Raw genomic sequence first — 113802 nt, 5'->3', positions numbered from 1 at the left:
ACCACGCTGGCGACGTCGATGCCGACGATGCGGGCCAGTGCCGCGTTCTGGCTCAGGGCCTGCATCGAGCGGCCGGTCTGCGTGCGCGTCATCAACAGATGCACGGCGAGCACCAGCACCGCGGTCAGCAGCAAAAGCGCGATCTGGTCTGATGTGATGCGGATGCCGAAGCCGACCGGCATGGCGATCTGGATCGCCCGGCTGAAATAGGTCGGCCGCGAGGTGAAGGTGAATTCGAGCAGGCTTCTCAGCGCCATCGAGGCACCGAAGCTCGCCATCACCACGATGATCGCCTGGCCTTGCGAGCGCAGCCGCGAAAACAGCACCTTGTCGAGCAGCAGCGCCAGCAAAGCGGTGAACGCCATGCCAACGACCAGCGCGACAATCAGCGGCCAGCCGAAGGACAGCGGTGCGATCGGTGCCACCTTGCCGAATGTCGCGCCGATGGCGCTGACGACGGCCAGCGTCGCATAGGTGCCCCAGGCCATGAAGTCGCCATGGGCAAAGTTCGAGAAGCGCAGGATCGAATAGGTAAGCGTCACGCCGATGGCGCCCAGGCCGATCATCGAACCCGTCAGCAATCCGTCGACGACAAATTGCAGGCTCATGCCCCACCTCCTGTGCCGGACTTGCGGGGGCGCTGGCCGAGATAGAGTTCGGCGACTACCGGATCGTTCCACAGCTCGGAAGCAATGCCCTCGTGCCGGTCTTTGCCTTCGACCAGCACATAGGCGCGGTCGCCGATGGCGAGCGCTGCCTTGGCATTCTGTTCGACCAGCAGGATGGTGACGCCGGACTTGCGGATGTTTGCCAGCATCTCGAACACCATCGAGACGAATTTCGGCGACAGGCCGGCCGACGGCTCGTCTAGCACCAGCACCTTGGGGTGGACGATCAGCGCCCGCGCAACGGCGAGCATCTGCCGTTGTCCGCCCGAGAGGTTGCCGGCGGCGGTGCGGCGCTGGCGGACGAGATCGGGGAAGGCGGCATACATCTCCTCGATGCGCGCAGGAATTTCGCGCCGCTCAAGGATGCCGCAAGCAACTCTGAGATTGTCCTCGACCGACATCAGTGGGAAGATGTTTTCGGTCTGCGGCACGAAGGCCAGCCCGAGCCGCACCATGGTGTGGGCCGGCGCGGCAGTGATGTCCTTGCCGTCCAGAAACACTGTGCCGCCGGTGATCGGGACGAGGCCGGCGATGGCCTTGATGAAGCTAGACTTGCCGGCGCCGTTGGGGCCGAGCACCACGACGATCTCGCCCTTGGCGACGGTGATCGAGGCGCCGCGCACGATCGGCACGCCGGGCTCGTAGCCGGCTTCGAGGTCGCGGACATCGAGAACGATCTCGCTCATGCCGCGCCTCCGAGATAGGCCTCGATGACGCGCGGGTCGCGAGCGACCTCTTCGGCCGTGCCTTCGCTGAGCAACTGGCCGCTCGCCATGACGAGGACGCGATGGCAGAGCCGCGTTACCATGTCGATATTATGCTCGATCAGCAGGAAGGTGATACCGCGCGCATTGATGTCGCGGATGCGGTCGATGATGACTTCGAGCAGCGTCGCGTTGACGCCGGCCGCCGGTTCGTCGAGCAAGATGATCGCCGGATCGGCCATCATCACGCGGGCGAGTTCGAGCAGCTTGCGCTGGCCGCCGGAAAGCACGCGCGCCGGCTCATGCGCGAGATGGGCGAGGGCGACCAGTTCCAGCAGTTCAAGCGCCTTTGTCCTGGCGGCCCTTTCCTGCGCGGCGACGCGCCATGGCGTGACGAAATTGGCAAGCAGCTTTTCGCCGGCCTGACCCTGTGCCGCCAGCATGATGTTTTCGATCAGCGTCAGGTTGGGCAGCGGGCGCGGTATCTGAAACGTGCGGCCGAGACCGCGTCCGATGCGCAGATGTGCTGCTTCGCCCGAGACGCGCGCGCCGTTGAGAAGGATTTCGCCGCTGGTCGGCAATATGCTGCCGGCAAGCAGGTCGAACATCGTCGTCTTGCCGGCGCCGTTGGGGCCGATGAGGCCGAGGATTTCGCCCGCTTTGACGTTAAACGAGACGTCGTTGACCGCGACAAGGCCGCCGAACCGCCTGACGACATTCCTTGCCGTCAGAACCGGCGCGCGGGTTTCCCCTTGCCGTTTGGTTGCCTCGCTCATCAAACCCTCTGGCCGAAGACGATCGCTGCCGCCTCCTGATTATGATTTGTGATCACACTTGCGTTGATCACGCTATTCGGCTTTAATTTCCTCCGCAAGCCGAAAACCGGCCACGAACGGAATTCCATGCAAAAGGCTGCCATCGAAAAGAACAACGAGGTGATCGCGGCCCAGCTTGCGCCGGTCGGCCGCGAGACCGTGCAGGACCGCGTGTATTCCGAGCTGCGCCGCGCCCTGATTGGCGGCCTGTTCGAACCGAGCCAGGTGCTGACCATCCGCGGCCTGGCTGACGCCTTGGTCACCTCGACCATGCCGGTGCGCGAGGCGCTCGGCCGGCTGATCACGGAAAAGGCGCTGGAGGCGCTGCCCAACCGTTCGGTGCGCGTGCCGCCGATCACGCTGGAACGCCTCGACGATCTCCTGCGGGCTCGCATCCTGATCGAGGGCGAGGCGATCGCGCTGGCCGCCGCCCGCATGGGTCCGCGCCAGATCGCCACCATCGAAACCATCCTCGCCGAATGGGACGAGATGCGGGCTTTGAAACACAAGAAGGACGTCGACCGCGAAGTGACGCTCAACCAGAGCTTTCATTTCGAGATTTACCGCTCCTGCGGTTCGGCCGTGCTGATCCCGATGATCGAGAGCCTGTGGCTGCAATCGGGTCCCTGCATTCGTGTCGCCATCTACGCCTTCTCGGAAGCCGGCGAGGTCGACACCGCCCAATATCACCGCCGCATCGTCACGGCGCTGTCCACGCAGGATGCGCAGGCGGCGCGCGAGTCGCTGGTCGCCGACATCAGCCGACCCTTCACCTTCCTGCGCAGCAAGTTGCAGGCCGCCGCCGCGAAAGACCAGACATGACCGCCATCAGGATCACCGAGCCGCGCTCGCAGCTTTCCGTAACGGCATTGCTGCTGCCCGAGAAGGCGCCGGAAAACGCTGCCTTCCTCTTGGCCTACTTCGGCACGCCACGCGTTGTTCCGGGCATCCATGCGATGTGGACGGGGCCTGAGATTTCCTGTCCGGTTCCATCAACCGACCTCGAGGGCCAGGCCTATGCAAAACCGTTGCCGGCCGAGAACGCGACGCTGAACCCGCAGCCGGGCGACATCGTACTGTCCTACGTGCCGCCACGCATGTGGGGCGGCAATCCCAATGCGATCTTCGACATTGGCCTCTACTACGGGCAGGGCGCGCGGCTCTTGTTCCCGATAGGCTGGCTGGCCGGCAGTGTGGTGGCGCAGGTGCGCGTCGAAGAGCGTGACCGGTTCGCCTCCGCGTGCGGTGTCATCCGCCGCAACGGCGCCTGCGATATCACCTTCAGCCTGATGGAGGCCTGACATGGCCGACGACAGTTTCGAGCTGTTCGACCTTCGCGTCGAGGCGGTCATCCCCAAGGGCAAACCTATCTATTGCGGCGCCAAGGAAGGCGACTATTTCGAGCTCAAGGGCGAGATGCTGTCGATGCCGGCAGGGCAGGGTTTTTCGATCTATTCGATCGCCGCCGTGTTGCCGCTGCTGGCAGCCAAGCAGCGCCCAACCCACCCGAACGACTGGATGACCTCGGACGCCGAGATCGCTTGTCCCGATCCCAATTGCGGCAGCCGGCTGCGGATCGTCAGGGCGGCCAAGCGGCGGTTCAGCCACGCCGAGACGACGGCGGTGCCGCTGCCGAAAGAGGATGACCTGAGATGACCGCCAACACCTTCGAACTCGGCCCCGGCTACACCATCTCGCGCGTCATTCGCGGCGGCTGGCAGCTGGCTGGCGGCCACGGCGCCATTGACCGCAGCCAGGCGGTGGCCGATCTGATCGCCACTTTCGATGCCGGCATCTGGACCTATGATTGCGCCGACATCTACACCGGCGTCGAGGAGCTGATCGGTGCCGCGCGCCTGCGGCTGGCCAGCGAGCGCGGCCTCGACGTCGCGGCCCGGATGAAGGTGCACACCAAGCTGGTGCCCGACCTCGAACGGCTGGCCAGTATCAGCCGCGACTACATCAGGGGCATCGTCGACCAGTCGTTGCGGCGGCTGAAGACCGAGCGGCTCGATCTCGTGCAGTTCCATTGGTGGGACTATGAACAGCCGCGCTATGTCGATGCCATGGGCTGGCTCAACGAGCTTCGGTTGGAGGGCAAGGTGCGCAATCTCGGCACCACCAATTTCGACACGCCAAGGCTCGCCGAGATACTCGCTGCCGGCATCCCGCTGGTCAGCCAGCAACTGCAATATTCCGTGCTCGACCAGCGCCCGGGCAGCAGCCTGGCCGCGCTCGCAAAACAGAACGGCGTCAGCTTCCTCTGCTATGGCTCAGTTGCCGGCGGCTTCCTCAGCAACAAATGGCTCGGTGCGGCCGAGCCCGCCACGCCGCTCGAAAACCGCTCGCTGGTCAAGTACAAGCTGATCATCGACGATTTTGGCGGCTGGGAGCTGTTCCAGCACCTGCTGCAGGCGCTGAAGGCCGTTGGCGACCGCCACGGCGTTGACGTCGCCACCATCGCCAGCGCCTGGGTGCTGGAGCAGCCGCAAGTGGCGGCGGTCATCGTCGGCGCCCGCAACCAGGCCCACGCCATCGCCAATGCGAAAATCATGGACGTTGCGCTCGACGCCGAGGACCGGGAGCGGATTGCGGCCGTCATCGCGCAAGGCACCGGCCTCGAAGGTGACGTCTACACGCTGGAGCGCGACCGCCGCGGCCGCCACGGTTCGATCATGCATTACAACCTCAATGCGGGGAAGAAATGAGCGGCGAACCCTCCCTGTTTTCACGCGCCAGCGCCGAAATCATCGACCTGCACCGCTTCTTCGTCGACTGGTTCGTCGCCGCGCGAGCCAACACGGTGGACTTCGGCCGCTTCGAACGCGCCATGGGCAAGGACCTCAGCATGGTGGCGCCGGACGGACAGATCCTCGATCGCGAAGCGGTCGTCGACCATGTCCGCGCAAGCCGTGCTTCCTGCGACGATGGTTTCGCCATTTCGATCGAGGACATCCGGCCCGGCTGGCAGGACGCGGATACCATCGTCGTCCTCTATGTCGAAGCGCAGCTGCGCGCAGGCAAGCACAGCCGCCGTCAATCGAGCGCCGTCTTCACCACCAGTTCATCGGCGCCCAACGGCGTCGAATGGCGACATCTGCATGAAACCTGGCTGCAGGTGCCGGAACGCTGAACAGGCTACAGAATTCAAATACAGTCGAGCAACGAAAGGGGAACAACAATGACAAAGACGATACTCCAACTCACCACAGCGCTCGCTCTCGTCACGATGGCGGGTGCTGCGCAAGCCGCCGATTGCAAGATCACCGTCGGCCTCGTCATGGAGCTGACCGGCCCGGCCGGCGAATACGGCCAGGCCGGCGCCAAGTCGGTCGAGATGGCCTTCCGCGACATCAACGGAGCCGGCGGGGTGCGCGGCTGCGATCTCGTCACCGACACGCGCGACAGCCAGAGCCAGGGCAACATCGCGGTCGACGCCGCCACTCAGCTTGTGCAGGTCAAGAAAGTGCCGGTCATCATCGGCGGCATCATCTCGTCGGTGTCGATCCCGATCCTGACCTCGGTGACCGCGCCAGCCAAGATCGTCCAGGTCTCGCCAGCGTCATCCTCGCCGACGCTCACCGCGCTCGGCCGCGACGGCAAGACCAACGGCATCTTCTTCCGCACCATCACCTCCGATGCGCTACAGGGTGTCGCCGCCGCCAAATATGCCATCGACAAGGGTTTCAAGAAGCTGTCGATCATCCACGTCAACAACGATTTCGGCGTCAACATGGTGGCCGAATTCTCGCGTGCCTACAAAGCGCTCGGCGGCACCATCGTCTCCGACACGCCTTACAATGAAAAGCAGTCGAGCTATGCCTCCGAAGTCACCGCGGCAATGGCCGGTGAACCGGACGGTCTCTACCTCGTCAGCACACCGGTCGACGGCGCGACGGTCGCCCGCACCTGGATCTCGCAGGGCGGCGTGCAGAAATTCCTGCTCAATGACGGCATGAACAGCCCGGACTTCATCGAATCCGTCGGCGCCGATTATCTGAAGGAAGCCTACGGCACGTCGTCCGGCACCAGCCCGACGGCCTCGACGGAGTATTTCACCAAGAACTATAAGGAATTCTCCGGCATCGAACCGACCAATCCGGCAGCCGACCGTTCCTATGACGCCGGCGCGATTGTTGGCCTCGCCATCGCCATTGCCGGCTCCGAGGACCCGGCCAAGATCAAGGACGCGATGTACAAGGCGGTCGATCCGGCCGGCACGCCGATCTTTGCTGGCAAGGAAGAGTTCGCCAAGGCGCTCGGCCTGATCAAGGACGGCAAGCCGATCCGCTACGAAGGCGTCATCGGCCCGGTCGCCTTCGATAAATATGGCGACATCACAGGCCCGTTCCGGCTGTGGAAGATCGTCGACGGCAAGGTAGCGACGGACGGTGAAATGACCACCGACGATGTCAACGCCTTGCAGGCCAAGCTTCAGTAAGCATCATTCCGTTTGGTCCGGCATCGATTATGTCAGCATCGATGCCGGACCAAGAATATGGCTGCCTCATTGCGGCGCTCTTGCCCGGCACTCACGTCCGTTCCGTCGCAACTTGCCTGGGGATGAGAAAGCGGGCGGCGAGCACGCAGAGCAGCACGGTGAACATCAGGATCAGCGCCACCAGCGCATTGATATCGGGTGAGAAGCCAAGCCGCATCATCGCCCACAGCCTGACCGGCAGCGTGCTTTGCGTGCCAGTGACCAGGATGGTGATCATGGTCTCGTCGAATGACAGGGCGAAGGCCAGGATGGCGCCGCCGACCATGGCGCTCGACAGGTTCGGCAGGATGATGCGCCAGAAGGTCTGCCAGCCCGTGGCACCGAGATCGTAGGACGCTTCAACCAGCGTGCGGCTCATCGACTGCAGCCGCATCAGTACCGTGCGGTAGACTATCGCCAACACGAAAACCGTATGGCCGATAACGACCGTCAGCAGCGAGCGTTCGAGGCCGATCTCGCGGAAGAAGATCAGCAGCGCCAGGCCGCTGATGATCGGCGGCATCAGGAACGGCAGGAAGATGATGAACTGCAGCAGCGAGCGTCCGGAACGGCGCCCATGATAATAGAGCGCCAGCAGCGTTCCGCTGACCACCGACAGGATGACGGTGCAGACGCCGACGATCAGCGTCGTGCGCAGAGCGGCCAATATGTCGTGGTTTTCAGCCAGCGCCACATAGGTCGCAAGCGTCGGCGACGACCAGTCGACGGAGCCATGCGAAATGGTGAAGAACGACGACACGATCGGCACGAACAGCGGGCTGTAGAGCAGGACCGCAACCAGTGTCGTGATCGCGGCCAGAAAGATCGTGGACAGTCGGGGCAGGGCGCTCATGCCGAAGTCCCCGGGTTGCGGCCAAAGCGTTCGCCGATGAGGATTGCGGCGATCACCACGACGGCCAGCGCCACCGACAGCGCCGCGCCGAACGGCCAGTTATAGGCCGTGCCGAACTGGCTGTAGAGGATGCGGCCGAAGGTGAAGCCGCTGATCCCGCCGACCATTTGCGGCGTCAGGAAATCGCCAATCGCCAGCACGAAGACGAAGCTCGCCGCCGAAGCGACGCCGGGCAGGCTGAGCGGCAAGGTGATGCGCAGGAAGGTCTGCAAGCCGCTCGCGCCGAGATCGTCGGATGCGCGCAGCAGCACCTGCGGAATCCGCTCCAGCGACAGGAAGATCGGCAGGATGGCGAAGGGGATCAGGAGCAGGGTCAGCGTCAAAAGGATGGCGTTCATGTTGAACACGAAAAGCGTCGACGGTTCCTGCAGAATGCCGAGCGCCACCAGTGTCTTGTTGAGGAAACCGTTGAGGCCGAGGATGCTGCGGATGGCATAGATCTTGATGACGTAGCTCATCAGCAGCGGCACCAAGAGCAGCATCAGCAAGGCATAGCGCCAGCGCCCTTTCAGCGTCGTCAGGAAATAGGCGGCGGGATAGGCGAGCAGGATGCAGATGATGGCCACCGACACGCACAGCACGATGGTGTTCCAGAACACCGGCAGAAAGACCGGATCGGTAAAGAACCTGACATAATTGCCCAGCGAAAAGCCATAGACGATCGTGCCCTGGTCGACGCTGAAGAAGCTGTAGCCGAGGAAGATCGCCAGCGGCACCAGGACGAAGACCACTGGCAAGGCAAACGCCAGCACCGTCACCAGCAGCGACAGCCGTTTTTCCGCAGGCAGCGTCGATCCGGCTTTGCTCATGCCAGCACCAGATGGCCTTCATGCGGCGCAAAGGAAAGCGATACGGCCTCGCCGGATCTGAGCGCGCTGCCGTCGACCCGGCTCGGCACGCGCAGCCGCAAGCGTTGCGCGGCATTGTCGGCGCCGGTCGCGATGGTGGCGACGGTCGACGAGCCGGCAAAGGCCAGATCGGAGATCGTGCCGGAAAAACGGTTGTCGGTGTCCTTTGCATCTGCAAGGTGCAAGGCTTCTGGACGGAACGCGGCGTAAGCGCTGGCGCCTTCCGCTGCGACTTTCAAATGCGGCTGGTCGCTGATCGAACAGATGAGGCGCCCGAGCGCCGTCTCGATCGATCGCAGCTCGCCCTGGACCGGTCCGAGTTTCCCGGCCACCAGATTGTTCTCGCCGAAGAAACGCGCGACGAATTCGCAATCCGGTCTGTAGTAAAGGTCGTGCGGCGTGCCGAGCTGGCGGATATGGCCGGCCTCCATGACGCAGATCCGGTCGGCCATGCCGATGGCTTCTTCCTGGTCGTGGGTGACGAACAGGAAGGTGGTCCTGATTTCGCGCTGGATGGACTTTAGGAACACCTGCATCTGCCGGCGCAGTTCGAGGTCGAGTGCGGCGAGCGGCTCATCGAGCAGGATCAGGCGCGGCTGGCAGATCAGCGCACGGGCGAGTGCGACGCGCTGGCGCTGGCCGCCGGAGAGCTGCGCCGGAAAGCGGTCGGCGAAACGCCCGAGCTGGACCAGTTCCAGCGCCTCCGCGACTCGGCGCGCGATTTCCTTGCGCTGGACATGGCGAACCGAAAGCCCGTAGCCGACATTGCCGGAAACGGTCAGGTGCGGGAACAGCGCATAGTCCTGAAACACGGTGTTGAACGGCCGCCGGTTGATCGGCATGCGGCTGATGTCTTGCCCATCCAGGCGGATCTCGCCCGACGTCAGCGGTTCCAGCCCGCCGATCAGCCGCAGCACCGTGGTCTTGCCGGAGCCGGATGGTCCAAGAACGGTGAGGAACTCACCGTCCTTGATCGACAGGTCGATGTCGTGCAGCACGGGGACCGTGCCGTAGGATTTCGAGACGGACCGCAGCGTCAAGAGGTCGGTGTTCTGGTTCATGAAATACTCTCGCATACGCTTCGGCGGTCCGGAACTCCGGACCGCCGGGTCCTTCGAAGGCATGGTGCGGAAAGATCAGGGCGTTGCCTTGACCTCGTTCCACATGTCCGAACGCTTGAGCGGGTCCTCGACATTGTTGAGCCAGACCAGCTTGTCGTTGCCGCCGGCGCTGCCGGTTTCCGTCACCGTGTTGCCGAAGCCGGTACGCTCGGAAAGCTCGCCGCCGACCTTCTTGCTCAGCATGAAGTCGATCCATTTCTCGGCTGCCGCATTATCACGGACACCCTTGGAAATGACCCAGTTGTCGAGCCAGGCAAGCGCGCCCTCGCTCGGATTGACGTAGGCGACATGGGCGCCGATCTTCTGCAGCGCCTTGACCTGCTGCTGGCCGTAATTGGCCCAGATCAGGGCCACATCATTGTTCTGGTAGATCTGCTGCGCCTCGTCGGCGGTGGTGTAGAAGCTGAGCACGTTGCGCTTGAGTTCGACCAGCTTGGCCTTGACTGCAGCCATCTGCTCTTCGTTGAGGTTGAACGGATCCTTGTAGCCGAGCGTCAGTGCGGTGAACGAGAAATTGTGCTCGCCATTATCATACGCCAGCACCTTGCCCTTGTAGGCCGGGTCCCACAGAACCGACATCGAGGTCGGCGCCGGCTTGACCTTGTCGGTGTCGTAGATCAGGCCGATGGAGTCGAAGCAGAACGGAATGCCGTAGACCTTGCCGTCCTTGGTCACGCCGCTGACCGCCGTCAGGTCGCGGAAGCGCGGCAGCACGTCTTTCTGGTTGGCGAGCTTGGTGACGTCGATCGGCGACACCAGGTCAGCCTTGATGTAGCGCTGCAACTGGGCGGTGTTGACAGCAAAGACGTCGAAGTCCTGGCCCTCGCTGCCCTTGATCTTGGCCCAGATCTCGTCGTCGCTGCCGATGAAGACGACATCGACGCCGATGCCGGTCGCGGCGGTGAAATCCTTGACCCAGTCGGCATCGGCGTAGCCGTCCCAAGCCAGTACCCGAAGGTTCGCGGCGAGCGCCGCCGATGTCATCAGGCCGATGCTGAGCCCGATTGTCGCTAGTCTTAGAAACGCTTTCCTCAGTCCCATTTTAATCTCCCATTATCGTTCTGGTGGACCGTAATTTTCGGGCCTGCGCCGTCACAGCTGGGTAACAGCGACCAGTCCCTCGTCCGGCACCGACACCATCCGGTTGCGCAGTGGCTTGCCGAACGTCTGTGCCTGGATTTCATACTCGTCGCCGGAAGCCGTCTTGACGCCGGAGGCGTAGCTCATCACCGCCGCGCCGAAGAAATAGGCGTGAAGGTCGCCCGCCCTGCGGTGCATCGGGTAGCGGAAATGGAAGTGTTCGAGATTGGCGATCGAGTGCGACATGTGCGCTTCACCCGACAGGAACTCCTGCTCCCAGATAACAGTGCCGTCGCGTAGGATGCGCGAATGGCCGCGCACTTCTTCGGGCAGGTCACCGATCAGCAGTTCCGGACCGATCGAGCAGGAGCGCAGCTTGGAATGGGCGAGATAAAGGTAGTTCTCGCCCTCCGTCACGTGGTCGGAATATTCGTTTCCGAGCGCATAGCCGATGCGATAGGGATGGCCATCGGGTCCATTGACATAAAGCCCGACGATCTCGGCTTCCTCCGCACCGGCTTTCGCGAATGCCGGCATCGGCAGCGGCGCGCCGGGCGGGACAATGCAGGTGCCGACGCCCTTGAAGAACCACTCTGGCTGAATCCCGATCTTGCCGGCGCCAGGCTTGCCGCCCTCCAGTCCCATGCGGAAGATTTTCAAGGAATCGGATTCGTCGGCACCTTCGCCATGGGTCAGAACATGCATCTGGTTGCGCGCGGCGGCACTTCCGGTGTGGGTGAGGCCGGTGCCGGTGACCAGGAAGCGCGCCGGTTCGGGATGGTCGACCGGAGCGAGCACCTGCCCATCGCGCAACAGTTGGTCGTAGTCGATTTTCGCCGTGCCGGTCCGCTTCTCGACCAGCGCTGCGATCGACGTGCCCTGGGCAATTGCCGCTTCGGCCAGTTCCAGCACGCTGCTGGTCTTTTCGAGCGGGTGCAGATGATTGCCGTCATCGCAGACACGGCCCACCCGTCTGCTGCCGTCGGCCATTCTGAACTGAACAAGACGCATGAACTAACCTTCTTCCTTTGGAATCGTACGGGTCACACCCAGCCCGCATCGACGATGAACTGCTGGCTTGTGCACATGCGGCTGTCGTCGGCGGCCAGGAACAGCGCCATGCGCGCGATATCGGAGGGTTGCAGCCGGTCGGGCAGGCACTGCCTTTCCGCGATCTGGCGTTCGCCGGCCGGGTTCAACCACAGGCGCATCTGGCGCTCTGTCATCACCCAGCCCGGCACCATGCAGTTGACGCGGATGCGCTCGGGGCCGAGTTCGCGGGCCAGCGCCCGCGTCATGCCGTAAATACCCGCTTTCGCGGTGACATAGGCTGGGCAATCCGGATCGCCGACCATCCAGGTGATGGAGCCGAAGTTGATGATCGAGCCGCCGCCCTGCGCGCTCATCTGCGGACGCACTGCCTGCGCCGCGAAAAACTGGTGGCGCAGATTGACCGCCATGCGGTCGTCCCAATAGGCAACCGTCACATCCTTGGTCTGGTGGCGGTCGTCATTGCCGGCATTGTTGCACAGCGCCTGGATGGGGCCATTGTGCTGCATTGCCTGCACGGCTGCCGCCTGCAACTCTTCGACGTTGCGCAGGTCGCAGGGAATGAACAGCGGCGCGGCATGTCCCTCGGCCGCAATCGCGTCGACCAGACGTTGGGATGGTTCTTCGGCCATGTCGACGAAGGCGACGCGGCTGCCCTGGGCGCAGAAATGGCGCACCAGGCTTTCGCCGATGCCGCTGCCGCCGCCTGTTATGAAGACGCTGCGGCCCTTGAGGCTTGGATAGATCGCGTAGCCGATTTGATCCGTCATCGCGCGCCTCTCTAGTGCGAATGCCGAGGAATGCCGGCATCGCGCCGGCCGACGAGAAAGTCGAAATCGCAGCCCTTGTCGGCCTGCAGCACGCGCTCGACATAAAGGCTCTGATAGCCGCCCTCCGGCGACGCCGGCGGCTTCCAGTCACGCCGGCGGATGGCGAGCTCCTCTTCCGACACCAAAAGTTCCAACCGGCGGCCGGCGACGTCGAGCTCGATGAGGTCGCCGTCGCGCACCAGCGCCAGCGCGCCGCCTGCGGCTGCTTCCGGTGCCACATGCAGAACCACGGTGCCGTAGGCGGTGCCGCTCATGCGCGCGTCCGAAATGCGCACCATGTCGGAGATGCCTAGCTTGAGCAGTTTGGCCGGCAGCGGCATGTTGCCGACCTCGGCCATTCCGGGATAACCGCGCGGCCCGCAGTTCTTCAGCACCATCACCGAGGTGGCGTCGATGTCCAACTCCGGATCGTCGATGCGGGCGTAGTAATGCTCGATGTTTTCGAACACCACCGCCTTGCCGCGATGCTGCATCAGCTCGGGCGTTGCCGCGGACGGCTTGATGACCGCGCCGTCAGGCGCCAGATTGCCGCGCAGGATGGAGATGCCCCCTTCCTTGGTCAGCGGCTGGCTCATTGGGCGGATCACTTCGCTGTTGTAGTTGGGCGCGCCGTCGATCAATTCACCGATGGTCTTGGCGCTGACGGTCATGGCGTCGCGATGAAGAAGCCCCACTTCATCAAGCGACGCCATGACCGCAGCTAGCCCCCCGGCGTAGTAGAAATCTTCCATCAGGAACCGGCCCGACGGCATCAAATCGACAATAGTTGGAACGTCACGACCTAGGCGGTCCCAGTCTTCGAGGCTGAGATCGACACCGATCCGGTTGGCGATGGCGATCAGATGCAGCACCGCATTGGTCGAGCCACCGATCGCGCCGTTGACGCGAATGGCGTTCTCGAACGCTTGCCTGGTGAGGATCTGCGCGATCGTCACGTCCCTGCGCACCAGATCGACGATCTGGCGTCCGGCCATCTGGGCGAGCACGCCACGGCGCGAATCCACCGCCGGGATCGCGGCATTGTCCGGCATGCCGATGCCGAGCGCTTCGACCATGCTGGCCATGGTCGAGGCGGTGCCCATCGTCATGCAGCTGCCCGCCGATCGGCTCTGGCCCTGCTCGGCGGCGAGAAAGTCGGCAACCGGCATGCGGCCGGCCTTAACCTCCTCGGCGAATTTCCAGACATGGGTGCCCGAGCCGATATCCTGTCCGCGGAACTTGCCGTTGAGCATCGGCCCGCCGGAAACGGCGATGGTCGGCAGATTGCACGACGCAGCCCCCATCAGCAGCGCCGGCGTGGTCTTGTCGCAACCGACCAGCAGGATGACGCCATCGATCGGATTGCCGCGGATGGACTCTTCAACATCCATGCTGACCAGATTGCGAAACAGCATGGCGGTGGGGCGCATGTTGCTCTCGCCCAGCGACATCACCGGAAATTCGAGCGGCAGGCCGCCGGCTTCATAGACGCCGCGCTTGACGTGATCGGCCAGCGCCCGCAGGTGGGCATTGCACGGGGTCAATTCCGACCAGGTGTTGCAGATGCCGATCACCGGGCGGCCGTCGAAAGCGTCGGCGGGGATGCCCTGGTTCTTCATCCAGCTGCGGTGCATGAACGCGTTCTTGCCTTCGCCGCCGAACCAGGCCTCGGACCGTAGCTTGCGTTTGTTCTCGCTCACGATGCCAGCTCCCGATTCTGGCGGCGCTTGTTGCGGTTCTCGACACTGCGGCGCACGTCCTCCTCGGCATTGTCGATGAGGACCAGCAGCGCCTTTTGTGCGCCGGTCGCGTCGCCGGCGGCGATCTTTTCGGCGACTTCCCGGTGCAGCGGCAATGAGGGGCGCTGCCCTTCCGGATTGTCGTTGGAAAGACGAAAGCTCGTCACCAATGCGGTTTCGACCAGTGCCGCCAGCGAGCCGATCAGCTCATTGCCGGTCATGCGCAGTATGGTCTGGTGGAACAAAAGGTCAGGCTTGGCGAAGCGGTCGCCGTCGTCGACCACCGCCTCCATTTCGACCAGAGCTGCATTGATCTCGGCGATCTGCGCTGGCGTGGCGCGCTGGGCCGCAAGCGCTGCCGACATCGGCTCGATGGCCCTGCGCAATTCGAACAGCGCCCGGACATCGTCGGCGCTGACACCGCTGGCATAGCGCCATGACAGGACGTCCGGGTCGAGGAAATTCCAGTCGGCACGAGGACGCACCCGTGTGCCGGTCTTCGGCCGCGATTCGACCAGCCCCTTGCCCGCCAACACCTTGATCGCCTCGCGCAGCACCGTGCGGCTGACCCCCAGCATCTCGCTTGAATCGTCGGCATTGGGCAGTGCCTCGCCGGGCAGGAAATCGCCTTGAACGATGCGCAATCCGATTTGCTCGACGACGGTCGCATGCAGAGCGGTGGAGCCGCTGGAAACCGCCACCGCGACTCTCGACGTACGCGCCATACTGAAAGATTTGTTATTCTTCATACTATTCATATGATATGTCTTATCGGCATTGCGATTGGAGTCAAGGGATGGGGGAGTGCCGATGACAAAGAATTCCGCTGCCGTTGCCGAGCAGCACCAAGGGCTGATCTCGATCAGCGACGGCATTGCGACCGTGGAGATCGCGCCGGCCGCCGGCGGCGCGCTGGCGTCGTATCGCTGGCGGCAAAACGGATCCGTCGTGGATTGGCTGCGCCCTGCGGATCAGGCGGCGATCGACGGCCGCGATGCCGGCGCCATGGCCTGCTTCCCGCTGGTTCCCTACTCCAATCGCATAAGGCACGGCCGCTTCGCATTCGCAGGCCGCACCGTCGAACTGCCGACCAGCCCGGACGATCCACATCATGAGCATGGCCATGGCTGGCGTCGGCCATGGACCGTCGTGCGGCACGAAGCCAGCGCCACCGTCCTATCCTATCGCCATGCCGCCGATTCCTGGCCGTGGAGCTATGAGGCAAGGCAAGAGATCTCGCTGGTCGATGGCAGCCTGATCACCGCCATCTCGCTGCGCAACCTGTCGGACGCGCCGATGCCGGCCGGGCTCGGCCTGCATCCCTATTTCCCATCGACACCGTGGACGCATGTCCAGGCGCGGGTGTCCGGCATGTGGGAGACCGACGCGGAAATCCTGCCCACCCGGCACGTCCTGCCGCCTGCAGGCTCCAACCCGACCACGGGCTTCGACGTGTCGGAGACGGACTTCGACACGGTCTTCACCGGATGGTCGCGCCGCGCCCGGATCTCCTGGCCGGAGCATGGACGGCAACTGGACATCGAGGCCGAGGCGCCACTCGATTTCCTTGTCCTCTACACGCCGCCCGGCGAGCCGTTCTTTTGCGCCGAACCGGTCAGCAACATCACCGATGCCTTCAACCGCAGGGCTGACACGGGCATCGAGGCCGGCTGTATCGTACTGGCGCCCGGGCACATGCGGTCCGCAAGCGTTCGCTTCACGCCTTCGCGGGAGATCTGATCGCCAGTCTGAGCCGCATCAACTGCTTTGCCTCGCCGCTTCGCGGATGGTCTGCAACAGGATGGAGAAGGCCGGCGAGGGCGCCGTGTCGGTCCGCATCGTCAGGCCGACCGGTCCTTTGGTTTCCCCGGTGTCGACCGGCAGGGCGACGAAGGCGCCACTGCCGAGTTCATTGGCGACGACGCCTGCCGAAATGATCCAAACCGCATCGCTCTGCCGCAGGAAGGCGCGGCCGAAGGAGTCCGAGACGGTTTCGATCTCGGTTGCCGGCGCCGTCATGCCGTTGGTGATGAACAGGCGGTCGACGAAAGGGCGGATGACCGATTCCCGTGTCGGCATCAGCGCCGGGAACTCGTCGAGCCGCGCGAACACGTCCTGTCCGGGCTCAAGCAGCGGATGTCGCGCCCGCACCACGAACAGCACCTGTTCGGAGTAGAGATGCTCGAAGAAGAAGCCGGTCATGTTCTCCGGCGCCGCCAACCGTCCGACGACGAGATCGAGCGCGCCGGTGCGCAACTGTTCGAGCAGCACCGCGTTCTCGCCGGTGACGATCTTGATCGCCGCACCGGTGCTCTCTTTGAGGAACAGGCTCATGGCAAGCGGCATCACCCGCGCCGACACCGTCGGCAGCGCGCCGATGCGGATCGGGTGCCGGTTGACCGCTCCGTCCTGGCGGACGGAATCGACGCCTTGCTTGAGCGCCGTGATCGCCGTGGCGGCGTGGCGAAGGAAGATCTCGCCGATGCGCGTCAGTCGGATGCCGCGGCCGTCGCGCTCCACCACCGCAACCCCCAGCGCCTCTTCCAGTTCGCGCAATGTCTTGGTCACGGCCGGCGGGCTGACATGCAGCAAGTCAGCCGCTCGCGCCACGCTCCCCTGCCGCGCAACTTCCAGGAATGCCTGCAGGTGACGGAACCGAATGCGGCTCTCGGACATGGATTCGATAACCCCTGAGTTAATGAAACGCCAAAAAATATCATTTTACCGAACCAAACGCCTTGTGCAATGTGAGGTCGGAGGATCGAAACCGTGCCATTCGTCACCATCGGCGGCATCACGCTGCACCATCGCCACATCAAGGCGACCGGCAATGCGCGCCCAATCATATTCATCAATTCGCTCGGCACCGACTTCCGGATCTGGGACGAAATTGTCTCGACGTTCGATGGTGAAATGCCGCTGCTGGTGTATGACAAGCGCGGCCACGGACTGTCCGACATCGGCGACATCAGGTCGATCGACGATCACGTCGATGACCTCTCGGCGCTCATCGATCATTTCGGCTTGAGCAAGGTCGTGCTGTGCGGCCTGTCGGTCGGCGGCATGATCGCGCAGGGGCTCTATGCCAGGCGGCCTGAAATCGTCGAAGGCCTGATCCTTTGCGATACGGCACACAAGATCGGCACGACAGACAGCTGGAACACACGCATCTCGACCGTCGAAAGCAAGGGCATCCAGGCGATTGCCGATGGCGTGCTCAAACTATGGTTCACCCCCGCCTTCCACGCGGCGCGTCAGGCCGAGCTCGACGGTTACTGGAACATGATGACGAGGCAAGCGCTTGCAGGTTACGTCGGGACTTGCGCGGCCGTTCGCGATGCCGATTTCACCGATGCTGCACGCCGCATCGCGGTGCCGACGCTCTGCGTCGCCGGCGACCAGGATGGCTCGACACCTCCCGATCTCGTCCGCTCGCTGGCCGCGCTGATCCCCGGCGCGCGCTTCGAAATCATCCGCGACGCTGGACACATTCCTTGCGTCGAACAGCCTGAAGCGCTCACCGCCCTGATCCGCGGTTTTATCGCGTCGCTTGCCCCTGGAGCAGAAACCCATGGATGAAGTCCCCGGCGATGCAGCCAGATATCGCACCGGCCTCGCGGTGCGGCGCTCGGTGCTTGGCGACCGCCATGTCGAGCGCGCCGAGGTCGCCGCCACCGATTTCGACCAGCCTTTCCAGGAGCTGATCACCGAGGCCGCCTGGGGAACCGTGTGGGCGCGGCCGGGCTTGACCAGGCGTGAGCGTTCGATCGTCACGCTGGCGCTGCTGGCCGCGCTCGGCCATGATGAGGAGGTTGCTATGCATGTGCGCGCCACCGTCAACACCGGCGCCTCGCGCGACGATATCTGCGAGGCGTTCCTGCATGTCGCCATCTATGCCGGCGTGCCGGCCGCCAACCGTGCCTTCAAAATTGCCAAGGACGTGTTTTCGGAAATGGACGGAAGCCAGAATGACCGCTGAGTCCGGCTCGAACCGGAGGCCCGAGACCGGCGCCTTCTTCCAGCGCGACCGGACCTGGCATCCGCCTGTTCTGACACCGAATTACAAGAGCTCCGTGCTGCGCTCGCCGCAGAAGGCGCCGCTGCCGTTCGACAACACGCTGTCGGAGATTGCAGGCCAGGTCTTCGGTCACGCCATGCTCGGCAAACTCGACGCCGACCTGATCCACAATTTCGCCAGGCCCGGCGAGAGCGCGCTCGGCGAGCGCATCATCGTCCATGGCCGGGTGCTCGATGAACGCGGCGTTGGCGTACCCGGCGCGCTGCTCGAATTCTGGCAGGCCAATGCCGGCGGCCGCTACCGCCACAAGAAGGACGGCTATCTGGCGCCGCTCGACCCGAACTTTGGCGGCTGCGGGCGCGCCATAACAGGCGAGGATGGCGGCTACGCCTTTCGCACCGTCAAGCCCGGCCCCTATCCCTGGCCGAACGGGCCGAACGACTGGCGGCCCTCGCACATCCATTTCTCGGTCTTCGGCCACGGCTTTGCGCAGCGGCTGATCACGCAATGTATTTCGAGGGTGATCCGCTGATCTGGCACTGCCCGATCGTGCGCGGCATCCCCGACAAGGCCGCCGTCGAAACGCTGATCGCCACGCTCGACATGCAGGCGACGATCCCCTTCGACGCGCGCGCCTACAAGTTCGACATCGTGCTGCGCGGGCGCCGCGCGTCGCTGTTCGAAAACAGGCTGGAGGGCAATTGATGGCCCAGTCGCTCGACCGGCTCAGGGAAAGCCCCTCGCAGACCGCCGGACCTTATGTCCATATCGGGCTGACGCCCAATTTCTGCGGCATCGGCGGCGTCTATGCGACCGACCTTGGTGCGACCATGGTCAACGACAAGACCAAGGGGGAGCGCATCGGCCTGCGCATCCGGGTGCTCGACGGTACCGGCACGCCGCTCAAGGATGCGCTGATCGAGATCTGGCAGGCAGATGCGGATGGGCTCTACAATTCGCCGGCTGAACTGCGCGGCGCGGCCGATCCGAACTTTTTCGGCTGGGGCCGTTGCCCGACCGACATGGACACCGGTCTGTGCACGTTCGAGACGATCAAGCCGGGCCGCGTGCCGTTCAGGGACGGAAGCCTGATGGCCCCGCACATCACCCTCTGGATCGTCGCGCGCGGCATCAATCTCGGCCTGCACACACGCCTGTATTTTTCCGATGAGGAAAAGGCCAATGCCGGGGATGCGATCCTGGCGCGCATCGAGCACCGCGTCCGCGTGCCGACGCTGATCGCCGAGCGCAACGGCGATATTTATGTTTTCGACATCCATCTCCAGGGGGAGAAGGAAACGGTCTTCTTCGACAGCTGATGGTCAGGAGGAGCAGGATATGACCGTATCGCCCTTCGACCATCCACTGCTCTCCGCTCTTCTCGGCGACGAGGAGGCGAACCGGCATTTTTCCGTTGAGGCGGAAATCGAGGCGATGCTTGCCTTCGAGCGGGCGCTGGCGCAAGCGGAAGCTGAAAACGGGATTATCACCAGGGATGATGCCGCCGCGATCGTGGCCGCACTTGCCACATTCCGGCCCGACACCGCCTTGCTGCGGGCTGCCGTCGCCAAAGACGGCGTCATTGTGCCGGAACTGGTACGCCAGATCAGGGCGGCGGTCGGCGAACCGCATGGCGACAAAGTGCATTTCGGCGCAACCAGCCAGGATGTCCTCGATACCGGCCTGGTGTTTCGGCTGAAGTCCATCGTCGAGCATCTCGGCCTGCTCCTGACCGAGACCATTATACGGCTCGTCTCGCTCGGAGAGCGGTTTGGCGGCAGGGCGCTGACGGGAATGACGCGCATGCAGCCAGCCATTCCGATCAAAGCGGCCGACCGCGTCAGGACGTGGCGGGCGCCACTGCAACGGCATCAGGAAAGATTGTCGGAACAGTCGAGGCGTCTGCTGGTGGTGCAGTTCGGCGGTGCCGCCGGCACGCTGGAAAAGCTAGGCGACAAAGGTCCGGCGGTGCGCGCAGCACTAGCCGCAAAGCTCGGCCTTGGCGACGCACCGCATTGGCAGAACCAGCGTGACGCACTCGCCGATTTCGCCGGCCTGATGTCGCTGCTATCAGGCAGCCTCGGCAAATTCGGCCAGGACATCGCGCTGATGGCGCAAGGTGGAACCGAGATCGAGCTTTCCGGCGGCGGCGGCTCTTCGGCCATGCCGCACAAGCAGAACCCGGTGAAGGCCGAAGCGCTGGTGGCGCTTGCCCGCTTCAACGCCACGCAGCTTGCGGGCATGCATCACGCGCTCGTGCATGAGCAGGAGCGCTCGGGCGCTGCCTGGACGCTGGAATGGCTATTGCTGCCGCAAATGGTCATCGCGACGGCCGCGTCGCTCCGCCTTGCCGCTGAGCTGGCCGCACAGGTCGAAAGTCTCGGCCACTGATGCGCACGCAAATCGTCATCGTCGGGTCCGGACCGTCCGGCCTGCTGCTTGGGCAGCTTCTGGCCGGCATCGGCGTCGAGACGGTCATTCTGGAACGCGCGAGCCGCGAGCACGTGCTTGGCCGAGTGCGGGCAGGGGTGCTCGAACAGGGCACCGTCGAATTGCTGGAACAGGCCGGCGCGGCGGCAAGGCTGCACGCGGAAGGACTGCCGCATTCCGGCATCTCGCTCGCCTTCGACGGACGCCTGCACCGCATCGACCTCGAGGCACTGACCGGCGGCAGGCATGTCACCGTCTATGGCCAGACCGAGGTGACGCACGATTTGATGGACAAGCGCGATGCGGAGGGACTGACCACGATCTACGAGGCGGCAAATGTCGCGTTGCACGATTTCGACGGCGCCGCACCTTTCGCGACCTATGACAAGGACGGGGTCACGCATCGCATCGATTGCGACTTCATTGCCGGCTGTGACGGCTATCACGGCGTCAGCCGCAAATCGGTGCCCGAGCGTGCGCTGAAAATCTTCGAGCGGCAGTATCCGTTCGGCTGGCTCGGCGTGCTGGCCGAAGTGCCGCCGGCCGATCACGAACTGGTCTACGCCAATCACGAGCGGGGTTTTGCCCTGTGCTCGATGCGCTCGACGCATCGCAGCCGCTATTATGTGCAGTGTCCGCAGGACGATCGCGTCGAAGCCTGGCCGGACGATCGCTTCTGGGACGAGTTGCGCCGCCGCTTGCCGGAGCAGACCGCGGCAAGCGTCGTTACCGGACCATCCTTTGAAAAGTCGATCGCGCCGCTGCGCTCCTTCGTTGCCGAGCCGATGCGTTTCGGCAGGCTGTTCCTGGTCGGGGACGCCGCCCACATCGTGCCGCCGACCGGCGCCAAGGGCCTCAACCTCGCCGCCAGCGACGTGCGCTATCTCTTCGCCGGTTTTCGCGACTTCTACATCGAGAAATCATCTGTTGGCATCGACGCCTATTCCGGCAAGGCGCTGGCACGGGTCTGGAAGGCGGTGCGCTTTTCCTGGTGGATGACGACGATGCTGCACCGTTTTCCCGACACCGGCGAGTTCGGCCAGCGCATCCAGGAGGCCGAGCTCGACTATCTCGTGCAGTCGCGTGCCGCATCGACCGCGCTCGCCGAGAACTATGTCGGCCTGCCCTATTGAGGGCTGCGGATCATCCGGCGCCTTGCTGCCTGGCAAAATCCAAAAGCATCGGGCGCTGCCCCTTGAGGATTTTCACCTCGGCCTCGGGCAAGGTGAACCAGCCCGCTCTGTCGACCTCCGGGAACTCCTTCAGGGATCCTGACCTTGGCGGCCATTCCATGGTGAAAATGTTGCTCTTGATGGCGGCCACGTCGATGTCGATGGTCGCCTCGACAGACCAGGCCGAGACGATCTTGCCGCCGGGTTGTTTGTAGTCGCCGAGCCGCGCGAAGGGACCATCAACCTTGACGCCGAGCTCTTCCTCGGTCTCGCGTTGCGCTGCCGTCAACTCATCCTCGTCCTCGCCGACGAGACCCTTCGGCATCGACCAGGCGCCATCGTCCTTCTTCGCCCAGAACGGCCCGCCCGGGTGAACCAGCAACACCCTGAGATCGCCATCGCTGCGGCGATAGATCAGCAATCCCGCACTGCGTTTTGCCATTTTTGTACGTCCATTTGCGAAGCCGGCAGCCTGCTGATGGTCCTTGAATCGTTGATGCGAACCTTGCACTAGGGGATTGCGACGCTATGTCAGGCGCGTCTGCATTGCACCTCGGTCGCGAGTCCGGCAATCTGATACCATCGCTTATTTGGCGGCTCGAAGGCTAGGTGACGATGCAACTCGGTCTTATTGGCTACTATAGCGACTTCGTGGTGTATCCGCTGGTGATCGCCGTGCTGGCAGTGGCCGGGCTGCTCGAGGCTGGCGAAGAGAGTGCGCCAGGCTGGATCGGCACTGTCCTCGCCTGTCTCGGCCTCTGGACGCTGATCGAGTATGTGCTGCACAGGTTCGCTCTTCACCATATTCCTTACGTCAAGGACCTGCACGACCGTCACCATGTCGAGGAACGCAGTTCTGTGGGCACGCCAACCTGGCTCAGTCTCGGCGTGCATGCGCTGGTCGCGTTTGTGCCCGTTTGGGTGGTCTCAGATTTCGCCACCGCGAGCGCGGTGAGCTGCGGGTTGATGCTGGGATATCTGTGGTACATCAGCATCCACCACATGATCCATCACTGGCACCCGGCGCATCCGAGCTATCTCTATACGCTCAAGCGCCGTCATGCGGTGCATCACCACATCGACGAAACGGCCAATTTCGGTGTGACTTCGGCATTCTGGGATCGCGTTTTCGGCACGGCGCAGCTCTGAAGTCCTCAGTCCTCGCCGTTCAGCGCCTCTTTCCGCGACCGCCGGAAGTCTTGGCTCCGCGAGGCCCGCTCTGGACCGGCGTGTTGTTCTGGTTCTCGTCGGACAGTTTTCGCCAGCGGGCAAGGCGCTCCGGGTCGAGCGTCCCCGCCTTCAAGGCAGTCTGAACCGCGCAACCCGGCTCGTGCACATGCGTGCAGTCGCGGAACTTGCAGAGCGGTGCAAGCTCGGTGATTTCGGCAAACAGCGTGTCGATGCCGTAGCCGACATCGCTGACCTGCAGCGTCCGCATGCCCGGCGTGTCGATCACCCAGCCACCGCCGGCGATGGAATGCAGCGATCGCGACGTGGTGGTGTGGCGTCCCTTGGAATCGTGCTCGCGGATGCCCCCGGTCTGTTGCGGCGATTGCTGCGCCGATCCGGCCAGCGTGTTGACCAGCGTCGATTTGCCGACGCCGGAGGAGCCGATCAGCGCCACCGTCTGGCCGACACCGCACCAGGCAGCCAGGACGGTTGCCGCATCCGATGTGCGGGGGTTCAGCATCACCACCGGCAATCCACGCTGCAACGCCGCAGCTTGCTTCTGGTAGGTCTCGGCGTCTTCAGCGGTATCGGCCTTGGTCAGCAGGATCACCGGCGTCGTTCCGGCCTCGTTGGCCAGCGCCAGATAGCGCTCGAGCCGGGCGGGATTGAAGTCGGCATTGCACGAGGTGACGATGAACAGCGTATCGACATTGGCCGCGGCAAGCTGCGGCACCCTGCCGCCGCCCTGGGTGCGGCGTTCCAGCACCGTCTTGCGGGTCAGGCGGCGCTTCACAAGGTGTTCATGCCCATCGACCAGCACCCAGTCTCCGACGGCATAGTCACCGGTGTTTGCCTGCGCCGCCAGCGTCAGATCGACCGGCCCTGCCTGGGACAGGCCGGTCAGGCGATCGCGGTGGACGGTGGCGATCCGCGTCGGGACAAGATTGGCTTCGCCGGGCTCGAGCTGGTCGCCGAAAAATTCGGTCCAGCCCAGGCTGGCGAGCGATGGCGTGGAGTGATCCGTCACGGCTTTGACCACGGCGTCACGGACATTGGACGGTATCCCTGGCAGGGGGGGCGAACGGGGTGGGGTGATTTCCAAGCCGTGTATGGGCGGCATGGCGACATTTGGCAAGCAGGCCCGTAGCTGAGGGCTGAGCGGCAAGCTTCTGCAGCCCTTCGTCGAACTGACAATGAAGTCCATGACGCCATCAGTTTTGAAGCGTTAACAAATAATTTGACGCATGGAATATTTTTGCGTTCTATTGGGAACTGTGAAAATTGACTGAATAAGTTCCGTCAAGCATTGTCGCATCCGGTCAACGGCCGCATGACTGTGGGCGGGGCCGATCGTTGGCAGGGGATCAGGAATATATCGATGGCGGAGAAGACGCACCGCACGATGGACGACTTCGCCCAGGCATGCGGCGTGTCGCGCCCGACGCTGTCCAAATATTTCGACGATCCGGCGAGCGTGAAGCCAGCGACGCGGGCGCGCATCGAAGCCGCCCTGCGTTCCTCGGACTATCAGCCGAACCTTTTCGCCCGCAATCTCAACCGCAAGCGCACCCGCAACATCGGCATCGTCGTGCCGACGATCACCGATCCTTTCTACGCCGAGATGGTCAGCCGCATCGAATTTCGTTGCCGCGACGAAGGCTACTGGCCGATCGTCATTTCCTCGCATGGCTCGCCGAAGCTGGAGGCGGAGTCGGTCAGGACGCTGCTGTCGCTGAAGGTGGCCGGCGCGATCATCGCCCCGCTCGGCCTTGCCTCCGACCGCAGCGTCTTCGACAAGCTCGGGCAGGACATTCCGATCGTCTATTTCGACACCTATATCGAGGGCGATACGCCGTTCGTCGGCAACGACAACCGGCAGAGCGTGTCGACCATCGTCGACTATCTCTGTCGCTCGGGCGAACCGCCGGTCTATCTCGACATTCCGCATGTCAACCACAACTCCGGCGAACGCCAGGAGAGCTACATCGTCGCGATGGAGACCGCCGGCTTCAAGCCGGCCGTCATCGAGGCCGCGCGCGATTACACCTGGGACTTCGAACGCATCGGCTACGAGCAGACGGAAAAAATGCTGGAGGCCGGGACCTTGCCCGGCCGCACCATCCTGTGCGCCAACGATCGTCTCGCCTTTGGCGTAATGGCGGCCGCGTACTCGCGCGGCCTGAAGGTCGGCCGCAGGCCCGATTGCGATCTGCGCGTTGCCGCCCACGACGACCATCCGCTGAGCCGCTACACCTGTCCGGCGCTGACCACCATGGCGCAGGATTTCACCGCCATGGCCGGCCGCAGCGTCGAGATCCTGCTGGCCCTGCTGGACGAGGCCGATCCGCCGAAGCAGGGCATGGCGCGCACCGTCAAGCTCGGTGCCAACCTGGTGATGCGTCAGTCGGCCTAACCGGTCGACGTCGATCCCTCGAAGTGGCGCCAGGCCGTCACCCCCTCGACCACCGCTTGCCGGGCGGCGGGAATATGGCGTCCCATCGAGACGAAGCCATGGATCTGGCCCGGCCATTGCCGCAGGATCACAGGCACGCCCGCGGCCTGCAGGCGCGCCGCATAGGCTGCCCCTTCGTCGGCCAGGATGTCACAGCCCGCAAGCGCCACGAATGCTGGCGCGACGCCGGCAAGATCAGGCGCCAGCAAGGGCGAGACGCGCCAGTCCATGATATTGTCGGGCGTTCGCACATAATGGTCGCGGAACCATGCCATGGTCGTCGCGGTAAGGCCGAAGCCGTCGCCGAAACGCCGGTAGCTGTCCGATGTCTGCCGCGCGTCGGTGTTGGGATAGATCAGGATCTGCGTCGCAAGTGGTGGAGCGAGCCCATCGCGTGCGAGCAGCGCCAGCACTGCGGCAAGATTGCCGCCGGCGCTGTCGCCGGCAACACCAATGCGCACCTTGTCGATGCCCAGGTCGACGGCATTCTCGGCCATGAAGCGAAGTGTCGCCAGGCAATCCTCGAGCCCGGCGGGAAATTTGTGCTCCGGGGCCAGGCGATAGTCGGGGCAGACAATGACGGCGTTGCCGAGATTGGCCATCAGGCGGCAGATCTCGTCATGTGAATCGAGATTGCCGATGACCCAGCCGCCGCCATGCAGATAGAGCAGCGCCGGCGCCCCGCTCGGCAGTGCGTCGATGCCGCGATGGATGCGGACAGCGATGGGGCCGTTCGGCCCGTCGATCTGCTGTTCAAAGGTCGTCGCGACCGGCTCATGCTCACCTTGCAGCGTCGGGAACGAGGCGTTGTAGGCAGCTCGCGCCGCCGCCACGCTGCCGGTCTCGAATGGCTTGCCGCCGGCTGCACGAGCCATGTCGAGGACGCGCAGCGCATCCGGATCGAGCGTCATGATCATACCCTCAGGCCAGCAGATCGCTCGCCTCTTCCTCGGTCAGCAGGGCCGGCTGGACGACATCGCCCGCGATGGCGACCGAGCCCTGTGTTTCACCGGAGCGCAGGATAGCCTCCATGATCTCCAGCACATGCAGCGCCAGATTGCCGGAGGCGCGTGGCGTGTTGCCGGTCTGAAGCGAGCGCACCAGATCGGCGACGCCGAGCATGCGGTAATTGGCGCGATCGGGCGCCGCATAAGGCCAGTTGCGGGCGCCATAGAGTTCGCCTTCGCTGGCGAAATCCCTCCAGTCGGTGCCGCGTTTCGACAGCGACACGGTGCCGCCGAACGTGTCGGGGTCGGGCAGGCGCAGCGAGCCTTCCGTGCCGTGCAGTTCGATCGGATGGTTGGAGTGGCGAAAGACATCCCACGAGGCGCCGAAGGTGACGGTTGCGCCGGAGCGGAACTCCAGCAGCGACAGCACATTGGTCGGCGTGCCGACCTTGAATGTGGTGTTCTTGAATGGCCCTTCGGCAGTGATCAGCCGCTCCTCCTGGCCGCGCGTCGCCATCGCCATGACGCGTTCGACCGGGCCGAGCAGATTGACCAGCATGGTCAGATAGTAGGGGCCCATGTCGAACACCGGGCCACCGCCTGGCTGGTAGTAGAACTGCGGGTTGGGGTGCCAGTGCTCCATGCCGCGGCCCATCATGAAGGCGGTGCCGGTGACCGGGCGGCCGATGGCGCCGTCATCCATCAGCCGGCGGGCGCGGCGTCCGGCTGCACCAAGGAAGGTGTCGGGCGCCGAGCCGAGCAGCAGCCCGCGCGACCGCGCCTCGTCGACCAGGCGCCGTCCATCGGCGGCCGAGGTGGCGAGCGGCTTTTCGGTGAAGACGTGCTTGCCGGCCGAAAGGGCGGCAAACGAAATGTCGAAATGCGCCGCCGGAATGGTCAGGTTGAGGACGAGATCGATCTCGGGGTCGGCCAGCAGTGCATCGACGCCGAGTGCCCGTATGCCATATTCCTTCGCCCGCAGCGCCGTCATGTCGGCCGAGATATCGGCGCAGGCGCGCAACTCGATGCCGCCGAAGAGAGCGGCATTGCGCAGATAGGTCATCGAGATATTGCCGCATCCGATGACGCCGATCCCGAGTTTCGTCGTTGATATCCCGTGCATTTTCGATCGTACCTCCCAACGCGGTCACCGTCTGCCGAATCCGCCCAGAAGTAACGGATCGCCTTCGCAAAGGGCTATACAACATTTTAAATATTGACGCGCGTAAAATTTTTATACAACATGCGAAAATGCTGACGCGATATCGGGAGGCTGCCAGTCCTGGGAGGAGAAAATGACCGACATGAAAAAACGGCCGACCGCCGATGCGGATGCCGTGGGTCATGCGCGCATCGGATATTTCCGCCGCGGCCAGGGACCTCGACGGGGTCAGGCATAGATCACCTTGGCCCCTGTCCTATCAAGCTGGCTGCGTATTGGGCCGGACAGGCCATCGTCGGTGATCACGACATCGACGCTCGACAGCGAAAAGGCCTTGGAGGTTCCGCTGACGCCCCATTTGCTCGAATCCGCAAGGAGGACAACGCGCCGGGCCATGCGCACGAGGTTTCGCTTGGTTCGCGCCATGTCTTCGTTCACGTCGACCACATCCAGTGACGAGTCAATCGCATGCGCTCCAACAAAGACCTGATGCGCTACCAAGCCGCCGAGAGCCGTGTCGGCATCGGTGATCAGCGTGCTTACCGTGTCCGGATAGACCCGGCCGCCGATCATGTGAACGTCGAGCCCGGGCCGATGCATCAGATGCTGCACGATATTCATCGCCGTGGCCGCGACCACGACATTGCTGAGCGGCGGTAACAGCATGGCAACCTGCATCAATGTCGAGCCGCCATCGAAGATGACTGATTGGTTGTCCTCGAACAGGTCTATCGCTGCCCGGGCGATGCGTTTCTTTGCATCGAGGTTTGTTTGCATCCGCCGGGCGAACGCGGCCGTGGTCGAATCCGTGGTCCGGGTCACCGCGCCTCCGCGGGTCTTGGTCAGCAGTCCCTTGCGATCCAGTATCTCGAGGTCGGAGCGCACCGTGACTTCCGACACGCCAAAATCATCTGACAGGTCCTTGATGCGAACCTGTCCGCTGCGTTGCACTTCACCCAAGATCGATTGGCGTCTCTGCTCTGACAACATTGGCCTGTCCTTGCCTCCATGCGCCAAGCGATCGCCCTGGCCTCGGTTCACTCTACCGAAAATAGGGGAATTCGAAAGCTTTCGAAAGATTGCATTTGTTATTTCTTTCGCAAACACTGGGTCCAGGATTTTGAAATCAATCAATTGGAGAGTTTTGGACTCATGAGCCTCGGAACCAAGGTGCGCCTGGCGCGCCTCTTCTCACATCCATCGGGGAATCTTTTTGGCGGCGCGGTCGACCACTTTGTCGGCTATGGCGACGTGCGCAAAGGAGGTCTTGCCGACCTGCCGGGTGCGCTTGCACGCGTCATGGTAGGCAAACCCGACTACGTCAGCATCCAGCCTGGCACCGCGCGCCATCTGTGGCCGCAATATGCGGGCAAGGCTTCCCTGGTGATCCAGGCCGGCTGCTTCACCCCAGACGATCGCATCAGTGAACTGATTGCAACGCCCGAGGATGCGGTGCGCGCCGGCGCCGATGCGTTGGCCGTGGCCATTCCGGTGCGCGGCGCGACCGAGGGAAAATACATACGCTGGCTGACCGATTCGGTGAACGCGGCGGCTCGTTACGGCATGCCGGTGGTAGCGCATATCTACCCTCGCGATTTCACCGACGGGGCAAAAATCGTCTTCACCCCCGACGAGATCGCCTATGCGGCACGCATCGGCTACGAGTCCGGCGTCGATGTGATCAAGATCGGGTACACGGGCGATTTCGAGTCGTTCCGAGAGACCGTTCGGACCTGCCCGGTGCCGGTTGTGATCGCTGGTGGTCCGAAGACCGACACGCTGCTCGGCGCCCTTCAGCAGACGGCGGACGCCATCCGTGCAGGCGCGCGCGGTGCCGTGGTGGGCCGCAATCTATGGGGGCACGGCGATCCGGAAAAGGCAGCGATCGCCTTTCGGGGCGTCATCCATGACGGCCTTTCGGCGCAAGACGCCTTGACGAAGGCGGGTGCCTGAACGATGCCCGCCGTCCCTTCAATCCTCGGCTTCGGAGCTATTGCGATCGACGACATCGTCTATGTCGATCAGCCGTTGTCGGCGGGCAAGGGGAAGGTTTTGCAAAGTGCCCGGGCTTTCGGGGGAAACGTCGCGACGGCACTTGCCGCCGTCGCGCGGCTCGGCGGAAGCGCCGGGTTCGTCGGATGGCTGGGCAGTGCCGCCGACGACGCCGTGTTGTGCGATCTCGTTGCGAGCGGCGTTGAAACCGCGTTCGCGCCGCGCCACCCGCACGCGCGCCCGGTGCGCTCGCGGATCACCGTCGGTTCGGATGGGGAGCGGTTCATCGCGTACGACGACGAAGCGATGCTGGGCACCGCGCCGGACTTTCCGGACGAGGTTCTCAGCCGCGCGACTGTCCTGATCGTCGACAGTTACGGGATCGGGTCGCTGGATGTCGTGGCTCGGGCTCGCGATCTCGGCCTTGCGATCCTCGGCGATGTCGAATGGAGCCACGGCCCGGCCACCGAGAGACTGATCGGGCTCTGCGACCATCTCATTCTTCCGCTCGGCTTTGCGCGGACCGCCACCGGCCGCCAGGCTCCGGCCGAGATACTCGATGCATTGTGGTTGCCGTCGCGGTCCGCCGTGGTTCTGACGGATGGCGGCAGAGGCGTCTTCTATCGCGGACGCGACGAGACAGGGCTCTGGCACCTGCCTCCGCACCGGGTTGCCGTCGTCGACTCGACCGGCGCCGGTGACTGCTTTCATGGCGCCTATGCCCTTGCATTGACGCGCGGGGCCGACACCGGAGGCCGGGTCGCATTCGCGGCCGCGGCGGCGGCCCTTTCGATAACGGGGCGGGGCGGGCGCGAGGCGCTTCCGACCGACGACCAGGTCAAGGAACTCCTGGCATCGACGAACGCGCCGTCGGCAGTCGAACTGAAATATGCGCGGCTTGATACCGGAACATAGCCTGAACTATCCGAGGAAAATTTCGCAGGTGAACGTAAGCCGAGGACAATCATAAGAATCAATGGCTTAGACTTGTGGAGGGAGGAATATGGCAGAAGTCGTTCTTGAGAATATCTGCAAGACATACGGGAACAATTTTCACGCAATCGACCAATTGAACCTGTCGGTCAAGGACGGCGAGTTCTTGATTCTCGTCGGGCCGTCCGGCTGTGGCAAATCCACCGCGTTGCGGATGATCGCGGGATTGGAGGACGTCACCAGCGGCAGCCTTCGGATCGGCGGGGTCGACGTCGTCGACATGCCGCCCAAGGACCGCGACATTGCGATGGTCTTCCAGAGCTACGCTCTCTACCCGCATATGACCGTGTTCGAAAACATTGGCTTTTCGATGCGGCTGGCAGGCAAGCCGAAGGCCGAGCGCAAAAAGCGCGTGGACGAGATCGCCAAAACCCTTCAACTGACGTCTCTGCTGGACAGCAAACCCGCGAACCTTTCAGGCGGACAGCGTCAAAGGGTTGCCATGGGCCGCGCCATGGTGCGCGAGCCGGCAGCCTTTCTCATGGACGAACCCCTTTCCAATCTGGACGCGAAACTGCGTGTTCAAATGCGCGCCGAAATCACCAGTCTGCAAAAGCAGCTCGGCGTAACGACCATATATGTGACCCACGACCAAACCGAAGCCATGACGATGGGCGACAGGGTCGCGGTGTTGAAAGGCGGCGTGCTGCAGCAGGTCGACGCACCCAAGAGGCTCTATGAATCGCCGGTGAACGCTTTCGTTGCCGGCTTCATCGGGTCTCCTTCGATGAATCTTTTCGAGGCAACCCTGACGGGCGACGAACTGATGTCCGGCGCCTTGGCCATCCGGCTGCAGGATGCAGCCTTCGTGCGCAGGCCGGGCTTGAGGTCCTATGCGGGGCGCAAGGTCGTGTTCGGGATACGACCGGAGGATCTCTATGACAGCAGTCTCGAATCCGGCCGCAAGTATCAGACGATACCGGCAAAGGTGACCTCGATCGAAGAACTCGGATCCGAACAAATCGTCCATCTCAACATCGACGCGGTCCGGGTGGACTCCGGCGACCCTGACGCGGTGCAGGATTTCGGCCTGGCGTCGAATGCGGTGGCGAAATTCGAACCGGTCAGCACAGTCCGCTCCGGCTCGGAAATCAGCTTGGCCCTGGATGATGCCAAGCTCCATTTCTTCGACCCCGAGACGCATCTGGCAATCTGAATATCAGCGATGAGACCCGCGGGCGAGGGTGAGGCGCCTGCGTAAGAAGAATTCTGAATAATCAGACGATCGGCCGCATTGTGCGGGCGAATATAAAGAAGGAGGAGAAAATGACGTTTCGTATTAAACCCGCGATGCTGAAAATAGCCGCGGCCGCATGGTTGCTTGGCGCAACCGGCGCCATGGCGGATACGACGCTGGAATTCACCCAATGGTGGGAGCCCGAATTGCCGGCTGGCTCGCTCAGGTCAATCATGGATGAGTTCGAGGCGGCAAACCCCGGAATCAAGGTGACGCTGGTCAGCGGCCCCTACGCCACCACGCGAGACCAGATCTCGGTTGGTGCTGCAACCGGAACGCTCAGCGACGTCGTCGGTCTCGACGGCGCCTGGGTGAACAATCTGAATGCGCAGGGCGCACTCGCCGACATGAATCCGATGATGGATGCGAGCGGTTTCGACAAGAGCCAGGTCGCGGATATCATCAAGGTGGACGGCAAGGCCGTGATGTTTCCCGTGGCTTCGTTCGTCTATCCGGTCTTCGTGAATTTGGACCTCGCCGCCAAGGCGGGCGTGACCAAGCTGCCGTCGACCCGTGCGGAGTTTCTCGAAGCCGCCAAGAAGATGACGCACGCCGACCAGAACCAGTATGGCTGGGTGCTGCCCCTGTCGCTGCAAACGCCATCCGGCGTCCAGAACGACATGATGTCGTGGGTTTGGGCTTCGGGCCAGTCGATGATGGCGAGCGGCAAGCCGGACCTTGAGGGCAAACCGGTGGTGGATATGCTCACTTTCGTCAAATCACTCAATGACGCCGGCACCATCTCGCCCGGCATCGCCACCAAGACCGAGCAGGAAAAGGTCGAGGAGTTCGTCAACAACCGCGTCGGGATGATGATCGACTCGCTCGCGCATGTGAACCTCATCCGCAAGCGCAATCCCAAGCTGAACTTCGACCTCATCCCGGTCCCTGTCGTGGAAAACTATACCGGCAAGCGCGGCCTTCCCTATGCCTCCTGGGGCATCGGCATCTCTGCGGCTTCGAAACATCAGGAAGAGGCCTGGAAACTCGTCCAATATCTGATGAGTGAAAAGGTCAACGCCAAGCTCGTGTCGCTTGCAAACGCCTTCCCGGGCAACGTCAACGCCAAGCCCGATTTCGTGACCTCGGACAAGGCTTTCGGCAAGGCTTTTGAAATCTTCAAGACCGGTCATCTCGCCAATGAGTTCACGGGCCTGCCGGTGGCTGAAGACCTGATGACCCAGTTCGACGTGCAAGCCCAGAAGATGCTCGCCGGCGAGCAGTCTCCGGAACAAGCAGCCGCCGCCGCTCAAAAGGGCTGGATGGCGAAATTCTGATCGGCCTGTTCCCGTTTGCTGTCTTCGACCGGGTGACCTGACTTCGGGCAGGCCACCCGGCAACAACGGATCGGCATTCTGAGTGGACTTGTTTTTGAAAGCTTACCTTCCCTTGAAGGCGTATCCCAAGGTTGGCACATGACCCGGCAAAAGCGCTCCCACCACAAGCTCAAACGAGCGGTCGCACCCTACCTCTATCTGTCGCCCTCGCTGCTCATAATCGGGCTCCTGATGCTGCTGCCGATGGTGACGGTGATTGCCTACTCGTTCCAGAACAGCGCGGTGCTGCGTCGTGACCCATCCTTTGCCGGACTGAAGCACTACCAGGCGATCTTCGACGACCCCGTGTTCTGGGCTTCGCTGTGGCACACGCTCTACTTCACATGCATGAGTGTCATTTTCCACATGACCATCGGCATGGTCTTCGCGCTCATGCTGAACAGCGACCGCATCAATCCGACGCTGCGCAATATTCTGCGTGTGCTCTACATACTGCCCTGGCTGTTCACCGCGGTGATCATCGCCGTGATCTGGCGCCTCCTGCTTGAGCCGAACGGTGTCGTGAACAGTATTCTCATGCAAATCGGCATCATCGGTTCCAAGGTCGAATGGTTTTCCTCGCCTGAGACCGCGCTGCATGCAGTCACTTTTGCCAATATCTGGGCGGGCTACCCGCTCTTCATGGTCAGTTTGCTCGCGGGTTTGCAGGGCATTCCCAAGGATTTCTACGAGGCCGCCGATATCGACGGGGCGAAAGCCTACCAGAAGCTGATCTTCATCACCATTCCGCAGCTGATGCCGATCATCATCAGCATCTCGCTGCTCGACTTCATCTGGACCATGCAGGTCTTCCCGCTAATCTGGATAACGACGGGCGGTGGCCCGATCTACTCGACCGAGGTCCTCAGCACCTACACGTACAAGCTGGCATTTTCGAGCTACAACCTGTCGCAGGCTTCGGCCAGCGCCGTGGTCATCCTGCTGATCTCTCTCGGCCTGACGCTGTTCTATATTCGCTATCAAAAGGCTCGGTAATCACCATGAGGAAAAGGCATACGCCGCGCTTCCAGCGTGAACGCCTTTGGCAGGATGGTTGGTGGCAGGGCAAAGATTTCGGTATTCGATTTGAACGAACTGCTCAGCAGGCCTACGGGTTCAGCCGCTTCAACTTCCGCGGCAAGGGCAGCCTGAACACAATCATCATCAGCACGCAGACGATTCCGCCGATCACACTTTTGATCCCCTTCTTCGGGCTTGTCGTCTCATACGGTATCTTCGACACCTACGTCGCACTGATCCTGACCTACCTGGTGTTTACGCTGCCCTACGCGATCCTGCTGATGACGGGATATCTGAACACCTTGCCCCGCGATCTCGATGAAGCCGTGGCTGTCGACGGCGGCAGCAGCTGGACCGCGCTTTGGCGGGTGATTGTCCCGATTTTACTGCCTGGTATCGTGGCGACGTCGGTCTACACCTTCCTGTTGTGCTGGAACGAATTTCTCTTTGCGCTGACGCTGACGAAATCGACGTCCATGCGAACCGTCCCGATCGGCATCCAGCTGTTGATGGGGCAGCACGCCTTCGAATGGAACCAGATGATGGCGATGAGCGTGCTCGGCTCGCTACCGCTCTTGCTCATCTACCTCGTTGCCCAGAGATACTTCCTCGCCGGCATGACCGCGGGCTCGGTCAAGTAGGATGTTCATCCCACGGCGACGCAGGGTGGCATCAATCAATAAGCGGTATCAAGGATTGAAAGGATGAACGTGAAAGACCTCAAAGTCGGCTGCCAGACCTTCACCTGGGAAATGCTGGGAGACCGGTTCACCGGCGGCCCCGACGATCTGCTGAGGGCGATCTCTGACGGTGGCTATGCCGGCATCGAGATCACCGACACCATGATCGGACATTATGGCGACAAGCCGGAGGAGTTCGCCGCCGCGCTGAAGGCGTGGGGGCTGACGCTGGTTTCCTTCGCCTTTGGCTCGGACAGTGGCTTTACGTCGAAGGAGGAGATCGGCGCCGACCTCGAAACCGCCAAACGCTGGATCGATTTCGCCGCCGCCTTCCCGAATGCGCTGGTGTCGATGGGCTCGGCGACGGTGGTGTCCGACGGCCCGCGTGAGGATAAGTTCGCCATCGCGGCCGATGTCTACAACAACGCCGGCGAGATCGGACGCAAGGCCGGGGTCCAGGTTGCGGTGCATCCCAGCTCGCACCACAACACGCTGCTGTTCGACCGCGCCGATTACGATGCGATCTTTGCCTTGCTCGACCCCGACCTGATCGGCTGGGTACCGGATACCGGCCATATACTGCGCGGCCACAAGGACATGTCCGATACGCTGCGCACCTACCGCGACCGCATCCGCTACATCCACCTCAAGGACGTCGATGCCAACGGCACCTGGGCCATGCTCGGCAAGGGCGTCTGCGACACGCCGGCGGTGATCGAGATCGCCAACACCGCACCGCGCTTCAACGGCTGGCTGGTGCTGGAGGAGGAATCCGAAACGGCCGCCGCCGATCCCGCCGGCGCGGTAAAAACCAACCGACAGACAATGCGCAGCTTGGGCGCTTGAAGAACGAGACGATGATCAAGAAACAGGACAGACGCCTCAGGGTCGGTGTGCTCGGCTGCGGCCCCATCGCGCAGTTCGCGCATCTGGAATCCTGCGTGAAGGCTGGGAATGCCGACCTCTACGCCATCTGCGACGCGGCACCCGATCTGCTCGCCCGCATGGGCGCCACCTACGAGCCGCAAAAGATGTATGCCGACTACGACGCCATGCTCGCCGATCCTGAACTGGAAGCGGTGATCGTCGCCACGTCGGACGCCTATCACGTGCCGATGTCGATCAAGGCGCTCGATGCGGGAAAGCATGTCCTGTGCGAAAAGCCGATCGGCACCTCGGTGGAGGAAGGCGAGGCGCTGGCCCAGGCGGTCAGGCGCTCGGGCAAGGTCCTGCAGGTCGGTCACATGAAGCGCTTCGACCCGGCACTGGAGGCGGCGCGCGACTTCGTCCGCGATGAAATGGGCGAGGTGCTGGCGCTTAAGGCCTGGTACTGCGATTCCACCCATCGCTACACCAACACCGATGCCATTCAGCCGCTGCCGGTCACCAGCAAGCTGGCGAAGAAGCCGACCGGCAATCCCAAGGCTGATCTCAGGCAATATTTCATGCTGGCGCACGGCTCGCATCTCGTCGATACGGCGCGTTTCCTGTGCGGCGAAATCGTTGCCGTGCGCGCCCGCCTCAACGAACGCTTCGGCGCCTATTGCTGGTTCGTCGAGACCGAATTCGCCAGCGGCGCGCTCGGCCATCTCGACCTGACGGTTGCCGTCCGCATGGACTGGCACGAAGGTTTTCAGCTCTATGGCGAGAACGGCTCCGTCATCGCGAAAACCTTCAACCCCTGGTACTTCCGCGCCAGCGAGGTCGAGATCTTTTACGAGAAGACCGCCACCGCCCACAAGCCGCTCGGCGCCGACGGCCACTTCTTCCGCCGCCAACTGGAAGGCCTAGCGGATACAGTCCTGAACGGCACGCCGATGCGCGGCGCCAATGTCGAGGACGGCATCGCCTCGATCCGCGCCATGGTCGCCATCGCGCGTTCGGTCGAGACAGGTGAACGGGTCGAACTCGCCTCGGTTTCGGGAGCGGTCTGATGCGTCTCGGCATTTTCGCCAAGACATTTGCCGGCACAGAGCCGGCTGCCGTGCTGACGGCGGTTAAGCAGGCTGGCTATGAGACGACGCAGTTCAATCTAGCCTGCGCCGGCCTGCCATCGATGCCGGATGTCGTGCCGGCGGGAGCAGTCACTTCCACCCGCGCCGCAGCACAATCGACCGGGGTTGCACTCGCCGCACTGTCGGGCACCTACAACATGGCGCATCCCGACAAGGCTGTGCGCGACGACGGTCTTCGCCGTCTTGCCGTCATCATCGAGACGGCGGCGGCCCTCGGTGTTCCGCTGGTCACGCTCTGCACCGGCTCGCGCAATGCCGCCGATCAATGGGCGTATCATCCCGACAATAGCACCCCGGCGGCCTGGTCCGACATGGCCGCCGAGATGGAGAAAGCGCTGGCGGTTGCCGAAGACGCCGGCGTCGATCTCGGCATCGAGCCCGAGCAGGCCAACATCGTTACCTCGGCCAGGGACGCGACCAGGCTGATCGCCGAAATGGGATCGAAGCATCTGAAGATCGTGCTCGATCCGGCGAACCTGTTCGAGCACGCGACGCCACACGAAGCGCGCGCCATCGTCGCCGCCGCGATCGACGAGGCTGCCGGCCATATCGCCATGGCGCACGCCAAGGATCGCTCTGGTGACGGCCGCTTTGCCACCGCCGGACAAGGCATCGTCGATTTTCCGCATTTTGTTTCACGGCTGAAGGCAGCGGGCTTCGACGGATCGCTCGTCACCCACGGGCTGTCCGCCGATGAAGCCCCCGGCGTCGCAGCCTTTCTGCGGGGACTCCTCTGATGGGCGCCGCGCCGGCGATCCTGCTTCGCGACGATGCATCGCTTCGTGTCTTCGACACGGGGCAGGGCAGGCCTCCCGTCGTCTTCCAGCACGGCCTCGGCGGTGATGCGGCACAAGTGGCGCAGAACTTTCCCGATGGTCCTTCATACCGCCGACTGACCGTCGAATGTCGCGCTCAGGGCGGCTCCGGCGCCGGCAGCAAGCGTCCTTTTTCGATCGAGATGTTCGCCGACGACGTGTTGGCTGCCGCCGATGCCGCCGGCCTCGACCGTTTCGTCGCCGGCGGCATCTCGATGGGCGCGGCAATCGCCTTGCGGCTTGCGGCCCGGCACCCGGATAGGGTCACAGGTCTCGTGCTTGTTCGCCCTGCCTGGGCTTTCGACGCGGCATCGCAAAACATGCGCCCTTACGTGGAAGTGGCGGAGCTCATCCGCGGCCGTCCGCTGGATGACGCGCGCGATGCGTTTGCGGCCTCCGCCACGGCGGCTCGCTTTCGCATCGAGGCGCCGGACAATCTTGCTTCCCTGCTCGGCTTTTTCGCGCGCGCCAATGCGAATGTTTTCGCCGAGGTGATGCGAGCGATCGCAAACGATGGGCCCGGCGTGACGCGGGCAGCGGCCGCCGGCCTCGCGCTCCCGACACTCGTCATCGGCAGCGGCATCGATCTCGTCCATCCGCTGGCCACCGCGCGCAGCCTTGCAGACACCATCCCCAATGCCGCCTTTGTCGAGGTGACGCCGAAGGCCACCGACAAGGAGCGCCATTTCGCCGAAATCCGCGCCGCCATCGGCAGCTTTCTCAACACAAATTTTGACAAGCAGGACCAATCATGATCTCGAAATCTCTCTCCGGCCCGGCCGCCATCGCCGAACTGCCACGCGATCGCATGATCGCCGAATTCTCGCTCTGGTCTGCCAATCTTGCCAATTTCGAGAACGACTTGAAGCGCATCGAACCCTATGTCGATCTTCATCATATCGATGTGGCGGACGGTCATTTCGCCCCGTCCTTCCTGTTCTTCCCCGACCTCGTTGCCCGCATCGCCGGGCTGACGGCGAAACCCATCCACGTCCACCTGATGGTCGATGAAGCAATCGTCGAGGCGCAGACGCGCCAGTTCATCGAAGCCGGCGCCGACATGATCAGCGTCCATGCCGAGAATGGCGAAGCGGGATTGCGCGCCGTGCGGCTGGCGCGGGAGCTCGGCGCCGAGGCGGGCGTCGTGCTCAGGCTGGAGACGCCTGTGGAAGCGGTGACGGCCTTCGTCCCGGAAGTCGCCTTCGTAACGCTTCTTGGAACCGCAATCGGCGTCAAGGGACAGAGCCTGTCGGACAAGGCCTGCGACAGGCTGGGCGCTACCCGCGCTATCCTGAGAAAGGCCGGCCGTGAGGCGCAAGTGGTTCTGGCCGCCGACGGCGGCATCCGCCACGAGACCGTGCCGCTGCTGCGTGCCGCCGGGGCCGAAACCGTGGTTCTCGGTTCGCTCGCCTTCGGTGACAAGGACCTCGCTGGCCGCATCGGCTGGCTGCACGGCTTGAAGGTCGCGGCATGACAACGGAAGCCGCCCTTGCGATCGATCTTGGCGGGACGGAGCTTCGCGCCGCCCTGGTCGACCGTGAGGGCAAGATCCTGGCATTCGCAGCGGTGCCGACGCAGGCGCAGGCCGGTCCAGACGTGGTGATCGGCCAGATCGAGGCGCTGGCGGCGACCGTCCATGCCGAAGCCCCGGCACTGTCGGTCGTCGGCGTCGGTGTCGGTGCGCCGGGACCGCTTGATCCGCTGGCCGGCATCGCCGTCGGCCCGCCGACACTCACCGGCTGGCTGGATGTGCCGCTTGCCGACATCCTCGAGCGGCGGCTCGGCCTGCCGGTCCGTCTGGAGAACGACGCCAATGCCGCGGCGCTCGGCGAATGGCGCTTCGGCGCCGGCCATGGCGCTCGCTCGCTGGTCTTTGTCACGGTGTCGACCGGCATCGGCGGCGGTGTCGTCGTCGATGGGCGCATCCTGCATGGCCGCCGTGGCCTTGCCGCCGAGATCGGTCACATGACCATCACCAATGAGGGCGAGCGTTGCGTGTGCGGCGTCATCGGCTGCTTCGAGGCCATCGCTTCGGGAACCGCGCTCGGCCGCCGCGCCAGCGCCGCCACGGCGGCCGGCGACGGCTCTGCCTTGCGGCGCCTGTCAGCGGATGCGGAGGTGACCGGCCGCCATGTCGTCGAGGCGGCACGGCTGCGCGACGATCTTGCCTCGGCCTTGCTGGACGAGGAAGCCCGCTGGCTGGGCGTCGGCTTCACCAACCTGTTACATCTCTATTCGCCCGATGTGCTGGTCGTCGGCGGCGGCATCGCCAATGGGCTCGACCTGATGGCGCCGACCATCGAGGCAACCATCAGGCAGCGGGCCATGCGCGCCTATCGCGACGTACCGGTCGTTCCAGCACAGCTCGGCCGCCATGCCGGGCTCGTCGGCGCCGCCAGCCTTGTGCTGTTCGACGACGAGGGCACTTTGGCAGCCCGCATGCCTGTCGGCCCAAGCACATATCCGGACACACCACTGAGCAAGATCGGTACCGTCTGACGTGCGACTGCATGACAAAGGCCGGAGGCAGCATGCCTCCGGCCTTTTACGCATAAGCCACGCGTGGTTACTCGGCGGGGACGACATCCGCCGGCAGGCTGTCATCAGCCGTGCCCGCCAGCGCCCTCGCCAGCTTGGCCTCGTCGAGTTCGCCTTCCCAGCGCGCCACCACCAGCGTGGCGACGGCATTGCCAACGAAGTTGGTCAGCGCCCGGCATTCCGACATGAAGCGGTCGACGCCGAGGATCAGCGCCATACCGGCGACCGGCACCGCCGGAACCACCGACAGCGTGGCGGCAAGGGTGATGAAGCCCGCTCCGGTGATGCCGGCGGCACCCTTGGACGAGAGCATGGCCACCAGCAGCAGCAGGATCTGGTCACCCATCGACAGGTGGATGTTGGTCGCCTGTGCGATGAACAGCGCCGCCAAGGTCATGTAGATGTTGGTGCCGTCGAGGTTGAAGGAATAGCCGGTCGGTATGACCAGACCGACCACCGAGCGCTTGGCGCCGGCCTTCTCCATCTTTTCCATCAGCGAGGGCAGGGCGGCCTCCGACGAGGAGGTGCCCAGCACCAAAAGCAGCTCTTCCTTGATGTAGCGGATCAGCGACAGGATGGAGAATCCGTTGTAGCGGCAGACCGCACCCAGCACGATGAACACGAACAGGAACGACGTCACGTAAAAGGTGCCGACCAGCATGGCGAGATTGATGACCGCGCCGATGCCGTATTTGCCGATGGTGAAGGCCATGGCGCCGAAGGCACCGATGGGGGCGGCCTTCATCAGCACGCTGACCAGCTTGAAGATCGGCGTCGTCAGTGCCTGCAGGAAGTTGAGCACGGGCATGCCCTTGTCGCCGACCAGCGCCAGCGCGATGCCGAACAGCACCGAGAAGAACAGCACCTGCAGGATGTCGCCGTCGGCGAAGGCGCCGACGATGGTCGACGGGATGATGTTCATCAGGAACCCGGTGACCGACTGATCGTGCGCCTTGGCGGCGTAGGTGTTGACTGTCGAGGCGTCGAGCGTCGCCGGGTCGATGTTGAAGCCGGCGCCCGGCTGCACGACATTGGCGACGACAAGGCCGATGATCAGCGCCAACGTCGAAAAGGTGAGGAAATAGAGCATCGCCTTGCCGGCAACACGCCCGACCTTCTGCAGGTCGCTCATGCCGGCAATGCCCGTTGTCACGGTCAGGAAGATGACCGGGGCGATGATCATCTTGACCAGCTTGATGAAGGCGTCGCCGAGCGGCTTCATGCTCTCGCCGACCGACGGATAGAAATGGCCGAGCAGGATGCCGACGGTGATCGCGACGAGCACCTGCACGTAGAGTTGGGCATAGAAAGGTTTGCGCTGCGCGGCAAGCGCGCCTGATTGGTCTGCGATGTGCATCGAACTCTCCCTGGCCGGATGGGCGAAAACGGATCGCCTGCGTGACTTCTCCCATCGCGGCGCTCCGGTCGCACGCCGCTGAAAACAGTTTTGCAAGCGTCGTGCCAGATCGGGGAAAGGCCGGAATCGCGGATTTCCGCCTTTGTCAGAGGTCGCGCGGACAATACTTGTGCGGATTTCCGCACAAGTGGCGTTTGCCTGGGCGGATTTTCGCATTACACTGACCGGAAAGCCGCGAAGAAAAGGGAGAGGGCAGACGCCGCAGGCAGGCACCGATAGCGAATCCCAAGGGTTTGCCGGCCGTGAGTTGCTGCGCGAGGCGGTGGCCCGGCTGCGCGACGGCCGCTGGCTTGCCGTGGTCGCAGCCCTTGCCGTCCTGGCTGGCGCGATCGCCATCGCCGGGCGCATCGCCTCCGGCCAGGCGGCCGACAATCTGCGCGACACAGCACTTGCCGCTCTGCCGCTGGCGGCGGGAACGCTGACCGGCGAAATCGAAAAGCAGCGCCTGGTTCCCTTGGTGCTGGCCCGCGACGATGCTGTGCGGGGCGCGCTGCGCCGGGCCGGGAAGATGCAAGAAGCGGCCCTCAACGACAAGCTCAAGGCGATTGCCGGCGATGCCTCGGCCTCCGCCATCTATGTCATCGATACGGCAGGCATCGCCATATCAGCCAGCAATGCCGGCGAACCGACCAGCTTTGTCGGCATCGACTATAATTTCCGGCACTATTTTCAGGAGGCGATGGCGAAAGGTGCTGCCAGCCAATATGGCCTCGGCACGATCAGCGGACGGCCGGGACTCTACCTTTCGAGCCGCGTCGACGATAACGGCAAGCCGCTTGGCGTTGCGGTGTTGAAGGTCGAGCTCGACGGCGTCGAGGCAAATTGGCGTTCCAGCGGTTTCCTTGTCTTTGTCACGGATGAACGAGGCGTCGTGCTGGCCACCAGCCAGCCCGACTGGCGGTTTCGTGCGCTGGCACCACTGTCGGCCGAGGACGTGGCCGCCGCCCATGAGCAACTGCAATTGGCCGATGCTGCCTTCGAGCCGCTGCCGTTCAGACGCGGCGCCGGCGATGGCCTGGCGACGATCGACAACGCCGGAAAACCACTCCAGTTCGTCGAGGTGGTGCAGGATTTGCCCGGTGCAGTCCCAGGCTGGCGTCTGTGGCTGCTGACGCCCGCCGACGCTGCTCTCTCCTCGGCCGCCAATACGGCGCGCCTGACCACGCTCCTGGGCTTGCTGCTTCTAGGCTTGATTGCCTACGTGCTGACCCGGCGCCGGCGAACGCGCAGGCTGCGGCAGGAAGCGCTGGCGCGCATGAATGCCGAACTGGAAAGCCGGGTCAGCACGCGAACGGCCGAGCTGACGCGCTCCAACACCGCACTTGCCGGCGAAATCGCCGAGCGCGAGAATGCCGAAGCCAAGGTCCGCCGACTGCGCGACGATCTCGCCCAGGCCAACCGGCTTTCCATCCTCGGCCAGATCGCCGCCGGCGTGGCGCATGAGATCAACCAGCCGGTCGCCGCCATCCGCACCTATGCCGAGAATGCAGGTCGTTTTCTGGACAGCGGCAAGACCGGATCGGCCAGCGGCAATCTGACATCGATCGTTTCGATGACCGAACGCATCGGCGCGATCACCGGCACCTTGCGCACTTTCGCCCGCCGGCCGGGCGTCGCCGCTTCGCCGCTGCCGGTGCGCGAGGCGATCGACGGCGCGCTGTCGCTGCTGTCAGGCCGCATACGCGATTCCGGCGTCACCATCGTCAGGCCGCGCGGCAATGCCTCGCCGGTGGTCATGGCGAGCCGCATCCGGCTGGAGCAGATCCTGGTCAATCTGTTGCAAAATGCATTGGACGCGATGAAGGACCAGCCCGATCCCCGCATCGAGATCGAACTTGCCGAGCGCGACGACAGGGTGCTGATTTCGGTGCGCGACAATGGACCCGGCCTTGGTCCGGAGGCGGCTGGCAATCTGTTCATGCCGTTCCAGACCACCAAGGAGAAGGGGCTTGGCCTGGGGCTGGTGATCTCGCAGGAGATCGCCCAGGAATTGGGCGGCACGCTGCGGCTCGATCCCGGCAATGGCAGCGGCGCATCCTTCACCATCGATTTGAGGCGAATTGAATGACAGACGGATCAGGGCTGGTCGCGCTCGTCGACGACGATGCGGACCTCCTTCACGCCACCACGCAATTGCTCGAGCTTGCCGGCTTCACGGTGGTCGCACTCGACGCCGCCGAGGCAGCACTTGCCGTCGTCGACAGGAATTTCGAGGGCGTCGTCGTCAGCGATATCCGCATGCCGGGCATGAATGGTCTGCAGCTGTTCGATCGCATCAAGGCGATCGATCCGGATATACCCGTGATCCTGGTCACCGGGCATGGCGACGTCGATCTCGCGGTGGCGGCGCTCAAGGACGGCGTCTACGATTTCATCCCGAAACCCTATGCCGGCGATCGCCTTCTCGAGGCGCTGAAACGGGCGAGTGAGAAGCGGCGGCTGGTGATGGAGAACCGGCGGCTGCGCGAAGCCGCGGCACTGGCCGCCGACGGCCTGCCGCTGATCGGCGAGGCACCTTCCATCAAACGGCTGCGCGAGACCTTGCGCCAGATCGCCGACATGGATGTCGACGTGCTGGTCGAGGGAGAGACCGGAACCGGCAAGGAAGTGGTGGCGGACCTCCTGCACCGATGGGGGCGGCGGCGCGCAAAACCCTTCGTCGCGCTGAATTGCGGCGCTCTGCCGGAGACGGTCATAGAGAGCGAGTTGTTCGGCCACGAGGCGGGCGCGTTCACCGGCGCGCAGCGGCGGCGGATTGGCAGCATCGAGCATTCCAGCGGCGGCACGCTGTTTCTCGACGAGATCGAATCCATGCCGCCTGCGCTCCAGGTCAAGCTGCTGCGCGTGCTCGAAACGCGCAGCCTCACGCCGCTTGGCTCGAACGAGATACGGCGCATCGATCTCAGGGTCGTCGCAGCGACCAAGGTCGATCTCGGGCGGCCGGACCAGCGCGGCGATTTTCGCGAGGATCTGTATTTTCGCCTCAACGTGGTGACGCTGCGCATTCCGCCGCTACGTGAACGCCGCGGCGATATCCCGATGCTGTTCGGGCATTTCCTCGGCAAGGCGGCCGAACGGTTCGGCAGGCCTGTCGCCAAGGTGAATGCAGCCGTCAGCGATCATCTCCAGTCGCATGACTGGCCGGGCAATGTGCGCGAGCTCGCCCATTTCGCCGATCGCGTCGCGCTCGGTCTCGGCCCGGACGAGGAGACGAAAACGGTTCGCGCGCATCCGCCGGAGCCTGCGGCAGCATTGCCCGAACGGGTCGGCCACTATGAGGCGCAACTGATCCGCGATGCGCTGCGCGACTATGGCGGCGACGTGCGCGCCGCCATCGACGCGCTCGGCGTGCCGCGCAAGACTTTTTACGACAAGCTCAAGCGCTACGGCATTGCCGCGTCCGAATTTCGCAATGGCGGCGATGCCGATACGCAACCCATCTCGGAAAAGCGATGAACACGACACTGGAAACGACGGCAAATCCCTCGCCGCAAGACCTCAATTTTCTCAGCGAAAGGCTGACGGCGTTCAACGACGGCGATGTCGGCGCGTCCGAAAGGCAAGCGCTTGCGGTGTTCGTGCGCGACGACGCCGGCGCGGTCGTAGCCGGCATTTCCGGTTACACCGCCTGGGGCTGGCTTTATGTGCAATGGCTCTGGGTGGATGAGCGGCTGCGCGGCCAGCACATGGCCGGCAAGATGCTGGACGCAGCCGAACATGAAGCGGTGGCGCGCGGCTGTCAAAACGCCTGGATCGACACCTTCAATCCGAATGCCGCCAAGGTCTATCAGCGCCAGGGTTATCAGCCCTTTGGAACACTTGCCGACTTCCCCGTCGGCCGCAGCCGCATCTTCCTGCAGAAGAAATTGGCTTAACCGGCGAGTTTTCCGCCCTGCATCGGCCGCGGTGCGCCGGTCGTGCTCGGAAAACTGATCGGCAGGCCGCGCAGCACGCGAACCGCGAGGAAGGCAAAGCATTCCGCCTCCACCGCGTCGCCGCTCCAGCCCAGGCTCTCGGCCTGCACCACCTCGACGCCGGCGCAGCTGGCCAGCATTTCCATCATGGTCGGGTTGTGGCGACCTCCGCCGCTGACCACCAGCTTTTTGGGCCGGCTTGGTAAGAGGTCGAGTGCCTTGCCGACGGCGCCGGCGGTGAACGCGGTGAGCAAGGCTGCACCATCCTCTGCATTCAGGCCGTCCGCCATCGCGGCACCGAAGTCGAAACGATCCAGCGATTTCGGGTAGGCTTTGCTCAGATAAGGATGCTGCAGCAGCTTGGCGAGCCGGGCCTCGTCGACCGTTCCCGCCCGGCCAAGCGCGCCGTCGCGGTCCATCTCGCCGAGCCCCTTCGACTTGATGAAATCGTTGAGCGGCGCGTTGGCGGGGCCGGTGTCGAAGGCGACGACATTGTCAGCGCCGTCCCACCAGGTGATGTTGGCGACGCCGCCGAGGTTGAGTACGGCGACCTCGCCATTGGCACCGGCGCTGCGCATCAGCGCGGTGTGATAGACCGCGGCCAGCGGCGCGCCTTGCCCCCCGGCGCGCATGTCGGCCGAGCGGAAATCGTATGCGACCTTGGTGCCCAGTATGGCATGCATCAGCTCACCGTCGCCGAGCTGCCGGGTCTGGCCCAGCCGTCCAACCTGCGGCGCACGATGCAGAACGGTCTGGCCGTGAAAACCGACGATGCCGATATCGGCCATCGTCATGCCACAGCCTTCGACCAACTCCTTGACGGCCGCCGATTGCGCGCGTGTCAGGGCATCCTCCGCGGTGCGGAAGATCGCCGGCTCCGGCCCGACGAAATTCCACGCCCGCGCCTCCGTCAGCGTCTCTTCCAGCAGCGAGCGGATCGACGCGGGATAGGGCATCAGCCGATAGGTGCCGAAATCCTCGATCTGCTCGCCATCGGTCTTGATCAGCGCGACGTCGATGTTGCCGTCCAGCACCGTGCCGGTCATCAGGCCGACGGCCCAGATTGGTTCCATAGTCGTTTCCTCGTTGAGCATGATCTTTTCCGAAACCGTTTCCCACTTTTCGGGACCATGCTCCAGTCCCCATCGATGAGATCGCCGATAGCTTTGCGAAGCCTGACGATTCTACCGTCAAAATATCGGTCGGATGAAGGTCCAAGCCTTGCCACTGTCGAAGCGGCGGTCTCGGTGCTGAAGGCCGAGCGGCCTTCGTAGCGCCACAGGCGATGCTGGACCGCGCAACGTCGGTTCTGCAGCCGTCTGGCTCAACAACCGCCGAGATGCCACCTCTTGCCTGTCAGCCCCGAAGGCGCGACCTTGCCTGATCTGGCGAACGCTTCCGCCGAAATCCGCAAGGAGTGAAAAATCATGGCATCCGATGTGGCCGTCATTGCAGGCGCCGGCGCTGGTCTGAGCGCCTCGCTTGCGCGCCTTCTCACCCGGGAAGGCTTTCGCGTGGTTCTGGCCGCCCGCAATGTCGAGAAGCTCAGCGCTCTGACCGACGAAACCGGTGCGCTGGCCGTCGAGACGGATGTTGCCGACGTCGCGTCCGTCGCCAGCCTGTTCGACACCGCAGACAAGGCCGGCCCGCTGGCGCTTGCAGTGTTCAACGCCAGCGCGCGCACCCGCGGACCGATCGCCGAGCTCGATGCCGAAGCGGTCAAACAGGCATTGCTGGTCGGCGCCTATGGCGGCTTCCTGGTCGGCCAGCAGGCGGCGCGCCGGCTGCTTGCGCGGGGTTCCGGATCGATCCTGTTCACCGGGGCCACCGCCAGCGTGAAGGGATTTCCCGGCTCAGCCGGCTTCGCCATGCCGAAATTCGGCCTGCGCGGCCTGGCGCAGTCCATGGCCCGCGAGCTCGCTCCGCAGAACATCCACGTCGCCCACTTCATCATCGACGGCCAGATCGAGCCGCCCGGACAGGTGGCCGATCCCGGCCGGCCGGACCGCCGTCTATCGCCGGACGCCATCGCCGAGGCCTATCTTACAACCCATCGCCAGCATCGCAGCGCCTGGAGCTCGGAGCTTGAGCTGCGGCCCTGGGCAGAGACGTTTTGACAGTGCAGCTAATCGACTAGGGCCAACTGATCGCCTGGCGGGAAGTAACGCGGTCCTTCCGCTATTCCTTTACATTAGGCGATACTAATATTTTGTGGCTCTGAGCTGCTTATCCGATACATAAAAAAGCCCAGTGTAATATATACGTTTGTTTAACGTCGGTTGTGCATCTTGCTGGCTTTCCCGGTCTAATTGAGAACGCGTATGCCGGTTACACGTCGTACACTGCTTGCGGCCGGGAGCGGCGGGTTGCTGATCTCGCAAGCCCGGGCGGCCAACACTCCAGGACAGCAGGCGGAGAACGCCCCAAAGCCGATCGCGAGCGGCGATGCCTTGCGCATCGCAATGCCGGTCTTCGCTTCCAATCCGTTCTTCCCGGCCGACGGATCGGGGGACAATGGCATAGACATGGAACTGGCCCACGGCATCGCCGCGGCGCTTGGGGTCGAGCCGGTGTTCGACCGATCCGCCGCAACGTTCGACGATATCGTCAGACAGGTCAGTTCCGGACAGGCCGACATGGCGATTGGCAAGCTCAGCAGGACGCTTCAGCGCGGCCGGTCGATCATCTATTCCCGCCCCTACGCCATGCTGCGGCAAGGGCTGATCGCCAACCGCCTCAACCTGGCGCGTATCGCGCAAGGCAAGCCGCCAGAACAGATTGTCCGTGATTTCTCAGGTGATCTCGGCGTGATCGAGGGCTCTTCCTTCGCCACTTATGCGGCCACGACTTTCCCACATGCGCAAATCCATCGCTTGGCAAGCTGGGACCTGATCATCGATGCGATCCGAAACGGGACGATCGACATGGCCTATCGCGATGATTTCGAGATCAAGAAGCTGATGGTCGACGATCCGTCGATGACAGTCGTAGCGCGCTCCATCACGCTGACCGACAAGGTCGATACGATCGCAGTCGGCGTGCGGCCGGACAATCCGCATCTCGCGGCCTTTGTCGATCTGTATCTCGACCTCGCTCGGGGTCAGCAGATTCTCAACACGGACGAGATCATCGCCCGCTATCGCCTGGGGAGCAAAGCCTGACAATGGCCATCTCCGACGTAGCCGGACCCCTGCCTTTCGATTGGCGTCTCGCGGCAAGGCGTATCTTGCGATCGCCGGTGACGACGATTGCGATGATTGCTGCAGGAATCCTGTGCGGCCTCTACTATCCAGACTTTGCCCATGCGATCAGCCCTGTCGCACAACTCTACCTGAATTTCCTAAAGATGGTCGTCCTGCCCTATTTGGTCTCGTCGGTCATCTTCTCCATCACGGCGATGGTCCAGGACCCGAAATCGGTCCGCTACCTCGGTAAGGTGGGTATGGCCGTGCTGGTCGTGTCGTTCCTGGCCGTGCTGGTGAGCGGCACCTTGTCGCTGATCCTGCAGCCGGGCCAGATCGAGAATCCCCAGTCGCGCATCGAGCTTGGCGAGTTCATCAATTCGCAAGGCAGCGTGTCCACCGATCTCGCCTTCCCGTTCCAGCCGCCGCCCTCCAATGGGGATCCCAGCGGCGGGCATTCGATCCTGCTCGACCTGGTGCCGAACAACGTCTTCAATGCGCTGGCCTCGGGACAGACCATCCAGGTTCTGCTGTTCTGCCTGCTTTTCGGGCTCGCGATGGGAAAGATTCCCCAGCCCTCGTCCATGAGCCTGACGCAGGCGCTCAACGCGGTCTACAGGGCCTGTACGGTGCTGACCAACTGGTTCATCTGGGGGTTGCCCTTTGCAACCTTCATCCTGATCGCGGACCAGACCGCGTCGACCGGAACCAAGCCGCTCACGCTGATGGGCGGTTACCTGCTGGTGATGGGTCTTTCCTGCCTCATATTCGTAGCCGGGGCCTTTGCCATTATCGCCATCCGGTCGCGACGAAGCTACTGGACGACGATCAAGACCTGCCAGCCCCTTCTCATGGTGGCCATCACCACACGCTCTACGGTCGCCTCGCTGCCGTGGGTCATCAACCTTTTGAGCGAGCGCCTGCGGTTCAGCCTGGTGGTCGTGGAACTGCTGGTGCCGCTGCAGGCGGCTTTGCTGCGTACAGGCCCGGCGCTGCTCTACACTTCGGGTGCGCTGTTCATCGCCCAGCTCTACGGCCATCCGCTTGCAGTCCCCGACCTCGTGCTCGTCGGCATCATCTCGGCGCTTCTTGCGCTCACCACCGGCGGCATGGGCAGCCTGCTCATCCTGTCGCAGATGTCCATCGTCTGCGGCTACCTGAAGCTTCCCTTCGAGGCGGCGTTCGCCCTGTTCGTTGCGGTGGATGCGGCCGTGGACACGTTCATGACGCTGGCCAGCGTCTGCACCGTCGCAGCGAGCACGGCAATGATCGCTCCCAGCCACAGGGAGGCGACACAGCCTGAAACCGTCTCGGAACAGCTCGAAGCCGAGCCTGCCGGATGATCGACGACACCATCCGTCCCCAGCTCGGCATTATCGGCGGCCTCGGGCCGCTTGCATCGGCTGACTTCTACTTCAAATTGACCCGGATGACCCAGGCGTTCAGAGACAACGAACATGTGCCTGCCGTGATCCTCAGCATACCGCAGCTGCCCGACAGGACCGAAGCCATCCTTGCCGGCCATGACGGCCCGCTGGCGCCTTTGAAAGCGGCGGTCGCGACGCTCAATGCGCTCGGCGTCGCCTGCGTCGCGATGCCGTGCAACACCGCCCATCATTGGTACGACCAACTGGCGGCGAATTCGCGCGCGGAAATCATCCATATCGGCGACGCCGTGGTGGCGGAGACGCGTCGTAGCCTGGAGCGGGGCCGGGTTGCTGTTCTCGCCACCCAGGGCACGCTGGTCTCCGGCTTCTATCAGGACAGGATGTCGGCGGCGGGATTTGAGCTCTGCCTTCCCTCGAACACCGAATTTCAGGCGTGCGTCGACAGCGCGATCAGCCTCGTCAAGGCGGGTTCGATCGTGGATGCGGCGGTTGAAACCGAGCGCGCGCTCGACATCGCGCAAGCGACCGGCGCCGATGCCGCCCTGCTCGGCTGCACCGAACTGTCGGTGGTGGCTGCCAGCCTCAACGACGTGAATGGATTGGTCGTCATCGACAGCAATGCGGCCCTGGCGCGAGCCTGCCTGACGCGATTAGGGTTCGGTACGCAGGAAGCCCGAGGCCTGCCGACCGTATCGCGGCCGCCAGGACATGATTGGCCGATGCGCGCCAGCTTGGCCGTACTGGCGTAACCCGATCTAGACGCTCTCGAGGTATGTCTCGATCTCGAAGTCGCTGACATTGAGCGCGAATGTGTTCAGCTCCTGGCGTTTGCAGGCCACAAAGGAGTCGCGCAGGATGGCTGGAAAAATCTCCGCCACATGCGTCCCGCTCTCGAAGGCGGCGATGGCGGATGCCCAGTCCGGCGGAAGCTTTGCCGGCGGAAGTCCCTGGCCGTCTGTGCCGATCGGATCACCGGGCGACAACTGTCTTTCGATGCCGGTCAGTGCGGCGCCCAATATGGCCGCGAGCACCAGATAGGGGTTGGCGTCGGCTCCCGATACGCGGTGCTCGATACGGCGAGCAGCGGTCGGTCCGCCCGGAATGCGGATCGCGACCATGCGGTTCTCATAGCCCCAGGCGACCGCGGTTGGCGCATAGGATCTTGGGCGCAGCCTGCGGTACGAATTGAAGTGCGGCGCGAATACCAGCGTGCTCTCGGCCATTGCCGCAAGCAGGCCACCGACTGCATGGCGCATGGTCTCCGAGCCCTGGTCGGTGCCGTCGTCGAAGACGTTGCGCCCTTCACCGTCGACCAGGCTGAAATGAACGTGAAAGCCGTTGCCCGCCCGGTCGCCATAGGGCTTGGCCATGAAGCAGGCGGCAAAGCCGTGCTTGCGGGCAATGCCCTTCACCGTGCGCTTGAACAGCACCGCATCGTCAGCCGCCCGCAACGCGTCCGCGACATGGTTCAGATTGATCTCGAACTGACCGACGCCGTTTTCGGCGATGGCCGTGTCGACGGGAATGCCTTGCGTCCGGCAAGCCTCGTAGACGTCATGGATGAAGGATTCGAAATCGTCGATTTCGTCGATCGACAGCGCCGCGTCGGAATCGAGCCGGCGTCCGGTCACCGGCGAGACAGGGCCGACCGGCCGCTGCGATTGCGGATCGACAAGGTAGAATTCGAGTTCCGTTGCCGCGACCGGGGTCAGGCCCAGGGCCTTGTAGCGATCGAGGATGCGGGCCAGCGCCCGTCGCGGGTCGCCGAGATAGGGCGCGCCGCTTTCGTCGGCAAGCCACAGCGGGACAAGTGCCGTCGGATGCGCCGTCCAGGCCACCGGCAGAATGCCGCGCCCGGTCCATTGGCACAGTCCATCGGCATCGCCGGTCGAGAAAACCAGGCTGTTGCCTTCGATGTCTTCGCCCCAGACATCCAGTCCGATCAGCGAAAAAGGCATGCGCAGCTTGCCTTCCAGCGCCTTTCTTGCCTGCTCGACGGGAATGCGCTTGCCGCGCATGATACCGTTGAGGTCGCACACCGCCGCCCTGAGGCTCTGGATGTCGGTTCTGCTTTCAAGCCAGTTCAAAACGTCCGCAATTGCATCGCTCAATTTAAAACCTCTGGTTTTCGAAGGTGCCGCAGCCTGACCGGCCGCACGTCCCTGGTAAAAATAGCTGGTGAGTTTTAGGAAAACAGACGTGGCTGTCGCCAAGCGCTTTTCCTTATTTTTTCAAGTCACTAGCTGGTATGTCGGGAGGCATTTCAAAACCAATTGCGCGATCTGCGATCGCAACATAGAGGTTGGAGGGCGGAATGCCAAGCACGAGCCGGTAAACCAGCGCGCAGCCGCTATCGGCGGGATCGGCGAGCTCGCTGCGGTAAGATCTGGCGCACGCAGCGCCCGAGCCACGCTGTGCAAAACGGTCATCACAAATCTTGACCTCGCATGCACTTGCACCTCTGGCCGCTGTCTGGCTTTTTGGGGTACCCATCGCAACGGACTGATTCGCGTCATGCCGCTCGATTGCAATATGCCCAAGGCAGTCTGCGGGTGGGTCGTGAAGCGCGCGCAATTGACGAAGGAGAAACAGGCATGGCCGAGTTCAAGAAGCCCGAAATCTCCGAGATGAGACCCAAGATCACCGTTATCGGCGTCGGCGGCGGCGGCGGCAATGCCGTCAACAACATGATCGCCGAGCAGCTTCAGGGTACCGAATTCATCGCCGCCAACACCGACGCGCAGGCGCTGACTATGTCCAAGGCGACGCGGCTGATCCAGCTTGGCGCTCATGTCACCGAAGGGCTGGGCGCCGGATCGCTTCCCGAGATCGGTCGCGCCGCGGCCGAGGAATCGCTCGACGAGATCATGGATCATCTGGCCGGCACGCATATGTGTTTCGTCACCGCCGGAATGGGCGGCGGCACGGGAACCGGTGCGGCTCCAATCATCGCCCAGGCGGCGCGCAAAGCCGGCATCCTGACGGTTGGCGTCGTCACGAAGCCGTTCACCTTTGAAGGCCGGCGCCGCATGCAGATGGCCGAAGAAGGCATCGAGCGGCTGCGCGAGAGCGCCGACACGGTGATCGTCATCCCGAACCAGAACCTGTTCAGGATCGCCGATGCCAAGACCACCTTCGCCGACGCGTTCGTCATTGCCGACCGGGTGCTCTATGCCGGCGTTAGCTGCATCACCGACCTCATCGTCAAGGAAGGCCTGATCAATCTCGACTTCGCCGATGTCAAATCCGTGATGCGCGACATGGGCCGCGCCATGATGGGCACGGGTGAGGCTTCCGGTGAAGGCCGCGCGATGAAGGCGGCCGAAGCCGCGATCGCCAACCCGCTGCTCGACGAAGTGTCGATGAAAGGCGCCAAGGGCGTGCTGGTCTCGATATCGGGCGGCAGGGACATGACCCTGTTTGAAGTCGACGAGGCCGCCACCCGCATTCGCGAAGAGGTCTACGAGGATGCCGACATCATCGTTGGCGCCATCTTCGACAAGGGCATGGAAGGCCGCTTCAGGGTCTCGGTCGTGGCGACGGGCCTCGACCGTGCTTTTGGCGCCGAGGATGCCGACGCCGGCATCGCGCGCGACCACGCCGGTCAGCCGGCGCGGACGCTTCAATAGTGTTCGGTAAACGGGCAGGGCGCTGCCGCGCTCCTGCCCTCGATACCAGCGTTCAGCTCAGCCGAACTTCGGGTCCAGACTGCCCGACTTGTAGCGCTTGGCCATTTCGGCGACCGGCAGCGGCTTGATCTTCTGCGCGTTGCCGGCGGTGCCGAACTGTTCGAAGCGCTCCTTGCAGAGCTTGCGCATGGCGGCCATGGCCGGTGTCAGATACTTGCGCGGGTCGAACTCGCTCGGGTTCTCGGTCAGCACCTTGCGGATCGCGCCGGTCAGCGCCATGCGGTTGTCGGTGTCGATGTTGATCTTGCGCACGCCGTGCTTGATGCCGCGCTGGATCTCCTCGACCGGCACGCCCCAGGTTGGCTTCATCTGGCCGCCATATTTGTTGATGATCTCCTGCAGGTCCTCGGGCACCGAGGACGAGCCGTGCATGACCAGGTGCATGTTCGGCAGCCGGCGATGGATCTCCTCGATGACGTTCATGGCCAGCACCGCGCCGTCCGGCTTGCGCGAGAATTTGTAGGCGCCATGGCTGGTGCCCATGGCAACCGCCAGCGCATCGACATGGGTGTCTTTGACGAACTCGACCGCCTGTTCGGGATCGGTCAAAAGCTGGTCGTGGCTGATCGCCCCTTCGACGCCGTGGCCGTCTTCCTGCTCGCCGCCGCCGCTCTCGAGCGAGCCGAGCACGCCGATCTCGCCTTCGACGGACACGCCGCCCCAATGCGCCATGTCGACGACGCGCTTGGTGATGCCGGAATTGTAGGCGTAGTCGGCCGGCGTCTTGCCGTCTTCCTTCAGCGATCCGTCCATCATGACGGAGGTGAAGCCGTACTGGATCGCGGTGACGCAGGTGGCTTCGTTGTTGCCATGGTCGAGATGCATGCAGACCGGAATGTCGGGATGGATTTCGACCAGCGCGTCGATCAGCTTGGCCAGCACCACGTCATTGGCATAGGCGCGCGCGCCGCGGCTAGCCTGCAGGATGACCGGCGACTTGGTCTCCTCGGCGGCCTCCATGATGGCGAGGCCCTGTTCCATGTTGTTCATGTTGAAAGCGGGCACGCCATAGCCGTATTCGGCGGCGTGGTCGAGCAATTGTCTCAGTGTTATGCGAGCCACCCAATAGTCTCCCGTATCTGGTTTCAAGCGCAACGTCGCGGGCCGGCCGGTTTGCCGGTCGGCCCTTGATGCTTCTGGCGGGATTTCAAGGGAACCGCAACCTTCGGAGCACTTCTCGATCGCAATTCTTGTTGCAGGGCTGAAATCCGGCCAGTTTGACGACCTCAGGCCGCGATCAGGTCCCGCGCCGCCAGGAGTTGCACGCAGGCGTTCGCCGCTTCCTTGCCCTTGACGGTGAAGTGCTCGAAGAAGAAGCGGTGGTGCTCGGCGCTGTCGTGGTAGTTGTGCGGGGTGAGCACCGCCGACAGCACCGGCACGCCGGTCGACAGCTGCACGTTCATCATGCCGTCGATGACGGCACTTGCGACGAACTCATGCCGGTAGATGCCGCCATTGACGACAAAGGCTGTGCCGAGGATCGCGGCATAACGGCCGGTCCCGGCCAGGGTCTTGGCATGCAGGGGAATTTCATAGGCGCCGGGCACGTCGAAGATGTCGACGGTGAAGCGCTCGTCTCCCAGAGAGGCCAGTTCAGCTTCGAAGGCCTGTACGCACTGGTCGACGATGTCGGCATGCCAGCGCGCGCGGATAACGGCGATGCGGGTCGTTTCATAGTCTTTATGGGAATGCTGATTCATGGGTCCATCCTTCCGTTTCGAACCAGAATCAGGACGCACGATACGGATTAAGCCCGCGAAAAGCGGGCCGGCTTCCGTTTCGTCCTCTTCCATCCGGACTGTAACCGTCGGCTCCGGAATCACACCGGATCTGCTGACCTTTCCACTAGAGCGCCACGCGTCCCTTGGACGCGTAAAGGACGCTCTAGCACTTAAGAATCCACGCATTGATGCGTGGACCGGAAAGCGCTCGCGGGCTTGGGTAGAAACCCTTACCGCCGGTGGGGACTTTCACCCCGCCCTGAGAACATTAACGGCTTTGTATGAAAGGGCAGGACGCTGCTGTCAACCGTGAGAAGGTTGGGCCAAGCACGTTCGACTACCGCGTGCGCCACGCCGCCGCCGATGCGGCGATCAGCATCAGCAATGCTGCGACCATTGCGCAGGTGGCAAAACCAAAGCTGGAGTAGAGCGGCCCGAAGCTGGTGGTGCCGACAAAGACCGCGAGGTAAGTCACCGCACTGTTCAGGCCCATGATCGTGCCGCGCCGCGATGGATCGAGCGCCGACAGGCGCATCACCAGAACATTCAGGCCGAAATGATTGGCCAGTCCCCAGATTGCCACGATGGCCAGCGTCAGCCCGAAACTGTGGCTCGTCGCGGCCATCGCGACGTAGACGACGGCGACAAGAAGATAGGCAAACGGCATGACGCGCCGCGCACCCAGTCTGTCGATGACGCCGTCGAGCAGAGCAGCCGTCCCGAAGCCTATGCCGTAGGCAAGCGCCGCCAGGCCATTGGCACTCACCGGCTGTCCAAGCCCTGCATGAAGATGGTCGCCGAGATAGCCATAGACGCCGTAGAACGAAGTCATGAAGGCCGCGCACGCGACCAGCAGCGGCAGGATTCCGGGAATGCCGAGCGCTTCCAGCGGGGCGGGCGCCGGTCCGGCCTTCCTGATGTCGCTGAGCGACGTCACTGTCAGCCCCATCCATGCAAGGGCCGCAAGCACCGCGACCGCTGCGAAAACGGCGCGCCAATGCACCAGATCGGCAAGCACGGCCGAAAGCGAAACGCCGGCAACCATGCTGAGTGTCCATCCGGTCAGCACGACGCCGATCGTGCCGCTCTCCCTGCCCGGCGGAGCGATGGCCGCCGCGCTGGCGTAGATCGCCGGCATGGCGACGCCGGCGGCGATGCCGGCCAGCAGCTGTGCGGCGACCAGCATGATCACCGTGGGTGCCGCGGCGCTGGCGACCAGCGCCAGTGCCAACAGCAGCAGTGCGCCCTGCAGCATTCTGCGAGCACCGAGCCGGTCGATGTAGCGCGCCAGGAACAGCGCGCTGGCAGAGGTGCCGAGGCCGAACGCGGCCGCCGCAATCATCACGGCCGGCACGCTGGTTCCGAACGAAGAGGCGACAGCCGGTGCAATCGGACCCAGCACCAGCGAGTTCGAGCCGATGACCGCGATGCAGCCCGTCAACAGATAGGCAAGCGCCGGGATCGGGGCTCGGGCAGTCAATGGTGCAAGTTGATCAATGTTCGACATATCGGCATAATGACCGTATTCTATTCAGCGGAGAACCAGGAATTTCGCCATGGATGAAGAAACAGATGGCATTCTGCAGAACAGGCCGGCGGCCCGCGATCTCGACGCGATAGACCGAAGAATATTAGGTGTCCTGGTCGATGATGCCACGATCAGCTACGCCGAACTCGGCGATCGCGTCGGCTTGTCGCCACCGGCAGCGCATGAGCGGGTCAAACGGCTCCGGCGCAGCGGCGCCATCCGCAACACGGTCACCATCATCGATCCCCGGGCGGTGAAAAAGCCTTTGCTCGCCTTTGTCCATATCGACACCAGGGGCTGGGGAAAGACGCCGGAACTGATGGCGGTCTCGCAATATCCCGAAGTGGAGGAAATCCATACCGTCGCCGGCGACACCTGCATGCTGCTGAAGGTCCGCACCGAAGACACCAGGGCCCTCGAAGGCCTTTTGGCGCGCCTCTACGAAACGCCGGGCGTCACCTCGACGCGCAGCTATGTGGTGCTCTCGACCTATCTGGAGCGGCCGGTGCAGCCGGGTATCACCGAGACTTGGCCGACACCCAAGCACATGGCCGAGCCTCTGTACTAGAAGCGAGCGGCTACGCCCGCTCGGGAAACATCTGCTTCAGGCCCTCGCGCGAGGCCTTGGCGACACCGCGCTCGGTGATCAGGCCGGTCACCAGCCGCGCCGGCGTCACGTCGAAGGCCGGGTTGGCCGCCGGCGTCGTCTCAGGCGAAATGCGCACCTGGGCAATCTCGCCGGCGGCGGTCTTGCCCCAGACCAGCGAGACCTCGTCGGCCGAGCGTTGCTCGATCGGGATCTCGGCCAGACCGTCATGCACCGTCCAGTCGATGGTCGGCGACGGCAGTGCGACATAGAACGGCACATCGTTGTCGGCGGCGGCGAGCGCCTTCAGGTAGGTGCCGATCTTGTTACAGACGTCGCCGTCGGCGGTGGTGCGGTCGGTGCCGACGATGACCATGTCGATTGCGCCGCGCTGCATCAGATGACCGCCGGCATTGTCGACGATCAGCGTGTGCGGCACGCCGTGCCCGGCCATCTCCCAGGCGGTCAGCTGGGCGCCCTGGTTGCGCGGCCGCGTCTCGTCGACATAGACGTGGACCGGAATGCCGGCTTCTGTGGCCAGGTAGATCGGCGCGGTCGCCGTGCCGTAATCGACCGTCGCCAGCCAGCCGGCATTGCAATGGGTCAGGATGTTGACCGGCTCGCCCTTCTGCTTGCGCGCCGCGATCGCCTTGATGATGGCGAGACCGTTCTCGCCGATGGCGCGGTTGAGGCCGACATCTTCGTCGGCGATCTCACCGGCCCGCCGATAGGCGGCTGCAGCGCGTTGTTCGGTAGGCAAAGGCCGCAGGAAGCGCCGCATTTCATCCAGCGCCCAGCGCAGATTGATCGCGGTCGGCCGCGTCTCGTGCAGGGTCTCCCACACGGCGTCGAGCGCTGCATCCGACGCATCGTCGGCCATCTGCATGGCGACGCCATAGGCAGCGGTGACGCCGATCAGCGGCGCGCCGCGCACCCACATGTCGCGGATGGCGGTGGCGATGCCGGCAACCGTGCCGATCCTCTCGATGCGGAAATCATGCGGCAGCCAGCGCTGGTCGATGATATCGACCGAACGCCCGTCGTCGCTCAGCCAGATGGTGCGATAGTGGCGGTCGCCGACGTTCAAATGCTGCTCTCCTGTTCGATCAACGCGGCCAGTTGGTTGACCTCGTCGATGCTGTGGATCTGGCGCCGGTTGACGGCGAGGTGGCGGCCGAATTTCAGCGCCTTTGCTTCACAACTGGCGCGCAGATCCTCGTCGGCAATGGTCTCGAAATCGGCATTGTGAGCGAGACCGAGGATGCGCCGGTGCACTTCGACGCCGGCAAAGCCTAGCAGGTCGGTCCAGATCTGGTGCAGCACATGGTCGAGCGCCTGCTCTGAGGCAAGGATGTCGCCCTGGTCCTCGAACAGGCTCTTTTGGTAGAGCATGCCGGTGCGCTCGCTGCGCCATAGATGCGAAAACTCGGCGCGGAACACCGACCAGGTCTCGACCGTCACACCGAGCAGATAGGCGCGCATGGCGTCGCGCTTGCCCTTCTGTTCGTGGCCGCGTTGCGAGAAGAAGGACATCCAGAAATTGGCAAGCAGCATGCCGACGTCGAAAGCCATCGGGCCGTAGAAGGCGAACTCCGGGTCGATCATCCGGGTCTCCGTGTCGGTGACCATGATCGAACCGGAATGCAGGTCGCCATGCAGCAGCGTTTCGGCATTGGCGGCGAAGATGTGCTTCAGCCGCTGCGCCTCGACCTTGAGGTCGCGGTCGGCGCGCAGTTCGGCGACCAGGCCGTCGAGCTGCGGCGAGGTGTGCCGGTTCATCTTGGCATCGAAATAGGGATCGGAGAACACCAGGTTTTCGGTGATGTCGCAAAGCTCGGCATTGTCGGCGAACAGCGCCAGATCGGCCTTGCGATCCTTGGCGGCCATATGCAGGTCGGAGCCGCGAAACAGCGTGCGGGCCATGAACAGGCCGATATCCCGGGCGATGTTCGGCAGTTGGCGGCCGTCGATCAGGGCACGGCGCAGGATGATATGCGGCGGCGCAAGATATTCCATGATGATCAGCGCCTGACCTTCATCGAAATAATGGATCGCCGGCACCGAGCCCGGCGCGCGCGCCTCTTGCCTGGTCAGCGCGTGATATTCGAAGAAGGAGCGCTTCAACGGCAGCGGCCAGCTGTCGCCGACCAGGCGGACATAGGGCAGGGCCTGCTTGACCACGGCCGCACCGCTGGCGCCCTCGACGATGAACACCAGGTTGAGATTGCCGTCGCCGACCTCGCGGACCTTCCAGGCGCCGGTGTCCTTGCCGATCTTCGCGCACAGCGCCTCGTTGCCGCCAAGGCGTGCAGCCAGGGTTTCGACCGACAGGGCTTCGAACGGCAATTCTTCAGTCATCGTTATCCTCCCGCATATGCGCTTCCAACATAACGGAGGCGTGGCGGCCGGGCCAAGCTAGGAAGCGATCTGGCAATTGTCAATCGTGTTGACAATTGCCGATACAGCCCATAGCGTCATGTCAGGGAGGAACGCATGGTCGGCAATGCCGTGTTCCGCGTAGAGGGACTGAGGAAATCCTTTGGCCATAACGAGGTGCTTGGCGGCGTCTCGCTGGAACTGTATGCCGGTGAAGTGACCGTGCTGATGGGCGCCAACGGCGCCGGCAAATCCACCCTCGTCAAGATCATCTCTGGTGTCTACGAACGCGGCGGCGGGACGATGGCGCTCGCCGACCAGGATTTCGCGCCGAAAACCCCGGCCGAGGCGATCCGCGCCGGCGTCGTCACCGTGCATCAGAACATCAATGACGGTGTCGTCGCCGATCTCGACGTCGCCACCAACCTGACGCTGGACCGGCTGAGCGGCAGCGGTGCGCCGACCCTGTTCAATCCAATGCGCGTGCGGCGAGAGGCCAAGGCGGTTGCCGACCGCATGGGGCTGGCCATCGATTTGAAGGCGCGGGTGAGTGATCTTTCGCTGGCCGATCGCCAGATGGTGGCGATTGCCCGCGCGCTGGCGCACAAGCCGAAAGTGCTGATCCTCGACGAGCCGACCTCATCGCTCTCCAGCGCCGAGGCTGATCGGCTGTTTGCCCTGATCGACAGGCTGCGCGAGCAAGGCGTGGCCATCCTCTACATCTCGCACCGTATGTCGGACATAAGGCGGCTGGCCGACCGCATCGTCTCCATGCGGGACGGGATCATCTCAGGCATTTTCGACAAGAAACCGCTCGACTATGAAGGCGCGGTCAACGCCATGCTCGGCCGCAAGATCCATCTCGACCGGATTGTTGTCAGGGATTCGGCCAATGCCGTCTTCAAGATAGACGGTCTGCGCATCGCACAAGGCGCACGGCCGATCTCGCTGACGCTCGGCGACGGTGAGGTCGTTGCCATCACCGGCCTCGTCGGCGTCGGCAAGACGGCGCTTGCCGAGACGCTGTTTGGCGTGCGCCAGCCGCTCGCCGGCACAATGACGCTGAACGGCAGGCCTTATGCGCCTGAAACAGCCGGCGAGGCGATCGCCGCCGGCGTGTTCCTCGTCGCCAAGGACCGCAGCGAGAACGGCATCGTCGGCGGCTTCAACATCCAGGAAAATATCAGCCTGCCGTTTCACAAGCGCATGTCACGTTTCGCTGTTCTCAAGCGCCGTCTGGAACGCGCCACGGCGCGCCGGCAGATCGAGGAGCTGGGCATCGTCTGCCGCTCCGAGAAGGACGAGATGTCGGAGCTCTCCGGCGGCAACCAGCAGAAGGTGATGGTCGCCCGCTGGATGGCCCAGCATGCGAGACTGTTCATTCTGGACGAGCCGTTTCAGGGCGTCGATATTTCCGCCCGGCGCGACATCGCCGCGAAGCTCAGGGCCAGTGCAAACGGACGCGCCACGCTGCTGTTCGTCACCGAACTCGACGAGGCGCTGGAGACCGCCGATCGCATCCTGGTCATGTCGGAACAGACCATCGTCGGCGAGCACCGCAATGCCGATGTCGATCTCGACCGCCTGTTGGCCGAGGTCGCCGGCGGGCCGCTGCACAGTGCCGCCTGAGCACGGGCGTTAGGAATGGGAATGGAAAGAGCATGGGTTCGGATTGGCTAAAAACGGCAGCAGCGCGCGGGAGCGCCGAATGACATTGCGCGACCACGCCATCCGCTACGGATTCATCGTGCTCTTGTTCGGGCTCGTCGCCTATTTCTCGATCGCCGCCGACGGTTTCGTTTCGCCGCAAAGTGCGGTTTTCATCTTCCAGTCGGTCGCCATCACCGGCGTGCTGGCGCTCGGCGTCACCGCCACGCTGGTCGTCGGAGGTTTTGATCTGTCGATCGGCTCGGTCGCCACCTCAGCCATGATGGCGGCCGCCTATGTCATGGTGGTGCTGGAGCAGAACGCCCTTGTCGCGGTCGTCGTCTGCCTGCTCATCGGCGCCATCGTCGGCCTGATCAATGGCTGGCTGATCGTCTACATGCGTGTGCCCGATCTGCTGGCGACGCTCGGCATGATGTTCCTGCTCGTCGGCCTGCAGCGCATTCCAACCGAAGGCCGCTCGATCGCCACCGGCATGACCATGCCTGACGGTTCGGTCGCCAACGGCAAATTCTCCGACGCCTTCCTGGCGCTCGGCCGCCACCGCTTCGACTTCTTCATCCCGAACCTCATTCCAGTGTCGGTGGTGGTGCTGCTCGTGCTCGCCGTGCTGATCTGGTTCTTCCTCGAATACACCCGTTTCGGCCGCATGATGTATGCCGTCGGCAGCAATGAGCGCGCCGCCGAACTCGCCGGTGCGCCTGTCAAGGCATACAAGATCTGGGCTTACGTCATTTCAGGTGTTTTTGCCTCGATCGGCGGCATTTTGCTCGCTGCCCGGCTTGGACGCGGCGACATCGCCTCGGGTAATAATCTGCTGCTCGATGCGGTTGCCGCGGCGCTGATCGGCTACGCGGTGCTAGGTGCCGCCAAGCCGAATGCGTTCGGCACCGCCATCGGCGCGCTGTTCGTCGGCATCTTGCTGCAAGGCCTGACGATGATGAACGCGCCTTACTACACGCAGGATTTCATCAAGGGCGTGGTTCTGGTCGTCGCCCTTGTCTTCACCTTTGCGCTTTCGGGCAGGGGCAGGAGATAGCTTTCGACCGGAACAGGATTTTCGAGTTCAACAAGAGTGGAGGAAAACAAAGTGAGCATTACAAGAAGACTTCTGGGGAAGGTGGCGCTCGGATTGGCCGGCGCAACCATGCTGATGCAGTTTCCGGCTTTTGCCGCGGACAAGCCGGCGCCCTTCGACAAGCCCGGCGTCAAGATCGCGCTGGTGCGCTATCTCTCGACCGGCGACTTCTTCCAGGCCTATCTCTCGGGCGTCGAGGCGCAGTCGAAGGCGCTCGGCATCGACCTGCGCGTCCTCGACAGCCGCCAGGATGCGGCTCTTCAGTCCGACATGGTCGACCAGGCCATCGCGCTCGGCGTGCAGGGCATCATCATCCAGCACGGCCTGACGGAATCGATGAAGGACGCCGCGCAGCGTGCGGTCGACGCCGGCATCAAGGTTGTGGCCTTCGACGTCAATGTCGAAAACCCCAAGATCCCGCAGATCGAACAGTCCGATCGCGACCTGGCCCGCCTCGCGCTCGAGCAGGCGGTCAAGGACAATGGCGAAAGCTGGAATGCCGGCTATGTCTATGTCGCCGGCATCGCGCCGCTCGACCGCCGCAACGAGACCTGGGTTGACGTCAAGAAGAAATATGCCGGCATCAAGGAAGTCGCGATGTTCGGCACGCTCGACAATCCGATCGCCAACTCCGTCGCCAACCAGGCGCGTTCGGTGCTGACGGCGCATCCCGACATCAAGGTGATGTTCGCTCCCTATGACGAATTCGCCAAGGGCGTGAAGATCGCTGTCGACGAAGCGGGCTTGAACAAGGGCATCAAGATCTATTCGGCCGACATTTCGACCTCGGACATCGCTGCGATGCGCGAGCCCGACAGCGCCTGGGCCGCGACCGCCGCGACCAACCCGGCCGTCGTCGGCCAGGTCTCGGTGCGTGCGCTGGCGCAGCTGCTGGCCGGTGAAGATCCGGGCCACAACGTCGTCGTGCCGCCGACACTGATCACCCAAAAGGACCTCATCGACAAGGACATCAAGAACATGGAGGACCTGTCGGCCAAGCTGCCGCAGTTCGCCCACGCCGATGTCGCGATGCCGGCCTGGATGCCGAACCCGAACGCCAAGTAACTTTCGCAATCGAAGGCCGCCTGCAGCCGCTTGCTGCAGGCGGCCTTTTTGCTGAATATCTGCAGCCGGCGCCAGGCTCCGGCCCAAGGTTCGGTGCGTGTATGCAAGTCCAAGCGGCAATCGAGGAAAACCTGTCCGGCGCCGTCGCCGGAACCTTGTTTCGATGCCCGCAGGCCACCACGGGTGTCGTGGTGCTGGGTGGGTCGAGTGGCCGCGTCGATGTCGGGCGCGCACGGCTCTTTGCAAACGAGGGCTCGTCGGCTTTGGCCCTGCAATGGTTTGGCGGTGAGGGCCAGCCTCCCGGAATATGCGAAATTCCCCTCGAAACCTTCTTCGCGGCAACCGATTGTCTCCTTGAAACAGGATGCCACCGCATCGTCTATGTCGGCACATCCAAGGGTGCCGAGGCCTCACTGCTTGCGGCGGTCCATGACCCGCGCATCGACGCTGTGGTCGCCATCAGCCCGTCATCGGTGATTTGGGGAAATATTGGTGCTGGCCGGGATGGCGTCAGTTGGCCTGAACGATCCTCATGGTCGCTCGACGGAATTCCCCTGCCGTTTGTGCCGACGGATCCAAACTGGACACCAGAATACGTGGATGGCTTGGTATCCTACAGGGGACTCTTCGAACATTGCTTGAAAACCTTCAGGCAGGAAGCGGCTGCGGCGACCATCCCCGTTGAGACCGCATCGGCCGAGATCCTGCTGGTCGCAGGCGGCGACGATGCGCTGTGGCCCTCCCTATGGTTCGCGACAGAAATTGTCCGGCGGCGCAGCGAAGCAGGCAAGATCACACATCTCGTGTCATCGCCGGATGCGGGGCATCGCATTCTCTTGCCTGGCGAGAACACACCACGCTCGACATTGCATGCACATGGCGGCAATGGCGAGGCCGATTCACGGTTGGGCAGAATGGCGTGGGAAGGCATCCGAGAACTGCTGTAGCTGCAGATCCCGAATACCTTCGCCTGTTTTGCGTCAGTCTCGGCCGGTTTTCCCTACCGCAGCGCTGCCGCGATATTGCCGCCGTCGACGGTCGTCACGTCGGCGGTGGTGCGGTCGGCCAGCGCGTGATGCAGGAAGGCCTGCGCCACGTCCTGCGCCGTCACTTCCTGGCCGAGCAGATTGCCGGACATGTAGTCCTTCTCCGACACGCCGCGCGCGCCTGAGCGGCTGGCAATCATGGCGTCGGTCAAAAGGCCCGAGCGGATACGGTCGGCGTTGACGGCGTTCGAGCGGATGCCATGCGCGCCATAGTCGAGCGCGTACTGCCTGGACAGGAACAGCGTCGCCGCCTTCGGCACGCCATAGGCGCCGAACTTCGGGCCGGGGTTGACGGCCTGCTTGGAGGTGTTGAACAGAAGCACGCCGCCGGTGCCCTGCTCGAGCATGATGCGCACGGCATTCTGCGCCACCGATTGGTGGGCGAAGAAATTGAGCTCGAAACTCTTGCGCAAAAGTGCATCGTCGAGCTCGCCGATGCGGCCTTCCCAGGCGGCGCCGGCATTGGAAACCAGGATGTCGACACCGCCGAACACGGCGACCGCTTTGTCGAAGGCGGCACGCACCTGTGCCGGGTCGGTGATGTCTGCGGCGACGCCGATCGAATTGTTGCCGGCTTTCTTCGCTGCATCGGCGGCTTTTTCGGCGTCGAGATCGACGACGACGGCATGGGCGCCATTGTCGGCGAACAGCTTTGCCGTCGCTGCACCGATCGCGCCGGCACCGCCGGTGATCAGCACCACCTGGCCGGTCAGCGGCTTCGGCTTGTTGGAGGCGAGCTTGGCCTGTTCCAGCGACCAGTATTCGAGCGGGAACAGGTCGGCCTTGGAAAGCGGATGGAACCGGCCGACGGCCTCGGCGCCACGCACTGCCTCGATCCACATCTCACCGACATCCGACGCGATCTTCGCGTCCTTCAGGGTGCGGCCGTGGCCGAACATGCCGAGGCCGGGCACCAGCGTCAGCCGCGGCATCTGGTCGAGCATGGTGCGCTTGACGTCGTCGAGCGCATCATTGGTTTCGAAATAGGCGCGATAATCCTTGGCGAACGCGTCGACATGGCTCTTGATCACCGCCTTGTAGTCGCCGGCCTTGTCGGCGTCGGGCGCCGGCAGCGCCATCGGCCCGGTCTTGATGCGGATCGACAGATCGGGCGTCGAGACGCCGCGCCCGGCATAATCGGCGATCTCGGCTGAATTGATGAAATCGACAATTACCGGCGAAGTGCGGAAATCGCTGACCATCCGGTCGAAGCGGCCTTCGCCGCGCGCTACCGCCACCGCGCCGCGCAGCATCGGCGCGATCGACGCCGGCGTCGCGAGCTTTGCCGGCAAGGCTGCCTTTGCCGCCTTCGGCTTGCCGCTTGCGGCAATATAGTCCTCGGCGACGTTCACATAATGGATCATCCGGTCGTAGGCCTGCTTCGCATCGTCGCCGAAGGTGAAGATGCCATGCTTGTCGAGGATCAGGCCCTCGACGTCAGGATCGGCGTCGAAGATGTCGGCAGCCGCCTTGGCGAGGTCGAAGCCGGGCATGATGTAAGGCACGTAACCCATCTTGCTGCCGAAAACCGTCTTCACCAGCGGCTTGGAGTCCTCCTGGTCGACGATGGCGAGAATGGCGGTCGAGTGCGTGTGGTCGACGAATTTGTGCGGCAGGAAGGCATGCAGCAACGTCTCGACCGACGGGTTGGGCGAGGACGGATCGATGAGGTTGACGCGTTGCAGGGCAACCATGTCCTCGTCGGCCAGCCTGTTCAGCGCGCGCGCCTTGAGCAGCGGCTTGAGCTTGACCGCCGGCAGGCCCTGCGGCTCGATGACGCCCATGTCCCAGCCGCTGCCCTTGACGCACAGCACGTCCCACTGGTCGCCGACGAGGTCGGTTGCCGTCGTCTTGCAAGAGGTGTTGCCGCCGCCATGCAGGACCAGCCGTGGTTCGCCGCCGAGCAGCCGGGTCGTGTAGACGCGCAGCGCCAGGTCGCGGCCGACACCCTTTTTCGCGTAGTCTGCGACGAGTTTTTCGGCGGCTTCGTCATTCCACAAATTCTTCATGTTCGCTTCGTCCGGTTGTTTGTCTTTGATGGTGAAACAGGAATGCCGCGACGCTTTGATGACAATGCGCCGGCGACGGAGAGGGGATTTCCTAGGAGGCCTTTTCTGTCGTGGCAGCAGCATGGTCCAGAAGCCGCTGCGCCATGTGCGCGCCGACCACCAGATGCGTGCAAAGGCCGCCGGCGATCGCCGCGAGCAGCGGTTCGAACTTGCTGTCCTCCTGCACCACCACCAACCGCCTGGCGATGGCGCGCAGCGATGCAAGCTCGGCGGAGATCACCCGCCTGTTATAACTGCAGTCGAGCACCTTGCCCTCGGCGTCTATGATCTGCCCGGCAATTACGCCGGCAGCGCCTTGGCTGCGCAGATCCGCCATTTCACTTGGCGTCAGCGCGCCGCATTTGACCAGATGGCTGTCGGCGTCGACCGCGCCGACCGAGTATAACGCCAGGTCGCATTCGCCGACACCCGACAATTGTTCCCGGATCACCGGCTCGGCACGCAGCGCACGCGCAAGTTCTTCCGTAGACAGCACCAGCGGCGCGTAGAAATTGAGCCCTTTGGCGTTGAGCCGCCGCGCGATTTCCATAGTGCATTGGTCGGGGCGATAGGAATAGGGCGCGCCGAGATTGCCGCAGAGCTGCACCACCGTGACATCCTGCAGATCGGCATAGGACATGACGTCGGCAATCATATAGACGGTGCGGCCCCAGGCGACGCCGATGCGGTCGCCCTTCTTGACCAGTTCGAGAAAGACGCTCGCCGCCAGCACGGCGATTTCCGTCGACGGGTCGGCAATATGATCATTCTCCGGCGCGATCCAGACGGCGTCGAGGCTCAGCGCATCCTCGAGCTTGCGCGCCAGCACGTCGTCGGTGAAAAGCTGGGTCGAAGTCGAGATGTTGACGATGCCGGTCTCGCGCGCCTTGCGCAGGTACATGGCGACCGAGGCACGGGAAATGTTAAGCTGGCTCGCCACCTGGTCCTGCCGCAGGCCATGGGCATAGTAGAGCCAGGCGGCCTTGTGGATGAGTTGTTCTGCCGGTCGGATCGCCATGCCGTCTCCTCAGCTGACATTATTCACGGCTCTCGACAAAAGTCAAACTGGGCAGAGGTATGCGATGCTCCCGCTTGCGCCGAATCTGGTTCATCATTGTGCCGAATGCGCTCTGTCGTGGCATCGTTTGTGGTGACGCGGCCCGAGCCTGTGATTAGAACGTCTGAAAGAAAATCGCGGGGAGCATGGGATGGGCAATCCTTACGAACAGGATCTCGACAAGAACGCGGCCAACCATCAGCCGCTGACGCCGCTCACCTATCTGGAGCGCGCGGCCAAGACCTATCCCGACCATATCGCCATCATCCATGGCCGTCAGCGCATCGACTATCGCACTTTCTGGCAGCGGTCGCTGAAGCTTGCCTCGGCCCTTCAGAAGCGCGGCATCGGCAAGGGCGACACCGTCACCGTCATGCTGTCAAACACGCCGCCGATGCTGGAGGCGCATTTCGGCGTGCCGATGACCAAGGCGGTGCTGCATTCGCTCAACACCCGCCTCGATGCGGCGGTCATCGCCTTCCAACTCGATCATGCCGAGACCAAGGTGCTGATCGTCGACCGCGAATTCTCCGGCGTCGTCAAGCAGGCCCTGGAACTGGCCAGGGTCAAGCCGCTGGTCATCGACTATGACGATCCCGAATACGCCGCCGACGCGCCGTACCCAAAGGGCGAGCGGGTAGGCTCACTGGACTATGAGGCATTTGTCGCAGGCGGCGACGCGGACTTCGCCTGGTCGATGCCCGACGACGAGTGGGATGCGATTTCGCTCAACTACACGTCCGGAACGACGGGCAATCCGAAGGGCGTCGTCTACCACCATCGCGGTGCGGCCCTGATGGCCTACACCAACACCATCCATGCCGGCATGGCCAAGCACGCGGTCTATTTGTGGACGCTGCCGATGTTCCACTGCAATGGCTGGTGCTTTCCCTGGACGCTCGCCGTCCAGGCTGGCACCCATGTCTGTCTGCGCTGGGTGCGGCCGAAGCCGATCTACGATGCGATCGCCGATCAGGGCGTCACCCATCTGTGCGGCGCGCCGGTCGTCATGTCGGTGCTGATCAATGCCAGGGACGAGGACAAGCGCGCATTTCCGCAGACGGTCACTTTCAACACGGCTGCAGCACCCCCGCCGGAAGCCGTGCTGTCGGGGATGGCGGATGCCGGCTTTGCCGTCACCCATCTCTACGGCCTGACCGAGACCTATGGCCCGGCGGTCGTCAACGAATGGCACGGCGCCTGGGATGATCTCGAAAAGGGCGAGCGCAGCGCCAGGAAGGCGCGGCAGGGCGTGCGCTATGCAGCGCTCGAAGGCCTGACGGTCATGGACCCCGAGACGATGCGGACGACACCGGCCGACGGCGAGACAATCGGCGAGGTCATGTTCCGCGGCAACATCGTCATGAAGGGCTACCTGAAAAACCGCAAGGCGAGCGACGAAGCCTTCGCCGGCGGCTGGTTCCATTCCGGCGATCTCGGCGTCATGCACCCCGATGGCTACATCCAGCTCAAGGACCGCTCCAAGGATATCATCATCTCCGGTGGCGAGAACATTTCCTCTATCGAGGTCGAGGACGCGCTCTACAAGCACCCGTCGGTTGCCTCTTGCGGCGTCGTCGCCAGGCCCGACGACAAATGGGGCGAAGTGCCTGTTGCCTATGTCGAGCTGAAACCCGGCAAGGTCGCGACCGAAGTCGAGATCATCAATCACTGCCGCGCGCTGCTTGCCCGGTTCAAAGTGCCGAAGGCGGTCATCTTCGCCGAAATCCCGAAAACCTCGACCGGCAAGATCCAGAAATTCCGGCTACGCGAGATGGCCAAGGGGGCTTAGCTGCATCGCCACCCATGCTTCGCCTCGACAATTTGTCGCGGGCTTCGTCATCCTAGGGTGTAGCAGTCGCGAGCGACGTCGCGGAAACCCGGGAGCTGCTCCGCAGCCCAAGGGATCCATGCCGTGACCTTGCGGCCGAGCTCCGACAGTCGAGAATGGCGGCTGCAGGCTGCAGCTCGCTGACCGGTGTAACCTGTTGATTCGTCGCACTCTTTGACCAACGCCGCGGCATGGATCCTAGGGTCTGCGCCGCGTCGCTTCGCTCCTTGCTTCGCCCTAGGATGACGAATTCATCAGGGCCAGCCGCTAACAGCGATCGTCGATTCCACCTTCTTACTGTCACCATCTGTCACCATTCGTACGTGTATACCGAATCCGCATTGACAGGTCCTTCTTTTCGATTTACGAGTGATGAAAATCAAAATTCGTCACTCGTAAATCGATAGAGGATCATGTCCGAAGCCGCCACCATAGTCGCCGAAGCCGCCCGACAGGAAAATGTAACGCGCATTCTCGATTGCGCCGAGCGCCTGTTCCGGCACTATGGCTACGGCAAGACCAATGTCGCCGACATTGCGCGTGAGCTCGGCATGTCGCCGGCCAACATCTACCGTTTTTTCGCCTCCAAGGTCGAAATCCACCAGGCCGTCTGCGGCCGGATGCTCGGCGCCAGCTACAAGATGGCCTACGAGATTTCGCGCCTGCCGATCAGCGCCGAGGAGCGGCTCCGGCGCTACGTGCATGCGCAATACAAGATGACGATGGAGGTCATGCTCGACGACCAGAAGGTCCACGAGATGGTCATCGTCGCCCTCGAACGGGATTGGGGTGTGATCGACAAGCATGTCGACAGCATTCACGACCTGTTCGCGGAAATCATTCGTGACGGGATCGAGGCCGGTGAGTTCAGAAAACAGGATCCGGTTATCGCGTCTCGCTGTTTCGGCGCCGCGACCGTCATCCTGTGTCACCCGCAGATGGTGGCGCAATGCCTTGCCAAGACCAACCGGGCAATGCCTGACGACCTCGTCGACTATGCAATCAAGGCCTTGAAGTAGCCTCCGCCCGTCGGGCGCCGGTTTCAACGATTCATCTCCATTTCGGGAGTACGCGCGTGTCTTCGTTCAGTTCAATCATCGGCAGGTTGCCCGCTGTAGGCCCGGTGCTGCTTGTCACCGCCACTCTCGGGCTTGCCGGCTGCAGCCAGGAAAAAGCCGAAGTCAAGGATATCATCCGCCCGGTCAAGGTTGTCGAGATCGCGAAGGTACATGACACCCGCACGCTCTCCTATTCCGGGTCGGTGAGGGCCCGCACCGAGAGCGCTCTGGCATTCCGCGTCAATGGCAAGATCACCGAGCGCCTCGTCGATATCGGCCAGCATGTGGCCTCGGGCGATGTGCTCGCCCGCATCGATCCCATTGACTACGACCTTTCGGTCAAGAGCGCGCAGGCAGCGCTCGATGCCGCCGAGCGGCAGGTCGAGACCGTGGAACTCGCCCGCAAGCGTGCCGAGCAGCTTTTTGCCAAGAATTTTGCCCCGAAATCACAGCTCGAACAGGCGACCTTGACCTATGACCAAGCGGTCGCCACCCGTGATTCCGCCCTTTCGACACTGGCTCAGGCGAAGAACCAGGTCGGTTATACCGACCTCAAGGCCGACAGGGATGGCATCGTCACCACGGTCAGCGCCGACGTTGGCCAGGTGGTCGGTTCCGGCACGCCGGTTGTCACTGTCGCTGTCGACGGCGAAAAGGAAGTGCTGATCGCCGTCCCCGAAATGGAAATCGCCGAATTCAAGCCGGGCAAGGCGGTCAAGGCGGGCTTCTGGTCGGACGATGCGCTGGCGCTCGACGGCAAGGTCCGCGAAGTCGCCGGCAGCGCCGATCCGCAATCACGCACCTTTGCCGTCCGCGTCAGCCTGCCCAACGATCCGCGTGTGCTGCTCGGCATGACCGCCAGCATCGAAGCCACGGCGGCCAATGAGCGGCAGCTGGTCTCGATCCCCCTGAGCGCACTGGCCGAGCAAGGCACCCAATCGATCGTCTGGACCGTTGATCGTGGCGCCGACACCGTTCATGCTCGTCCGATCAAGGTTGCCGAGTTCGCCGCCGATGGCGTGCGTGTCGCGGAGGGTTTGAAACCCGGCGATGTCGTGGTCGCCGCCGGCACGCAATTCATGACCGAGAACCTCAAGGTGAAGCTCGCCGGTGATACGGCGCTGCAATCGGCATCCGCGGCGGACGGCGACGCCAAGCAGGTGCGCTGACGACAGACAACCGGCTGCGCGTTCCCGCAGCCGCTGGTTTCCGGGCGGCAGGCGCCCGACCGAGACGCTCGATTGATGTAACCCCCACATCGATTTCGCGTCCCACCGCGATGAGTGCTTCTCCGCTGGGAGAGCCTTGCCGCCCGGAAGCCACTACGAACCCTCGATTTTGTTGCGCTAGATAGATGGACCAGCGTCGATGACCAATTCCACGGAAGAGAAGCGGCCCTTCAACCTGTCGCGCTGGGCAATCGGCCATCCCGCCATTGCGCGGTTCCTGTTCGGCCTGATCATCATTTCCGGCGCGCTCGGCCTGATGCGCATGGGCCAGAAGGAAGATCCCGATTTCACCTTCCGGGTCATGGTCGTCCAGGCGATCTGGCCGGGCTCCTCGATCCAGGAGATGGAAGACCAGGTCGTCAACAAGATCGAACGCAAGCTGCAGGAAACGCCGCATCTCGATTTCGTGCGCTCCTTCACCCGCGCCGGCAGCGCCATCATCACCGTGCAGATCAAGGGCGACACCAACACCGCCGAGGTGACCGACGCGTTCTACCAGGTGCGCAAGAAGGTCGGTGACATTGCCGGTGACTTGCCACAAGGTCTGCTCGGCCCCTATTTCAACGATGAATTCGGCGACACCTTCATCACCCTGCATTCGATCAGCGGCGACGGCTTCAGCTATCCCGAGCTGAAGAAGTTCGCCATCCAGGCGCGCGACATGCTTTTGACGACGCCCGGCGTCGAGAAGGCCGTCATCATCGGCGACCAGCCTGAAAAGCTCTACATCGACGTCTCGTCCAAGGCCCTGGCCGAACGCGGCCTGACGCTGACCGATCTGCAGAATGCGATCAAGGGACAGAACAATGTCGACCCGGCCGGCTCCGTCGATACCGGCACCAACTCGGTGCGCATTTCCGTCGAGGGCGATGTCGGCAAGGTCGAGGATATCAGGAACCTGCGCCTGCGCGCCGGCGGTCAGGTCACGAGGCTGGGCGACATCGCCACGGTGAGTTCGGGGTTGCAGGATCCGTTCCAGCGAAAGTACCGCTTCAACGGTCACGACAGCGTGCAGTTGGGCGTCGTCATGGCCAAGGGCTTCAAGGTTACCGATGTCGGCAAGGATGTCGAGGCCACCTACAAGCGCTTCGAAGAGGCGCTGCCCTACGGCGTTGCGGTCGACCAGATCTCCGACCAGCCGGGCGTCGTCACCGATGCGGTGGCGGAGTTCATGCATGCGCTTGGCGAAGCGTTGCTGATCGTGCTCGTGGTCTCGTTCCTGTCGATCGGTTGGCGTTCCGGCCTGGTCATCGCCATCGCCATCCCGCTGGTGCTGGCCGCGACCTTCGCCATCATGTACGAGCTCGGCATCGACCTGCAGCGCATCTCGCTCGGCGCGCTGATCATCGCGCTCGGTCTTCTGGTCGACGACGCGATGATCGTCGTCGAGATGATGGAGCGCAAGCTGGAGGAGGGAATGGTCAAGGTCGAGGCGGCGAGCTTCGCCTATTCCTCGACCGCCTTCCCGATGCTGACCGGCACGCTGATCACCACGGCCGGCTTTATTCCGGTCGGCTTCGCGGCCTCGACCGCCGGCGAATATGTCCGCACGCTGTTCTATGTCGTCGGCATCGCGCTGATCGTCTCCTGGTTCGTCGCGGTCTATTTCACGCCATGGCTCGGCAACATGATCCTCAAGCAGCGCAAGCATGCCGGCAGCCATCACGATGTCTTCGACACGCGTTTCTACCGCCGGCTTCGTGCCACCGTCAGCTGGGCCGTGCGCCATCGCATCATCGTCCTGGTGATGACGCTGGTCACCTTCGGCACCAGCCTGTGGGCTTTCCAGTTCATTCCGCAGAACTTCTTCCCGCAATCGTCGCGGCCGGAAATCCTCGTCGACCTTTGGCTGCCGGAAGGCACCAGCATCAAGGAAGTCGAGGCGCAGGCCAAGGCGCTCGAGACCAAGATGATGGACGACAAGGACAAGCGTTTCATCGCCACCTATATCGGCGAGGGCGCGCCGCGCTTCTTCCTGCCGCTCGACCAGCAGCTGAGCAACCCCAACTTTGCCCAGTTGCTCGTCATGGCCAATGACGAACCGGCTCGCGAGCGTCTGATCGTCAAGTTGCGCACCGTTCTGGCGCAAGACTTCCCGTCCATCCGTGCCAAGGTCGATCGTCTGTTCCTCGGTCCGCCGACCGGCTGGCCGGTGCAGATGCGCGTCATGGGGCCGGATCGCCAGGAGGTGCGCCGCATCGCCGACCAGGTGAAGGCGAAGTTCCGTGAAGATCCGCTGCTTGGCGCCGTGCATGATGACTGGCTGGAGCCGGTTCCGGCGATGAAGCTGGTCATCGACCAGGATCGTGCCCGCGCACTCGGCGTCACCTCGCAGCGCATCCGCCAGATGCTGCAGGCGACGATGTCCGGCGCGCCGCTCGACGACTTCCGCGACGGCGAGGAGACGGTGTCCATCGTCGCCCGCGAGCCGAATGCCAGCCGCAGCCTGCTGTCCTCGGTCGACTCGGTCTATATCCCGACCGACTTCGGCGGTTTCGTGCCGCTGTCGCAGGTGGCCAAGGTGGTGCCGGTGCTGGAGCAAGGCATCGAATGGCGCCGCGACCGCCTGCCGACCATCAGCGTGCGCGCCACCTTGCCCGACGGCGTGCAGTCCAACGACGTCGTCACCAAGATGTACAACGACATGAAGGACCTGCGTGCGGGTCTGGCGCCCGGTTACAAGATCGAAATCCAGGGCGGTGCGGAGGATTCGGCGGAAAGCCAGGCTTCGATCGCCGCCAAGGCACCGATCATGCTGGCCGTCATTGTCGTGCTTTTGATGATCCAGCTGCAGAATTTCGGCAAGGCGATGCTGGTGCTGGCGACCGGTCCGCTTGGCATTATCGGTGCTGCCGCGGCACTCCTGATCAGCGGTGCGCCGTTCGGCTTCGTCGCCATTCTCGGCGTCATCGCGCTGCTCGGCATCATCATGCGCAACTCGATCATCCTGGTCGACCAGATCGACCAGGACATCGCCGCGGGCATGGACCGCTACGAGGCCATCATCGGTTCGGCCGTTCGCCGTTTCCGGCCGATCACGCTGACGGCGCTGACGGCGGTGCTGGCGCTGATCCCGATCTCGCGCGGCGCCTTCTGGGGTCCGCTCGCCTACGCCATGATGGGCGGCATCCTGGTTGCCACGGTGCTGACCATCCTGGTCCTGCCGGCCGGTTACGCCCTGTTCTTCGGCCGGGAGCCGAAGAAGCGCGGGGCGGAGGGACGGACGGACGATCTGGAACTGAGCCAGGAAGCCGAAAAGCCGCAACTGGCGCTGGCCGCCGAATAGATCGATCGCGCCAGTCGAAAAGGATCGGGCGCGCCGAAGCGCGCCCGATCCTTTTTATTTTTATGAGGTCAGATGACGAAGAACCAGTTGGCGAGCAGCATCACCACCACGCCGGCGACCAGCGTCAGATAGGGCAGCATGCCCGCCTTTTTGACCGAGAGGTCGGCCCCCGTCATGCCGAGATCGGCCAGCATGTGGTCGGGGAACTTGCCCTTGTCCTGAATGTAGTGTCGGAAGCAGAACACCGGGATGATCAGCGCTGCCGTGATCAGGCCGGCCCACAGCGCCATCGGGTTCCATACCTTGGCACCGGCGCCCATGAAGATCGCGTTGACATAGGCGAAGATCGCCCCGATCCCGAGCAGCCAGCTCGGCGCCTTCCAGGGCCGTGCGATATGGCCGTTGTCGATGCGGTGGATCCAGCCGGCGTTGAGGTTGAGGAAGTTGAAGATGATGTAACCGCAATTCGACACGGCGAGGATGAAGAAGAAGCTCGTCGCGTCGGCCGAGGCGATGGCCAGCACGATCAGGTTGAAGACGAGATCGGTCCACATTGCCCGTGTCGGCGCACCATGTTCGTTGACATGGCTGAGATAGCGCGGCAGCCAGCCGTCGACCGAGCCTTGGTAGAGCGTACGCGAAGAGCCGGCCATGGCCGTCATGATGCACAGCACCAGCGCCAGGATCATCAGCATCACCAACAGGCTGTGGACTAGCGCGCCGCCGCCGACCATGCCGGCCAGCGCGTCGGCGACCCCGGAGCCGTCGACGATCGGCGTCGCCAGCATACCGTTGAGGCCAAGCACGCCCTGGAAGGTGAACGGCACCAGGATGAACAGCAGCATGCACAGAAGGCCGGAATAGAAAATCGCCTTGAACGTGTCGGTGCCGGGGTTCTTGAACTCGGATGTGTAGCAGACGGCGGTCTCGAAGCCGTAGGTCGACCAGGCGGCGATGAACATACCACCAAGCACCAGCGTCCAGCCGGCGATGTTCCAGGCACCGGGCTCGGGCGCGTAGGCTGCGGCCAGCGGCACCAGCGGCGAAAAATTCGCCCAGTTGATCTGGCCGGTGACGATCGGCACCACGCCGACGATCAGCATCGGGACGATGACCAAGAGGCCGATATATTTCTGCACATTGGCGGTGCCGAGAATGCCGCGATGCTGGATCGCAAAGATGATCAGCATCAGCACTGCGCCGATGAAGAAGGTCGCGTTGAAGGTGAACGAGACCGGTCCCAGCGTGTGGCTGTAAAGCGTCCAGTTGCGGATTGCCGGCGTCGCCGCCGCGGTCACCGCTGTGATGGCGTCGGCGGCACTCGTCCCGGCATGCGCGGCGATATAGGCGACGACATCGGGTGAGGTTTCGGTGAACAGCGGCACTGGCGCCAGCGCGTTGAGGATGTAGGCGGCGGCGATCGAGCAGCCGAGCGACAGCACCGGCGACCAGGCGAACCAGTTGCACCAGACAGACAGCGGCGCGATGAACTTGGAATAGCGCAGCCAGGCGGTGGCGCCGTAGATCGACGCGCCGCCCGACTTGTTCGGAAACAGGCCGGCGATTTCGGCATAGGTGAAGGATTGCAGGAAGCCCATGATCATGGAGAAGATCCAGATCGCGAAGGCCAGCGTGCCGGTCGTGCCGGCAATGCCGCCGATCGAGAACAGGACCAGGGCCGGCACGCCGCTCGCCACCCAGAAGGCGCCGCGCCAGTCGATATTTCGGTGCAACTTGCCTTCGGCAAGCGGCTCCAGGACAGTCGTTATCGTGCTCATATGTCTTTGTTCCCCATTTTGATGTTCCCCGTTCGTGACGGCCGCGACTTCGCGAGGCTTCATCATCGACGCATGCTTTGGGCGGCTGTCGGTGTTTCCACTCAGTCGCATTTTTTTCTTAACAGTGAAGATTGATCCGGCGCGCTTTCAGGTCAAGCGATTTGTCGCGCCGTGCACATCACGCTTGCGAAACATGTCGGCTTCACACTGCCGCGGTGGGATTGTTCGGAAAAGGACCAAGGTCAGGAAGCGAAAAACCCGCCGGAGGCGGGTCGCGGCGCAAATCAGCACCATGGACGAATATGTAGCATAGCTGCCCTCAGCAGGTCAAGAAAAAATTCCTATCACGAACTGCAGCACGGCCTCACTGTCTTGGGAGGGAAGGGCCGTCAGGAACGCGGTTTGGTCTTTTGCGGATCGTAGTGGGCGAAGGCGACGACTCGCGCCGGCAGCCGCTTGGCATGGCCGTCGAGCTTGCCGATCTCGACCTCGGTACCGACAGCCGAATGGGTGACATCGAGCCTGGCCAGCGCGATGGTCTTGTTCAGCACCGGCGAGCGCATGCCTGACGTGACCACGCCGATCTGGGCACGGCCGACATGCACGCAATCGCCATGGCCGACGTCGACATTGGCGTCGATGTCGAGACCGACCAGCTTCGTCTGCGGGTGCTCCTTGCGGCGGATCAGCGCCTCGCGGCCGACGAAATCGTCGGTCTTGCTCTTCAGCGGCACGGTGAAGCCGATGCCGGCCTCGAACGGATCGGTCTGGTCGGAAAATTCGTATCCGGCGAAGATCAACCCGGCCTCGATGCGCACCATGTCCAGCGCCTGCAGTCCCATCGGCTTCAGCCCGTGAGGCTGGCCGGCTTCCCAGATGGCGTCGAAGACTTTTTCGGCGTCGCGCGGATGGCACCAGATCTCGTAGCCGAGCTCGCCGGTATAGCCGGTGCGCGAGACGACGACCGGAATGCCGTTGCCGCCACCAATGCGGGCGACGGCGAAGCGGAACCATTCGAGTTCGTCGATCGACGGCTGCAGCGGCGAGGTCCAGATCACCTCCCTGAGGATGTCGCGGCTCTTCGGTCCCTGCACGGCGACATTGTGCATCTGGTCGGTGGAGGAACGCACAAGGACATTGAGGCCGAGTTTTGTCGCCGTCTCGCGCAGCCACTCGCCAGACAGATCGTCGCCGCCGACCCAGCGGAAATTGTCCTTGCCCAGCCGCAGCAGGGTGCCGTCATCAATCATGCCGCCATGCGCGTAGCACATGGCCGAATAGACCACCTGGCCAACGCCAAGCTTCTTGACGTCGCGGGTCAGCGTGTATTGCAGCAGCGCTTCGGAATCCGGGCCGGTGACCTCGAACTTGCGCAGCGGCGACAGGTCCATGATCACCGCGTCTTGCCGGCAGGCCCAGTATTCGGCGATCGGCCCGTCTTTGGCGAAGGAATTGGCGAGCCAATAGCCCTTGTACTCCTGAAAGTTGCGGGTGTGCTTGGCAAAGCTCGAATGAAAAGCGGTCTCGCGGGTCATTTTCGGTTCCGAATCGGGCGTCATGCGTCTGGCGATCGCTCGCGAGAATTTGTGCTGGCCGGAATAGGTCCGCACATGGATGTCGGTCGGGTTCCAGCCATTGGCCGGCGTCGTGTCGTCGGGGCAGGCGGAGGAAACGCAAACGATGTCGGTGAGCGCCCTGAGCAGCACATAGTCGCCCGCCCGCGACCACGGCTCGTCGGACACCATGACGCCATGCGCGTCGATCGCCGTGTTGAAGAAGAAGTTGATCGCCATCCAGCCCGCGCGGGGATTGACGCCCTTGCCGGCCAGAGCGCCGTTGAAATTCTCCGAACAGTTGGTGTGTCCGGGATAGCCGATGTCGTCGTAATATTTGGCGGCGCAGGCGAGCGCGAAGGCGTCGTGCCGGCCGCATGTGTCCTGCACCACCTCGACCAGCGGCTCCATGTCCTGGTCATAGTATTTGGAATGCAGGCCGGGCATCGGGTAGCTCGCACCCATGAGCGTGCGCGTCGTCGTCACGTCGAGCGGATGATCCTGTCCCCTGTCCAGCTTGCGCGCCGAAAAGCACTGGAAATCGGTGCATTGGCGCCCGTCGACATCGATGATCTGCAGATAGTCGCCAGCCCTAACGAAATAGGCCTCCGCGGTCGCCGAATGGACGCGCAAATCGAGCACCGGGTCGGCAAGCGGATCAGCCAATACCGATTTCGCCGCCGGGCGGATCGTGGCGCGGCGAACGAAGACGGTCAGCGGTGTCGCCGTGTCATGACCATCGACCAGCATCGGCCCGCCGGGGGCGGCAATCAGCACCGCACCATCGCGTGCGACGGTGAAAGCCTGCTCGGTGCCGGCCGGTGTCGTGACGCCGAACACCCGCACGGCCTTGGCGTGGTCAAGCTGCACCTGCCGGCGGGCGAGCCCGCTCCGCAGGGATGCGAGACTATCGTCGCCCTCTATGAGCAGCGCTTTGATGCCGGCAGCGTTGCTGTTCGATGCCTCACCAAAAATCCCGGGATCGGTCGCGCCGGTCCTGTCCCAGGCCAGAAGTTCGCAGGCCTGGCCGCCTTCGACATTGCGCACGGTGATTGTGTCGCCGGCCTCGATGTCGATCAGCACCGCGCCGTTGCCCTGGATCGTATAACGCTCCACGCCCGGCGGCAGCGCGATCTGGCCGGGCCTCAGGATGAGGCTAGGCTTGGGCGGTCCGGCAGCAATTGCGGGGTAGGGCGACTGGCTCATCTCAGCCTTGCGGTTCGAGAAACAAGTTTGCCTGTGTGTGAAATTATTTTAGCAGCAAGAATAGCAGTGCGGTTGGGTTTGGCAAGGCGGAGGTGGCGCGCGCTTTCCCTTCTCCCCTTGTGTGGGAGAAGGGAAGACGAGCCAAGGCTAAGCCGGTCTCTCTGTATGGTTGATGTCGACGCCGTACTCCGCGCCCGAATCCAGCATCGTATGCCAAAGGCTCTCGGCAAACGTCGCAAACATCAGAACGTTGAACACCGCCTGCCCATCCGTCCGATCACCGCCGCGCCAGAGCGTGACGCTGGTGTGATCCATCGACGTCGCGGCGGCGGCGCCAACCGGAAACGCATCGGGATGCAAATCGATCGACGACAGTTTCGCCAGCATTGTCCGCGCCTTGGCGCCGGAGATGCTGACCAGAACCCGCGCATGCGACTGGTCCGACAGCGAGCCGGACAATGCGGGCTCCAGCGTCTGCATCGTGTGCTTGCCGCCCTTCGACAGCACGAAGAACTGGTCCGGTCCCGACCAGATCAGCGTTGCGTCCGAAGTCCGCACCGCCTTGGGCGCATCAGGGACAGCAACACCAAACCGAGCCTTGGCGGCTTGTCCCAGCTCGGCCGCCTGGCCGCGCCGCGCCATCACCTGGATCAGATCAAAATTGCGGATCTCGGTCAGCGAGATGCCGGCCTCGATACCGCGTGCGCCATCTGTACCGGCGACAAGCGCATGCTCGAGTGGGCTGCGAGAAACCCAGGAAAACTCAACCACGCTGGCGCCCTCCATCCGGGTCGTAGAAGACGGGATTGCAGAGTTCGACGTCATAGTCTTCGCCGCGCAATGGATCATGCGCGTGCACGATCTCGCCGATGCGTTCGCGGCCGCGTTCGACAAGCGCGAGCCCGATCCACTGATCCAACGTCGGCGAGAAGCAGACCGAGGTGACATAGCCCTGGTCGTTGCCGGGGCCGGGCGTCTGCCCCTTCGGGATGATGTGTGCGCCGGAGCGCAACCGGCGTGTCTCGTCCGTCGGCTTGATGCCGACGACGACCTGGCGATCCGGGGCTACCAGCGCCTCGCGTCCGGCCATGACGCGGCCGATATAGTCTTTCTTGGTCGACATCATCTTGCCCAGACCAAGATCGGCCGCTGTCGTCGTGCCGCTCAGTTCCGGTCCGGCGATGTGGCCCTTTTCGACGCGCATGACGCCGAGCGCCTCGGTGCCGTAAGGCGTCACGCCGAATGGCGCGCCGGCCAGCATCAGATTGCGTGCCATCGCATCGCCAAAGCGTGCCGGTACCGAGATCTCGAAGGCCATTTCGCCGGAGAACGAGATGCGGAACAGCCGCGCCTTGAGGCCGCCGCGCAATGTCACTTCGCGCGCGCCCATGAACGGAAAGCCTTCGTTGGAAAGGTCCTCGGACTCATCAACGATCTGTTTCAGCAACTCCCGCGCGCTCGGTCCGGCGATCGAGAACTGCGCCCACTGGTCGGAGACGGAAGTGAGCTGCACGTCGAGCTCCGGGAACAGCACCTGGCGGCAGAATTCGAGATGCTGCATCACCAGACCGGCCTTGGCCGTGGTGGTGGTGAGAAAATAGTGGTCTTCGGCCAGCCGCGACGTCGTGCCATCGTCATAGACGATGCCATCCTCGCGCAGCATCAGACCGTAGCGCGCCTTGCCCACTGCAAGACTGGAGAAGGTGTTGATGTAGACGCGGTCGAGGAAGGCGCCGGCATCCGGACCGTGCACGTCGATCTTGCCGAGCGTCGAGACATCGCAGAATCCGACGCCTGAGCGCACCGCCTTGACCTCGCGCGTCACCGATTCCAGCCAGTCCTTCTCGCCCGCGCGGGGGTACCACTGCGCCCGCTTCCACAGGCCGGTGTCGACGAAGACAGCACCTTGTTCCACGGCCCAGTGATGCGACGGCGTCAGCCGCGTCGCATGGAAAGTCTCGTCGCGGTGATGGCCGGCGAAGGCGCCGATGGCGACGGGCACGTAAGGCGGCCGGTAGATCGTTGTCCCGGTCTCGGGGATCGAACGGCCGCTGACCGCAGCCATGATGGCGAGGCCGGCGACATTCGAGGTCTTGCCCTGGTCGGTCGCCATGCCGAGCGTCGTGTAGCGCTTCAGGTGCTCGACCGATTCAAAACCTTCGCGCTGCGCCAGTTCGATGTCGGAAGCGGTGACATCGTGCTGGTAATCGACAAAGGCTTTTCCCTTGCCCGCGACATGCCAGAGCGGCGTCAGCGAAAAAGCCTCGTCATCGGCGGCAGGCGCGGCGCCCGCCGTACCATTGTGCCCCGTGTCACGCGCCGCTGCCGCGCCAGCGGCAAATCCCTGGCTCAGGCAGGCGCCGAGGTCAAAGTCGCCATTGGCGGCGCCCGCTGCGACCATACCGGGCGGCGCGCCGTCCGGTACGAAAGCAGCAATATCGTCGCGCCATTTCGGCCGTCCGCGATGGTAGGAGGTCAGCCCGACCGCCGGATTCCAGCCGCCGGAGACGGCAAGCCCGTCGGCTTCGACTTCCGCGCGCGCGCCGCCAGTCAGCGCTACCGCGACTTTCCTGACGCCGTCCTTACCGCCATCGACGCTGCTGACGGCTCCGTGCAGCACGGGGAAGCCGCCCTTGGAGGCCAGCGAACGATGCGCCGGCGAAATTTCGGGCCGCGCATCGATGACCGCTGCGATCTGCAGTCCGGCACCAAGTGCGGTCTCGACCGTGCGCCATCCATCCTCATTGTTGGTGAACAGTGCGACGCGTTTGGCCGGCGCCGCGGCGTAGCGCGCGACATAGGTCCGCATCGCGGACGCCATCATCACGCCGGGCGTATCATTGCCGGCAAAGACGATCGGCCGTTCGATGGCGCCGGCGGCGACGACGCAGCGCTTCGCCACGATCCGCCACAGGCGCTGGCGCACCTGGTGCTCGGGCGGCGAGGGCAAATGGTCGTTGACCCGCTCAATGGCGCCGTAGGTGCCGCCATCGTAGACGCCGAACAGCGTCGTGCGGGTCATGACGCGGACGTCGGGCATACCAGCCAGTTCAGCCAGCGTCCTTGAAATCCACTCGGCCGCAGGTTCGCCGTCGATCATTCCGCCATCCGACAGCAGACGGCCGCCGAGGACAAAATCCTCTTCGCACAGGATGACGCGGGCGCCAGAGCGGCCGGCTGCCAATGCCGCGGCCAGGCCAGCCGGGCCGGAGCCGGCGATCAGCACATCGCAATGCGCCCATGCCTTGTCGTAATGGTCGGGATCGGCGATGCCGGCGGCACGGCCAAGGCCTGCGGCGCGGCGGATCGCCGGCTCATAGATCGCTTCCCAGAACTTCGCCGGCCACATGAAGGTCTTGTAGTAGAAGCCGGCGACGAAGATCGGCGCGAACAGCTGGTTGACCGACATCACGTCGTGGCGCAGCGACGGCCAACGGTTCTGGCTGGCGGCCTCGAGCCCGTCATAGAGTTCGGCCGTCGTCGCCTTGGTGTTCGGCTCGCGCCGTGCCCCGGTGCGCAGCTCAACCAGCGCGTTGGGTTCTTCCGAGCCCGCAGTCAGGATGCCGCGCGGGCGATGGTATTTGAATGAGCGGCCGACCAGCTTGACGCCGTTGGCGATCAGCGCCGAGGCGAGCGTGTCGCCCTGGAAGCCGGAGAAAGCCTTGCCGTCGAAACGGAAGTTCAGCGGTGCCGAGCGGTCGACAAGCCCGCCATTGCCGAGCCGGTGTGTCTGCGCGCCGGCCATCACGCACCAACCTTCGCAGCGCCGGCACCAGCCGCCGGTTCGATGGAGGAAATCTCGTGCGTCAGCGTGTTGCGGGTGACCTTCAGCCAAGCCCGGCAACCACCGCCATGGTACCAGTATTCGCTGGTCGCGCCGGCGACATTGTCGCGCAGATAGACATAGTCGAAGACCTCGTCTTCCGAGGCGCCGGCCTCGGGCCGCACCGGCTTGGCGTCGCCGAGATAGGTGAACTCGCCGAGTTCGCGTTCACCGCAGAAAGGACAGGCAATGCGCATTTCTTCTAAACCGCCTTCAATGCAGGTTCGGTTGGGCGCCCTGGCCCTTTTCGTCGATCATGGCGCCAGTTCGGAAGCGGTCTAGGCGGAACCGTGCCGCTTCTTCATGCGACTCGTCGCGAGCCAGGAGGTGCGCAAAGACAAAACCGGACCCTGGCGTCGCCTTGAAGCCGCCATAGCACCAGCCCGCGTTGAGATAGAGCCCGTCGACGGGCGTCTTGTCGATGATCGGTGAACCGTCCATCGACATGTCCATGATGCCGCCCCACTGGCGCAGCAGGCGCACGCGGCCGATCATCGGCATCAGCGCCATGCCGCCCTCGCAGACGTCTTCCATCACAGGCATGTTGCCGCGCTGGGCGTAGGAATTGTAGCCGTCTATATCGCCGCCGAAGACGAGGCCGCCCTTGTCGGACTGGCTGACGTAGAAATGGCCGGCGCCGAAGGTCATGACGCCCGGGATGAGCGGCTTGATCGCCTCGGAGACGAAGGCCTGCAGCACATGGCTCTCGATCGGCAGGCGCAGGCCGGCCATTGCCGCGACGCGCGACGAGGAGCCGGCGACCGCCATGCCAACCTTTCCGGCGCCGATCTTGCCGCGCGACGTCTCGACGCCGGTCACCTTGCCATTGGCGTCTCTGACGAAGCCGGTGACTTCGCAATTCTGGATGATGTCGACGCCGAGTTCGCTCGCCGCATGCGCATAGCCCCAGACCACCGCATCGTGCCGCGCCGTGCCGCCGCGCCGCTGCAACAGCCCGCCTTGCACGGGAAAGCGCGCATTGTCGAAGTTCAGGAACGGGATCATCTTCCTGACGGCAGCGAGGTCGAGCAGTTCGGCGTCGATGCCGTTGATGCGCATAGTGTTGCCGCGCCGCGCATAGGCGTCGCGCTGCGCATCGGAATGGTAGAGGTTGATGACGCCGCGCTGGCTGACCATCGCATTATAGTTGAGGTCCTGCTCCATCCGCTCCCACAGCTTCATCGACAATTCGTAGAAGCCGGTGTTGCCGGGCAGACCGTAATTGGAGCGGATGATGGTGGTGTTGCGGCCGGCATTGCCGGAGCCGATCCAGCCTTTTTCGAGCACGGCGACATTCTTGATGCCGTACTCGCTGGCGAGGAACCAGGCGGTGGCCAGCCCGTGCCCACCGCCGCCGATGATCACCACGTCGTAGCGATCCTTCGGCGTGGCGTCGCGCCAGGTGCGCTGCCAGTTCTTGTGGCCGGACAGGGCGGCACGAGCGAGCGAGAAGATCGAATATTTCATCAGTTCATTCCGAGGTCGCTCGCGTCGCGCTGGTGGTCAAATATCCAGCGTGTGGTCGCGCTCCCATTGTGTGAAGTGCGAAGCATAGGAATTCCATTCCTGGTGCTTCAGCTTTAGGTAGGCCGACGAGAATTCCTCACCCAGCGCCGCCTTGAGCGATTTGTCCTTGTCGAACTCGCGCAAGGCGTCGAGCAGGTTGAGCGGCAGTTTTGGCGCGCCCTTTACCGTATGGCCATGCTGGTACATGTCGATGTCGTAGCGCTTGCCAGGATCGGCCTTCGAGCGAATGCCGTCGAGGCCGGCGGCGATGATGACCGCTTGCAGGAGATAGGGATTGGCGGCGCCATCCGGCAGCCGCAGCTCGAAGCGGCCGGGGCCGGGCACCCGCACCATGTGGGTGCGGTTGTTGCCGGTCCAGGTCACCGTGTTCGGTGCCCAGGTCGCGCCCGAAATGGTGCGCGGCGCGTTGATGCGCTTGTAGGAATTCACCGTCGGGTTGGTGATCGCGGCCAGTGCGGAGGCATGTTTCATGATGCCGCCGAGGAAATTCCTGCCCTTGGCCGACAGGCCGAGCTCCATCGAATTGTCGGCGAAGACGTTGGTCTTGCCGGCCTTGTCCCAGACCGAGATATGCGCATGGCAGCCATTGCCGGTCAGGCCCTGGAAGGGCTTCGGCATGAAGGTCGCGCGCAGGCCATGCTTTTCCGCGATCGACTTGACCATGAATTTGAAGAACGAGTGCTTGTCGGCGGTCGCCAGCGCGTCGTCGAAGGCCCAGTTCATCTCGAACTGGCCGTTGGCGTCCTCATGGTCGTTCTGATAGGCGCCCCAGCCGAGCGCCAGCATGTGGTCGCAGATCTCGGCGATGACGTCGTAGCGCCGCATCACCGCTTGCTGGTCGTAGCAGGGTTTTGAGGCCGTGTCGTATTCGTCGGAGATCGTCTTGCCGTCAGGCGAGATCAGGAAGAACTCGGCCTCGACGCCGGTCTTGACATGCATGCCGTCGCTGGCGGCTTCCGCGATCAGCCGCTTCAGTGTGTTGCGCGGCGCCTGGTTGACCTCCTTGTCGTCCATGATGCAGTTGGCCGCCACCCAGGCGACCTCAGGCTTCCACGGCAGCTGGATCACCGAATCCGGATCCGGCACCGCAAGCATGTCGGGATGCGCCGGCGTCAGGTCCAGCCAGGTGGCGAAACCGGCAAAGCCGGCGCCGTCCTTCTGCATGTCTGATATCGCCTGCGCCGGCACCAGCTTGGCACGCTGGCCACTGAACAGGTCAGTGTAGGAAATCATGAAATATTTGACGTTTTTCGCCCTTGCGAATTCAGCAAGATCAGTTGCCACGGTAGTTCCCCATTTTTATCGATTGTTGTTCCCGAGTATGCGGGAATCGGCCCTTCGTTGATCAGAAGCCGTTCTTCCCCGGTATCCAGTTGGTGCCGGCCAGCGGCACGCCGGCCATGGCGGCTGCCTCGATCGTCAGCGCGACCAGGTCCTCGGGTTCGAGATTGTGCAGGCTGTTCTTGCCGCACGCGCGGGCGATCGTTTGAGCCTCAAGGGTCATCACCTTGAGGTAGTTCGCCAGCCGGCGCCCGGCAGCCACCGGATCGACCCGCTTCATCAGTTCCGGATCCTGCGTGGTGATGCCGGCGGGGTCGCGCCCCTCGTGCCAATCGTCATAAGCGCCGGCGGTGGTGCCAAGCTCGTTGTACTCCGCCTCCCAGCGCGGATCGTTGTCGCCGAGCGCGACAAGGGCCGCCGTGCCGATCGAGACCGCGTCGACGCCGAGCGCCAGCGCCTTGGCGACATCGGCGCCGTTGCGAATGCCGCCGGAGACGATCAACTGCACCTTGCGGTGCATGCCGAGGTCCTGCAGCGCCTGCACGGCCGGCCTGATGCAGGCAAGCGTCGGCTGGCCGACATTTTCGATGAACACTTCCTGGGTGGCGGCGGTGCCGCCCTGCATGCCGTCGACGACAACGACATCGGCGCCGGCCTTCACGGCAAGCGCCGTGTCATAATAGGGGCGCGCGCCGCCGACCTTGACGTAGATCGGTTTTTCCCAGTCGGTGATTTCGCGCAATTCGAGGATCTTGATCTCGAGATCGTCGGGTCCGGTCCAGTCGGGGTGGCGTGAGGCCGAGCGCTGGTCGATGCCTTTCGGCAGCGTGCGCATTTCGGCGACACGATCCGAAATCTTCTGGCCAAGCAGCATGCCGCCGCCACCCGGCTTGGCGCCCTGGCCGACGACGACCTCGATCGCATCGGCGCGGCGCAGATCGCGCAGGTTCATGCCGTAGCGCGAGGGCAGATATTGATAGACCAGTTGCTTGGAATGGCCGCGCTCCTCCTCGGTCATGCCGCCGTCGCCCGTCGTGGTCGAGGTGCCCGACAGGGTAGCGCCGCGTCCGAGCGCTTCCTTGGCCGGACCCGACAGCGAGCCGAAGCTCATGCCGGCAATGGTGATCGGAATCTTCAACTCGATCGGCTTCTTGGCATGGCGAGAGCCGAGCACGACCGATGTGTCGCAGCGCTCGCGATAGCCTTCGAGCGGGTAACGCGAGATCGAGGCGCCGAGGAACAGTAGGTCGTCGAAATGCGGCAGCTTGCGCTTGGCGCCGGCGCCACGGATGTCATAGATGCCGGTCGCCGCGGCACGGCGGATCTCGGAAAGCGTGTAGTCGTCGAAGGTCGCGGATTTGCGCGGCGTCGTCGGCGGGTTCCTGTAGGTCATGCTGCCTCAATACGCGTCGGCGTTGTCGATATTGAAATTATAGAGGGTACGCGCCGAGCCGTAGCGCTTGAACTCCGACGGCTTGACGCCGGTGACGCCGGCGCGGTCGAGCAGGCCCTGCAGCAATTCCAGATGCTCGGTCCGCATTTCCTTGGCGATGCAGTCGGCGCCGAGGCTGTCGACCTTGCCGCGTACGAAGATCCGCGCCTCGTAGATGGAATCGCCGAGCGCATCGCCGGCATCGCCCAACACCACCAGATTGCCTGACTGCGCCATGAAGGCCGACATATGGCCGATATTTCCATGCACGACGATATCGATGCCCTTCATCGAAATGCCGCAGCGCGACGAGGCGTTGCCTTCGATGACCAGCAGGCCGCCCTTGCCGGTGGCGCCGGCATACTGGCTGGCGTCGCCTTTGATGGTGATCGAGCCCGACATCATGTTCTCGCCGACTCCAGGCCCTGCCGAGCCATGCACGGTAATGGTGCTGCCGGAATTCATGCCGCCGCAGTAATAGCCGACGCTGCCGCGCACATCGATGGCAACAGGCTGGTCGACGCCAACGGCCACCGAATGGCTGCCTTTCGGGTTCAGCACTTCCCATGCCGTTTCGTTCGAGCCGGGAGCCAGATTGTGCAGCGCCTGGTTGAGTTCGCGCAGCGACAACTGGTCGAGATCGAAGACCCGAGGGTCGTGTGCCGCGGTTTTTGAAAGCGTGGTTGCCGGCATGAACTCAATGCTCCCAGAAATAGACGGTTGCGGGCTCGGGTTCCCAGACCCTCGCATTGTCTATGCCGGGCAGTTTGGTCAGCGCGCGATATTCCGAGCCGAAGGCGACATATTGGTCGGTTTCGGCCATCACGGCTGGCTTGCAGGCAATCGGATCGCGCACCACGCCAAAGCCGTTCTTGGTGCCGACGACGAAGGTGAAGAAGCCGTCGAGGTCGGAGAGCGTGCCTTCCAGCGCCTCGCCGAGATTCTTGCCATGCGCCATCTGTGACGAGAGATAGGCGGCAGCGACTTCGGTGTCGTTCTCGGTTTCGAAGGTCATGCCTTCGCGGATCAGTTCGCGGCGGACATTGTTGTGGTTCGACAGCGAGCCATTGTGCACCAGGCACTGGTCGGCGCCGGTCGAGAACGGATGCGCGCCCATCGTCGTCACCGCCGATTCCGTCGCCATGCGGGTATGGCCGATGCCATGTGTGCCGGTCATCTTGCGGACATCGAAGCGATCGACGACAGCCTCGGGCAGGCCGACTTCCTTGTAGATCTCGACCACGTCGCCGGCGCCCATGATGCGGACGTCGGGGCGCAGCGCCTGGATGGTTTCGCGCGCTTCATCGATCTTCGCGGGGGTGGTCCTGACGACTGCATGGGTGGATTTCACCGCGATCGTCACCGGCGTGCCGATGGCCTTGGCGAGCTCCGCCTCGAGGCCGCGGAAATCGCGGTCGGGCTTGGCCGACTGGATGGTGATCTTGGCCTCATTCTTGGACGGCGCGCCATAGATGGCGATGCCGGCGCTATCGGGACCGCGATCGCTGAGCGAGATCAGCATCTGCGACAGCATCGCGCCAAGCTGGGGTTCCAGCGACTTGTCCTTCAAAAACAGTCCGACAATTCCACACATGTCAGCCTCCCGACGTTTTGTAGCTAAGAGATCGTTTGCAACTCTGAAATGATGTATCGAATGAGGTCCGCAAATTCAATCGTATGAAAAAAATATTCCTCTAGTTACCTATGCGTCTCAATGCCGCTCTGCCCACTATCGTTGCCTTGCCGGGCGTTGTGAACCCATTTGGCGGTGCGGATGCGGGCGAGCTTGTAGGCGTCCAGGATCGACAAAGCATAGATCAGGAAGCCGCCGGCGTGACGGCCGACGAAGCTGGCATCGGGCGGCGCGATCTTGGCCGTCACCCATGCCAGGATCACCATGAAGAAAAGGAATTGAAGGCCGCGCACCGGCACGCCCAGAATGACGTGCCCGCTTCCCGGCAGCACGATTGCGGCGCCGAGAACCAGATAGGGATTGGTGGGTGCAGTGGCGGAACTGGTCATGCGGCCTGCCGTTCGCTTTTGTTGATCGCGTCGCGAAGCGCCGACACCGACATCAGCAGCCTTTCGATCAGCGCGGGATCGAGTGCGGCGTCGCCGAATTCGGCCTGCCGGAAAACGCCATAGCGCGCCCGCTCGGCTTCGGCCAGAAGCCAGACGATGCGTATACCCTTGGGCGTGATCAGCAGTTCCTTGGCGCGCCCTTCGGAAAAGATCTCGATATGGCTGGCGATCAGGCCTTGCGGAAAGCGCGCCGCCCTGCGGTCGGTGCGCAGCACCGACTCGGCGGGAAATCCCGGAGCCTTGGGCAGCGTATGCTCGAGATGATCGAAATTGGAGAAGGTCGTCGGCGAGCCCGGCCGCATCATCATGTCGAAGGTGGCTGGTACCGCGACCTCTTCGGTGATCGAAACACTGAGCCAGCGCGCCGGCAGTTTGCGCGTCGCCAGCGTATCGACGATGGTGCGCACCTGGACACGTTTGCTGTTCCAGGATCCTTCCCAGGTGATGACGCCGGCGGTGCCATCCGAAACATTGGCAGCATCGGCGATGATTGTGCGGATGCGGTCCTGCTCGACGGCGAGCGCCATCGATGCCCTGCTGCGGCTGGCACGCGCTTGCCAGGCAAGGTGGAGAACGACAACCAGGACAATGGCCCCGGCCAGCAGTGCTGATGTCAGCTCGGACATTTTCTCATGCCAGGCCCGCCCGGGATCCGGACGGGCCTACTCCCATCAATAACCCTGCGGCTTTGGCCACGGCATGGTGAACTGGTCGCCGCGCCGCACGAATTTGTAACGGTAGAAGTGGAACCACAGCGAGATCAGGAAGTAGAAGGCGACCATGGCGATCAACTGCGAGCCGAAGCCGAGGAAGATTGCGAAGAAGGTCACCACGCACAGGCAGAACAGCACCATGGCCGGGATCGGATGGAAGGGGTGGGTGTAGCCTCGGCGGATCGAGCCCAGCGGCCACTTCTTGCGGAACATGATGATGTTGATGCTCATGAACGTGTATTGCAGCACCCCCGACAGGATCGAGAAGGTGATCGCCTGGTTGAGGTCGGCGATGAAGGCGAAGGCCAGCGCGATCGGCAGCAGGAACAGGATCGAGCGATAGGGCGTGCGATATTTCGGATGCACGGCCGAGAACCATGTCGGCAGATAGCGGTCACGGCCGAGCGAGAACCAGGCGCGCGCCGCATCGTTGATGCAGCCATTGGCCGACGCCAGCGCCGCCAGCAGCGTGGCGACGAACAACAGGTTCTCGAGCAGCGGGCTGCCGGTCAGCTTGCCGGCGTCCCACAGTGGATAGTAGGTGATGCCGAGATATTCCCAGGGCATCAGCGAGGCGCAGACATACCAGGTCATGGCCGCCGCGATCAAAAGCGTGATCATGCCGGCCATGGTGCCGTAAGGCAGCGAGCGGGCCGGGGAGCGCACTTCCTCGGCGGCCTGTGTGGTGCCTTCGATGCCGAGATAGTACCATATGCCGAACTGGAAGGCGGCGATGACGCCGATCCAGCCATAGGGAAGCGCATTGCCTGGGGTGACCAGTTCGTTCAGCTTCAGCACCGCGCCTTGCGTCCACGGGCTGACCGAAAAGAACAGGATGACGATCGAGATATAGGCGATCGCGGTGATGACGAAGTTGACGTTGAGCGTCATCAGCACGCCGCGATAGTTCAGCCACGCCAGCACGACGATGGTCGCGGCGATGAAGGAATTGTGGGTGAGCCCTTCGACGCCGGCCTTGGCGACGATGGTGTCGCCGAGCAGGATGGCGTCGGACACTTCGAGCATCGTGTAGGCAAAGACCAGGAACAGCGCGACGTTGAAGGCCATCAGCGGTCCGACGATGTGCTTTGCCTGCGCATACTGGCCGCCAGCGGCGGCCACGGTCGATGTCACCTCGGAATCGATCATCGCGACCGAGGTGTAGAGCAATCCGACGACCCAGCAGACGATGAGCGCGGCCAGCGCGCCACCCTTGTCCGCCGAGAAATTCCAGCCGGTGAATTCGCCGACCAGGACGATGCCGACGCCGAGCGCCCAGACATGGGCCGGTCCGAGCACGCGCAGGAGTGAAACTCTGTCCCCTTGGACAGCCGGGGCAGCCGGTTCGAGTGCGATCGTCATTGTTCAATCCTCACTCAGATCCGGTGTTTTTCGGAAGTGGCTTCCAGTTCGCCTTCGCGCGAGGAGGTCAGCACCTCTTCGGAGAAGGTCGTGTCGACCTTGAACCAGTCGTAGAGCATCCACAAAGCGAGCACGATCGAGATGCCCCAGCATGCGTAAGAGAGTGCCACCCACATGATCGTGTCCCCGAATTAAATCGTCCTCAGAACTCTTACTTGTCGTCGAATTTTTCGTTGATGACGTCGCGATATTCGCGGTCGGATGCGCGAAACAGGAAGACGAAATAGCCTATCAGCACCGCAGCCATTATGATCAGCGTCGGCCAGTCGATGACATAATGGAAGCGGTTCTGGATGATGTCGTGCGCGGTCTCGGGCGTGTAGCCGAGCTTTTCCCAGATCGAGGCCATGGTCGGGTTCTGGCCGAGCGCTTCCCACGTCTTGGCGTCGAGCGCGTCGATGGATTTCGCCGCACCGGCGAGGCCCAGTTTCAGCGGCAGCCACAGCGCCACGAAAATGGCGACGACGACGACGGCGATGTCGAAAACCTGCCCGGCCTTGCTCTGCTCCGGCGGCGTGTAGCGGGACATTTCTTCTACCCCTCAGGACTTGCGGTTGCGGAATGCGTCGGCGTTCTTGATGTCGAGCCCGTAGATGAATTCCTTGTCTTCCTTGTAGTGCTTGACCATCGCCAGGATGGCGGCCGTGTTGAAGATCAGCACGGCGGCGGCGGCGATCGCGACCACGGCCTTGATGCCGCTGTGCGGGATGTAGGGCCATGTCATGAGGAGAACGAAGAGGATCGTCGCCCACAGGCAGACGATCAGGAGCGCAGATCCGCGCACGTCGGAACGGTACAGCGCTTCGATGCGCTGTTGCATGTCTGACATCGGTTTTCCCCTTTTTCCAACGCCAGGCCCCGAATTGGCCGGCCGCTGCCCTCTTTCAAGAGAGTGAAATTTTTTTCATAAATTCAGTCCGAATCCCGCAATTGTCAAGCGCGATTTACGTGAGGTTAACTGTTTGCTTTGCGCGGTGGATTTTGCCTGGCAATGAAATTAATTGCTTATGGGTATTGCGGCGTCCTGGCGTTTGCGATCAATATTCGGTCAAAGCTCCCGCCACTGCGCAGGGGGCAGGGAACAGCAGAGCATTATCGAAACGGAGGACGAGCGGATGACGGCATCCTGGAGATTTTCGACCCTGGCGGATCGCCACCGAGCGCTCGGTTCGAAGCTCGAAGACTGGAGCGGCATGGGAACCGCCTGGACCTACGACAAGGATGCCGACGAGGAGTACATCGCCATCCGCACCAAGGCTGGCCTGATGGATGTCTCCGGCCTCAAGAAGGTGCACATCACCGGGCCGCATGCTTCACACCTGATCGACCTGGCGACGACGCGCGACGTCGAAAAGATCTACCCCGGCAAGTCGGCCTATGCCTGCATGCTGAACGAGGCGGGAAAATTCACCGACGATTGCATCCTCTACCGCACCGGCCCCAATGCCTGGATGGTCGTGCATGGTTCGGGCACCGGCCATGAAGAATTGCAGCGGGCGGCTATGGGCCGCGACGTGTCGCTGCGCTTCGACGACAATCTGCACGATCTTTCGCTGCAGGGGCCAACCGCCGTCGACTATCTGGCCAAGCATGTGCCGGGCATTCGCGACCTCAACTATTTCCATCATATGCAGACGCAACTGTTCGGCTTGCCCGTCATGATCTCGCGCACCGGCTATACCGGCGAGCGCGGCTACGAAATCTTCTGCCGCGGCCAGGATGCCGGCACGATCTGGGACAGGATCCTCGACGAGGGCAAGAGCGCCGGCATCATTCCGTGCCGCTTCACCACCCTCGACATGCTGCGGGTGGAAAGCTACTTGCTGTTCTACCCCTACGACAATTCGCAGAAATACCCGTTCGAGAACGAAGGACCCGGCGACACGCTGTGGGAACTCGGCCTCGACTTCACCGTCAGCCCCGGAAAGACCGGCTTTCGCGGCGCCGAGGAGCATTATCGCCTCAAGGGTAAGGAGCGCTTCAAGATCTACGGCGTTCTGCTCGACGGCAAGGAGCCGGCCGATGAGGGTGCGCCGGTCTATCGCGACGGCAAGAAGGTGGGCGTGGTGACCTGCGCCATGTATTCGCCGCTGGTCGAGAAATCGATGGGCATCGCCCGCCTCGACGTCGACTGCGCGGTCAAGGACACCAAGCTCGAAATCCGCAACAGGAGCGGCGCCATCAAGGCCACCGCCCAGCCATTGCCATTCGACGATCCCAAGAAGACCAAGCGCACGGCGAAAGGTTGAGGCATAATCAACAGCGAGGGGTTCGAGCAATTCCAGGAAAAGTGTGAAACGGTTTTCCGTCCGGAATTGCGTCAAAGCAAAGAGATAGAGCGGTCCGCCGTTTCTATGAAACGGTGAAGCGCTCGAAGGCACGAAGACTTAAATGGCAGCCAAAAGCATCATCAGCCGGCCTGTTTACGGAACCTTGTCTCCGCAGCCCGGCAAGCATCATCTTTTTATCGCGGATGCGGAAGGGGCGCTGGCGATAGCGGAGATGGCCGGGAGGGCGCCGCCCGGGTTTTTCGACGACGCCGAAATCGTCTTCATTCCCGGGCCTGACGGCAAACACACCGCAGCCCTCGAAGCGCTGAGACCGGCGCAGTTTCATCTGTCGCCATCCTTCGCCAGCCTGCTGCCACGGCTTAGGCAGACACTGACCAATGCGCATATGGGCCTGCGCCTCTATCTCGCCGGCACTGAGGGCCTGATCGGCCAGGCGATGCAGGTGGCGCTTGAAGCCGGCATCGACCACACTTCGATCCAGACCGAGCACCGCGGTTCGCTGGCGCGGCGCATGCAATGCGTCCACTGCAAGGGCATCACCGAGAATGTGACGACGCAGCCGGCGACCTGCGCGCATTGCGGCCTGCTGCTTCTGGTGCGCGATCATTATTCCAGGCGCATCGCGGCGTTCCAGGGCGTCTGCATCAACGCCGAGGATCGCAGCGAGATTCCTCCGATGGAGGAGGTTTTCCGATGAGCGCCGGAACAACAAAACTCGATGTCGTCGTCAGCGACGTCGTCCCGGTCAACGACCTCGTCACCCGCTTCCATTTCCGCCGGCGCGACGGCGAGTTGCTGCCGACCTTTTCCGGCGGCGCCCATGTCGTGGTCGAGATGCGCGACGGCGAACGCACCAGGCTCAACCCCTATTCGCTGATGGGCTCGCCGCTCGACACGCGCGAATACACGATCTCGGTGCGCCGCGACGATGTCGGCCGCGGCGGCTCGCTGTTCATGCACCGGAACGTCAAGCCCAGCATGGAGATGGTGGTCAGCTATCCCGTCAATCTGTTCTCGCTCGACCTGCGCGCCAAAAAGCATCTGATGCTGGCCGGCGGCATCGGCATCACGCCGTTCATGGCGCAGACCGCTCAGCTTGCGGCGGAAGGCGGCAATTTCGAACTGCACTACACCTGCCGCACCGCATCGCTCGGCACCTACGCCGATGTGCTGCGCGAGCGCTACGACCGACGGGTCAGGCTCTATCATGACGACCTTGACGAGCGCATCGAACTCGACCGGCTGCTGTCGACGCAGCCGCTCGGCACGCATCTCTATGTCTGCGGCCCGGCCGGCATGATCAACTGGGTGCGTGATCGCGCGGCAAGCCTCGGTTGGCCATCGGAAACCGTGCATTTCGAGCATTTCGCGGCCCCCCAGCCTGGCCTGCCTTTCGACGTGACGCTTGCCGTCAGCGGCAAGACGATCCGCGTCGATGAGCAGCAGAGCCTGCTGGAAGCGATCGAAGCGGCCGGCGTCGATCCGCCCTATCTCTGCCGCGGCGGCGTCTGCGGCCAGTGCGAAACCAACGTCATCTCTTGCGACGGCAAGTTCATCCACAACGACCACTGGCTGAGCGAGGAAGAGCACCGTTCGGGCAAGAAGATCATGCCGTGCGTGTCGCGCTTCGAGGGCCGGTCGCTGGTCCTCGAGCGCTAGGAGGAAATCATGGGCATCACCTTTCGCAAGGAAACGTTCCGCGACGACTTCACCTTCAGGAACAGCCCTGAGCACATCAGGCGCTTCCCGTTTCCGTTCCACGAAGACGCCTACATGTATGCGGTCAACATCGAGCCGCATGTCGTCGGCCCCAAGGGCAGCGTGCTGGAAAACCTGATCGACGTCGACGAGCACTATGTCGCCGAGATGCAGGACCGCGCGCTGGTGCTGGCCGAGGACCCGCTGCGCTGCCAGTCGCTGCCGCACATGACGCTGGCCGGTTGGGACTTGCTGGAACTGCTGATGGAGCAGCAGGCGCTGGGCTATCCCGAGCATTTCACGCTGACCCGCGACGGCGACCGCTGGCGCTGGATCAACCGGCCGCTCGGCATCGACGACACCTTCACCTTCGGCGACACCTCGACGCTGCCTTACGGCCCGATGGAGTACATCACCCGCCAGAGCCAGGGCGACTTCTGCATCCTCGACCAGCGCGACGGCAATCTGTGGATGGATGCCGGCATGGTCACCACCCAAGCCGACTGGTCGCTCGATTTCGACATCGGCATGAACTTTTTCGAATGGCACGCGCCGGTGCCGCTGGCGCATGAGAAGGGGATTTTTGTCAGGGCGCTGAAATTCCTCACCAACATCCAGCAAGGCAAGCCGGCAAGGCGCCTGAACTGGACGATGACCATCAATCCGCGCCTCGACACCAGCCCCGAAAACTATCACAAATGGGGACCGGACCGGGCTACGGTGACGCCGGAAAATGTCGGCGACAAAGTGCATCTGCGCGTCGAGCTGCAGAGTTTTTGGCGCCTGCCGCGCTCGAACGGCATCGTCTTTCCGATCCGCTGCTATCTGATCAAGATGGATGAGCTGGTGACGCAACCAAAATGGGCCCGGCGCCTGCACCGCGTCATCCGCGACCTTCCCGACGAACTCGCCAACTACAAGGGCCTGACCCGGTATAGGTCAACGTTGGTCGAGTGGCTGTCGAAGCTCGACGACGGCAGCCCGACGAGCCCTGGGTTCGGGCCGGATTGAGCGACGCCCGCGAAGCTGCCGATCTCCCCCTCGTGGGGAGATCGAGTCCCGCTCAACCCGCGCTCTGCGGATAGCAGATAATCGACAAATACCGCATCGGCAGTTTCGTCAGCTGTTCCGGCCCGTGCGGCGCGTCGGCGTCGAAGAACAGGCTGTCGCCGGGCTTCATCGGGTAGAGATTGCTGCTGTGCCGGTAAACGACCTCGCCCTCGAGCATATAGAGGAACTCCATGCCCTCATGCTGGAAGGTCGGAAACACGTCGGAATCCTCGGTCAGCGTGATCAAATAGGGCTCGACGACGACGCCGCTGGTATTGGAGCCGATATGGCCGAGCAGATTGTACTGGTGACCGGCGCGCGTGCCGCGGCGCTCGACATCGAGGCCTTGGCCGGCCTTGACGAAAACGGCGCTGCGCTCTTCCTCGAAGCGGCGGAAGAAGGCTGTCACCGGGACGCCGAGCGCCCGCGACAGCGCCTGCAAGGTGGTCAGTGACGGCGAGGTGATGCCATTCTCGATCTTCGACAGCATGCCCAGCGAAATGTCGGTGGCGACCGCCAGATCGGCGACGGTGATGCCGAGCTTCTTGCGGAAGGCGCGCACCTCGCGGCCGATCGCCACCTCCAGCACCTTTTCGCGCGTGTCGCGAATGGCATGCGGGTTCTGCGTCAGCGGCGCGCGGATGGTTTTCCCGTCGGCCGAGACCTTTGGCTGCGGCTTGGCCTTTGCACCGGCTGGACCAGCCTTGGAATCGGAAACCTTCTTCGCCATGTCGCCCCCGGCACTCCTGCGGATTTATTTCACTCTAGGTGAACATGTCAGGTGCCGATACAGCAGCGCAACTGCGACGGCAAGTCGCCTGAAAGCGCATGCGCACGATCCGGCGTTTGGCCGCGTCCGGTTTTTTGCGGGAAATCCACATCGGCGGAACGTTGTTTCCGCACCGGGCTGTTGACAGCACGAAAGGGCCAATTACTGTCCCTGTGAGTGAAATTTGTTTCGTAAGAGCAATTCCGGGAAAAGCGCATAGCGCTTTCCCCTTGGGAGTTGCGTCAAGGCAAAAGTCGAAACCAGATCGGGAGGCCTGCCATGAAAAGTCGCGTTGCCGTCATCGGAGCCGGCCCATCCGGCCTGGCACAGCTCAGGGCCTTCAAATCGGCGGCCGACAAGGGCGCCGACATTCCCGAGATCGTCTGCTTCGAAAAGCAGTCGGACTGGGGCGGCCTGTGGAACTACACCTGGCGCACCGGTCTCGACGAGCATGGCGATCCGGTGCACGGTTCCATGTATCGCTATCTCTGGTCGAACGGACCAAAGGAATGCCTGGAATTCGCCGACTATACTTTCGAGGAGCACTTCGGCCGGCCGATCGGCTCCTATCCGCCGCGCGCCGTGCTGTGGGACTACATCAAGGGGCGCGTCGAGAAATCAGGCCTGCGCAAATGGGTGCGCTTCAACAGCCCGGTGCGCATGGTGACGTTTTCGGACGAGACGAAGAAATTCACCGTCACCGCGCATGACCGCACCAACGACGTCACTTATTCCGAAGAGTTCGACAATGTCGTCGTCGCCTCCGGGCATTTCTCGGTACCCAACGTGCCCTATTTCGAGGGTTTCTCCACCTTCAATGGCCGCATCCTGCACAGCCATGATTTCCGCGACGCGATGGAGTTCAAGGGCAAGGATATCCTGATCATCGGCCGCTCCTATTCGGCCGAGGACATCGGCTCGCAATGCTACAAATACGGCGCCAAATCCATCACCTCCAGCTACCGCTCCAAGCCAATGGGCTTCAAATGGCCGGACAATTGGAAAGAGGTGCCGCTGCTGCAGAAGGTCGTCGGCAAGACCGCGCATTTCAAGGATGGCACGACCAAGGATGTCGACGCCATCATCCTGTGCACCGGGTACCTGCATTCCTTCCCCTTCCTGACCGACGATCTGAAGCTCAAGACAGCCAACCGCATGTGGCCGCTCGACCTCTATGAAGGCGTCGTCTGGGAGAAGAACCCACAGCTTTCCTATATCGGCATGCAGGATCAGTTCTACACCTTCAATATGTTCGACGCGCAGGCCTGGTTTGCCCGCGACGTCATCATGGGCCGCATCAAGCTGCCCTCGGCCGAGGCGATGGCCGCTCACGGCGCGAAGTGGCGCGCGCGTGAGGAAACGCTGGAAGACGCCGAGCAGATGATCTGGTTCCAGGGCGACTACACCAAGGAATTGATGGACCAGACCGATTATCCCGGTTTCGACGTCGAGGCGGTCAACCAGACCTTCATGGAATGGGAACACCACAAGGGCGAAGACATTATGAGCTTCCGCGACCACGCCTACCGCTCGCTGATGACCGGCACCATGGCGCCGCTGCATCATACGCCGTGGCTGCAGGCGCTCGATGATTCGATGGAGAGCTATCTCGAGGTGAAGGGCGTTGCGGCGGAATAACGAGTGGGCTTGCCGTCAGGCCGGCGCCTCGACCCAGCCGTGGCGACTCTCGCCATAAACAGACTGCGTCGGCGCCGGAAATGCCGGGTCTCCGAAGCAGCCGACTGCGACGGCTACCGCCGCCGGTTTTCGTGACGGATACCAGAAGACCGTTGAGCCGCACGTTCCGCAGAAATGGAAGGTGACGGGAAAGCCGCTGTCGGAATCGCGTTGGAATGTCTGGAATGAGCCGCTGATGTCGGTCTCGGCGGCATCGAAGAAAGCGGCGATCCCGAACGGACTGCCGGTCCGCCGCTGACAGTCCAGGCAATGGCAAAGCGAGACCTTGGCCGGCTCTTGCGGGCAGCGGATCTGCAATTGGCCGCAGGTGCAGTGAGCGATCCGGCCAGTCATCATTCTCTCCTGTGTCGGGGCGGCTAATCCTAACCCAGCCTTGCGCGCGCCTTCGCCGTCCAGGCGCTGAACAGCCGGTCGGCGACGATGCCGATGAAGGCGATGGCGAGACCGGCGACGATGCCGCGGCCGGAATCGGCTTTGGACAGTGCGATGAACACTTCCTGGCCTAGATCGCGGGTGCCGACCATGGCGCAGATGATGATCATTGCCAGCGCCATCAGGATCGTCTGGTTGACGCCCAGCATGATTTCCGGCAGCGCCAGCGGCAGTTGCACGCGAAAGAAGGTCTGGCGCGGCGTGCAGCCCGAAACCTTGGCCGCCTCGATCAGCGCCGGCGGCACCTGCCTGATGCCGTGATTGGTGTAGCGGATCGCCGGCACCACGGCGAAGGCGATCGTCGCGATCATCGCGGTGACGTCGCCGACCCGAAACAGCATCACCACCGGGATGATGAAGCAGAAGGATGGCAGCACCTGCATCGTATCGATGACCGGCGTGACGATCTTCTCGAACCGGTCGCTGCGTGAAGCCATCAGCCCGATCGGGATGCCGATCAGGCAGGCGATGAAGGCCGAGATACCGCAGAGATAGACCGTCGCCATGGTCTTTTCCCACAGGCCGGTGATGGCGCAGAAGGTGGTCAGCGCGGCGACGAGGACGGCGAGACGCAGGCCGGAGAGTTGATAGCCGGCAAGGCCGAGCAGGAAGACAGCGCCGAGCCACGGAAAGCCCTCGCAAAAGGCGCGCAGCGGGTTCAGCAGATTGAGGATGAGCGCCACGCGAAACGCTTCGATCGTGTCGAAGAAATTGATGGTCACCCAGTTCACCGCCGCCTTCCACAGCGGCGCCGTGGTGAAAGTGATCGCTTTCGGCACCACTGCCAAGGCCGGCACGAACAGGCCGAGCAGTGTTGTCACGACAAGGATGGCGATGGCCAGCGTCAGGTTGGGGTAGCGCCGCCAGAGGCTCGGGCTTACCTCCTGATGGACATGGCCCTTTGCTTGGCTGTGCGCGATGGCCTGGCTCAGCCGGTCGAGTGCGATGGCGAGTGCCACAATGGCAAGGCCGGCTTCCATCGCCTCGCCGACCTTCAGCGCGCGTAGCGCCAGGAGCACGTCGTAGCCGAGGCCGCCGGCACCGATCATCGAAGCGATGATCACCATGTTCAGCGCCAGCATGATGACCTGGTTGACGCCGACCATCAATGTCGGCCGCGCCGACGGCAGCAGCACCCGCCACAGTTTCTGCTGCGCCGTGCAGCCGGCCATTTCGCTGAAATCGTCGATCTCCGACGGCACCCGCGATAGGCCGAGCATCGTTGCTCGCACCATCGGCGGGGTGGCGAAGATGGCGGTCGCAATCATCGCCGAGACCGGGCTGTTGCCGAACAGCAGCAGCATTGGGATGAGATAGGCGAAGGTCGGGATCGTCTGCATCAGGTCAAGGGCAGGGGAGACGATGAGCCTTTCGGCCCACGGCTTGCGCCACGCCCAGATGCCGGCGAACAGCCCGGTGACGATGCAGAACGGCACGGCGATGGAGATCAGCCCAAGCGTCAGCATGGCGCTGGTCCATTGGCCGAACAGCGCGATATAGAGAAAACAGCCGCCGACCAGCAGGCCGAGCTTTCTGCCGCCGGCTGCATGCCCCGCGATGAAGGCGGCAGCGCAGACGCCGACCCAGGACAGCCGCGGCAGGACATAGGCTTCTGCGCCGTGACCGATCTTGAAATTCTTGGCCAGCAGATTGAGCGCGAAATCGAGCGGAACGCCGAGCACAGCGGTGATCGAGCGGGTGAGCCACGACAGGTTCGACTTGATCCAGCGCATCAGCGCGCTGATCCAATCGGCGACCGGCACGACGGCGCTGGCCGGATAATTGACCGCCCAGGGCAGGTGGTCTTGCAACAGGAACACGACAAGCACGGCCGCGAGTGCCACCGCCCAGACGAGCAGCCAGACCTGAACCGGGCGCGACCGTGTTTCGCCGGCGCTTGCCGTCACCGTCATGTGCCGGCTCCGGAACGCTCAATGCCGGCCAGCAGATCGATCACCGCTTGCGGCGTCACCTCGCCGATCGGCTTGCCGCTGCCGTTGACGACCGCGAACGGCTTGTTGGCGGCAACGATGCTGGCGGAAAAGCTGGATATCTTGGCCTCCGGCGCCACCGTTCCGCCGTGCTCCGAGCCGTCGCAGGCGCGCATGAGGCTGCGTGCCGAGATCACCTTGGCGCGGTCGACGTCGCGGGTGAACTCGGCGACGTAATCGGTCGCCGGATTGACCACCAGTTCCTCCGGCGTGCCGATCTGGATGACCTCGCCATCCTTCATGATGGCGATGCGGTCGGCCAGCCGGATGGCCTCGTCGAAATCATGGGTGATGAAGACGATGGTCTTGTGCAGCATCATCTGCAGCCGCATCAGCTCGTCCTGCATCTCGCGGCGGATCAGCGGATCGAGCGCCGAGAACGGCTCGTCGAGGAACCAGATTTCCGGTTTTGTCGCCAGGCTGCGGGCGATGCCGACACGCTGCTGCTGACCGCCGGACAGTTCGCGCGGATAGAAATGCTCGCGACCCCTTAAGCCGACAAGCTCGATGACCTCGCGCGCCCTTGCTTCGCGTGTCGCCCGGTCCTGCCCCTGGATGCTGAGCGGGAAGGCGATGTTCTCCAGCACGTTGAGATGCGGCAACAGCGCAAAATTTTGGAACACCATGCCCATGCGGTGTCGTCGCAATTCGATGAGTGCTGCATCGGAGATTTTCAGCAGGTCATTGCCCTCGAATTCGACCTTGCCGTGGGTCGGCTCGACCAGCCTCGACATGCAGCGCACCAGCGTCGACTTGCCGGAGCCCGACAGGCCCATGATGATGAAAATCTCGCCCTGGCGGATTTCAAGGTCGACGGCGCGCACCGCGCCGACCAGCCCGGCAGCCGTGACGTCGGCCATGCTGGCCTTGCCGTCACGTTCACGGATGAAATTGGCCGCGTTCGATCCGAACAATTTCCAGACATTGCGGCAGGCAAGCTTTACCGGACGGGCGTCTTTTGGCGCGCCCGCCGTGTTTGGCTCCTGTTCAGTCCTGTCCGTCATTCGAACGTCCCTCTGGAATATCAACAAGTGAGGCCCGGCTGGTCAGCAGCCGGGTCTCATTTTTCCAGTCGGAACGATCACTGCGCCCAGGCTTTCCAGTCGGCCTCGTGGGCGGCGATCCAGGCAGCTGCGACGTCTTCCGGTGTCTTGCCGCCGAGATCGATCTCGCCGCTCATCTTGTTGAGCTCATCGGTGTCAATCGTGTAGGCCTTGGCCACCTTGTAGGCGACCGGCCATTTGTCCTTCATGCCGGACCAGGAGTATTTCCAGATCTCGCCATGCGGCTTGCCGCAGTCATATTTGGCGTCGGGGTTCACGCCCCATTTCGGGTCGTTGTAGCACTCGGGCGTGTATTCCGGGAATTCAACCCACTCGCCCTTGTACTTGGCCGGCGCCCAATGCGGCGAATAGATCCACAGCATGATCGGCGCCTTGCGCTGATAGGCGGAATCGAGCTCGGCGAACATCGCCGCGTCGGTGCCGGCATGGATGACGGTGAAGGGCAGTTTCAGCGCCTCGACGCGCTCGTCGTCAAAGCCTTCCCATGTCACCGGGCCGCCGAGATAGCGTCCCTTCGGTGCGGTCTCCGCCGTCGAGAAGGCTTCGGCGCATTTCGGGTCCTTCAGCGCTTCCCAATTGGGCAGGCCCGGGCATTTCTCCTTCATGTATTCCGGAAACCACCACTCTTCCTTGGCCTTGGGTCCGAGCTTACCCAGCCGTTCGGTCTGGCCGGTCGCATCGGAGGCCTTCATGGCTTCGCCGGCGGTCGTGTCCCAGAACTCCAGGCCGACATCAAGATCGCCATTGGTGAGGCCCGTGGTCAGGCTGGAGAGGTAGTCGGCCGTGGGATACTCGACGGTATAGCCGAGCTTTTCCAGGATACCGCCGAGGATCTTGGCGTTCAGATTGACGCTGGTCCAGTCGAACAGCGCGATCTTGATCGGATCGTTGGATTCTGGTGCGGCGGCTTGGGCGGAAGGTGTCAGTGCACTCGCCGCGGCGAGTGCGAAGGTTCCCATTGTTAAGGTCGAAATCACACTGCGAAGTGACATGCTTGTTCTCCTTCAAGCTGTGAAAATTATCGTTCGTTCCCTTCTTGCGGCTTTTCTTGATTGTGTTGGAAAGGCTGGTCTTTGCGCAAGGCCGTCGGCGCCAGATTGTTGCCCCGGCTTTGGCCGGCGCAGGCAAGATGGTGCTCAATTCTAGTGATGATGGAACAGGGCTGCAGTGTCGGCGTCATGGTTGCCGACGGATCGCTGCGGGGGCGGTCATCTGCGGATCGATTGCCAGTCTTGCGGCGCCTTGCAAGGTGCGAGCCATCAAGGTCTCATGTTCTCGGCTGTCGACCCGGCAAGCGCCATCTCGCCAAGCCAGTTTCATGGGATGAAATTATATATATCAAGGTTCATGTCGCGCAACGACTAACACCGCGCGAGGCGTATAAATTCAGACTGCAGGCGAAGTTGAACCTCTACCAGCAGACGTAGCCGCCATCGACAATCAGGTCGAGGCCGGTGACGAAGCTCGCTGCGCGGCTGGCCAGGAACACCGTCGGTCCGACCATTTCCTCCGGCGCCGCCATCCGCCCCATCGGCGTGTCGCGCTTGAAGATCTTCACCTCTTCGGCCACCTCAGGCCGCTTGTTCATCGGCGTCAGTGTGTAGCCCGGGCTGACGACATTGACGCGCAGGCCGCGATCGGCCCACTCCATGGCGAGACTCCTGGACATGTGGATGACGGCGGCCTTCGAAGAGTTGTAGTGCGCCTGCGTCAGGCCCCGGTTGACGATGGTGCCTGACATCGAGGCGATGTTGATGATCGAGCCCTTGCCTCGCACCAGCATCTTGCGCGCTTCGGCCTGACAGGACAGGAACACGCCGGCGACATTGACCTCGTGCACCTTCTGCCACGTCTCCAGCGGCATGGTCTCGGCGGGTTCGGAGCCGGCAATGCCGGCATTGTTGACCGCAACGGTCAGCGCACCGAGTTCGCTCTCGACTCGATCGATCGCCGCCGCCAGATCGCTCTGCGATGTCACTGTACCGTTCAGCACCAGCGCCTTGCGGCCGAGTGCCGTGATCCGGTGCGCCGTTTCATCCAGCCCACCTTTCGACGCATGACCAAAACAGGCGATGTCGGCGCCTGCCTCGGCCAGCCCGATCGCGATGGCCTGGCCGATGCCGCTGCCGGCGCCGGTGACCAGCGCGACATCGCCATCCAGCTTGAAAAGATCCATCGAGTGTCCTCCCTGTCCCAGGGAAGGGTATGCGCTGACCCGTGCTTCGATCAAGCGCCCGCGCGCAAGCGGCGTCGATGCCTAGAAATAACCGCTCGACGCGGCCGTGGCTTCCTTCGGGATTTCGACGCCATCGACCAGGATCTTGTCGACCAGCTCGTGGTGGAAACAGACCAGCCCCTTGATGCGCTCCGCCTCGTGCACCGGCTCAGGATAATACCAGACGAGGTTCTCGTGACGCTTGGCCTCGGTCGTCACGTGATAATAGTTGGAGATGCCCTTGTAAGGACAGCGCGAGATGTAGCGGCTGGGCGCGAACATATCGAGCCGCGTGTCGGCGATTGGCAGATAGTGGCGCACCGGATGGCCGGTCTCGAACAGGAACACGCCGCGGCGTGAATCGGCGACCTGCTCACCATCGAGGATGACCTGCACGCGCCGCGACGACGGCAGGCAGTCGACGCGGCGGAAGGGATCGCGGGCGTGGACAAAGATCTCCTCGTCCTCCTCGAACCAGTGCCCCATCTTGCTCCAGGTGAACGACATGTAGTCCGATATCGGCGGACAGCCCTTGACCGGATCGAGATAGCGCCAGGCCGCGTCCTCGACCAGCGTGATGCCGGTGTTGAGCGAATAGTGGGTGGCTGTGCCCTTGAATGGGTCCTCTGTCGTGGTCTTGCTCGGCAGCAGGAACTCCTCGCGAACGTCGCCGATCGGAAAATAGTAGACCGGCAGATGATCGGATTCGTAGAACACCAAGGCGTTGGTCGTATCGGCCACGGTCATTGACCCCACCTGCACGCGCAGGCGCTTCTGCGTCGGCATGGTGAAGGCTATGTAGCCCGGCTCGAAGTCGTACTGCAAGATGCTGTCGAGCAGCGGAAAATGCGGCCCGCGGCCGCGCAGATGAGGCTTGCGAATGGTAGTCTCCCGTTTTGTTTCTTTTGTCATCGGGCGTTGAGGCACGATCAGCTCAGGGACACGCGATCGAGCAGCAGGCCGGCGGCGATCGGCGGCAAGCCGCTGACATTCTTGCGCACCGGCACCAGCAGATCGGGGAAATAGCTGAAGATGACAGGCGTCTCGTCGAGCAGCAGTTTCTGGATGTCGGAGGCGGCAGCGCGTTGCGCGCCGACATCGAGCGCCTTGAGATAGCTGGTGACCATGCCGTCATAGGCCGGGCTCTTGAAATGCGCCGCATTCCACGGACCGTCGCTGACCAGCGGGCTCTTCAGGAAGACGTTCGGCACGCTGCGATGGGCGTAGTCGGTGATGCCAAGTGGGCTGTCCAGCCAGTCCGACTGGCCGAACACCGCCTTGCCGTAATATTTGTCCTGGTCTTCGATGTTGAGCGAGATGCGGGCACCGATTTCCTTGGCGAAATTCTGGAACAATTGCGCGTAGCCGGGAATGTCGGAATAGCGCAGCGTCGTTAGCGTGATGTCGAAACCACTGGCAAGGCCCGCCGCCTCCAGCAACTGCTTGGCCTTGGCGATATCCTGGACGCGCTGCGGCACCGTCTTGTCGGTTGCGGGGAAAGCGGGTGCGAAGGGGCTGTCATTGCCGGTCGCCGCCATGCCGCGGCACAGCCCGTCGACCAGCTTGGAGCGGTCGATGCACAGCGCCAGCGCCTGGCGCACGCGCTTGTCGGTGAAGGGGCCGGTGTCGCAGCGCATGTGAAGCTGCCGGTGCGCGGTCGAAGCGACACGCAGCACCGTGATATCAGGACTGTTCAGCACCACCTGGCTTACATCGAGCGGAACGGCGTCGAGAATGTCGACCTCGCCGGCCTGCAGCGCCAGGATGCGCGGTTGCACGTCGCCGTAGAATTTGAATTCGAGCCGGTCAGGCAGCGCCTTCTCGCCCCAATAGTCGGTATTGCGGATGAAGGTCGCGCCGACCTTTGGCGTGTAGGTCTCCAGCCGGAATGGCCCGGTTCCTTCGAACGTCTTTTCGTAGTCGCCCTTGTAGCTCGCCGGCAGGATGACGGCGTTGTAATTGTCGATCGACACCGAATAGGGAAAGCTGCCATTCGGCGCATCGAGGTGGAAGGCGACGGTGGTCGTCGACCTTCCGGGTGCCGCCTTTCGACAGCAGCCCCTTGAACACGGAAAGTGCATTAGAAGCGCCGTTGGGGTCGGCCAGCCGGTCGAAGGTCGCGACGACGTCGTCGGCCTTGAAATCCTCGCCATTGTGGAATTTCACGCCCTTGCGCAGCTTGAACGTCCAGACGCTGCCGTCCTCGTTCGGCGCCCAGCTCTCCGCCAGCACCGGCTTCAAGGTGAGGTCCGGCTGCGTGATGCAGAGAAATTCGGCGGTCTGGAAAACCAGCTGATAGCTGCCGCTGCCATAATAGGTGACGGGATCGATGGCGCCGCCCGGCGTCGCCACGCCGGCGCGCACCGTGCCGCCCGGCTTGCCCTCCGCGCGTGCTTGCTGCGTGCCGAGGCCGGCGGCCGCGACAAGGCTGCCCAGGAACGGCAGTGAGAGACCAAGCACGCTGCCATGGCGCAGGAAGTCGCGGCGGTCCATCCTGCCGGCCAGCAATTCGTCGACAGCGGAATTTTCGATTGCAGTGAGCGTTCTGCGAGCGTTGTCGATCATCCGGAAATGCTTGGGCATGGCTGGATTCCTCGCTTGTCTTGAGGTTCGGCCATCTAGTTCATTGTTGACTGTCGCCGGAAAGCGATATTTTTTGATAGGGGTCATCGAAATTTTCGATGCAGAGGTGGGCATGGACACTGAAAATCTGCGCAGCTTTCTCGAAGTCGCCACCCATGGCAGCTTCACCGTCGCAGCCAGCCGGCTCAACCTCGCGCAGTCCACCGTCAGCGCACGGATCAGGGGGCTAGAGGAGCAGTTGGGCCGCCGGCTTTTCGTGCGCGACCGCGATGGCGTCACGCTGACGCCGGCCGGCCGGCAGTTCCTGCCACATGCCTCTTCCATCACCCGCACCTGGGAGCAATCGCGGCAGGACATCGCCGTTCCCGATGGCTACGAGACCTTGCTGCGGCTGACCGCGCCTGCCTATCTGTGGGACCGCATCACCTCGCCATGGGTCGAGTGGATGCGCGCCAGGCGGCCGAACGTGGCGCTGCGGCTGGAGGGCAGCTTCCCGGACTCGGCGATCGACCAGCTGGCGGAAGGCCTGCTCGATATCTGCATCCTCTATCTGCCGCGGCCGCATCCCGGCATCGTCTACGAAACGCTGGCCGTCGATCAGGTCGTGCTGGTGCAGCACGCCGCGCAGAACAGGCCGTGGACCGAAAACTACATCCTGATGGACTGGGGGCTTGAGTTCCGCATCGAGCACGACCGCGCCTTTGCCGGCATGGTCAAGCCGGCCATATCGGCCGGACTGGTCTTCATCGGGCTGCAGCATGTGCTGTCGCAGCAGGCTGCCGCCTATCTGCCGCTCAGCGCCGTCAGCGGCCATATCGAGCGCGGCGAAATGCGGCGCATCAACGACGCGCCGGTGTTCCAGCGGCCGATCTACCTCGCCTATCCCTCCAATCCTGTTTCTTCGGATGTCCTGGATGTCGCGCTCACAGGCCTGCGCACGCTGGCCAGGGACTGGGCCGAAGGGCAGGGCTTTTCGGAAGGTGACCGTGCTCTCAGCATGGCCGGCCAGGTCTGACTGGCCAAGCCACGGAAGCGCGGCGCTATGCCGGCTCGGTCACGGCCGCTCTCTGCAGCCTGGCCAGTTCGGCGTAGGGAATGTGGCAGCGGATCGAATGGCCAGGCTGGGCCTCGCTCAGCGGCGGCTCCTGCTGTTCGCAGATCGGACCGATCTTGCGCGGGCAGCGCGTGTGGAACACGCAGCCCGACGGCGGATTGGTGGCGCTCGGGATTTCGCCGTCGAGACGAATGCGCGCCGTCTCGGTCTGGTCGAGTTTGGGCACGGCCGACAGCAGCGCTTCGGTGTAGGGATGATGCGGCCCGGAAAAGACCTCTTCCGACGGTCCGAGCTCCATGATGCGGCCGAGATAGAGCACGGCGATCTTGTCGGAGAGGTAACGCACCACGGCCAGATCATGCGAGATGAAGATGTAGCTGACGTCTTCCTTCGACTGCAGGTCGGCGAGCAGATTGAGGATGGCCGCCTGCACCGAGACGTCGAGCGCCGAGGTCGGCTCGTCGCAGACGACGATGCGCGGGTCGCCGGCGAAGGCGCGGGCGATGGCGACGCGCTGCTTCAGGCCGCCGGACAGTTGGCGCGGTTTTACAGCCAGATGCCGGTCCGTAAGCCGCACCGAGCGGACGAGGTCGTTGAGACGAGCCTCCAGCGCCTTGCCGGAGAGGCCCGCCAGCCGCTTCAGCGCGCGTCCGATCAGATGCCGGATCGAATGCGATCGGTTGAGTGCGGAGTCCGGGTTCTGGAAGACGATCTGCATCGCCTTGATCTGGTCGTCGCTGCGGTTCTCCAGCCTGGGCGCCAGCGCCTTGCCTTCCAGCTCGATGGTGCCGCCTGCGTCCGGCGGCACAAGGCCGAGCAGCAGCCTGGCGAAGGTCGTTTTGCCGCTGCCGGATTCGCCGACCAGCCCGAGCGTTTCGCCGGGCCGCAGGTCGAGCGACACGTCCTTCACGGCGCGCAGTGCATGGCCATGGCTGGCATAGGTCTTGTTCAGCCCGGTGACGCGCAGCACCGGCGCTGCCGCCGCCCTTGGTACAGGCGCCACATCGCTCGGCGTCGCGCGCGGCAGCGCCTGCGCCTTGTCGTGATGGAAGCAGCGCGACAGCCGGCCGCCCAGATCGTAGAGCGGTGGCAATTCGCTGCGGCAGCGGTCGTCGGCGAGCGCGCAGCGATCGGCGAAGGCGCAGCCCTTGATGTCGGCCCCGATGCCGGGAAGGAAGCCGGGAATGGTATCGAGGCGGCCCTGGTCCTTGCGCTGGCCCCCGCGCGGCAGGCAGCGCAGCAAGGCTACGGTGTAGGGATGGCGCGGGTCGTTGAAGACGACCTCCGTCGGCCCTTCCTCGACCAGCATGCCGGCATAGAGCACGCCGACCCGGTCGCACATGTTGGAGACGACGGCGAGGTTGTGGCTGATAAACAGGATCGAGGCCGACAGTTCTTGCCGCAGCTGTGCGATCAGGTCGAGCACTTCGGCCTCTACCGTCGCATCGAGGCCGGTGGTCGGCTCGTCGAGGATCAGCATCGAGGGATCGTTGGCCAGCGCCATGGCAATCGCCACGCGTTGCTGCATGCCGCCGGAAAGCTGGTGCGGGTAGCGCTGCATGACGCTGACGGGGTCGGAGATGCGCACGCGGTTCAGCATGGCAATCGCCCGGTCGGTGGCCGCTTGTCCCGAAATGCCGCCGAGTTCAAAAATCTCGGTCAACTGACGGCCGACGCGGATCGACGGGTTCAGCGCCTTGCCCGGGTCCTGATAGACCATGGAGACGCTTTCGGCCCGCGCCCGCCTGAGCGCCTCGGCGTCGAGTTTCATCACGTTCTGGCCGTCGAGCGATATCGTGCCGCCGGTGATAGAACCGTTTCTCGGCAGATAGCGCACCACCGTAAGCGCCACGGTGGATTTGCCGCAGCCGGATTCGCCGACCAGGCCATAGGCTTCGCCCTGGCCGATGGTGAGGCTGAGGTTACGCAGCACGGCGCGGTTGCGGCCGGCGACGCGGTAGGCAACCGAAAGATCGGTGACTTCGAGTGCGTTTTCGGCCTTGGCGGAGTTAGTCATTGAGCGCTCCGTGAACGCCGTCGGCGGCCAGATTGACGCCGATGACCAGCGAGGCGATGGCGAGCGCATCGAACAGCACCGTCCACCAGAAGCCGCCGCCGATCATGCCGTAATTGTTGGAGATCGACAGCCCCCAGTCGGGCGAGGGCGGCTGGATGCCGAAACCCATGAAGGAGAGCGTGGCGACGGCGAAGATGGCATAGCCGAGCCGCACAGTGGTTTCGACCAGGATCGGCGGAATGACGTTGGGCAGGATCTCGACGAACATCGTATGCAGGGCACTTTCATGCCTTAGCTGCGCGGCAGCGACATAGTCGAGTTCACGCTCGGCCAGCACCGCGGAGCGCACGGTGCGCGCGATGATCGGCGCGAAGCTTAAGCCGATGACAACGATGACCGTCGTCTTCGAGGTGCCGAGCGCAACGATCGCCAGCAACGCAACGATGACCACCGGGATCGCCATGAAGGCTTCCAGGATTCGGCTGACGACATCGTCGACGAGGCCGCGAAAATAGCCGGTGACGAGGCCGAGCGCCGTGCCGGCCACTGTCGCCAGCAAGGTCGCCAGCGGGGCGACGGTCAGGATGTCGCGCGAGCCGACGATGACGCGCGAGAAGACGTCGCGGCCGATCTGGTCGGTGCCGAACCAGTGTTCGGAAGAAGGCGGCGCCAGCGCGTTGATGATGTCGTCGGCGAGCGGGTCGTAGGGTGCGAAGTGCTCGCCGAACAGCGCGCAGGCAACCCAGAACAGCACGATGGCGAAACCGACAAGGAATGTTCGCGAGCGCAGCAGCGAGAAGAAGACCTCGGCCAGCGGGCCGCGCGGGCGCGTGTCGTCGGGTGTCGAGGAGGTGGTCTGGATGGTGCTCATTGGTCTGACCCCAGCCGGATGCGCGGATTGAGCACGGAATAGAGGAAGTCGGCGACAAGAGTGGCCACGGCATAGACGATGCCGATGGTGAGGATGCCCGATTCCAGCATCGGGAAATCCTTGCCGCGCGCGGCAGTGAAGATCAGCGAGCCGATGCCCTGGTAGCGAAACAGCGTTTCGATGACGACAAGGCCGCCGATGAGGTAGCCGGTCTGCGTGGCGATAACGGTGATGGTCGGCAGCAGCGCATTGCGCAGCACATGGCGCCAGATCACCGTGCGCCAGGGCAGGCCCTTCAGCACGGCCGTTCGCGTGTAGTCGGAATCGAGCGCTTCGATCATGCCGGAGCGCGCCATGCGGGCGATGTAGCCGAATAGCACCAGGAACAGCGGCAGCGACGGCAGGATCAGGTAGTAGAGCTGCGTGAAGAAGCCGGCGTCGCGCGGCCATGCGGCCGATATCGGCAGCCAGCGCAGCCAGACACCAAAGATCAGGATCAGGATGATGCCGGTGACGAATTCCGGCAGCACCGTCACCGACAGACCGCCGAGGCTGATGATGCGGTCGAGCGGGCGGTTGAGGTTGAGCGCGGCGACGACGCCGCCGAGGATGCCGATCGGTACCACCAGCACGAAGGCGACCGCCGCCAGCTTCATCGAATTGCCGAGCGCATCGATGACGAAAGGCGCGACCGGCGAGCGGAAGATGTAGGACGTGCCCATGTCGCCCTGGACGAAATTGGAGATCCAGCCCCAGTACTGTGCCAGCAGCGGGCGATCGACGCCGAGCGTGTGATTGAGCGCGTCGACCGCGCGCTGGTCGGCGAATGGACCCAATATGGCGCGCCCGACGTTGCCGGGCAGCACCTGGCCGCCCAGGAACACCATGATGCTGAGCAGGAACAGCGTCACCAGCGACAGCGAGACACGCCGGGCAAGGAAGGAGAGAATGGCTAAGACTCCTTGTGGAGCCAGCCCCATGCGGGAGCTGGCTGTTAGAGGATTGGCTTTCCCTTTGAGCATGATCCCGAAAAGTGGGGACCGGTTTTCGGAAAAGGTCATGCTCCAACAAAGAGTTAGTTCAGGCTTTCGATGCCTTGTCGAGGAACAGCTGCGACATGGCGGTCGGCTGTACGCCGGCCACGCCCTTCGCCGTCGCCGTCAGATAGTCGTAGAAATAGCCGAAAATAACAGGCGTTTCCTCGAGCAACAGCTTCTGGATCTTGCCGGCGTCGGCCTTCTGCGCCTCGAGGTCGAGTGCTGCGATGTAGCTGGTCGCCAGCGCGTCATAGTCCTTGTTCTTGAAATGCGCCGCATTCCAGGTGCCTTCGCTCTTCAGCGGTGCCGCAAGATAGACGTTCGGCACGCCGCGGTGGCCGTAGTCGGTGATGCCCATCACCGAATCCAGCCAGTTCGACTTGCCGAACACCGCGTCTCCGTAATAGCCGCTCTGGTCGAGGATGTTGAGGTCGAGCTCGACGCCGATCTCCTTGACCCAGTTCTGGATGAGCTGGGCGTATTCGGGGATTTCCAGGTAGCGTTCGGTGGTCAGGGTTATCTTGAAGCCCTGGCCAAGGCCGGCTGCTTCCATGAGCTGCTTGGCCTGGGCGATATCCTGCTTGCGTTGCGGCACGCTCGTATCGGTCGAAGGATAGACGGCGGCGAACGGGCTGTCATTGCCCAGGGCGGAGCGTCCCTTCATCAGGCCGGCGGCCAGCTTGTCGCGATCGAGGCAGAGCGCAATGGCTCGGCGCACGCGCGCATCCTTCAACGGACCCTCGTCGCAGCGCATGTGCAGCTGCTGATGGGCCGACGACTTCAGGCTGATGATGTCGATGTTCGGATCGTTGAGCAGAGCGACGCCGGCCAACACCGGCATCTGGTTGATGATGTCGACCTGTCCGC

The 113802-nt window shown here is 63.3% G+C and carries 102 protein-coding genes, 3 pseudogenes and 1 riboswitch (2 of these 106 cut by a window edge); of the genes and pseudogenes, 50 read left to right on the top strand and 55 right to left on the bottom strand.

Annotation, left to right across the window (positions count from 1 at the left end; all coding sequences use genetic code 11):
- The 3 genes in view from A9K65_RS28640 to A9K65_RS28630 are tightly spaced (each overlapping or abutting the next) and all read right to left on the bottom strand, a layout consistent with a single transcriptional unit that may run on beyond the window.
- Positions 1-608, bottom strand: the 5' portion of a protein-coding gene (locus tag A9K65_RS28640) for a branched-chain amino acid ABC transporter permease (protein ID WP_024502530.1). The gene continues 301 nt to the left of window position 1, outside the view; 608 of the gene's 909 nt are visible here — the first part of the coding sequence; its start codon is at positions 606-608; the stop codon falls past the left edge of the window.
- A complete protein-coding gene (locus A9K65_RS28635; RefSeq protein ID WP_063171575.1) occupies positions 605-1354 on the bottom strand; it encodes an ABC transporter ATP-binding protein in 750 nt (249 codons plus the stop codon). Before A9K65_RS28635 ends, A9K65_RS28640 begins: the two co-directional genes overlap by 4 nt.
- On the bottom strand, positions 1351-2148 hold the full coding sequence (locus tag A9K65_RS28630) for an ABC transporter ATP-binding protein (RefSeq protein WP_013532981.1): 798 nt from the start codon (positions 2146-2148) through the stop codon (positions 1351-1353). Before A9K65_RS28630 ends, A9K65_RS28635 begins: the two co-directional genes overlap by 4 nt.
- A gap of 126 nt (positions 2149-2274) precedes the next feature.
- On the opposite strand from A9K65_RS28630, the gene A9K65_RS28625 reads away from it, so the two are divergent.
- Genes A9K65_RS28625 through A9K65_RS28600 form a run of 6 tightly spaced genes read left to right on the top strand, consistent with a single transcriptional unit; the run spans position 2275 to position 6628 of the window.
- Positions 2275-3009 carry a GntR family transcriptional regulator gene (locus A9K65_RS28625; protein ID WP_024502532.1) on the top strand — a complete coding sequence of 245 codons (735 nt, stop codon included), beginning with the start codon at positions 2275-2277 and terminating at the stop codon, positions 3007-3009.
- Positions 3006-3488: a DUF3830 family protein gene (locus tag A9K65_RS28620; protein WP_064995057.1), complete on the top strand. Its 483-nt coding sequence runs from the start codon at positions 3006-3008 to the stop codon at positions 3486-3488. Before A9K65_RS28625 ends, A9K65_RS28620 begins: the two co-directional genes overlap by 4 nt.
- Before the next feature lies 1 nt (position 3489).
- Positions 3490-3843, top strand: a complete 354-nt coding sequence (locus A9K65_RS28615) for a TIGR04076 family protein (RefSeq protein ID WP_064995058.1) — start codon at positions 3490-3492, stop codon at positions 3841-3843.
- Positions 3840-4895 (top strand): aldo/keto reductase, encoded by a 1056-nt coding sequence (locus A9K65_RS28610; protein WP_064995059.1) that lies wholly within the window; start codon positions 3840-3842, stop codon positions 4893-4895. The genes A9K65_RS28615 and A9K65_RS28610 overlap by 4 nt, the downstream gene beginning before the upstream one ends.
- Positions 4892-5320, top strand: coding sequence for a DUF4440 domain-containing protein (locus A9K65_RS28605; protein ID WP_064995060.1), 429 nt, complete (start codon positions 4892-4894; stop codon positions 5318-5320). Before A9K65_RS28610 ends, A9K65_RS28605 begins: the two co-directional genes overlap by 4 nt.
- Positions 5321-5368: 48 nt before the next feature.
- Positions 5369-6628: an ABC transporter substrate-binding protein gene (locus A9K65_RS28600; RefSeq protein WP_013532975.1), complete on the top strand. Its 1260-nt coding sequence runs from the start codon at positions 5369-5371 to the stop codon at positions 6626-6628.
- A gap of 91 nt (positions 6629-6719) precedes the next feature.
- Here A9K65_RS28600 and A9K65_RS28595 read toward each other — a convergent pair whose 3' ends face one another.
- From A9K65_RS28595 to A9K65_RS28560, 8 genes are all read right to left on the bottom strand, one after another.
- On the bottom strand, positions 6720-7520 hold the full coding sequence (locus tag A9K65_RS28595; RefSeq protein WP_063171580.1) for an ABC transporter permease: 801 nt from the start codon (positions 7518-7520) through the stop codon (positions 6720-6722).
- Positions 7517-8389: an ABC transporter permease gene (locus A9K65_RS28590; RefSeq protein WP_064995061.1), complete on the bottom strand. Its 873-nt coding sequence runs from the start codon at positions 8387-8389 to the stop codon at positions 7517-7519. The genes A9K65_RS28595 and A9K65_RS28590 overlap by 4 nt, the downstream gene beginning before the upstream one ends.
- Positions 8386-9489, bottom strand: a complete 1104-nt coding sequence (locus A9K65_RS28585) for an ABC transporter ATP-binding protein (RefSeq protein WP_064995062.1) — start codon at positions 9487-9489, stop codon at positions 8386-8388. Before A9K65_RS28585 ends, A9K65_RS28590 begins: the two co-directional genes overlap by 4 nt.
- 75 nt (positions 9490-9564) lie before the next feature.
- Complete coding sequence (locus A9K65_RS28580) at positions 9565-10590, bottom strand: ABC transporter substrate-binding protein (protein WP_064995063.1); 1026 nt, start codon at positions 10588-10590, stop codon at positions 9565-9567.
- Positions 10591-10641: 51 nt separating this feature from the next.
- Positions 10642-11640, bottom strand: coding sequence for an AraD1 family protein (araD1, locus tag A9K65_RS28575; RefSeq protein ID WP_064995064.1), 999 nt, complete (start codon positions 11638-11640; stop codon positions 10642-10644).
- A 32-nt stretch (positions 11641-11672) separates the two neighbouring features.
- Positions 11673-12449 carry an SDR family oxidoreductase gene (locus A9K65_RS28570; RefSeq protein WP_064995065.1) on the bottom strand — a complete coding sequence of 259 codons (777 nt, stop codon included), beginning with the start codon at positions 12447-12449 and terminating at the stop codon, positions 11673-11675.
- Positions 12450-12460: 11 nt separating this feature from the next.
- Positions 12461-14188 (bottom strand): IlvD/Edd family dehydratase, encoded by a 1728-nt coding sequence (locus A9K65_RS28565; RefSeq protein WP_064995066.1) that lies wholly within the window; start codon positions 14186-14188, stop codon positions 12461-12463.
- Positions 14185-14928, bottom strand: a complete 744-nt coding sequence (locus tag A9K65_RS28560; protein ID WP_013532967.1) for a FadR/GntR family transcriptional regulator — start codon at positions 14926-14928, stop codon at positions 14185-14187. Before A9K65_RS28560 ends, A9K65_RS28565 begins: the two co-directional genes overlap by 4 nt.
- A gap of 109 nt (positions 14929-15037) precedes the next feature.
- On the opposite strand from A9K65_RS28560, the gene A9K65_RS28555 reads away from it, so the two are divergent.
- Positions 15038-15967 carry an aldose 1-epimerase gene (locus A9K65_RS28555; protein ID WP_064995067.1) on the top strand — a complete coding sequence of 310 codons (930 nt, stop codon included), beginning with the start codon at positions 15038-15040 and terminating at the stop codon, positions 15965-15967.
- Positions 15968-15985: 18 nt separating this feature from the next.
- Here the strand turns inward: A9K65_RS28555 and pcaQ are convergent, their stop codons facing one another.
- Positions 15986-16903, bottom strand: coding sequence for a pca operon transcription factor PcaQ (pcaQ, locus tag A9K65_RS28550; RefSeq protein ID WP_064995068.1), 918 nt, complete (start codon positions 16901-16903; stop codon positions 15986-15988).
- A gap of 93 nt (positions 16904-16996) precedes the next feature.
- Between pcaQ and pcaD the strand changes: the two genes are divergently transcribed.
- The 6 genes and pseudogenes from pcaD (at position 16997) to pobA (ending at position 21808) form a co-directional block, all read left to right on the top strand.
- Positions 16997-17806, top strand: coding sequence for a 3-oxoadipate enol-lactonase (gene pcaD, locus A9K65_RS28545; protein WP_064995069.1), 810 nt, complete (start codon positions 16997-16999; stop codon positions 17804-17806).
- On the top strand, positions 17799-18206 hold the full coding sequence (gene pcaC, locus A9K65_RS28540; protein WP_063171590.1) for a 4-carboxymuconolactone decarboxylase: 408 nt from the start codon (positions 17799-17801) through the stop codon (positions 18204-18206). The genes pcaD and pcaC overlap by 8 nt, the downstream gene beginning before the upstream one ends.
- A pseudogene (pcaH, locus tag A9K65_RS28535) lies at positions 18109-18950 on the top strand (protocatechuate 3,4-dioxygenase subunit beta). Before pcaC ends, pcaH begins: the two are co-directional and overlap by 98 nt.
- On the top strand, positions 18950-19564 hold the full coding sequence (gene pcaG / locus A9K65_RS28530) for a protocatechuate 3,4-dioxygenase subunit alpha (RefSeq protein ID WP_013532961.1): 615 nt from the start codon (positions 18950-18952) through the stop codon (positions 19562-19564). Before pcaH ends, pcaG begins: the two are co-directional and overlap by 1 nt.
- 19 nt (positions 19565-19583) lie before the next feature.
- On the top strand, positions 19584-20636 hold the full coding sequence (locus A9K65_RS28525; protein ID WP_064995070.1) for a 3-carboxy-cis,cis-muconate cycloisomerase: 1053 nt from the start codon (positions 19584-19586) through the stop codon (positions 20634-20636).
- Positions 20636-21808, top strand: a complete 1173-nt coding sequence (pobA, locus tag A9K65_RS28520; RefSeq protein ID WP_027163880.1) for a 4-hydroxybenzoate 3-monooxygenase — start codon at positions 20636-20638, stop codon at positions 21806-21808. The genes A9K65_RS28525 and pobA overlap by 1 nt, the downstream gene beginning before the upstream one ends.
- Before the next feature lie 10 nt (positions 21809-21818).
- Here the strand turns inward: pobA and A9K65_RS28515 are convergent, their stop codons facing one another.
- Positions 21819-22289: an NUDIX domain-containing protein gene (locus A9K65_RS28515; protein ID WP_027163879.1), complete on the bottom strand. Its 471-nt coding sequence runs from the start codon at positions 22287-22289 to the stop codon at positions 21819-21821.
- Between the two features lie 173 nt (positions 22290-22462).
- On the opposite strand from A9K65_RS28515, the gene A9K65_RS28510 reads away from it, so the two are divergent.
- Positions 22463-22996, top strand: coding sequence for a sterol desaturase family protein (locus A9K65_RS28510; protein ID WP_027163878.1), 534 nt, complete (start codon positions 22463-22465; stop codon positions 22994-22996).
- 19 nt (positions 22997-23015) lie between these two features.
- Here the strand turns inward: A9K65_RS28510 and rsgA are convergent, their stop codons facing one another.
- A complete protein-coding gene (gene rsgA, locus A9K65_RS28505) occupies positions 23016-24056 on the bottom strand; it encodes a ribosome small subunit-dependent GTPase A (protein ID WP_063167585.1) in 1041 nt (346 codons plus the stop codon).
- Positions 24057-24395: 339 nt separating this feature from the next.
- On the opposite strand from rsgA, the gene A9K65_RS28500 reads away from it, so the two are divergent.
- Entirely contained in the window at positions 24396-25430 is a 1035-nt protein-coding gene (locus A9K65_RS28500) for a LacI family DNA-binding transcriptional regulator (RefSeq protein ID WP_063170181.1), read from the top strand.
- Here the strand turns inward: A9K65_RS28500 and A9K65_RS28495 are convergent.
- From A9K65_RS28495 to A9K65_RS28485, 3 genes are all read right to left on the bottom strand, one after another.
- On the bottom strand, positions 25427-26380 hold the full coding sequence (locus A9K65_RS28495; protein WP_084016161.1) for an alpha/beta hydrolase: 954 nt from the start codon (positions 26378-26380) through the stop codon (positions 25427-25429). The genes A9K65_RS28500 and A9K65_RS28495 overlap by 4 nt on opposite strands.
- Before the next feature lie 10 nt (positions 26381-26390).
- Complete coding sequence (locus A9K65_RS28490) at positions 26391-27539, bottom strand: Gfo/Idh/MocA family oxidoreductase (protein ID WP_013532953.1); 1149 nt, start codon at positions 27537-27539, stop codon at positions 26391-26393.
- 267 nt (positions 27540-27806) lie between these two features.
- Entirely contained in the window at positions 27807-28568 is a 762-nt protein-coding gene (locus tag A9K65_RS28485) for a DeoR/GlpR family DNA-binding transcription regulator (protein WP_013532952.1), read from the bottom strand.
- 162 nt (positions 28569-28730) lie between these two features.
- On the opposite strand from A9K65_RS28485, the gene A9K65_RS28480 reads away from it, so the two are divergent.
- The 12 genes and pseudogenes from A9K65_RS28480 to A9K65_RS28425 all read left to right on the top strand — a co-directional run bounded on the left by A9K65_RS28480 (position 28731) and on the right by A9K65_RS28425 (position 40145).
- Positions 28731-29531, top strand: coding sequence for a class I fructose-bisphosphate aldolase (locus tag A9K65_RS28480; RefSeq protein WP_063171597.1), 801 nt, complete (start codon positions 28731-28733; stop codon positions 29529-29531).
- A 3-nt stretch (positions 29532-29534) separates the two neighbouring features.
- Entirely contained in the window at positions 29535-30485 is a 951-nt protein-coding gene (locus A9K65_RS28475) for a PfkB family carbohydrate kinase (RefSeq protein WP_013532950.1), read from the top strand.
- 88 nt (positions 30486-30573) lie between these two features.
- A complete protein-coding gene (locus A9K65_RS28470; RefSeq protein ID WP_063167588.1) occupies positions 30574-31719 on the top strand; it encodes an ABC transporter ATP-binding protein in 1146 nt (381 codons plus the stop codon).
- A 110-nt stretch (positions 31720-31829) separates the two neighbouring features.
- Positions 31830-33077: a sugar ABC transporter substrate-binding protein gene (locus A9K65_RS28465; RefSeq protein ID WP_064995072.1), complete on the top strand. Its 1248-nt coding sequence runs from the start codon at positions 31830-31832 to the stop codon at positions 33075-33077.
- A gap of 138 nt (positions 33078-33215) precedes the next feature.
- Positions 33216-34112, top strand: coding sequence for a sugar ABC transporter permease (locus A9K65_RS28460; RefSeq protein ID WP_023764771.1), 897 nt, complete (start codon positions 33216-33218; stop codon positions 34110-34112).
- Positions 34113-34222: 110 nt separating this feature from the next.
- Positions 34223-34777, top strand: a pseudogene (locus tag A9K65_RS28455) (carbohydrate ABC transporter permease); the annotation flags it as partial.
- Positions 34778-34840: 63 nt separating this feature from the next.
- A complete protein-coding gene (locus tag A9K65_RS28450) occupies positions 34841-35662 on the top strand; it encodes a sugar phosphate isomerase/epimerase (RefSeq protein ID WP_064995073.1) in 822 nt (273 codons plus the stop codon).
- 11 nt (positions 35663-35673) lie between these two features.
- The gene (locus tag A9K65_RS28445; protein ID WP_064995189.1) at positions 35674-36750 is read left to right on the top strand and encodes a Gfo/Idh/MocA family oxidoreductase; all 1077 of its coding nucleotides are present in this window, start codon (positions 35674-35676) and stop codon (positions 36748-36750) included.
- Positions 36750-37568, top strand: a complete 819-nt coding sequence (locus A9K65_RS28440; RefSeq protein ID WP_064995074.1) for a sugar phosphate isomerase/epimerase — start codon at positions 36750-36752, stop codon at positions 37566-37568. The genes A9K65_RS28445 and A9K65_RS28440 overlap by 1 nt, the downstream gene beginning before the upstream one ends.
- Positions 37568-38401 carry an alpha/beta hydrolase gene (locus tag A9K65_RS28435; RefSeq protein ID WP_063167593.1) on the top strand — a complete coding sequence of 278 codons (834 nt, stop codon included), beginning with the start codon at positions 37568-37570 and terminating at the stop codon, positions 38399-38401. The genes A9K65_RS28440 and A9K65_RS28435 overlap by 1 nt, the downstream gene beginning before the upstream one ends.
- Positions 38398-39120, top strand: coding sequence for a ribulose-phosphate 3-epimerase (locus A9K65_RS28430; protein WP_013532941.1), 723 nt, complete (start codon positions 38398-38400; stop codon positions 39118-39120). The genes A9K65_RS28435 and A9K65_RS28430 overlap by 4 nt, the downstream gene beginning before the upstream one ends.
- The gene (locus A9K65_RS28425) at positions 39117-40145 is read left to right on the top strand and encodes an ROK family protein (protein ID WP_027163865.1); all 1029 of its coding nucleotides are present in this window, start codon (positions 39117-39119) and stop codon (positions 40143-40145) included. The genes A9K65_RS28430 and A9K65_RS28425 overlap by 4 nt, the downstream gene beginning before the upstream one ends.
- Before the next feature lie 67 nt (positions 40146-40212).
- Here the strand turns inward: A9K65_RS28425 and A9K65_RS28420 are convergent, their stop codons facing one another.
- Positions 40213-41541 carry a dicarboxylate/amino acid:cation symporter gene (locus A9K65_RS28420; RefSeq protein WP_063167594.1) on the bottom strand — a complete coding sequence of 443 codons (1329 nt, stop codon included), beginning with the start codon at positions 41539-41541 and terminating at the stop codon, positions 40213-40215.
- A 169-nt stretch (positions 41542-41710) separates the two neighbouring features.
- Here A9K65_RS28420 and A9K65_RS28415 point away from each other — a divergent pair, with 169 nt between their 5' ends.
- From A9K65_RS28415 to A9K65_RS28405, 3 genes are read left to right on the top strand one after another with little or no spacing between them, the layout of a single operon-like run.
- Positions 41711-43669 (top strand): sensor histidine kinase, encoded by a 1959-nt coding sequence (locus A9K65_RS28415; protein WP_084016137.1) that lies wholly within the window; start codon positions 41711-41713, stop codon positions 43667-43669.
- Positions 43666-45057 carry a sigma-54 dependent transcriptional regulator gene (locus A9K65_RS28410; protein ID WP_064995076.1) on the top strand — a complete coding sequence of 464 codons (1392 nt, stop codon included), beginning with the start codon at positions 43666-43668 and terminating at the stop codon, positions 45055-45057. Before A9K65_RS28415 ends, A9K65_RS28410 begins: the two co-directional genes overlap by 4 nt.
- Positions 45054-45476, top strand: a complete 423-nt coding sequence (locus tag A9K65_RS28405; protein ID WP_064995077.1) for a GNAT family N-acetyltransferase — start codon at positions 45054-45056, stop codon at positions 45474-45476. Before A9K65_RS28410 ends, A9K65_RS28405 begins: the two co-directional genes overlap by 4 nt.
- Here the strand turns inward: A9K65_RS28405 and A9K65_RS28400 are convergent.
- On the bottom strand, positions 45473-46588 hold the full coding sequence (locus A9K65_RS28400) for an anhydro-N-acetylmuramic acid kinase (protein ID WP_064995190.1): 1116 nt from the start codon (positions 46586-46588) through the stop codon (positions 45473-45475). The two genes, A9K65_RS28405 and A9K65_RS28400, sit on opposite strands and share 4 nt — an antisense overlap.
- Positions 46589-46942: 354 nt before the next feature.
- Between A9K65_RS28400 and A9K65_RS28395 the strand changes: the two genes are divergently transcribed.
- The 4 genes from A9K65_RS28395 to A9K65_RS28380 all read left to right on the top strand — a co-directional run bounded on the left by A9K65_RS28395 (position 46943) and on the right by A9K65_RS28380 (position 50834).
- Entirely contained in the window at positions 46943-47632 is a 690-nt protein-coding gene (locus tag A9K65_RS28395) for an SDR family NAD(P)-dependent oxidoreductase (RefSeq protein ID WP_024502571.1), read from the top strand.
- Between the two features lie 204 nt (positions 47633-47836).
- Positions 47837-48676 (top strand): transporter substrate-binding domain-containing protein, encoded by an 840-nt coding sequence (locus A9K65_RS28390; RefSeq protein WP_064995078.1) that lies wholly within the window; start codon positions 47837-47839, stop codon positions 48674-48676.
- 2 nt (positions 48677-48678) lie between these two features.
- Positions 48679-50040: a cation:dicarboxylase symporter family transporter gene (locus tag A9K65_RS28385; protein WP_013532932.1), complete on the top strand. Its 1362-nt coding sequence runs from the start codon at positions 48679-48681 to the stop codon at positions 50038-50040.
- Complete coding sequence (locus A9K65_RS28380; protein ID WP_013532931.1) at positions 50037-50834, top strand: amino acid racemase; 798 nt, start codon at positions 50037-50039, stop codon at positions 50832-50834. The genes A9K65_RS28385 and A9K65_RS28380 overlap by 4 nt, the downstream gene beginning before the upstream one ends.
- 6 nt (positions 50835-50840) lie before the next feature.
- Here the strand turns inward: A9K65_RS28380 and A9K65_RS28375 are convergent, their stop codons facing one another.
- On the bottom strand, positions 50841-52196 hold the full coding sequence (locus A9K65_RS28375) for a glutamine synthetase family protein (RefSeq protein WP_013532930.1): 1356 nt from the start codon (positions 52194-52196) through the stop codon (positions 50841-50843).
- Between the two features lie 483 nt (positions 52197-52679).
- Here A9K65_RS28375 and ftsZ point away from each other — a divergent pair, with 483 nt between their 5' ends.
- Positions 52680-53714, top strand: coding sequence for a cell division protein FtsZ (ftsZ, locus tag A9K65_RS28370; protein ID WP_013532929.1), 1035 nt, complete (start codon positions 52680-52682; stop codon positions 53712-53714).
- 57 nt (positions 53715-53771) lie between these two features.
- On the opposite strand, the gene fba is transcribed toward ftsZ, so the two are convergent.
- From fba to A9K65_RS28355, 3 genes are all read right to left on the bottom strand, one after another.
- Positions 53772-54836, bottom strand: a complete 1065-nt coding sequence (gene fba, locus A9K65_RS28365; protein ID WP_013532928.1) for a class II fructose-bisphosphate aldolase — start codon at positions 54834-54836, stop codon at positions 53772-53774.
- Positions 54837-55000: 164 nt separating this feature from the next.
- Positions 55001-55474, bottom strand: a complete 474-nt coding sequence (locus A9K65_RS28360; protein ID WP_063167604.1) for a 6,7-dimethyl-8-ribityllumazine synthase — start codon at positions 55472-55474, stop codon at positions 55001-55003.
- Positions 55475-55551: 77 nt separating this feature from the next.
- Positions 55552-55766: riboswitch (FMN riboswitch) on the bottom strand.
- Positions 55767-55832: 66 nt separating this feature from the next.
- Entirely contained in the window at positions 55833-57002 is a 1170-nt protein-coding gene (locus A9K65_RS28355) for an MFS transporter (RefSeq protein WP_064995079.1), read from the bottom strand.
- 49 nt (positions 57003-57051) lie between these two features.
- Here A9K65_RS28355 and A9K65_RS28350 point away from each other — a divergent pair, with 49 nt between their 5' ends.
- Positions 57052-57591, top strand: coding sequence for an Lrp/AsnC family transcriptional regulator (locus tag A9K65_RS28350; RefSeq protein ID WP_013532925.1), 540 nt, complete (start codon positions 57052-57054; stop codon positions 57589-57591).
- Between the two features lie 10 nt (positions 57592-57601).
- On the opposite strand, the gene mtnA is transcribed toward A9K65_RS28350, so the two are convergent.
- Both mtnA and mtnK read right to left on the bottom strand, forming a co-directional pair.
- Positions 57602-58696 (bottom strand): S-methyl-5-thioribose-1-phosphate isomerase, encoded by a 1095-nt coding sequence (gene mtnA, locus A9K65_RS28345; protein WP_064995080.1) that lies wholly within the window; start codon positions 58694-58696, stop codon positions 57602-57604.
- Positions 58693-59967 (bottom strand): S-methyl-5-thioribose kinase, encoded by a 1275-nt coding sequence (gene mtnK / locus A9K65_RS28340; protein ID WP_027163852.1) that lies wholly within the window; start codon positions 59965-59967, stop codon positions 58693-58695. Before mtnK ends, mtnA begins: the two co-directional genes overlap by 4 nt.
- A gap of 135 nt (positions 59968-60102) precedes the next feature.
- Here mtnK and A9K65_RS28335 point away from each other — a divergent pair, with 135 nt between their 5' ends.
- The 4 genes from A9K65_RS28335 to A9K65_RS28320 all read left to right on the top strand — a co-directional run bounded on the left by A9K65_RS28335 (position 60103) and on the right by A9K65_RS28320 (position 64740).
- Positions 60103-61614, top strand: a complete 1512-nt coding sequence (locus tag A9K65_RS28335; protein WP_064995081.1) for a sugar ABC transporter ATP-binding protein — start codon at positions 60103-60105, stop codon at positions 61612-61614.
- Positions 61615-61693: 79 nt separating this feature from the next.
- The gene (locus A9K65_RS28330; RefSeq protein ID WP_013532921.1) at positions 61694-62689 is read left to right on the top strand and encodes an ABC transporter permease; all 996 of its coding nucleotides are present in this window, start codon (positions 61694-61696) and stop codon (positions 62687-62689) included.
- A gap of 51 nt (positions 62690-62740) precedes the next feature.
- Positions 62741-63793: a substrate-binding domain-containing protein gene (locus tag A9K65_RS28325; protein WP_013532920.1), complete on the top strand. Its 1053-nt coding sequence runs from the start codon at positions 62741-62743 to the stop codon at positions 63791-63793.
- Between the two features lie 101 nt (positions 63794-63894).
- Positions 63895-64740 carry an acyl-CoA thioester hydrolase/BAAT C-terminal domain-containing protein gene (locus A9K65_RS28320; protein WP_013532919.1) on the top strand — a complete coding sequence of 282 codons (846 nt, stop codon included), beginning with the start codon at positions 63895-63897 and terminating at the stop codon, positions 64738-64740.
- Positions 64741-64793: 53 nt separating this feature from the next.
- Here A9K65_RS28320 and A9K65_RS28315 read toward each other — a convergent pair whose 3' ends face one another.
- A complete protein-coding gene (locus tag A9K65_RS28315) occupies positions 64794-66848 on the bottom strand; it encodes a bifunctional aldolase/short-chain dehydrogenase (protein WP_013532918.1) in 2055 nt (684 codons plus the stop codon).
- 91 nt (positions 66849-66939) lie between these two features.
- On the bottom strand, positions 66940-67905 hold the full coding sequence (locus A9K65_RS28310) for a sugar-binding transcriptional regulator (RefSeq protein WP_013532917.1): 966 nt from the start codon (positions 67903-67905) through the stop codon (positions 66940-66942).
- 190 nt (positions 67906-68095) lie between these two features.
- Here A9K65_RS28310 and A9K65_RS28305 point away from each other — a divergent pair, with 190 nt between their 5' ends.
- The 4 genes from A9K65_RS28305 (at position 68096) to A9K65_RS28290 (ending at position 75348) form a co-directional block, all read left to right on the top strand.
- Positions 68096-69736, top strand: a complete 1641-nt coding sequence (locus A9K65_RS28305) for an acyl-CoA synthetase (protein ID WP_064995082.1) — start codon at positions 68096-68098, stop codon at positions 69734-69736.
- Positions 69737-70188: 452 nt separating this feature from the next.
- Positions 70189-70794 carry a TetR family transcriptional regulator gene (locus tag A9K65_RS28300; RefSeq protein WP_013532915.1) on the top strand — a complete coding sequence of 202 codons (606 nt, stop codon included), beginning with the start codon at positions 70189-70191 and terminating at the stop codon, positions 70792-70794.
- A 56-nt stretch (positions 70795-70850) separates the two neighbouring features.
- Complete coding sequence (locus tag A9K65_RS28295; protein WP_013532914.1) at positions 70851-72002, top strand: efflux RND transporter periplasmic adaptor subunit; 1152 nt, start codon at positions 70851-70853, stop codon at positions 72000-72002.
- Positions 72003-72201: 199 nt separating this feature from the next.
- Entirely contained in the window at positions 72202-75348 is a 3147-nt protein-coding gene (locus A9K65_RS28290; RefSeq protein WP_064995083.1) for an efflux RND transporter permease subunit, read from the top strand.
- Positions 75349-75416: 68 nt separating this feature from the next.
- Here the strand turns inward: A9K65_RS28290 and A9K65_RS28285 are convergent, their stop codons facing one another.
- The 16 genes from A9K65_RS28285 to A9K65_RS28210 all read right to left on the bottom strand — a co-directional run bounded on the left by A9K65_RS28285 (position 75417) and on the right by A9K65_RS28210 (position 92994).
- Positions 75417-77126, bottom strand: coding sequence for an APC family permease (locus tag A9K65_RS28285; protein ID WP_024502584.1), 1710 nt, complete (start codon positions 77124-77126; stop codon positions 75417-75419).
- Positions 77127-77515: 389 nt separating this feature from the next.
- Positions 77516-79885: an aminomethyltransferase family protein gene (locus A9K65_RS28280; RefSeq protein WP_064995084.1), complete on the bottom strand. Its 2370-nt coding sequence runs from the start codon at positions 79883-79885 to the stop codon at positions 77516-77518.
- 147 nt (positions 79886-80032) lie between these two features.
- Positions 80033-80656, bottom strand: a complete 624-nt coding sequence (locus A9K65_RS28275) for a sarcosine oxidase subunit gamma (protein ID WP_064995191.1) — start codon at positions 80654-80656, stop codon at positions 80033-80035.
- The gene (locus tag A9K65_RS28270; protein WP_064995085.1) at positions 80649-83630 is read right to left on the bottom strand and encodes a sarcosine oxidase subunit alpha; all 2982 of its coding nucleotides are present in this window, start codon (positions 83628-83630) and stop codon (positions 80649-80651) included. Before A9K65_RS28270 ends, A9K65_RS28275 begins: the two co-directional genes overlap by 8 nt.
- Positions 83630-83905, bottom strand: a complete 276-nt coding sequence (locus tag A9K65_RS28265) for a sarcosine oxidase subunit delta family protein (protein ID WP_024502588.1) — start codon at positions 83903-83905, stop codon at positions 83630-83632. Before A9K65_RS28265 ends, A9K65_RS28270 begins: the two co-directional genes overlap by 1 nt.
- 16 nt (positions 83906-83921) lie before the next feature.
- Positions 83922-85175, bottom strand: coding sequence for a sarcosine oxidase subunit beta family protein (locus A9K65_RS28260; protein ID WP_013532907.1), 1254 nt, complete (start codon positions 85173-85175; stop codon positions 83922-83924).
- Between the two features lie 36 nt (positions 85176-85211).
- Entirely contained in the window at positions 85212-86519 is a 1308-nt protein-coding gene (glnT, locus tag A9K65_RS28255; RefSeq protein ID WP_064995086.1) for a type III glutamate--ammonia ligase, read from the bottom strand.
- 61 nt (positions 86520-86580) lie between these two features.
- A complete protein-coding gene (locus A9K65_RS28250) occupies positions 86581-87909 on the bottom strand; it encodes a glutamate synthase-related protein (protein ID WP_010914750.1) in 1329 nt (442 codons plus the stop codon).
- A gap of 6 nt (positions 87910-87915) precedes the next feature.
- A complete protein-coding gene (locus A9K65_RS28245) occupies positions 87916-88641 on the bottom strand; it encodes a GXGXG domain-containing protein (RefSeq protein ID WP_064995087.1) in 726 nt (241 codons plus the stop codon).
- 4 nt (positions 88642-88645) lie between these two features.
- Positions 88646-89542, bottom strand: a complete 897-nt coding sequence (locus A9K65_RS28240) for a glutamine amidotransferase family protein (RefSeq protein WP_064995088.1) — start codon at positions 89540-89542, stop codon at positions 88646-88648.
- Between the two features lie 104 nt (positions 89543-89646).
- Entirely contained in the window at positions 89647-89970 is a 324-nt protein-coding gene (locus A9K65_RS28235; protein WP_013532903.1) for a hypothetical protein, read from the bottom strand.
- Positions 89967-90656, bottom strand: a complete 690-nt coding sequence (locus tag A9K65_RS28230; RefSeq protein WP_064995089.1) for a hypothetical protein — start codon at positions 90654-90656, stop codon at positions 89967-89969. Before A9K65_RS28230 ends, A9K65_RS28235 begins: the two co-directional genes overlap by 4 nt.
- 45 nt (positions 90657-90701) lie before the next feature.
- Complete coding sequence (locus tag A9K65_RS28225; protein ID WP_024502594.1) at positions 90702-92105, bottom strand: amino acid permease; 1404 nt, start codon at positions 92103-92105, stop codon at positions 90702-90704.
- Positions 92106-92119: 14 nt separating this feature from the next.
- Entirely contained in the window at positions 92120-92281 is a 162-nt protein-coding gene (locus tag A9K65_RS28220) for a hypothetical protein (protein ID WP_013532900.1), read from the bottom strand.
- A gap of 35 nt (positions 92282-92316) precedes the next feature.
- Positions 92317-92694, bottom strand: a complete 378-nt coding sequence (locus tag A9K65_RS28215) for a hypothetical protein (RefSeq protein WP_013532899.1) — start codon at positions 92692-92694, stop codon at positions 92317-92319.
- Positions 92695-92706: 12 nt separating this feature from the next.
- The gene (locus A9K65_RS28210) at positions 92707-92994 is read right to left on the bottom strand and encodes a hypothetical protein (RefSeq protein WP_013532898.1); all 288 of its coding nucleotides are present in this window, start codon (positions 92992-92994) and stop codon (positions 92707-92709) included.
- Between the two features lie 286 nt (positions 92995-93280).
- Between A9K65_RS28210 and A9K65_RS28205 the strand changes: the two genes are divergently transcribed.
- From A9K65_RS28205 to A9K65_RS28190, 4 genes are all read left to right on the top strand, one after another.
- Entirely contained in the window at positions 93281-94414 is a 1134-nt protein-coding gene (locus A9K65_RS28205) for an aminomethyltransferase family protein (RefSeq protein ID WP_027163838.1), read from the top strand.
- 142 nt (positions 94415-94556) lie between these two features.
- Positions 94557-95153, top strand: a complete 597-nt coding sequence (locus A9K65_RS28200) for a dimethylamine monooxygenase subunit DmmA family protein (RefSeq protein WP_063171623.1) — start codon at positions 94557-94559, stop codon at positions 95151-95153.
- Positions 95150-96115, top strand: a complete 966-nt coding sequence (locus A9K65_RS28195; RefSeq protein WP_064995090.1) for a PDR/VanB family oxidoreductase — start codon at positions 95150-95152, stop codon at positions 96113-96115. The genes A9K65_RS28200 and A9K65_RS28195 overlap by 4 nt, the downstream gene beginning before the upstream one ends.
- A gap of 9 nt (positions 96116-96124) precedes the next feature.
- A complete protein-coding gene (locus A9K65_RS28190; protein WP_024502597.1) occupies positions 96125-97165 on the top strand; it encodes a DUF3445 domain-containing protein in 1041 nt (346 codons plus the stop codon).
- Positions 97166-97217: 52 nt separating this feature from the next.
- Here A9K65_RS28190 and A9K65_RS28185 read toward each other — a convergent pair whose 3' ends face one another.
- Positions 97218-97934 (bottom strand): XRE family transcriptional regulator, encoded by a 717-nt coding sequence (locus A9K65_RS28185; protein WP_064995091.1) that lies wholly within the window; start codon positions 97932-97934, stop codon positions 97218-97220.
- Positions 97935-98252: 318 nt separating this feature from the next.
- Between A9K65_RS28185 and A9K65_RS28180 the strand changes: the two genes are divergently transcribed.
- The gene (locus A9K65_RS28180) at positions 98253-99611 is read left to right on the top strand and encodes an NAD(P)/FAD-dependent oxidoreductase (protein WP_064995092.1); all 1359 of its coding nucleotides are present in this window, start codon (positions 98253-98255) and stop codon (positions 99609-99611) included.
- A 15-nt stretch (positions 99612-99626) separates the two neighbouring features.
- Here the strand turns inward: A9K65_RS28180 and A9K65_RS28175 are convergent, their stop codons facing one another.
- From A9K65_RS28175 to A9K65_RS28145, 7 genes and pseudogenes are all read right to left on the bottom strand, one after another.
- Positions 99627-100004, bottom strand: coding sequence for a GFA family protein (locus tag A9K65_RS28175; protein ID WP_064995192.1), 378 nt, complete (start codon positions 100002-100004; stop codon positions 99627-99629).
- Positions 100005-100033: 29 nt separating this feature from the next.
- Entirely contained in the window at positions 100034-102016 is a 1983-nt protein-coding gene (locus tag A9K65_RS28170; RefSeq protein WP_064995093.1) for an ABC transporter permease subunit, read from the bottom strand.
- Positions 102013-103098, bottom strand: coding sequence for a glycine betaine/L-proline ABC transporter ATP-binding protein (locus tag A9K65_RS28165; protein WP_013532889.1), 1086 nt, complete (start codon positions 103096-103098; stop codon positions 102013-102015). Before A9K65_RS28165 ends, A9K65_RS28170 begins: the two co-directional genes overlap by 4 nt.
- A 77-nt stretch (positions 103099-103175) precedes the next feature.
- Positions 103176-104150, bottom strand: coding sequence for an ABC transporter substrate-binding protein (locus tag A9K65_RS28160; protein ID WP_064995094.1), 975 nt, complete (start codon positions 104148-104150; stop codon positions 103176-103178).
- A gap of 419 nt (positions 104151-104569) precedes the next feature.
- Positions 104570-105334, bottom strand: coding sequence for an SDR family oxidoreductase (locus A9K65_RS28155; protein ID WP_013532887.1), 765 nt, complete (start codon positions 105332-105334; stop codon positions 104570-104572).
- Between the two features lie 81 nt (positions 105335-105415).
- Positions 105416-106306 (bottom strand): DUF427 domain-containing protein, encoded by an 891-nt coding sequence (locus A9K65_RS28150; RefSeq protein WP_198327669.1) that lies wholly within the window; start codon positions 106304-106306, stop codon positions 105416-105418.
- Positions 106303-107956: pseudogene (locus A9K65_RS28145) on the bottom strand (ABC transporter substrate-binding protein). The gene A9K65_RS28150 and the pseudogene A9K65_RS28145 overlap by 4 nt, the downstream one beginning before the upstream one ends.
- Before the next feature lie 112 nt (positions 107957-108068).
- On the opposite strand from A9K65_RS28145, the gene A9K65_RS28140 reads away from it, so the two are divergent.
- On the top strand, positions 108069-108971 hold the full coding sequence (locus tag A9K65_RS28140; protein ID WP_064995193.1) for a LysR family transcriptional regulator: 903 nt from the start codon (positions 108069-108071) through the stop codon (positions 108969-108971).
- Positions 108972-108996: 25 nt separating this feature from the next.
- Here the strand turns inward: A9K65_RS28140 and A9K65_RS28135 are convergent, their stop codons facing one another.
- From A9K65_RS28135 to A9K65_RS28120, 4 genes are all read right to left on the bottom strand, one after another.
- Positions 108997-111027 (bottom strand): ABC transporter ATP-binding protein, encoded by a 2031-nt coding sequence (locus A9K65_RS28135; protein WP_064995096.1) that lies wholly within the window; start codon positions 111025-111027, stop codon positions 108997-108999.
- Positions 111020-111898 (bottom strand): ABC transporter permease, encoded by an 879-nt coding sequence (locus tag A9K65_RS28130; RefSeq protein ID WP_027163828.1) that lies wholly within the window; start codon positions 111896-111898, stop codon positions 111020-111022. Before A9K65_RS28130 ends, A9K65_RS28135 begins: the two co-directional genes overlap by 8 nt.
- A complete protein-coding gene (locus tag A9K65_RS28125; RefSeq protein ID WP_181172681.1) occupies positions 111895-112878 on the bottom strand; it encodes an ABC transporter permease in 984 nt (327 codons plus the stop codon). Before A9K65_RS28125 ends, A9K65_RS28130 begins: the two co-directional genes overlap by 4 nt.
- Before the next feature lie 100 nt (positions 112879-112978).
- On the bottom strand, positions 112979-113802 hold the 3' portion of the coding sequence (locus A9K65_RS28120; RefSeq protein WP_064995097.1) for an ABC transporter substrate-binding protein. 841 nt of this gene lie beyond the right edge of the window; only the last 824 of its 1665 coding nucleotides appear in the window; its start codon lies beyond the right edge, outside the window; the stop codon is at positions 112979-112981.

Origin of the sequence: Mesorhizobium sp. WSM1497 (genome assembly GCF_001672455.2) — a bacterium.
Classification (GTDB): domain Bacteria; phylum Pseudomonadota; class Alphaproteobacteria; order Rhizobiales; family Rhizobiaceae; genus Mesorhizobium; species Mesorhizobium ciceri.
This window is presented reverse-complemented; position numbering and strand designations above follow the sequence as displayed.

What these genes read in the sequence shown, in the direction of transcription:
- A9K65_RS28460 (WP_023764771.1), top strand. Translation starts at nt 33,216, where the DNA reads ATGACCCGGCAAAAGCGCTCCCACCACAAGCTCAAACGAGCGGTCGCA.
- pcaC (WP_063171590.1), top strand. Translation starts at nt 17,799, where the DNA reads ATGGATGAAGTCCCCGGCGATGCAGCCAGATATCGCACCGGCCTCGCG.
- A9K65_RS28170 (WP_064995093.1), bottom strand. Translation starts at nt 102,016, where the DNA reads ATGACGGTGACGGCAAGCGCCGGCGAAACACGGTCGCGCCCGGTTCAG.
- A9K65_RS28265 (WP_024502588.1), bottom strand. Translation starts at nt 83,905, where the DNA reads ATGCGCATTGCCTGTCCTTTCTGCGGTGAACGCGAACTCGGCGAGTTC.
- A9K65_RS28555 (WP_064995067.1), top strand. Translation starts at nt 15,038, where the DNA reads ATGACAAAGAATTCCGCTGCCGTTGCCGAGCAGCACCAAGGGCTGATC.
- A9K65_RS28570 (WP_064995065.1), bottom strand. Translation starts at nt 12,449, where the DNA reads ATGACGGATCAAATCGGCTACGCGATCTATCCAAGCCTCAAGGGCCGC.
- A9K65_RS28425 (WP_027163865.1), top strand. Translation starts at nt 39,117, where the DNA reads ATGACAACGGAAGCCGCCCTTGCGATCGATCTTGGCGGGACGGAGCTT.
- A9K65_RS28445 (WP_064995189.1), top strand. Translation starts at nt 35,674, where the DNA reads ATGATCAAGAAACAGGACAGACGCCTCAGGGTCGGTGTGCTCGGCTGC.
- A9K65_RS28605 (WP_064995060.1), top strand. Translation starts at nt 4,892, where the DNA reads ATGAGCGGCGAACCCTCCCTGTTTTCACGCGCCAGCGCCGAAATCATC.
- pcaG (WP_013532961.1), top strand. Translation starts at nt 18,950, where the DNA reads ATGGCCCAGTCGCTCGACCGGCTCAGGGAAAGCCCCTCGCAGACCGCC.
- A9K65_RS28595 (WP_063171580.1), bottom strand. Translation starts at nt 7,520, where the DNA reads ATGAGCGCCCTGCCCCGACTGTCCACGATCTTTCTGGCCGCGATCACG.
- A9K65_RS28480 (WP_063171597.1), top strand. Translation starts at nt 28,731, where the DNA reads ATGAGCCTCGGAACCAAGGTGCGCCTGGCGCGCCTCTTCTCACATCCA.
- A9K65_RS28130 (WP_027163828.1), bottom strand. Translation starts at nt 111,898, where the DNA reads ATGAGCACCATCCAGACCACCTCCTCGACACCCGACGACACGCGCCCG.
- A9K65_RS28205 (WP_027163838.1), top strand. Translation starts at nt 93,281, where the DNA reads ATGACGGCATCCTGGAGATTTTCGACCCTGGCGGATCGCCACCGAGCG.
- A9K65_RS28335 (WP_064995081.1), top strand. Translation starts at nt 60,103, where the DNA reads ATGGTCGGCAATGCCGTGTTCCGCGTAGAGGGACTGAGGAAATCCTTT.
- A9K65_RS28580 (WP_064995063.1), bottom strand. Translation starts at nt 10,590, where the DNA reads ATGGGACTGAGGAAAGCGTTTCTAAGACTAGCGACAATCGGGCTCAGC.
- A9K65_RS28590 (WP_064995061.1), bottom strand. Translation starts at nt 8,389, where the DNA reads ATGAGCAAAGCCGGATCGACGCTGCCTGCGGAAAAACGGCTGTCGCTG.
- A9K65_RS28195 (WP_064995090.1), top strand. Translation starts at nt 95,150, where the DNA reads ATGAGCGCCGGAACAACAAAACTCGATGTCGTCGTCAGCGACGTCGTC.
- A9K65_RS28250 (WP_010914750.1), bottom strand. Translation starts at nt 87,909, where the DNA reads ATGACCTACAGGAACCCGCCGACGACGCCGCGCAAATCCGCGACCTTC.
- A9K65_RS28140 (WP_064995193.1), top strand. Translation starts at nt 108,069, where the DNA reads ATGGACACTGAAAATCTGCGCAGCTTTCTCGAAGTCGCCACCCATGGC.
- A9K65_RS28220 (WP_013532900.1), bottom strand. Translation starts at nt 92,281, where the DNA reads ATGTGGGTGGCACTCTCTTACGCATGCTGGGGCATCTCGATCGTGCTC.
- A9K65_RS28510 (WP_027163878.1), top strand. Translation starts at nt 22,463, where the DNA reads ATGCAACTCGGTCTTATTGGCTACTATAGCGACTTCGTGGTGTATCCG.
- A9K65_RS28625 (WP_024502532.1), top strand. Translation starts at nt 2,275, where the DNA reads ATGCAAAAGGCTGCCATCGAAAAGAACAACGAGGTGATCGCGGCCCAG.
- A9K65_RS28280 (WP_064995084.1), bottom strand. Translation starts at nt 79,885, where the DNA reads ATGAGCCAGTCGCCCTACCCCGCAATTGCTGCCGGACCGCCCAAGCCT.
- A9K65_RS28610 (WP_064995059.1), top strand. Translation starts at nt 3,840, where the DNA reads ATGACCGCCAACACCTTCGAACTCGGCCCCGGCTACACCATCTCGCGC.
- A9K65_RS28490 (WP_013532953.1), bottom strand. Translation starts at nt 27,539, where the DNA reads ATGCACGGGATATCAACGACGAAACTCGGGATCGGCGTCATCGGATGC.
- A9K65_RS28180 (WP_064995092.1), top strand. Translation starts at nt 98,253, where the DNA reads ATGAAAAGTCGCGTTGCCGTCATCGGAGCCGGCCCATCCGGCCTGGCA.
- pobA (WP_027163880.1), top strand. Translation starts at nt 20,636, where the DNA reads ATGCGCACGCAAATCGTCATCGTCGGGTCCGGACCGTCCGGCCTGCTG.
- A9K65_RS28225 (WP_024502594.1), bottom strand. Translation starts at nt 92,105, where the DNA reads ATGACGATCGCACTCGAACCGGCTGCCCCGGCTGTCCAAGGGGACAGA.
- A9K65_RS28135 (WP_064995096.1), bottom strand. Translation starts at nt 111,027, where the DNA reads ATGACTAACTCCGCCAAGGCCGAAAACGCACTCGAAGTCACCGATCTT.
- A9K65_RS28230 (WP_064995089.1), bottom strand. Translation starts at nt 90,656, where the DNA reads ATGTCCGAGCTGACATCAGCACTGCTGGCCGGGGCCATTGTCCTGGTT.
- A9K65_RS28385 (WP_013532932.1), top strand. Translation starts at nt 48,679, where the DNA reads ATGGCCATCTCCGACGTAGCCGGACCCCTGCCTTTCGATTGGCGTCTC.
- A9K65_RS28495 (WP_084016161.1), bottom strand. Translation starts at nt 26,380, where the DNA reads ATGACGCTCGATCCGGATGCGCTGCGCGTCCTCGACATGGCTCGTGCA.
- A9K65_RS28395 (WP_024502571.1), top strand. Translation starts at nt 46,943, where the DNA reads ATGGCATCCGATGTGGCCGTCATTGCAGGCGCCGGCGCTGGTCTGAGC.
- A9K65_RS28330 (WP_013532921.1), top strand. Translation starts at nt 61,694, where the DNA reads ATGACATTGCGCGACCACGCCATCCGCTACGGATTCATCGTGCTCTTG.
- A9K65_RS28260 (WP_013532907.1), bottom strand. Translation starts at nt 85,175, where the DNA reads ATGAAATATTCGATCTTCTCGCTCGCTCGTGCCGCCCTGTCCGGCCAC.
- A9K65_RS28620 (WP_064995057.1), top strand. Translation starts at nt 3,006, where the DNA reads ATGACCGCCATCAGGATCACCGAGCCGCGCTCGCAGCTTTCCGTAACG.
- A9K65_RS28420 (WP_063167594.1), bottom strand. Translation starts at nt 41,541, where the DNA reads ATGCACATCGCAGACCAATCAGGCGCGCTTGCCGCGCAGCGCAAACCT.
- A9K65_RS28240 (WP_064995088.1), bottom strand. Translation starts at nt 89,542, where the DNA reads ATGTGTGGAATTGTCGGACTGTTTTTGAAGGACAAGTCGCTGGAACCC.
- A9K65_RS28405 (WP_064995077.1), top strand. Translation starts at nt 45,054, where the DNA reads ATGAACACGACACTGGAAACGACGGCAAATCCCTCGCCGCAAGACCTC.
- A9K65_RS28160 (WP_064995094.1), bottom strand. Translation starts at nt 104,150, where the DNA reads ATGTCACTTCGCAGTGTGATTTCGACCTTAACAATGGGAACCTTCGCA.
- A9K65_RS28500 (WP_063170181.1), top strand. Translation starts at nt 24,396, where the DNA reads ATGGCGGAGAAGACGCACCGCACGATGGACGACTTCGCCCAGGCATGC.
- A9K65_RS28190 (WP_024502597.1), top strand. Translation starts at nt 96,125, where the DNA reads ATGGGCATCACCTTTCGCAAGGAAACGTTCCGCGACGACTTCACCTTC.
- A9K65_RS28215 (WP_013532899.1), bottom strand. Translation starts at nt 92,694, where the DNA reads ATGTCCCGCTACACGCCGCCGGAGCAGAGCAAGGCCGGGCAGGTTTTC.
- A9K65_RS28360 (WP_063167604.1), bottom strand. Translation starts at nt 55,474, where the DNA reads ATGAATCAGCATTCCCATAAAGACTATGAAACGACCCGCATCGCCGTT.
- A9K65_RS28125 (WP_181172681.1), bottom strand. Translation starts at nt 112,878, where the DNA reads ATGGGGCTGGCTCCACAAGGAGTCTTAGCCATTCTCTCCTTCCTTGCC.
- A9K65_RS28285 (WP_024502584.1), bottom strand. Translation starts at nt 77,126, where the DNA reads ATGAGCACGATAACGACTGTCCTGGAGCCGCTTGCCGAAGGCAAGTTG.
- A9K65_RS28315 (WP_013532918.1), bottom strand. Translation starts at nt 66,848, where the DNA reads ATGAAGAATTTGTGGAATGACGAAGCCGCCGAAAAACTCGTCGCAGAC.
- A9K65_RS28175 (WP_064995192.1), bottom strand. Translation starts at nt 100,004, where the DNA reads ATGACTGGCCGGATCGCTCACTGCACCTGCGGCCAATTGCAGATCCGC.
- A9K65_RS28155 (WP_013532887.1), bottom strand. Translation starts at nt 105,334, where the DNA reads ATGGATCTTTTCAAGCTGGATGGCGATGTCGCGCTGGTCACCGGCGCC.
- A9K65_RS28390 (WP_064995078.1), top strand. Translation starts at nt 47,837, where the DNA reads ATGCCGGTTACACGTCGTACACTGCTTGCGGCCGGGAGCGGCGGGTTG.
- A9K65_RS28400 (WP_064995190.1), bottom strand. Translation starts at nt 46,588, where the DNA reads ATGGAACCAATCTGGGCCGTCGGCCTGATGACCGGCACGGTGCTGGAC.
- A9K65_RS28245 (WP_064995087.1), bottom strand. Translation starts at nt 88,641, where the DNA reads ATGCCGGCAACCACGCTTTCAAAAACCGCGGCACACGACCCTCGGGTC.
- A9K65_RS28435 (WP_063167593.1), top strand. Translation starts at nt 37,568, where the DNA reads ATGGGCGCCGCGCCGGCGATCCTGCTTCGCGACGATGCATCGCTTCGT.
- A9K65_RS28350 (WP_013532925.1), top strand. Translation starts at nt 57,052, where the DNA reads ATGGATGAAGAAACAGATGGCATTCTGCAGAACAGGCCGGCGGCCCGC.
- A9K65_RS28635 (WP_063171575.1), bottom strand. Translation starts at nt 1,354, where the DNA reads ATGAGCGAGATCGTTCTCGATGTCCGCGACCTCGAAGCCGGCTACGAG.
- A9K65_RS28165 (WP_013532889.1), bottom strand. Translation starts at nt 103,098, where the DNA reads ATGACGGACAGGACTGAACAGGAGCCAAACACGGCGGGCGCGCCAAAA.
- A9K65_RS28465 (WP_064995072.1), top strand. Translation starts at nt 31,830, where the DNA reads ATGACGTTTCGTATTAAACCCGCGATGCTGAAAATAGCCGCGGCCGCA.
- A9K65_RS28270 (WP_064995085.1), bottom strand. Translation starts at nt 83,630, where the DNA reads ATGGCCGGCGCGCAGACACACCGGCTCGGCAATGGCGGGCTTGTCGAC.
- A9K65_RS28410 (WP_064995076.1), top strand. Translation starts at nt 43,666, where the DNA reads ATGACAGACGGATCAGGGCTGGTCGCGCTCGTCGACGACGATGCGGAC.
- A9K65_RS28185 (WP_064995091.1), bottom strand. Translation starts at nt 97,934, where the DNA reads ATGGCGAAGAAGGTTTCCGATTCCAAGGCTGGTCCAGCCGGTGCAAAG.
- A9K65_RS28380 (WP_013532931.1), top strand. Translation starts at nt 50,037, where the DNA reads ATGATCGACGACACCATCCGTCCCCAGCTCGGCATTATCGGCGGCCTC.
- A9K65_RS28310 (WP_013532917.1), bottom strand. Translation starts at nt 67,905, where the DNA reads ATGGCGATCCGACCGGCAGAACAACTCATCCACAAGGCCGCCTGGCTC.
- A9K65_RS28470 (WP_063167588.1), top strand. Translation starts at nt 30,574, where the DNA reads ATGGCAGAAGTCGTTCTTGAGAATATCTGCAAGACATACGGGAACAAT.
- A9K65_RS28485 (WP_013532952.1), bottom strand. Translation starts at nt 28,568, where the DNA reads ATGTTGTCAGAGCAGAGACGCCAATCGATCTTGGGTGAAGTGCAACGC.
- A9K65_RS28305 (WP_064995082.1), top strand. Translation starts at nt 68,096, where the DNA reads ATGGGCAATCCTTACGAACAGGATCTCGACAAGAACGCGGCCAACCAT.
- A9K65_RS28630 (WP_013532981.1), bottom strand. Translation starts at nt 2,148, where the DNA reads ATGAGCGAGGCAACCAAACGGCAAGGGGAAACCCGCGCGCCGGTTCTG.
- A9K65_RS28585 (WP_064995062.1), bottom strand. Translation starts at nt 9,489, where the DNA reads ATGAACCAGAACACCGACCTCTTGACGCTGCGGTCCGTCTCGAAATCC.
- A9K65_RS28290 (WP_064995083.1), top strand. Translation starts at nt 72,202, where the DNA reads ATGACCAATTCCACGGAAGAGAAGCGGCCCTTCAACCTGTCGCGCTGG.
- A9K65_RS28440 (WP_064995074.1), top strand. Translation starts at nt 36,750, where the DNA reads ATGCGTCTCGGCATTTTCGCCAAGACATTTGCCGGCACAGAGCCGGCT.
- A9K65_RS28450 (WP_064995073.1), top strand. Translation starts at nt 34,841, where the DNA reads ATGAACGTGAAAGACCTCAAAGTCGGCTGCCAGACCTTCACCTGGGAA.
- A9K65_RS28300 (WP_013532915.1), top strand. Translation starts at nt 70,189, where the DNA reads ATGTCCGAAGCCGCCACCATAGTCGCCGAAGCCGCCCGACAGGAAAAT.
- A9K65_RS28475 (WP_013532950.1), top strand. Translation starts at nt 29,535, where the DNA reads ATGCCCGCCGTCCCTTCAATCCTCGGCTTCGGAGCTATTGCGATCGAC.
- A9K65_RS28200 (WP_063171623.1), top strand. Translation starts at nt 94,557, where the DNA reads ATGGCAGCCAAAAGCATCATCAGCCGGCCTGTTTACGGAACCTTGTCT.
- A9K65_RS28515 (WP_027163879.1), bottom strand. Translation starts at nt 22,289, where the DNA reads ATGGCAAAACGCAGTGCGGGATTGCTGATCTATCGCCGCAGCGATGGC.
- A9K65_RS28430 (WP_013532941.1), top strand. Translation starts at nt 38,398, where the DNA reads ATGATCTCGAAATCTCTCTCCGGCCCGGCCGCCATCGCCGAACTGCCA.
- A9K65_RS28235 (WP_013532903.1), bottom strand. Translation starts at nt 89,970, where the DNA reads ATGACCAGTTCCGCCACTGCACCCACCAATCCCTATCTGGTTCTCGGC.
- A9K65_RS28600 (WP_013532975.1), top strand. Translation starts at nt 5,369, where the DNA reads ATGACAAAGACGATACTCCAACTCACCACAGCGCTCGCTCTCGTCACG.
- A9K65_RS28355 (WP_064995079.1), bottom strand. Translation starts at nt 57,002, where the DNA reads ATGTCGAACATTGATCAACTTGCACCATTGACTGCCCGAGCCCCGATC.
- araD1 (WP_064995064.1), bottom strand. Translation starts at nt 11,640, where the DNA reads ATGCGTCTTGTTCAGTTCAGAATGGCCGACGGCAGCAGACGGGTGGGC.
- A9K65_RS28210 (WP_013532898.1), bottom strand. Translation starts at nt 92,994, where the DNA reads ATGTCAGACATGCAACAGCGCATCGAAGCGCTGTACCGTTCCGACGTG.
- ftsZ (WP_013532929.1), top strand. Translation starts at nt 52,680, where the DNA reads ATGGCCGAGTTCAAGAAGCCCGAAATCTCCGAGATGAGACCCAAGATC.
- A9K65_RS28615 (WP_064995058.1), top strand. Translation starts at nt 3,490, where the DNA reads ATGGCCGACGACAGTTTCGAGCTGTTCGACCTTCGCGTCGAGGCGGTC.
- pcaQ (WP_064995068.1), bottom strand. Translation starts at nt 16,903, where the DNA reads ATGTCCGAGAGCCGCATTCGGTTCCGTCACCTGCAGGCATTCCTGGAA.
- A9K65_RS28525 (WP_064995070.1), top strand. Translation starts at nt 19,584, where the DNA reads ATGACCGTATCGCCCTTCGACCATCCACTGCTCTCCGCTCTTCTCGGC.
- mtnK (WP_027163852.1), bottom strand. Translation starts at nt 59,967, where the DNA reads ATGACTGAAGAATTGCCGTTCGAAGCCCTGTCGGTCGAAACCCTGGCT.
- A9K65_RS28320 (WP_013532919.1), top strand. Translation starts at nt 63,895, where the DNA reads ATGCAAGTCCAAGCGGCAATCGAGGAAAACCTGTCCGGCGCCGTCGCC.